Source organism: Hwanghaeella sp. LZ110, assembly GCF_048892525.1.
Taxonomy (GTDB): Bacteria; Pseudomonadota; Alphaproteobacteria; order UBA8366; family Aestuariispiraceae; genus Pacificispira.
Map to the genome: position 1 here is coordinate 1 of NZ_JBLZHT010000003.1, position 114929 is coordinate 114929.

Annotated in this window: 111 protein-coding genes and 1 tRNA gene (1 of these 112 running past the window's edge); 60 read left to right on the top strand and 52 right to left on the bottom strand. The window is 54.6% G+C overall.

The window, feature by feature from the left end:
* Nucleotides 1-263: transposase (locus tag ACOSDM_RS06260; RefSeq protein ID WP_420723645.1), on the top strand; the 263-nt coding region annotated here is incomplete at its 5' end.
* Between the two features lie 665 nt (nucleotides 264-928).
* Here ACOSDM_RS06260 and pcaF read toward each other — a convergent pair.
* The 3 genes from pcaF to ACOSDM_RS06275 are packed head-to-tail and all read right to left on the bottom strand — an operon-like array spanning nucleotide 929 to nucleotide 3772.
* A complete protein-coding gene (pcaF, locus tag ACOSDM_RS06265; RefSeq protein ID WP_420723646.1) occupies nucleotides 929-2131 on the bottom strand; it encodes a 3-oxoadipyl-CoA thiolase in 1203 nt (400 codons plus the stop codon).
* 1 nt (nucleotide 2132) lies between these two features.
* Nucleotides 2133-2915: a CoA-transferase subunit beta gene (locus ACOSDM_RS06270; RefSeq protein ID WP_420723647.1), complete on the bottom strand. Its 783-nt coding sequence runs from the start codon at nucleotides 2913-2915 to the stop codon at nucleotides 2133-2135.
* Entirely contained in the window at nucleotides 2912-3772 is an 861-nt protein-coding gene (locus ACOSDM_RS06275) for a CoA transferase subunit A (protein WP_420723648.1), read from the bottom strand. Before ACOSDM_RS06275 ends, ACOSDM_RS06270 begins: the two co-directional genes overlap by 4 nt.
* 144 nt (nucleotides 3773-3916) lie before the next feature.
* Between ACOSDM_RS06275 and ACOSDM_RS06280 the strand changes: the two genes are divergently transcribed.
* Entirely contained in the window at nucleotides 3917-4678 is a 762-nt protein-coding gene (locus ACOSDM_RS06280) for an IclR family transcriptional regulator domain-containing protein (protein WP_420723649.1), read from the top strand.
* A gap of 331 nt (nucleotides 4679-5009) precedes the next feature.
* The gene (locus ACOSDM_RS06285; RefSeq protein WP_420723650.1) at nucleotides 5010-6707 is read left to right on the top strand and encodes an ATP-binding protein; all 1698 of its coding nucleotides are present in this window, start codon (nucleotides 5010-5012) and stop codon (nucleotides 6705-6707) included.
* Between the two features lie 92 nt (nucleotides 6708-6799).
* Here ACOSDM_RS06285 and ACOSDM_RS06290 read toward each other — a convergent pair.
* Nucleotides 6800-6874 (bottom strand) — tRNA-Val (locus tag ACOSDM_RS06290).
* 177 nt (nucleotides 6875-7051) lie between these two features.
* On the opposite strand from ACOSDM_RS06290, the gene ACOSDM_RS06295 reads away from it, so the two are divergent.
* Entirely contained in the window at nucleotides 7052-7897 is an 846-nt protein-coding gene (locus ACOSDM_RS06295; protein WP_420723651.1) for a DUF3108 domain-containing protein, read from the top strand.
* Nucleotides 7898-7994: 97 nt separating this feature from the next.
* Here ACOSDM_RS06295 and rplI read toward each other — a convergent pair whose 3' ends face one another.
* From rplI to rpsF, 3 genes are read right to left on the bottom strand one after another with little or no spacing between them, the layout of a single operon-like run.
* Nucleotides 7995-8651, bottom strand: a complete 657-nt coding sequence (gene rplI, locus ACOSDM_RS06300; protein ID WP_420723652.1) for a 50S ribosomal protein L9 — start codon at nucleotides 8649-8651, stop codon at nucleotides 7995-7997.
* A gap of 12 nt (nucleotides 8652-8663) precedes the next feature.
* Nucleotides 8664-8909, bottom strand: coding sequence for a 30S ribosomal protein S18 (gene rpsR, locus ACOSDM_RS06305; protein WP_420723653.1), 246 nt, complete (start codon nucleotides 8907-8909; stop codon nucleotides 8664-8666).
* Nucleotides 8909-9415 carry a 30S ribosomal protein S6 gene (rpsF, locus tag ACOSDM_RS06310; RefSeq protein ID WP_420723654.1) on the bottom strand — a complete coding sequence of 169 codons (507 nt, stop codon included), beginning with the start codon at nucleotides 9413-9415 and terminating at the stop codon, nucleotides 8909-8911. Before rpsF ends, rpsR begins: the two co-directional genes overlap by 1 nt.
* A gap of 356 nt (nucleotides 9416-9771) precedes the next feature.
* Here rpsF and ACOSDM_RS06315 point away from each other — a divergent pair, with 356 nt between their 5' ends.
* Nucleotides 9772-11433, top strand: a complete 1662-nt coding sequence (locus ACOSDM_RS06315) for a hypothetical protein (protein WP_420723655.1) — start codon at nucleotides 9772-9774, stop codon at nucleotides 11431-11433.
* Here ACOSDM_RS06315 and ACOSDM_RS06320 read toward each other — a convergent pair.
* Entirely contained in the window at nucleotides 11414-12508 is a 1095-nt protein-coding gene (locus ACOSDM_RS06320; protein ID WP_420723656.1) for a hypothetical protein, read from the bottom strand. The two genes, ACOSDM_RS06315 and ACOSDM_RS06320, sit on opposite strands and share 20 nt — an antisense overlap.
* Before the next feature lie 12 nt (nucleotides 12509-12520).
* Nucleotides 12521-13492, bottom strand: coding sequence for a tyrosine-type recombinase/integrase (locus ACOSDM_RS06325; RefSeq protein ID WP_420723657.1), 972 nt, complete (start codon nucleotides 13490-13492; stop codon nucleotides 12521-12523).
* Between the two features lie 293 nt (nucleotides 13493-13785).
* Between ACOSDM_RS06325 and ACOSDM_RS06330 the strand changes: the two genes are divergently transcribed.
* The 9 genes from ACOSDM_RS06330 to ACOSDM_RS06370 all read left to right on the top strand — a co-directional run bounded on the left by ACOSDM_RS06330 (nucleotide 13786) and on the right by ACOSDM_RS06370 (nucleotide 22631).
* A complete protein-coding gene (locus tag ACOSDM_RS06330; protein ID WP_420723658.1) occupies nucleotides 13786-14220 on the top strand; it encodes a hypothetical protein in 435 nt (144 codons plus the stop codon).
* 238 nt (nucleotides 14221-14458) lie between these two features.
* Nucleotides 14459-15400 carry an ACP S-malonyltransferase gene (fabD, locus tag ACOSDM_RS06335; RefSeq protein WP_420723659.1) on the top strand — a complete coding sequence of 314 codons (942 nt, stop codon included), beginning with the start codon at nucleotides 14459-14461 and terminating at the stop codon, nucleotides 15398-15400.
* A 53-nt stretch (nucleotides 15401-15453) separates the two neighbouring features.
* Entirely contained in the window at nucleotides 15454-16191 is a 738-nt protein-coding gene (fabG, locus tag ACOSDM_RS06340) for a 3-oxoacyl-[acyl-carrier-protein] reductase (RefSeq protein ID WP_420723660.1), read from the top strand.
* Nucleotides 16192-16403: 212 nt separating this feature from the next.
* Complete coding sequence (locus ACOSDM_RS06345; protein ID WP_420723661.1) at nucleotides 16404-16637, top strand: acyl carrier protein; 234 nt, start codon at nucleotides 16404-16406, stop codon at nucleotides 16635-16637.
* A gap of 251 nt (nucleotides 16638-16888) precedes the next feature.
* Complete coding sequence (fabF, locus tag ACOSDM_RS06350; RefSeq protein WP_420723662.1) at nucleotides 16889-18151, top strand: beta-ketoacyl-ACP synthase II; 1263 nt, start codon at nucleotides 16889-16891, stop codon at nucleotides 18149-18151.
* A 66-nt stretch (nucleotides 18152-18217) separates the two neighbouring features.
* The gene (locus ACOSDM_RS06355; RefSeq protein WP_420723663.1) at nucleotides 18218-19165 is read left to right on the top strand and encodes a hypothetical protein; all 948 of its coding nucleotides are present in this window, start codon (nucleotides 18218-18220) and stop codon (nucleotides 19163-19165) included.
* A 27-nt stretch (nucleotides 19166-19192) separates the two neighbouring features.
* Nucleotides 19193-20257 (top strand): endolytic transglycosylase MltG, encoded by a 1065-nt coding sequence (gene mltG, locus ACOSDM_RS06360; RefSeq protein ID WP_420723664.1) that lies wholly within the window; start codon nucleotides 19193-19195, stop codon nucleotides 20255-20257.
* Between the two features lie 114 nt (nucleotides 20258-20371).
* Complete coding sequence (locus ACOSDM_RS06365; protein ID WP_420723665.1) at nucleotides 20372-21595, top strand: class I SAM-dependent methyltransferase; 1224 nt, start codon at nucleotides 20372-20374, stop codon at nucleotides 21593-21595.
* Nucleotides 21596-21662: 67 nt separating this feature from the next.
* Nucleotides 21663-22631 carry a hypothetical protein gene (locus ACOSDM_RS06370; RefSeq protein WP_420723666.1) on the top strand — a complete coding sequence of 323 codons (969 nt, stop codon included), beginning with the start codon at nucleotides 21663-21665 and terminating at the stop codon, nucleotides 22629-22631.
* 60 nt (nucleotides 22632-22691) lie between these two features.
* Here the strand turns inward: ACOSDM_RS06370 and ACOSDM_RS06375 are convergent, their stop codons facing one another.
* The 3 genes from ACOSDM_RS06375 to ACOSDM_RS06385 form a co-directional block, all read right to left on the bottom strand.
* On the bottom strand, nucleotides 22692-23963 hold the full coding sequence (locus ACOSDM_RS06375; protein ID WP_420723667.1) for a M24 family metallopeptidase: 1272 nt from the start codon (nucleotides 23961-23963) through the stop codon (nucleotides 22692-22694).
* 168 nt (nucleotides 23964-24131) lie between these two features.
* On the bottom strand, nucleotides 24132-24866 hold the full coding sequence (locus ACOSDM_RS06380; RefSeq protein WP_420723668.1) for a GGDEF domain-containing protein: 735 nt from the start codon (nucleotides 24864-24866) through the stop codon (nucleotides 24132-24134).
* 222 nt (nucleotides 24867-25088) lie between these two features.
* Nucleotides 25089-25763 (bottom strand): SDR family NAD(P)-dependent oxidoreductase, encoded by a 675-nt coding sequence (locus tag ACOSDM_RS06385; protein WP_420723669.1) that lies wholly within the window; start codon nucleotides 25761-25763, stop codon nucleotides 25089-25091.
* Between the two features lie 121 nt (nucleotides 25764-25884).
* On the opposite strand from ACOSDM_RS06385, the gene ACOSDM_RS06390 reads away from it, so the two are divergent.
* Nucleotides 25885-26913 carry an Ldh family oxidoreductase gene (locus tag ACOSDM_RS06390; RefSeq protein ID WP_420723670.1) on the top strand — a complete coding sequence of 343 codons (1029 nt, stop codon included), beginning with the start codon at nucleotides 25885-25887 and terminating at the stop codon, nucleotides 26911-26913.
* Here the strand turns inward: ACOSDM_RS06390 and ACOSDM_RS06395 are convergent.
* Nucleotides 26910-27875 (bottom strand): 2-hydroxyacid dehydrogenase, encoded by a 966-nt coding sequence (locus ACOSDM_RS06395; RefSeq protein ID WP_420723671.1) that lies wholly within the window; start codon nucleotides 27873-27875, stop codon nucleotides 26910-26912. The genes ACOSDM_RS06390 and ACOSDM_RS06395 overlap by 4 nt on opposite strands.
* A gap of 207 nt (nucleotides 27876-28082) precedes the next feature.
* Here ACOSDM_RS06395 and ACOSDM_RS06400 point away from each other — a divergent pair, with 207 nt between their 5' ends.
* Entirely contained in the window at nucleotides 28083-28901 is an 819-nt protein-coding gene (locus ACOSDM_RS06400) for a chromate resistance protein ChrB domain-containing protein (RefSeq protein ID WP_420723672.1), read from the top strand.
* Nucleotides 28898-30241, top strand: a complete 1344-nt coding sequence (gene chrA, locus ACOSDM_RS06405) for a chromate efflux transporter (protein WP_420723673.1) — start codon at nucleotides 28898-28900, stop codon at nucleotides 30239-30241. Before ACOSDM_RS06400 ends, chrA begins: the two co-directional genes overlap by 4 nt.
* Here the strand turns inward: chrA and ACOSDM_RS06410 are convergent.
* Nucleotides 30238-31524, bottom strand: coding sequence for a DNA polymerase IV (locus ACOSDM_RS06410; protein WP_420723674.1), 1287 nt, complete (start codon nucleotides 31522-31524; stop codon nucleotides 30238-30240). The genes chrA and ACOSDM_RS06410 overlap by 4 nt on opposite strands.
* Nucleotides 31524-32411 (bottom strand): ROK family protein, encoded by an 888-nt coding sequence (locus tag ACOSDM_RS06415; protein WP_420723675.1) that lies wholly within the window; start codon nucleotides 32409-32411, stop codon nucleotides 31524-31526. The genes ACOSDM_RS06410 and ACOSDM_RS06415 overlap by 1 nt, the downstream gene beginning before the upstream one ends.
* 177 nt (nucleotides 32412-32588) lie before the next feature.
* Between ACOSDM_RS06415 and ACOSDM_RS06420 the strand changes: the two genes are divergently transcribed.
* Together ACOSDM_RS06420 and ACOSDM_RS06425 are read left to right on the top strand one after the other, a co-directional pair.
* A complete protein-coding gene (locus ACOSDM_RS06420; RefSeq protein ID WP_420723676.1) occupies nucleotides 32589-32954 on the top strand; it encodes a response regulator in 366 nt (121 codons plus the stop codon).
* 33 nt (nucleotides 32955-32987) lie between these two features.
* Nucleotides 32988-34427, top strand: coding sequence for a PleD family two-component system response regulator (locus ACOSDM_RS06425; protein ID WP_420723677.1), 1440 nt, complete (start codon nucleotides 32988-32990; stop codon nucleotides 34425-34427).
* Nucleotides 34428-34783: 356 nt separating this feature from the next.
* Here the strand turns inward: ACOSDM_RS06425 and ACOSDM_RS06430 are convergent, their stop codons facing one another.
* From ACOSDM_RS06430 to phnC, 5 genes are all read right to left on the bottom strand, one after another.
* A complete protein-coding gene (locus ACOSDM_RS06430; protein ID WP_420723678.1) occupies nucleotides 34784-35083 on the bottom strand; it encodes a hypothetical protein in 300 nt (99 codons plus the stop codon).
* A gap of 161 nt (nucleotides 35084-35244) precedes the next feature.
* Nucleotides 35245-36684 carry a phosphonate ABC transporter, permease protein PhnE gene (gene phnE, locus ACOSDM_RS06435; protein WP_420723679.1) on the bottom strand — a complete coding sequence of 480 codons (1440 nt, stop codon included), beginning with the start codon at nucleotides 36682-36684 and terminating at the stop codon, nucleotides 35245-35247.
* A gap of 35 nt (nucleotides 36685-36719) precedes the next feature.
* Nucleotides 36720-37574, bottom strand: coding sequence for a phosphonate ABC transporter, permease protein PhnE (gene phnE / locus ACOSDM_RS06440; protein ID WP_420723680.1), 855 nt, complete (start codon nucleotides 37572-37574; stop codon nucleotides 36720-36722).
* An 81-nt stretch (nucleotides 37575-37655) separates the two neighbouring features.
* Nucleotides 37656-38570, bottom strand: coding sequence for a phosphonate ABC transporter substrate-binding protein (gene phnD, locus ACOSDM_RS06445; RefSeq protein WP_420723681.1), 915 nt, complete (start codon nucleotides 38568-38570; stop codon nucleotides 37656-37658).
* A gap of 112 nt (nucleotides 38571-38682) precedes the next feature.
* Nucleotides 38683-39531 carry a phosphonate ABC transporter ATP-binding protein gene (gene phnC, locus ACOSDM_RS06450; RefSeq protein ID WP_420723682.1) on the bottom strand — a complete coding sequence of 283 codons (849 nt, stop codon included), beginning with the start codon at nucleotides 39529-39531 and terminating at the stop codon, nucleotides 38683-38685.
* Nucleotides 39532-39782: 251 nt separating this feature from the next.
* Here phnC and ACOSDM_RS06455 point away from each other — a divergent pair, with 251 nt between their 5' ends.
* The 5 genes from ACOSDM_RS06455 to ACOSDM_RS06475 all read left to right on the top strand — a co-directional run bounded on the left by ACOSDM_RS06455 (nucleotide 39783) and on the right by ACOSDM_RS06475 (nucleotide 46861).
* Nucleotides 39783-40127, top strand: coding sequence for a hypothetical protein (locus ACOSDM_RS06455; protein WP_420723683.1), 345 nt, complete (start codon nucleotides 39783-39785; stop codon nucleotides 40125-40127).
* Between the two features lie 59 nt (nucleotides 40128-40186).
* Nucleotides 40187-41164 (top strand): agmatinase, encoded by a 978-nt coding sequence (speB, locus tag ACOSDM_RS06460; RefSeq protein ID WP_420723684.1) that lies wholly within the window; start codon nucleotides 40187-40189, stop codon nucleotides 41162-41164.
* 638 nt (nucleotides 41165-41802) lie between these two features.
* On the top strand, nucleotides 41803-42915 hold the full coding sequence (locus ACOSDM_RS06465) for a hypothetical protein (RefSeq protein ID WP_420723685.1): 1113 nt from the start codon (nucleotides 41803-41805) through the stop codon (nucleotides 42913-42915).
* Nucleotides 42916-43070: 155 nt separating this feature from the next.
* Nucleotides 43071-44030 (top strand): carbon-nitrogen hydrolase family protein, encoded by a 960-nt coding sequence (locus ACOSDM_RS06470; protein ID WP_420723686.1) that lies wholly within the window; start codon nucleotides 43071-43073, stop codon nucleotides 44028-44030.
* Nucleotides 44031-44176: 146 nt separating this feature from the next.
* Nucleotides 44177-46861, top strand: coding sequence for an aminotransferase class I/II-fold pyridoxal phosphate-dependent enzyme (locus ACOSDM_RS06475; RefSeq protein WP_420723687.1), 2685 nt, complete (start codon nucleotides 44177-44179; stop codon nucleotides 46859-46861).
* 22 nt (nucleotides 46862-46883) lie between these two features.
* On the opposite strand, the gene ACOSDM_RS06480 is transcribed toward ACOSDM_RS06475, so the two are convergent.
* Nucleotides 46884-47321 (bottom strand): hypothetical protein, encoded by a 438-nt coding sequence (locus ACOSDM_RS06480; protein ID WP_420724114.1) that lies wholly within the window; start codon nucleotides 47319-47321, stop codon nucleotides 46884-46886.
* On the opposite strand from ACOSDM_RS06480, the gene ACOSDM_RS06485 reads away from it, so the two are divergent.
* From ACOSDM_RS06485 to ACOSDM_RS06495, 3 genes are all read left to right on the top strand, one after another.
* A complete protein-coding gene (locus ACOSDM_RS06485; RefSeq protein WP_420724105.1) occupies nucleotides 47215-48684 on the top strand; it encodes a biotin carboxylase in 1470 nt (489 codons plus the stop codon). The genes ACOSDM_RS06480 and ACOSDM_RS06485 overlap by 107 nt on opposite strands.
* Nucleotides 48603-49799 carry a C45 family autoproteolytic acyltransferase/hydolase gene (locus tag ACOSDM_RS06490; protein ID WP_420723688.1) on the top strand — a complete coding sequence of 399 codons (1197 nt, stop codon included), beginning with the start codon at nucleotides 48603-48605 and terminating at the stop codon, nucleotides 49797-49799. The genes ACOSDM_RS06485 and ACOSDM_RS06490 overlap by 82 nt, the downstream gene beginning before the upstream one ends.
* A 313-nt stretch (nucleotides 49800-50112) precedes the next feature.
* Nucleotides 50113-51333, top strand: a complete 1221-nt coding sequence (locus tag ACOSDM_RS06495) for a hypothetical protein (protein ID WP_420723689.1) — start codon at nucleotides 50113-50115, stop codon at nucleotides 51331-51333.
* Here ACOSDM_RS06495 and ACOSDM_RS06500 read toward each other — a convergent pair.
* From ACOSDM_RS06500 to ACOSDM_RS06530, 7 genes are all read right to left on the bottom strand, one after another.
* Nucleotides 51330-52964, bottom strand: a complete 1635-nt coding sequence (locus ACOSDM_RS06500) for an N-6 DNA methylase (RefSeq protein ID WP_420723690.1) — start codon at nucleotides 52962-52964, stop codon at nucleotides 51330-51332. The genes ACOSDM_RS06495 and ACOSDM_RS06500 overlap by 4 nt on opposite strands.
* Nucleotides 52961-53140, bottom strand: a complete 180-nt coding sequence (locus ACOSDM_RS06505) for a hypothetical protein (protein WP_420723691.1) — start codon at nucleotides 53138-53140, stop codon at nucleotides 52961-52963. The genes ACOSDM_RS06500 and ACOSDM_RS06505 overlap by 4 nt, the downstream gene beginning before the upstream one ends.
* Before the next feature lie 445 nt (nucleotides 53141-53585).
* Entirely contained in the window at nucleotides 53586-54287 is a 702-nt protein-coding gene (locus tag ACOSDM_RS06510; RefSeq protein WP_420723692.1) for a cytidylyltransferase domain-containing protein, read from the bottom strand.
* A 1-nt stretch (nucleotide 54288) separates the two neighbouring features.
* A complete protein-coding gene (locus ACOSDM_RS06515; RefSeq protein WP_420723693.1) occupies nucleotides 54289-55368 on the bottom strand; it encodes an NAD-dependent epimerase/dehydratase family protein in 1080 nt (359 codons plus the stop codon).
* A gap of 73 nt (nucleotides 55369-55441) precedes the next feature.
* Nucleotides 55442-56593, bottom strand: coding sequence for a DegT/DnrJ/EryC1/StrS family aminotransferase (locus tag ACOSDM_RS06520; protein ID WP_420723694.1), 1152 nt, complete (start codon nucleotides 56591-56593; stop codon nucleotides 55442-55444).
* 66 nt (nucleotides 56594-56659) lie between these two features.
* Entirely contained in the window at nucleotides 56660-57244 is a 585-nt protein-coding gene (locus tag ACOSDM_RS06525) for a PAS domain-containing protein (protein WP_420723695.1), read from the bottom strand.
* Between the two features lie 124 nt (nucleotides 57245-57368).
* Nucleotides 57369-57539 carry a DUF1328 family protein gene (locus ACOSDM_RS06530; RefSeq protein WP_420723696.1) on the bottom strand — a complete coding sequence of 57 codons (171 nt, stop codon included), beginning with the start codon at nucleotides 57537-57539 and terminating at the stop codon, nucleotides 57369-57371.
* Between the two features lie 405 nt (nucleotides 57540-57944).
* Here ACOSDM_RS06530 and ACOSDM_RS06535 point away from each other — a divergent pair, with 405 nt between their 5' ends.
* The 3 genes from ACOSDM_RS06535 to ACOSDM_RS06545 all read left to right on the top strand — a co-directional run bounded on the left by ACOSDM_RS06535 (nucleotide 57945) and on the right by ACOSDM_RS06545 (nucleotide 59409).
* Nucleotides 57945-58271 (top strand): hypothetical protein, encoded by a 327-nt coding sequence (locus tag ACOSDM_RS06535; protein WP_420723697.1) that lies wholly within the window; start codon nucleotides 57945-57947, stop codon nucleotides 58269-58271.
* Nucleotides 58272-58383: 112 nt separating this feature from the next.
* Nucleotides 58384-58977 (top strand): exopolysaccharide biosynthesis protein, encoded by a 594-nt coding sequence (locus tag ACOSDM_RS06540; RefSeq protein WP_420723698.1) that lies wholly within the window; start codon nucleotides 58384-58386, stop codon nucleotides 58975-58977.
* A gap of 99 nt (nucleotides 58978-59076) precedes the next feature.
* Nucleotides 59077-59409: a hypothetical protein gene (locus tag ACOSDM_RS06545; protein ID WP_420723699.1), complete on the top strand. Its 333-nt coding sequence runs from the start codon at nucleotides 59077-59079 to the stop codon at nucleotides 59407-59409.
* 29 nt (nucleotides 59410-59438) lie between these two features.
* On the opposite strand, the gene ACOSDM_RS06550 is transcribed toward ACOSDM_RS06545, so the two are convergent.
* On the bottom strand, nucleotides 59439-59987 hold the full coding sequence (locus ACOSDM_RS06550) for a hypothetical protein (RefSeq protein WP_420723700.1): 549 nt from the start codon (nucleotides 59985-59987) through the stop codon (nucleotides 59439-59441).
* A 541-nt stretch (nucleotides 59988-60528) separates the two neighbouring features.
* Between ACOSDM_RS06550 and ACOSDM_RS06555 the strand changes: the two genes are divergently transcribed.
* The 6 genes from ACOSDM_RS06555 (at nucleotide 60529) to ACOSDM_RS06580 (ending at nucleotide 67194) form a co-directional block, all read left to right on the top strand.
* Nucleotides 60529-61041, top strand: coding sequence for a sigma-70 family RNA polymerase sigma factor (locus ACOSDM_RS06555; RefSeq protein ID WP_420723701.1), 513 nt, complete (start codon nucleotides 60529-60531; stop codon nucleotides 61039-61041).
* A gap of 125 nt (nucleotides 61042-61166) precedes the next feature.
* The gene (locus ACOSDM_RS06560) at nucleotides 61167-62231 is read left to right on the top strand and encodes a FecR family protein (RefSeq protein ID WP_420723702.1); all 1065 of its coding nucleotides are present in this window, start codon (nucleotides 61167-61169) and stop codon (nucleotides 62229-62231) included.
* A 152-nt stretch (nucleotides 62232-62383) separates the two neighbouring features.
* Nucleotides 62384-64834, top strand: a complete 2451-nt coding sequence (locus tag ACOSDM_RS06565; RefSeq protein ID WP_420723703.1) for a TonB-dependent siderophore receptor — start codon at nucleotides 62384-62386, stop codon at nucleotides 64832-64834.
* Between the two features lie 85 nt (nucleotides 64835-64919).
* Nucleotides 64920-65132, top strand: a complete 213-nt coding sequence (locus ACOSDM_RS06570) for a DUF3649 domain-containing protein (RefSeq protein WP_420723704.1) — start codon at nucleotides 64920-64922, stop codon at nucleotides 65130-65132.
* Nucleotides 65133-65152: 20 nt separating this feature from the next.
* Nucleotides 65153-66712 carry a PepSY-associated TM helix domain-containing protein gene (locus tag ACOSDM_RS06575; protein WP_420723705.1) on the top strand — a complete coding sequence of 520 codons (1560 nt, stop codon included), beginning with the start codon at nucleotides 65153-65155 and terminating at the stop codon, nucleotides 66710-66712.
* Nucleotides 66709-67194 carry a DUF3325 domain-containing protein gene (locus tag ACOSDM_RS06580; RefSeq protein ID WP_420723706.1) on the top strand — a complete coding sequence of 162 codons (486 nt, stop codon included), beginning with the start codon at nucleotides 66709-66711 and terminating at the stop codon, nucleotides 67192-67194. Before ACOSDM_RS06575 ends, ACOSDM_RS06580 begins: the two co-directional genes overlap by 4 nt.
* 366 nt (nucleotides 67195-67560) lie before the next feature.
* On the opposite strand, the gene ACOSDM_RS06585 is transcribed toward ACOSDM_RS06580, so the two are convergent.
* The 5 genes from ACOSDM_RS06585 to ACOSDM_RS06605 form a co-directional block, all read right to left on the bottom strand.
* Entirely contained in the window at nucleotides 67561-68571 is a 1011-nt protein-coding gene (locus ACOSDM_RS06585; RefSeq protein ID WP_420723707.1) for a Gfo/Idh/MocA family protein, read from the bottom strand.
* A gap of 6 nt (nucleotides 68572-68577) precedes the next feature.
* Nucleotides 68578-70608, bottom strand: coding sequence for a FlgK family flagellar hook-associated protein (locus tag ACOSDM_RS06590; protein WP_420723708.1), 2031 nt, complete (start codon nucleotides 70606-70608; stop codon nucleotides 68578-68580).
* 112 nt (nucleotides 70609-70720) lie between these two features.
* Nucleotides 70721-71149: a flagellar export chaperone FlgN gene (flgN, locus tag ACOSDM_RS06595; RefSeq protein ID WP_420723709.1), complete on the bottom strand. Its 429-nt coding sequence runs from the start codon at nucleotides 71147-71149 to the stop codon at nucleotides 70721-70723.
* Nucleotides 71146-71505 carry a rod-binding protein gene (locus ACOSDM_RS06600; protein WP_420723710.1) on the bottom strand — a complete coding sequence of 120 codons (360 nt, stop codon included), beginning with the start codon at nucleotides 71503-71505 and terminating at the stop codon, nucleotides 71146-71148. Before ACOSDM_RS06600 ends, flgN begins: the two co-directional genes overlap by 4 nt.
* Nucleotides 71505-72686 (bottom strand): flagellar basal body P-ring protein FlgI, encoded by a 1182-nt coding sequence (locus ACOSDM_RS06605; RefSeq protein ID WP_420723711.1) that lies wholly within the window; start codon nucleotides 72684-72686, stop codon nucleotides 71505-71507. Before ACOSDM_RS06605 ends, ACOSDM_RS06600 begins: the two co-directional genes overlap by 1 nt.
* A 247-nt stretch (nucleotides 72687-72933) precedes the next feature.
* Between ACOSDM_RS06605 and ACOSDM_RS06610 the strand changes: the two genes are divergently transcribed.
* Both ACOSDM_RS06610 and dksA read left to right on the top strand, forming a co-directional pair.
* Nucleotides 72934-73398 carry a flagellar assembly protein FliX gene (locus tag ACOSDM_RS06610; RefSeq protein WP_420723712.1) on the top strand — a complete coding sequence of 155 codons (465 nt, stop codon included), beginning with the start codon at nucleotides 72934-72936 and terminating at the stop codon, nucleotides 73396-73398.
* A 247-nt stretch (nucleotides 73399-73645) separates the two neighbouring features.
* Complete coding sequence (dksA, locus tag ACOSDM_RS06615) at nucleotides 73646-74011, top strand: RNA polymerase-binding protein DksA (RefSeq protein WP_420724106.1); 366 nt, start codon at nucleotides 73646-73648, stop codon at nucleotides 74009-74011.
* A 238-nt stretch (nucleotides 74012-74249) separates the two neighbouring features.
* Here the strand turns inward: dksA and flgH are convergent, their stop codons facing one another.
* Genes flgH through flgF form a run of 4 tightly spaced genes read right to left on the bottom strand, consistent with a single transcriptional unit; the run spans nucleotide 74250 to nucleotide 77730 of the window.
* Nucleotides 74250-75020 (bottom strand): flagellar basal body L-ring protein FlgH, encoded by a 771-nt coding sequence (gene flgH, locus ACOSDM_RS06620; RefSeq protein WP_420723713.1) that lies wholly within the window; start codon nucleotides 75018-75020, stop codon nucleotides 74250-74252.
* A 51-nt stretch (nucleotides 75021-75071) separates the two neighbouring features.
* Nucleotides 75072-76106, bottom strand: coding sequence for a flagellar basal body P-ring formation chaperone FlgA (gene flgA / locus ACOSDM_RS06625; protein ID WP_420723714.1), 1035 nt, complete (start codon nucleotides 76104-76106; stop codon nucleotides 75072-75074).
* A 50-nt stretch (nucleotides 76107-76156) separates the two neighbouring features.
* The gene (gene flgG / locus ACOSDM_RS06630) at nucleotides 76157-76942 is read right to left on the bottom strand and encodes a flagellar basal-body rod protein FlgG (protein WP_420723715.1); all 786 of its coding nucleotides are present in this window, start codon (nucleotides 76940-76942) and stop codon (nucleotides 76157-76159) included.
* A gap of 59 nt (nucleotides 76943-77001) precedes the next feature.
* Complete coding sequence (gene flgF / locus ACOSDM_RS06635; RefSeq protein WP_420723716.1) at nucleotides 77002-77730, bottom strand: flagellar basal-body rod protein FlgF; 729 nt, start codon at nucleotides 77728-77730, stop codon at nucleotides 77002-77004.
* 373 nt (nucleotides 77731-78103) lie between these two features.
* Between flgF and ACOSDM_RS06640 the strand changes: the two genes are divergently transcribed.
* The 9 genes from ACOSDM_RS06640 (at nucleotide 78104) to ACOSDM_RS06680 (ending at nucleotide 87522) form a co-directional block, all read left to right on the top strand.
* Nucleotides 78104-78643: a flagellar basal body-associated FliL family protein gene (locus tag ACOSDM_RS06640; RefSeq protein ID WP_420723717.1), complete on the top strand. Its 540-nt coding sequence runs from the start codon at nucleotides 78104-78106 to the stop codon at nucleotides 78641-78643.
* A 137-nt stretch (nucleotides 78644-78780) separates the two neighbouring features.
* A complete protein-coding gene (gene fliM / locus ACOSDM_RS06645; protein WP_420724107.1) occupies nucleotides 78781-79839 on the top strand; it encodes a flagellar motor switch protein FliM in 1059 nt (352 codons plus the stop codon).
* 121 nt (nucleotides 79840-79960) lie between these two features.
* Nucleotides 79961-80602 carry a DUF6468 domain-containing protein gene (locus ACOSDM_RS06650; protein WP_420723718.1) on the top strand — a complete coding sequence of 214 codons (642 nt, stop codon included), beginning with the start codon at nucleotides 79961-79963 and terminating at the stop codon, nucleotides 80600-80602.
* A gap of 10 nt (nucleotides 80603-80612) precedes the next feature.
* On the top strand, nucleotides 80613-81272 hold the full coding sequence (locus ACOSDM_RS06655) for a MotE family protein (protein WP_420723719.1): 660 nt from the start codon (nucleotides 80613-80615) through the stop codon (nucleotides 81270-81272).
* Nucleotides 81273-81376: 104 nt separating this feature from the next.
* On the top strand, nucleotides 81377-81763 hold the full coding sequence (locus ACOSDM_RS06660) for a response regulator (protein WP_420723720.1): 387 nt from the start codon (nucleotides 81377-81379) through the stop codon (nucleotides 81761-81763).
* A gap of 11 nt (nucleotides 81764-81774) precedes the next feature.
* The gene (locus tag ACOSDM_RS06665; RefSeq protein WP_420723721.1) at nucleotides 81775-82284 is read left to right on the top strand and encodes a DinB family protein; all 510 of its coding nucleotides are present in this window, start codon (nucleotides 81775-81777) and stop codon (nucleotides 82282-82284) included.
* Nucleotides 82285-82400: 116 nt separating this feature from the next.
* Nucleotides 82401-83258: a hypothetical protein gene (locus tag ACOSDM_RS06670; protein WP_420723722.1), complete on the top strand. Its 858-nt coding sequence runs from the start codon at nucleotides 82401-82403 to the stop codon at nucleotides 83256-83258.
* On the top strand, nucleotides 83258-84070 hold the full coding sequence (locus tag ACOSDM_RS06675; RefSeq protein ID WP_420723723.1) for an OmpA/MotB family protein: 813 nt from the start codon (nucleotides 83258-83260) through the stop codon (nucleotides 84068-84070). Before ACOSDM_RS06670 ends, ACOSDM_RS06675 begins: the two co-directional genes overlap by 1 nt.
* A gap of 59 nt (nucleotides 84071-84129) precedes the next feature.
* A complete protein-coding gene (locus ACOSDM_RS06680) occupies nucleotides 84130-87522 on the top strand; it encodes a hypothetical protein (protein ID WP_420723724.1) in 3393 nt (1130 codons plus the stop codon).
* A gap of 43 nt (nucleotides 87523-87565) precedes the next feature.
* Here the strand turns inward: ACOSDM_RS06680 and fliP are convergent, their stop codons facing one another.
* The 3 genes from fliP to ACOSDM_RS06695 all read right to left on the bottom strand — a co-directional run bounded on the left by fliP (nucleotide 87566) and on the right by ACOSDM_RS06695 (nucleotide 89225).
* The gene (gene fliP, locus ACOSDM_RS06685) at nucleotides 87566-88360 is read right to left on the bottom strand and encodes a flagellar type III secretion system pore protein FliP (RefSeq protein ID WP_420723725.1); all 795 of its coding nucleotides are present in this window, start codon (nucleotides 88358-88360) and stop codon (nucleotides 87566-87568) included.
* Nucleotides 88357-88758 (bottom strand): flagellar biosynthetic protein FliO, encoded by a 402-nt coding sequence (locus ACOSDM_RS06690; protein ID WP_420723726.1) that lies wholly within the window; start codon nucleotides 88756-88758, stop codon nucleotides 88357-88359. The genes fliP and ACOSDM_RS06690 overlap by 4 nt, the downstream gene beginning before the upstream one ends.
* A gap of 119 nt (nucleotides 88759-88877) precedes the next feature.
* Nucleotides 88878-89225, bottom strand: coding sequence for an EscU/YscU/HrcU family type III secretion system export apparatus switch protein (locus ACOSDM_RS06695; protein WP_420723727.1), 348 nt, complete (start codon nucleotides 89223-89225; stop codon nucleotides 88878-88880).
* A gap of 385 nt (nucleotides 89226-89610) precedes the next feature.
* Here ACOSDM_RS06695 and flgB point away from each other — a divergent pair, with 385 nt between their 5' ends.
* The 8 genes from flgB (at nucleotide 89611) to recA (ending at nucleotide 96569) form a co-directional block, all read left to right on the top strand.
* Nucleotides 89611-90018 (top strand): flagellar basal body rod protein FlgB, encoded by a 408-nt coding sequence (gene flgB / locus ACOSDM_RS06700; RefSeq protein ID WP_420723728.1) that lies wholly within the window; start codon nucleotides 89611-89613, stop codon nucleotides 90016-90018.
* A 65-nt stretch (nucleotides 90019-90083) separates the two neighbouring features.
* Complete coding sequence (gene flgC, locus ACOSDM_RS06705; RefSeq protein ID WP_420723729.1) at nucleotides 90084-90494, top strand: flagellar basal body rod protein FlgC; 411 nt, start codon at nucleotides 90084-90086, stop codon at nucleotides 90492-90494.
* Nucleotides 90495-90627: 133 nt separating this feature from the next.
* Nucleotides 90628-90948 carry a flagellar hook-basal body complex protein FliE gene (locus tag ACOSDM_RS06710; RefSeq protein ID WP_420723730.1) on the top strand — a complete coding sequence of 107 codons (321 nt, stop codon included), beginning with the start codon at nucleotides 90628-90630 and terminating at the stop codon, nucleotides 90946-90948.
* Nucleotides 90949-91027: 79 nt separating this feature from the next.
* Complete coding sequence (gene fliQ / locus ACOSDM_RS06715) at nucleotides 91028-91294, top strand: flagellar biosynthesis protein FliQ (RefSeq protein WP_420723731.1); 267 nt, start codon at nucleotides 91028-91030, stop codon at nucleotides 91292-91294.
* 22 nt (nucleotides 91295-91316) lie between these two features.
* The gene (gene fliR, locus ACOSDM_RS06720; protein WP_420723732.1) at nucleotides 91317-92078 is read left to right on the top strand and encodes a flagellar biosynthetic protein FliR; all 762 of its coding nucleotides are present in this window, start codon (nucleotides 91317-91319) and stop codon (nucleotides 92076-92078) included.
* Between the two features lie 17 nt (nucleotides 92079-92095).
* Nucleotides 92096-93172, top strand: a complete 1077-nt coding sequence (gene flhB / locus ACOSDM_RS06725; RefSeq protein WP_420723733.1) for a flagellar biosynthesis protein FlhB — start codon at nucleotides 92096-92098, stop codon at nucleotides 93170-93172.
* On the top strand, nucleotides 93169-95238 hold the full coding sequence (locus tag ACOSDM_RS06730; protein ID WP_420723734.1) for a response regulator: 2070 nt from the start codon (nucleotides 93169-93171) through the stop codon (nucleotides 95236-95238). The genes flhB and ACOSDM_RS06730 overlap by 4 nt, the downstream gene beginning before the upstream one ends.
* Nucleotides 95239-95468: 230 nt before the next feature.
* Nucleotides 95469-96569 (top strand): recombinase RecA, encoded by a 1101-nt coding sequence (gene recA / locus ACOSDM_RS06735; RefSeq protein ID WP_420723735.1) that lies wholly within the window; start codon nucleotides 95469-95471, stop codon nucleotides 96567-96569.
* Nucleotides 96570-96604: 35 nt separating this feature from the next.
* Here the strand turns inward: recA and rsmA are convergent, their stop codons facing one another.
* The 6 genes from rsmA to ACOSDM_RS06765 are packed head-to-tail and all read right to left on the bottom strand — an operon-like array spanning nucleotide 96605 to nucleotide 104277.
* Nucleotides 96605-97492, bottom strand: a complete 888-nt coding sequence (rsmA, locus tag ACOSDM_RS06740) for a 16S rRNA (adenine(1518)-N(6)/adenine(1519)-N(6))-dimethyltransferase RsmA (protein ID WP_420723736.1) — start codon at nucleotides 97490-97492, stop codon at nucleotides 96605-96607.
* Nucleotides 97489-98514: a 4-hydroxythreonine-4-phosphate dehydrogenase PdxA gene (gene pdxA / locus ACOSDM_RS06745; protein ID WP_420723737.1), complete on the bottom strand. Its 1026-nt coding sequence runs from the start codon at nucleotides 98512-98514 to the stop codon at nucleotides 97489-97491. The genes rsmA and pdxA overlap by 4 nt, the downstream gene beginning before the upstream one ends.
* Complete coding sequence (locus tag ACOSDM_RS06750) at nucleotides 98511-99830, bottom strand: peptidylprolyl isomerase (protein WP_420723738.1); 1320 nt, start codon at nucleotides 99828-99830, stop codon at nucleotides 98511-98513. The genes pdxA and ACOSDM_RS06750 overlap by 4 nt, the downstream gene beginning before the upstream one ends.
* Nucleotides 99830-102052: an LPS-assembly protein LptD gene (locus ACOSDM_RS06755; RefSeq protein ID WP_420723739.1), complete on the bottom strand. Its 2223-nt coding sequence runs from the start codon at nucleotides 102050-102052 to the stop codon at nucleotides 99830-99832. Before ACOSDM_RS06755 ends, ACOSDM_RS06750 begins: the two co-directional genes overlap by 1 nt.
* Nucleotides 102052-103152, bottom strand: coding sequence for an LPS export ABC transporter permease LptG (lptG, locus tag ACOSDM_RS06760; RefSeq protein WP_420723740.1), 1101 nt, complete (start codon nucleotides 103150-103152; stop codon nucleotides 102052-102054). Before lptG ends, ACOSDM_RS06755 begins: the two co-directional genes overlap by 1 nt.
* A 15-nt stretch (nucleotides 103153-103167) precedes the next feature.
* Nucleotides 103168-104277, bottom strand: a complete 1110-nt coding sequence (locus tag ACOSDM_RS06765) for an LptF/LptG family permease (protein ID WP_420723741.1) — start codon at nucleotides 104275-104277, stop codon at nucleotides 103168-103170.
* Between the two features lie 318 nt (nucleotides 104278-104595).
* Here ACOSDM_RS06765 and ACOSDM_RS06770 point away from each other — a divergent pair, with 318 nt between their 5' ends.
* The 5 genes from ACOSDM_RS06770 (at nucleotide 104596) to gatB (ending at nucleotide 109779) form a co-directional block, all read left to right on the top strand.
* Entirely contained in the window at nucleotides 104596-106074 is a 1479-nt protein-coding gene (locus tag ACOSDM_RS06770; protein WP_420723742.1) for a leucyl aminopeptidase, read from the top strand.
* A gap of 12 nt (nucleotides 106075-106086) precedes the next feature.
* The gene (locus ACOSDM_RS06775) at nucleotides 106087-106557 is read left to right on the top strand and encodes a DNA polymerase III subunit chi (protein WP_420723743.1); all 471 of its coding nucleotides are present in this window, start codon (nucleotides 106087-106089) and stop codon (nucleotides 106555-106557) included.
* Nucleotides 106558-106690: 133 nt separating this feature from the next.
* Nucleotides 106691-107287 (top strand): superoxide dismutase, encoded by a 597-nt coding sequence (locus tag ACOSDM_RS06780; protein WP_420723744.1) that lies wholly within the window; start codon nucleotides 106691-106693, stop codon nucleotides 107285-107287.
* Between the two features lie 123 nt (nucleotides 107288-107410).
* Entirely contained in the window at nucleotides 107411-108241 is an 831-nt protein-coding gene (locus tag ACOSDM_RS06785) for a phytanoyl-CoA dioxygenase family protein (protein ID WP_420723745.1), read from the top strand.
* Between the two features lie 80 nt (nucleotides 108242-108321).
* Nucleotides 108322-109779 carry an Asp-tRNA(Asn)/Glu-tRNA(Gln) amidotransferase subunit GatB gene (gene gatB / locus ACOSDM_RS06790; protein WP_420724108.1) on the top strand — a complete coding sequence of 486 codons (1458 nt, stop codon included), beginning with the start codon at nucleotides 108322-108324 and terminating at the stop codon, nucleotides 109777-109779.
* A gap of 1106 nt (nucleotides 109780-110885) precedes the next feature.
* On the opposite strand, the gene ACOSDM_RS06795 is transcribed toward gatB, so the two are convergent.
* The 5 genes from ACOSDM_RS06795 to ACOSDM_RS06815 form a co-directional block, all read right to left on the bottom strand.
* Nucleotides 110886-111896, bottom strand: a complete 1011-nt coding sequence (locus ACOSDM_RS06795) for an ABC transporter ATP-binding protein (protein WP_420723746.1) — start codon at nucleotides 111894-111896, stop codon at nucleotides 110886-110888.
* A complete protein-coding gene (locus ACOSDM_RS06800; RefSeq protein ID WP_420723747.1) occupies nucleotides 111896-112894 on the bottom strand; it encodes an ABC transporter ATP-binding protein in 999 nt (332 codons plus the stop codon). The genes ACOSDM_RS06795 and ACOSDM_RS06800 overlap by 1 nt, the downstream gene beginning before the upstream one ends.
* A 5-nt stretch (nucleotides 112895-112899) precedes the next feature.
* Nucleotides 112900-113799, bottom strand: coding sequence for an ABC transporter permease subunit (locus ACOSDM_RS06805; RefSeq protein WP_420723748.1), 900 nt, complete (start codon nucleotides 113797-113799; stop codon nucleotides 112900-112902).
* Nucleotides 113800-113801: 2 nt separating this feature from the next.
* Entirely contained in the window at nucleotides 113802-114815 is a 1014-nt protein-coding gene (locus tag ACOSDM_RS06810) for an ABC transporter permease subunit (RefSeq protein ID WP_420723749.1), read from the bottom strand.
* A gap of 99 nt (nucleotides 114816-114914) precedes the next feature.
* Nucleotides 114915-114929, bottom strand: the final stretch of a protein-coding gene (locus ACOSDM_RS06815; protein WP_420723750.1) for an ABC transporter substrate-binding protein. 1569 nt of this gene lie beyond the right edge of the window; only the last 15 of its 1584 coding nucleotides appear in the window; its start codon lies off the right edge, out of view; its stop codon occupies nucleotides 114915-114917.

Here is a 114929-nt window from a genome sequence, read left to right on the forward strand (position 1 = left end):
AGCACCATCGCCTGAACGAGATGCTCGGCATCGAAACCTTCTTCTGCGACACGCATTCGCCATGGCAAAAAGGCGGCGTCGAAAACGCCATCCTACGGCTCAGACGCCACCTCGCCCGAAAAACCGACATCACCAAAATCACACAATCAGATATCGCCGATATCCAAAACGCCCAAAACCAAACACCCCGAAAATGTCTTGGGTTCAAAACCCCCTTCGAGGTATTTAACGAAGGATCAATAACCGTTGCACTTCAAACGTGACTCCACCTACCCGCCTGCGCGGGTATGACGGGGCGTGGGGTTTCATTCTCATCCTGAGGAGGCGCGATAGCGCTGTCTCGAAGGAGGGGCTGTAAGTCCGGTGCTTGCAGAGGGCTCCCCCTTCGAGACGCTACGCTCCTCAGGGTGAGGGTGCATTTGTTGATACATCGTCACCCCGGACGTGATCCGGGGTCCAGGGCGGCAGGCGCGATTGGTGCGTGTGGCTCTGGATAACCGCCTGCGCATTCCACAAATCGTCGAATTCTCATCCTGAGGAGGCGCGGTAGCGCCGTCTCGAAGGAGGGGCTGGAAATGCGGTGCTTCCAGCGGGCTCCCCCTTCGAGACGCTGCGCTCCTCAGGGTGAGGGTGCATTTATCTGATACATCGTCACCCCGGATCTGATCTGGGGTCCAGAGCGGCGGGCGCGATTGGTGCGTGTGGCCCTGGATAACCGCCTGCGCGAATATGACGGGGCGTGGGAGGCCTTTTTCTCATCCTGAGGAGGCGCGATAGCGCCGTCTCGAAGGAGGCGCTGTAAGGGCGGTGCTTTCAGGAAGGTCACCCTTCGAGACGCGGCGCTCCTCAGGGCGAGGGTGCATTTGTTGATACATCGTCACCCCGGACCCGATCCGGGGTCCAGGGCGGCGGGTGCGATGGGGCTGTTTTACACCCGCTCCAGGCCGATTGCGATGCCTTGGCCGACGCCGATACACATGGTTGAGAGGGAGCGCTTGCCGCCGGTCAGGCTGAGTTCCAGCGCGGCGGTGCCGGTGATCCGGGCGCCGGACATGCCCAGCGGGTGGCCCAATGCGATAGCGCCGCCATTGGGGTTGATATGGGGCGCAGCCGGGTCCAGACCAAGGTCCCGCAAGACCGCAATTCCCTGAGAGGCAAAAGCTTCGTTCAGTTCAATCACGTCGAAATCGGATGGCGCCAAACCCAGCAAGGTACACAGCTTTTTGGTGGCGGGCGCTGGGCCCATTCCCATGATGCGGGGCTCAACACCGGCCGTCGCACCGCCCAGAATGCGGGCAATCGGGGTTAAGCCATGGGCCTTGGCAGCCGCTTCGGATGCGATGATCAAGGCTGCGGCCCCGTCATTGACGCCAGACGCATTGCCCGCGGTCACAGTTCCACCCTTGCGAAACGGCGTGCCAAGTGCTGCCAGTTTTTCCAGAGAGGTGCGGCGGGGATGTTCATCGGTATCCACGACAAGTGGATCGCCCTTGCGCTGGGGGATGGTGACGGGCGTGATTTCTTTTGTCAGACGACCATTGCCCTGGGCGGTGCTGGCCTTTTCCTGGCTGGCGAGGGCAAAGGCGTCCTGATCTTCACGGCTGACCTTGAAATCTTCAGCCACATTCTCGCCGGTCTCCGGCATGGAATCGATGCCATATTGCTGTTTCATCAGCGGATTCACAAAGCGCCAGCCAATGGTCGTGTCATAGATTTCGGCATTCCGGGAAAAGGCCGTATCAGCCTTTGGCATGACGAAGGGCGCACGGGACATGCTTTCCACGCCACCTGCAATGGCCAGGGAAATTTCGCCTGCCTTGATCGCCCGGGCGGCCGTGATGATCGCATCCATGCCAGAGCCGCACAGACGGTTCATTGTCGTTCCGGGGACAGATACCGGCAGACCTGCCAGAAGGCTGCTCATCCGGGCGACATTGCGGTTGTCTTCGCCGGCCTGATTGGCACAGCCGAAATAGACTTCCTCTACAGCGGCCCAATCCACCTTGTCGTTGCGCGCCATCAGCGCTTTGATCGGAACAGCGCCCAGATCATCGGCGCGCACGGCAGACAGGCTGCCGCCAAAACGGCCAATGGGGGTGCGGATATAGTCACAAATATAGGCATCAGTCATGTCAGGCAGCCTTCTCTTTTTTACCATGGGCGGCATCGGTGCGGGCATGAAGCGCGCGCAGGACGTCCAGTTCTTCCGTCGTGGGGGGCGGAGTTTCAGTCACGCTGTCGGCGAAAGCAACAGTCCAGCCGACTGTTGCCTGCACGGCGTCTCGTGTCACGCCCGGATGCAATGATGTGACTGTGAATTCTTTGCGGATCGGATCTGGTTCCCAGACGGCAAGGTCGGTAACCAGCAGCATCGGACCCTGTGTCGTGATGCCCAATCGCTTGCGATGATCCCCGCCTTCGCCATGTCCGAACGAGGTGTAAAAGTCGATTTTGTCCACAAATCCCCGCAAGGATTGCTTCATGGTGATAAACACCTTCTGGCAGGAAGAGGCGATTTCCGGGGCACCGCCGCCACCCGGCAGTCGGATTTTCGGAGTGTGATAATCGCCAATCACCGTGGTGTTGATATTGCCGAAGCGGTCAATCTGTGCGCCCCCCAGGAAGCCAACGGAAATCCGGCCCCCCTGCAGCCAATAGCGAAACATCTCTGGCACGGAGACGGTGGTCACCGCAGTTTCGCATAATTCGCCATCCCCGATGGAGAGGGGCAGCACATCCGGCTTGGTGCCGATGGTGCCGCTTTCATAGATCAGTGTGATATCTGGCGCATGGGTCAGGCGTGCCAGATTACAGGCGGCAGAGGGCGCGCCGATTCCAACAAAGACGACATCGTCATTGGTCAAGGCGCGGGCTGCGGCAATGGTCATCATTTCTGTGGCTGAGAATCTGCTCATGCTGCGGTCTCCTTCAGGCGGGCAATGCGGTCGGCAAAGGCGTCTGGTGTGGCATCCAGGACATTTTCCTGCATCCAGGTGGTGAACAGGTCCCGGTCCGCCGATACCTTGTCCCATTCCAGATAGGCGCTGTTGTCGCGATCATAATAGCCATGGGCATAGGAGGGCGTCGCGCCGCCTGGAACCTGGGCCAGCGCGGTTACGGTCCAGTTCGGCAGGATGCACAGATTGGGGTGCAGACCGCCAAAATCATCGACGATTTCCTCAACCGTCACCACAACGCGCCGGGCGGCCAGGGCGGCTTCTTTTTGAACGCCGATAATGCCTTCGATCAGCACATCGCCTTTGCGATTGGCCTTCTGCGCATGGATCACGGTGACGTCCGGACGCAGGGAAGGGACGGCTGCCAGAACTTCACCCGTAAAGGGACAGGTCACGGATTTGATATTGGGATTAACCCGCTTCAAATCCGCGCCCAGATATCCACGAAAGACTGCACAGGGCAGGCCTGACGCGCCCGCTTCATAGGCTTGCGCCATGGCGGAATGGGAATGTTCCTCCATCTCCAGCGCACGCGGCCATTGGTTTTCCACCGCATCGCGCATCCGGCGCAACAGGCCGACACCTGGATTACCGGCATAGGAAAAGACGACCTTTTTCACCCGGCCCATGCCGATCAACTGGTCATAGATCACATCGGGCGTCATGCGGATCAGGGTCAGGTCTGTGATGCCCTGGCGGATGACTTCATGGGCTGCGGCAAAGGGAATTAAGTGGGTAAATCCTTCAAAAGCAACGGTATCTCCGGATTTCACATTTTCCTGGATCGCGTCTTTAAGCGTCGTTATGGCCGCCATGCTGTGCCTCGCCGATTGGTCATGGAATATACAATACGATGAAGTAGGGACAGGACGATAGGGCCGGGTTGTTCCTTGACGCAAGGAATATGTTCGCATTATAGAATAATGTTCATATTACGAACAATTAAGAAGGTAGGATCCGTGCGCGCCGATACATCCAGTTTTGTGGGGTCCTTTGCAAAGGGGTTGGCGGTCATTCGGTCCTTTGGGCCGGATAATCCGCGCATGACCCTGACGGAGGTTGCGCAGCGCACTGGCACGTCCCGCGCCACGGCACGGCGTTTTCTATTGACCCTGGTGGAATTGGGATATGCGACCAGCGATGGCAAATATTTTGAACTGACCCCCTTGGTTCTGACCCTGGGACAGGCCTATCTGTCGGGCCTGAGTTTCTGGGAAGGGGCGCGTATCTATCTGGAAGAAGTGACGCGCGAAACAAAGCAATCCTGCAGCATCGCAATTCTGGATAAGGGGGAGGTTGTGTATGTCGCCCGGTCCAGCGCACCCCATCGCATTCTGTCGGATGCCATTTATGTCGGGGTGCGCCTGCCAGCCCATGCGACATCACTGGGGCAGGTTCTGCTGGCCTATGGGTCGGACCAGGCCTTGAACGCCTATCTGGCAACAGCACAATTGGTGCGGTTCACGGACAGGACATTGACCACACCGGGCCAGATCCGAAGCCGCCTTCAGGAAATCCGGGGGCGGGGATATGCCCTTGTTGAACAGGAACTGGAAACCGGTCTGATTTCACTGTCGTTGCCTTTACTGGATTTGTCGGGGGGTACGATTGCTGCGATCAATATCAGCGCCCATGCAGGGCGGATTGGGCGTGACGATATGGTTACGCAATACCTGCCGACCTTACAACGTGCCGCCCATAGAATAGGTAAGACTGTTTAGGGTCGGCGCGGAAACCATTTTCCTTCTATTGCTGGTATTTTTCTGGCTTTCCGTCGGCCATGGACCAGGCGTGTGGTGTGGCGTTGTGGCATGCGGTCGCGAACTGCAATCTGCAGGCCCCATCGTCAGACTCGCCGTGCCTTGGTTCAATAATGTTCTTGATCCGATATTTCAGTAAGGAAAAGGTAAGAAAAACTATGAATATTAATTATTCCGTTTTTCGAATTTAACTGGTCATATGAATGATGCGGACGGACAATGAACTTTCAGGGCCTTCTGTCTTGTTCAACGATAAAGCGCAATTTCAGTATTAAGTGGAAATCTTCACGTAATGAATGAAAATCGATCCCAAAATCCAGAACCAAGACAAGTTAAGCCCTACATCGTAACACGAGAGCTTCTGCCGGTCATGGTCCTGGTAGTGGGATTCGTTCTTGTGTCCGGCGCGTTGCTGCATCTTTCCGTAAGACAACATAACGTGATTGCAGAGCAGGCCGCGCAGCATTTGGCGCGATCAAGCATTATGGTGTTACGCAACAATCTGACGAAGTTTGTCAGTGACTATGCCTATTGGAATGACACGGCTCAGAATACGATTGAGGATTTCAACGAAGAATGGGTATCGGACAACATAGAATCTTGGATCATCGATGGGCTGGAGATGGATGGCGTCCTGGCTGTGGGACATAAAAACAGGGTGATTGCGCGGGCCCACCGCAACGGGACACAAAGGCTATCAGACCCCGCCTTTTTCCCAGCAGGACTGACAAGCTTGATTGACGCCGCCCGAGCACAACCGCAAACACTGGGAGAGGTTAGTCCTGCCATATCGGGGTTCTTCAGGGACGATCACGGCCTGTATCTGGCCTCTGCTGCGGTGATCATGTGGGAAGATGAACGCGGCGCGTCCTTGGATCAGGGGGTGCCGGGTGTTCTGATTTTCTTTAAAGCGATAGACGGTCCGGTGCTGAAGGAGATCGAAGCCCAGTTTCTGCTAAAGGGGCTGGAACTGAAAACAGATGCAAGCCCTGCAACTTTGAACCAATTACCCCTGAAAGCGGTCGATGGAACAATTTTAGGAAAGTTACAGTGGCGCGTTCAGGAAGCAGGCACGAACATGCTGCGGAATTTGATTGTCCCAATGACAGTTATTTCTGTTCTGATGCTCTGCACGGTGGGCTATATCGTTTGGCGAACATTTCGTGCGGCCAGACTGGTCGAAAATTATCATAAATGGCTAGAATCTCAGGCGCAGGAGCTTCTAAAGGCCCGCAACCTGGCCGAGGCTGCGAATCGCAGCAAGTCCCAGTTTCTGGCCACGATGAGCCATGAACTAAGGACACCCCTGAATGCAATTATTGGGTTTTCCGATATTATACGCGAGCCCCCAAACCAAATTCTGGGTCCTGAAAAAACAAAGGATTACGCAAATGATATCTTCAACAGCGGTCACTATCTCCTGACCCTCATTAACGACATCCTGGACATGTCCAAGATCGAATCCAAACGATTTGAGCTGCTTGAAGAAGTCGTGCCCCTGGATGACTTGATCCAGCAATGCTTAAAGCTTGTCAGTCGCGCCGCCGAAGAAAAAGGCATTGCGGTGCGTTGGACGGAAACGTCCATTTCCATCTTGTGCGACACGCGGGCGATGAAACAAGTCCTCATCAATCTGGTTACCAATGCCATTAAGTTTTCCCAACCACATACGCGTATCAAAATCGATATTCATCAGGGGGAGGAAGATTTCGTTATCAGCATTCAAGATCAGGGAATCGGCATGACGGATGAGGACATGGAAAGGGCATTGCTTCCCTTTGGCCAGGTGCGAGATGCTCATATCCGCGAGAATCAGGGGACCGGCCTGGGGCTGAATATCAGCCGTGCATTAACAGAACTGCATGGCGGCAAGCTGACCATCACCTCCCAATATGAAAAAGGGACGACCGTCTCAATCCATTTACCGAATTATCGAATTGTTCCAGTCCAGAATGCCTCAGAAATTGGCACACCGGATGGTGGGATGTAGGCGGCTCATTCAGGATTTTAATCAGTGCCAGAGTGTGCCGACCCAAGCGCGGGCTTCGCGAGCGGTGATGCGCGACATCAAGGACATAAAGATGGTGGGCGATACTGGGATTGAACCAGTGACCCCTCGCGTGTGAAGCGAGTGCTCTCCCGCTGAGCTAATCGCCCATCTTGATTGGGAGGCTGAGGTACAGTCTGGGCCATTGTCTGTCAAGCAGGACCGGTCGGGCTGTTTGTGGCCCACTGGAGTTTTTTGCACTGCAAACGGCTGTTCTGACGGGATCCGGGTGGAAACCGTTTTGTTTCACTCCATATCTTTCTCATTATTAGTCTCAGGGGTAAAATATGCGGCGACCCGGTGGTCTGGTTTTTGGTTTCATCTGTTTGTGCATCAGCGGTGCGTCGCCCATCAGGGCCGATGTTCCTATCGACCTGACGCTTGAATATGAAGCCTATTTCGGGGGGATGCATGTCGCCTCCGCGCGAACACAGATTTATCGTGACGCAACCACGTATCATATCGAAGGGAAGGCCCGTGCCCGGGGACTGCTGGACTGGTACAGCGATTGGAAAGGGCAAGTATCCTCTCGCGGGCAGGTGGAAGAGGGGCTGAAGGTTGAACCCAGCACCCATGTCAATGACGGGGTCTGGCGCGGTAAGGAACGGCGCAACAGCCTGACCTTCAATCCCGATGGCACGGTGGATGTCACGCGGGACGCCCCCGATGAGGATGAAATCATCACCCCGGTGCCAAAGGACAGTATTCCAGGCAGTATCGATCCGATTACCGCCATTCTGTCCCTGTCTGGCCTGATCCAACAGGGGGAGCAGTGCCAGGGGACCGTCCCGGTCTATGATGGTCGCAGGCGCTATGACATGTCCGTCACGCCGGAGGGGATGCGAACGTTTGAGCGTAACGATTACACCGTGTTTTCAGGTGAAGCGATGGCCTGTCGACTGGAATTTGATCGCATCGGCGGGTTTCGGGAACAGACATCCAATAAATACACAAAGACCGCCCATAATCGGATGGTCTGGGTCGCCAGTCCTTTCCCAGACACGCTGCCCATCCCAGTGCGGGTCGAGGTTGATACGGATTTCGGAACATTAATCGTCCACCTGACCGCTGCACGGTATCGCGATCAGGAAGTCGCCCTGGACCCCGGTGGGGATAATCTGGCGGACGACTAGATCCGGCGCCCGTTTCAACAACATGGCCCCAAAAGAGAAAACGCGACACCGTTTCCAGCGTCGCGTTTTCCTTTAACGGCAAAAGCAGACGTCGCTTTTACTTGTCTTCTTCACCCTCGTCGTCGTCCTGATGGGCGGCGTCCAGGATGCGTTCTGCGGTTTCTTCATCGACCAGTTCCGCCGCCGCTGCTGCAACCTGTGCAGCCTGGCGTTCGGCTTCTTCGGCCATGTCGATATTGGCGCGTTCGGCTTCGGTCACAACGACATCTTCGCCGCGTGCCTTGCGTTCGGCCTGGGCTTCCGCTTCTTCTTGCGACTGGGCGACGTTGACCTGGACAGTCACAATCACTTCCGGGTGCAGTTTGATGCGGAAGTCGAAGATCCCGATGGTTTTCACCGGGCGTTCCATCATCACCTGACCACGACCGACCTGGATACCCGCTTCGACAATAGAGTCCGCAATATCGCGGGCGGTAACGGAACCGTATAACTGGCCGGTATCGGACGCAGCGCGGATCAGGATGACCGACAGGCCGTTCAAATCATTGGCGACACGTTCGGCTTCGCTCTTGCGTTCCAGGTTGCGGGCTTCCAGTTCGATCCGTTGGGATTCGAAACGCTCCCGGTTCGACTTGGTTGCGCGCACGGCCTTGCCTTGCGGCAGCAGGAAGTTACGAGCATAGCCGGGCTTAACGGCGACTTCGTCACCCATTTGGCCCAGTTTCTCGACACGTTCGAGAAGGATAATCTGCATAGCTGTATCCTCCTATCGGATCACATAGGGGATGAGACCCAGGAAACGGGAGCGCTTGATCGCTGTGGACAAAGCCCGTTGTTTCTTGGCGCTCACCGCGGTGATGCGGGACGGAACGATCTTGCCGCGTTCAGAAATGAAGCGCTGCAGGGTTTTCACATCCTTGTAATCAATCGCCGGCGCGTTTGGGCCGGAGAAAGGGCAGGTTTTCTTGCGGCGGAAGAAAGGCCGCCGTGTTGCTGCTGGTCGCATACCCATCAATTTTCCTCCCGATCATTATATTCACGATGCGGACGGCGCTCGCTGCGCTCCATCCCGGTATCGTCGCCAAATTCGCGACGCGGACCCCGTGGGCGATCACCACCCCGGTCGCCGCGATCTCCACGGTCACCCCGATCCGGGCGATCTCCACGATCGCTGCGTTCCGGGCGATCACGCTCGTCACGACGGGCCAGAACCACGGAAGGTTCGGTCGGCAGGTCTTCGGTGCGAACGGTCATGAACCGCAATACGTCATCATGCAAACGCAGGCGACGTTCCATTTCGACAACGGCATCCGAGCCGACATCGTAATTCATCAGGACATAATGCCCCTTGCGATTCTTGTTCATGCGGAAGGCGAGGCTGCGAAGGCCCCAATATTCACGGCGGGCAATGGACCCACCGGCTTCGGTCAGGATTTCCTGAGCCATGTCTGCAATGGTTTCGACCTGTGCAGCCGAAACGTCCTGCCGTGCGATCAGCACGGTTTCATAATGCGCCATCAATGTGACTCCCTATGGCTGTTTCACGGTCCGGCGCAGTGGGTCGAATGAAGCAAAACCTCAAACCACCTCTGCCGCCCGGCCCTAGCCGGCCTCCTATCAGCAAGACGAAAACGCCTCAAAGACCAGCAAGGAGTGTCGCCCAGGATCAACCCTGATCCCAGAACGAGCGGCTTATAGGGGAAGAGAGGGGGGGATGCAAGGGGGATATCGGTCTATGTTCCGTCGGGTTGAAGAATAATATAACTTGCACGTTTTGTGATACTATATGATTATACGTTATGCGTACCGTTAATCAAAAAATCGATTTATAATGTGTGCTTCTCAATAACCTACTAGGATGATAACTAGGAATTATGCATGAAGATGATGTCATATACGACCAGTTTGCAAGAATACCGGCATCTGACAAAAAGATAGATGTTCTATTGCAGGAACCGATAGTTGGCCCACGACCTAAAACTTGGGATCACGCTTATATCCCCCATTATTTTGAACTTGAAAAAGAAACCAATCGAATTTCTGTTGCAATCAAATCAAAATGGGTTGACCACATTATTAACGCCACAAAGGCGACACTTTCAGCTGTCAAATACACTCCAGAGGGAATGTCAGGCGCGTTTAGTATGAGCCTTCCACCGAGCAGAGGCGCAGCTTGCGCAAATCTCAAAAGGCTCTACTTTATTGATCGTGACGAGATTAGAGCAGAACATTTAGCAAATTTTCTTAGCACTTTACGAGACGTCCCTGATGATATCAGACCCAAAGTTGTATTCTCAGCATCTTCCGAAGTAAGTACCAGACTGTTCGCTAGTATCGGTGATATGATCACTCTCTACCGCCGCACTTCTAAAGTTATCAAAAACGTTACTTTAGAGCACAAAAGTCCGTACTCTGAGGACTATTTTGATCTCATGGCCTATGGGTCTCTCGAGGAAGCTGCGAAGCTAGACATTATGCTTGCCGACGAAAACGCACCATGGGAGCAAATCCGTGAATCCATCATAAAATTTCATCATAGAAACTATGCCCTCGACAGATTGCAGGACGGTTTCTCAAAACGACACTTTAGCCAAATCCAGCAACTTGAGAGCTATATCCGTAAGCAACTTCAAACATCTCGGGGTGATCAGGGAGCATTCCTCATTGCCGCGCTTGCTCAAGTACTTATTCATAGAATATTGGTTGAAGATGACGCTCCCAACACAACCTTTCGTTTGCACCAGCTGGCGGATGCTACAAAAAATAGTTTTCTAAAAGCGCAATGTGACCGGTTCTCAAATCAAACACAGGGGGTCTCATCTTATGCACTGAGTACACTAACAAATGCATCCCTCACCCTTCAATCAAAAGCGAGATCAGTGACTGAACACAAGCTATATACGTTGGAATATCTTGCCACGATGCAAAATATTTTTGTAACAAGGTTTTACCGACCACGAACATTCATTGACTTAGGCGAGGCGAATGCCATTGCAGCCTTTGCGGATGAAGAAGTCCCGCATTTTAGTGAAATGGGTATGCTAAAGAACGCCGTTGGGCTCTCCCACCTTTTTGCAGGTTCCATATATTGTGCGATTGACTGTCTAACTGAGGCCTCAAACCACAATGCCAATACGCTAACGCACCTCAATATTTGCATCAATTTAATGATTGCAAAAAAGATAGCCGGGGAGGTACCATCAGCAGCAGAAATAGAGAGAATATTTACACGATACATTCAAATTCAACACACAAGCTCATCAAGCTACCATCATGTGCGCGCCTTGGCGAACCTGATTGCACTGTGTGCAAATAAAGATATTTCCAGCAGTATAAGAGACCATTTAATTAAAGCTCGTTACATGGAATATTCAGAAAATGATGTAAAAAATAACCAGCTAATAAGTTTTATAAACGAGAATGGGCACCTCTTTATTGATCGGAGAAGCGTCACAGGTGAGTACGGATCGTTTATAAGTTCGCATGGGCTTCTCCCTGCACCCCATTTTAATTGGACTACAGCTTCTTGGATTTAAGACTGTATCGACCAGCCCAAATGCTTAGCAGATAAACCATGGAATACGCCATTGGGGACAGGTTGTTAGTTATCTGTTGGAAGCGTGCAAATTGTGTTGGATATTTTACGACTTTGCTATGAATCATTTCGAACCATGATCCACTTGCTGAGATTGTTGGAAGCGGATTTAATTCCAAAAAGAATGATGGTTTCAGAGCTAATTCTTGTTCGGGCGCGATATCATCTTGGAAGCGTACATCAATACGCGCAAATGTATCAACAAGAAATGCATTGCATGTTTTAGCACTTAGAGAAGAAATATCTGTCGCCAAATTTACAGAAAATCTCTCTATATTTAACACTTCTTTTGATTGATATTGTGCGCTTGAATAAAGTTTACGGTCATTTGTCCAAATTTCTTTTTTCGGTTCTGAACCGTCAAATTTAGTAACTAATCCACCAAGTACTTCAAATTCATTCCGAAATGGGCATCTCGCAAGGTAAATTGTTGCATCGTATCCATCAATAAAGGACTCAATAATATCTTCGCCCGAATCAAAAGAAGTTGGATGCTTGCCATTTTTGTATATTTCGATGCCAAAGCTGTCACCACCAAAGATAGGTTTTCGTATTACAGATTCTCCATCGATATCGTCTGAATGCATAAAACGTTGGGCGACATTCCAACCCAAATGCGATGCGGCGGCTCGACCAGCAATTTTGTTGTGCCAAAGAGAAATAGCATTCGCTGCAGATGGAAAAACTGGGCGTCCAATCAATTCAGAAAGGGATGGAATGACAAGCGTGGCGCCAAAATTGAATGTTCCACCTGGAACATAGATAACAAAGTCAAACGGTACATTATTACCATAACGAGAAACAACTTCGATAAACTGATCAATATTAAAAAATATTGCTTCTGATTTCAATGCGTCTAATGCCTCTGCATATCCTGTAATTACTTTTGTACGCTGCTTTAAGTGGAAAACACTTGAAATCCCTTCACAGAAAGATCCCACATATACAACGGCAACTTTCCGATCATTTAAACAATCAAGACCTTCTAAGACCAAATTCAACAATTTTTCATGCATAATTCCTAGTTATCATCCCTGGATGCGTTTCATGGCCTCCTCTAGGCTGCGGTCGCTGACGGCGGTGTAGATTTCGGTGGTGGAGATTGAGCTGTGGCCGAGAAGGCGTTGGGTGTGGCGGAGGTCTAGGCCGTTTTGCAACAGGTGGGTGGCGGTTGTATGGCGGATCATATGCGGGGTGACGTGGCGGCTAAGTGGCGCGCTGCGGGTTAGGGCGGCGAGGCGTTTGCGGATGATGGTGGGGGTGAGCGGCATGCCCTTGCTGTTTATAAGCAACCGTTTGATAGGGGGATAGCCTGTTGGCTGCCACGCGTCCCGGACTGTCAGATAGTGGCGTAACTGATCCTTCAAAAGATCATCGGTTATCGGCACCCAGCGTTCACGATTGCCCTTGCCGTGAACACGCAAGCCATTGGCATCATTGGCCAGGACATCGCCTGCTGTGAGTGCACAAAGTTCTGAAACGCGCACTGCCGAGGCATAGAGTAATTCAAGCGCCAGAAGACTGGTAAGGGCATTGAAGCGATCTGGCCTGTGTTGGCATCCGTCAAAAGATAGGGAACCGCTGTGATGCAAAAAGGGACGGCGAGCGGCACTTAACAAGGCTGCAATTTCTTCCCGGCTTAAGCCTCTTGGAAGGCGCTGTGGCAGTCGTATGCGCAGATCCATGCGGTGAAAAGGGGTGACGGGGACTCTGTCCTCTAACTCCAGCCATCGAAAGAACGCTTTCAGACAGGCGATACGGCGTTTTACCGATGCCGGGCTCAATCTTCGCGGCCCCATAAGATAGGAGAGATATCCACGCAGTGTCTCTCTATCGACATTTTGCGCTTCCATATCCACGCCCAAATATCTCTGAAACTCCGCTAAATCAATGGCATAGGCTCGCAGGCTGTGGGGGGACAGGCTCTTTCCCACGCGGCAATGGTTTAAAAATACCTCGCAGCCTTGTGCCAGGCGCAAGGGGTTTGTTTCTAATTTCATTGGGATTCCTTTGGCATTTCAGAACATTCCTTCAGGTGTGGAATTTGACTGAAAAGACCTTCTGTGGCTACGCATCAAGCGATGAATATGATTCGGAAACGCACGCGATATTGATGATTCTACTTTGGTTATTTTTACTTTGTGGATTAGGTAACGGGGCGATATTTCCAATATTTTTATGTATTAAATATAATCTTGATATGTAAACTTCATAAAAATAGGTATTCAGGTCATTTTTTATTTGAATGCTTATCCGAATCGGCCGATTCTCTTTGTTAACAAGGAGAGACAAGATGCAAGATCCGCAAGAGATGAAAACCGTGATGGCAGATTTGATCGCGCGTGAGTTAAAGCGCCTGGCGACACTGTCAGATATCGTGGTTTACACATTGTATGACCCTGAAATGCCCGATGAACCCTTGGATTTCTCATTGTTGGATCGTGAGGAGTTGGGGGAGTCCATCCAGTTGGATATCGACTTTGCCTTTGAGGGGGTGGCGCTTTGGTATTTGTGCCGGCGGGAGGGCGATGCTTTCAGCGCCAAGAAAATACTGATCCAGATTCGCGATGGCCGATTCGTACATGGTCAGGTTGGTGACTTTGACGGGTTCTGGGATGAATTCCCGCAATATGTCTCGGAAGACCGCTGGGTCCGTTCGGCCGTTCTGCAGGGCGGTGTGAACGATGATTCGGAGTTTTCAGAAAATTTCGCCGCCGCCGCAGAATAAGAATTAAGTAAATCTCGATTCTGACATCTGATTTACATGAGAGTTTCACCCTGGCAGGGGTAAAGCGTCCCGGATGATTAGGTCCGGGGCGCTTTTCTTTTATGTGCGGCTTTGTGGGGTTGTGTGTTGATGGCTTGACAGAAAACCGTCTCCGTCTATGACTGAGCCCGGTTTACCGCGCGGTTTTGGCGCGTTTGGCACGAACAATGCCCGATAGAGCGGGCAGGAGGGGGCGAGTATGACGCGGGCATTTGTATTTCCTGGTCAGGGCAGTCAAGCCATTGGAATGGGTAAGGATCTTGCCGATGCTTTTCCTGTCGCGCGCAGTGTTTTCGAAGAGGTCGATGACGCGCTGAACCAGAAACTGTTCAAGCTGATGCAGGATGGCCCGGACAGCGATCTTACGCTGACAGAAAATGCGCAACCGGCGCTGATGGCGGTCAGTCTGGCCGTTGTCCGGGTGCTGGAATCAGAGGGCGGGCGGTCATTGTCTGATATGGTAGAATGCGTCGCCGGGCACAGTTTGGGGGAATATTCGGCCTTGGCAGCGGCACGTGCCTTGGAACTGGCCGATACGGCGCGGCTGCTGAAGCTGCGCGGCAAGGCGATGCAGGCTGCTGTTCCCGTAGGCGAGGGGGCGATGGCTGCCATTCTGGGGTTGGATCTGGAGCAGGCGGAAGCGGTTGCCGCACAGGCGGCCCAGGGTGATATCTGTGCGGCTGCCAATGATAATGCGCCGGGACAGGTTGTGATTTCCGGGACCAGGGCTGCCGTAGAGCGGGCGATTGAAATTGCCAAGGAAAAGGGCGCAAAACGCGCCATGCTGTTGCCGGTTTCCGCCCCCTTCCACTGCGACCTGATGGCCCCGGCAGCGGATGCGATGGCGCGTGCGCTGGCGGAAACTGTTATTCAGCCGCCTGCTGTTCCGATTATCGCCAATGTCACGGCGGCACGATGCATTGATCCGGAAGCCCTGCGTACCCAATTGGTAGAACAGGTTTGTGGGCGCGTGCGCTGGCGCGAATGTGTTTTGACGATGAAGGATCTGGGCGTCGATACGCTGGTCGAAGTGGGTGCGGGTAAAGTACTATCGGGACTGGCGCGGCGCATCGATAAGGATTTGACCGGCGTTGCGGTTAATGGTCCTGCGGATGTTGAGGCTTTCTTAAAGAGCCTGTAATCCTGGACTGATCGGTAACGTCTTTAAGGAATCCAATTGGAAAGGGAGTTGGAATGTTTGATTTAACAGGCAAAACAGCCTTGGTGACAGGCGCGACAGGCGGCATTGGTGGCGAAATTGCGGTCGCTCTGCACGCGGCTGGTGCGACGGTCGGGCTAAGTGGCACGCGGGCAGAGCGTTTGCAGGCCCTGGCCGATACGCTGGGCGATCGCTGTTTTGTCCTGCCCGCCAATCTGTCCGACCCGCAAGGACCGGAAGACCTGGCAAAGGCGGCAGAGGCTGCCATGGGCAGTATCGATATCGTAGTCAATAATGCAGGGCTGACCCGCGATAATCTGGCGATGCGCATGAAGGACGAAGAATGGGATCAGGTGATCGCGGTCAATCTGACGGCGGCCTTTCGCCTGTCACGGGCCTGTTTGCGGGGCATGATGAAGCGCCGCTTTGGCCGAATCATTGGCATAACATCCATCGTTGGCGTTACAGGCAATCCTGGTCAGGCGAATTATGCGGCGTCCAAGGCCGGTCTGATTGGGATGTCAAAATCCTTGGCACAGGAAGTTGCCAGCCGGGGGATCACGGTCAATTGTGTGGCGCCGGGTTTCATTGAAACGGCGATGACAGATGAATTATCCGATGCACAGAAGGAAAAGCTGATGGGCGCGATTCCCGCAGGGCGTATGGGATCTGCGCAGGAAATTGCGGCAGCGACATTGTATCTTGCTTCAGTCGAGGCTTCCTATGTGACCGGTCAGACCCTGCATGTAAATGGCGGTATGGCAATGATCTGAGGGTGTTCGTGACAGAAGGGGTTTCCGGGCACGACTCGGGGTATCTTGCATTCTGTCATTCAGTTGACACGATGGGCTGGTCCTTCCAGTTTAAGTGTGATAGGCAGGCGCCGTCGCGCTGAGAAAGCGGCGCTGGCAAAGGGTTAATCAGTAAGTTAGGCACTAAGGTCGGCCGGTTCTCCTGGGCCGCGACAAACAAGGGAAAGAATGATATGAGCGACGTTGCGGAACGTGTAAAAAGCATTGTTGTTGAGCATCTGGGCGTGGATGCCGACAAGGTTGTAGAGTCGGCCAGTTTCATTGATGATCTGGGCGCTGACAGCTTGGACACTGTTGAACTCGTGATGGCCTTCGAAGAAGAATTTAATTGCGAAATCCCTGACGACGAGGCCGAAAAAATCGCCACCGTCCAGGATGCGATTACGTTTATCGAAGCACACAAGTAAGTCATTTGCGGGATCGGGTGGTCGATTCTTCGGCCGCCCGACACTGACTTTGACTGGTTTATACCGATTGACTGTTCACTTCGATAACAATGCGTCTTTGGCCGGTTGAGGCAGTATGGCCTCTCCTGGAAAACAGTGCGTTTGAATCCTCTCCTCGGGGCGATAGACTGATACTTTTTGGTATCCTTCATGTCTCGCGGAGTGTCTTATTTTACGATGCATTGGTCGGACAAGGTTAGGATGGGGCAATAATGAAGCGTGTTGTCGTCACAGGCCTCGGTGCCGTAACCCCGCTTGGGGTGGGTGTTCAGAATGTTTGGGATCGTTTGATTGATGGAAAATCGGGCATTACGCCGGTTTCCACATTCGATGTATCAGATTTGCCTGCCAAGATCGCTGGCATGGTTCCTCGCGGTACAAAAGACGATGGTGCCTTCGACCCGGAAGAATGGGTCGAGAAAAAAGAACTCAAGAAAATGGACACCTTTATCGCCTTCGCGCTGGCAGCGGCTGCGCAGGCGGTTGAGGATTCCGGTTGGCGTCCTGACGCAGAAGAAGATCTGGATCGCACCGGTGTGATGATCGGGTCTGGTATTGGCGGTCTTGCCGGGATTTCCGAAGGCTCTGTCATTCTGGAAACCCGCGGTCCGCGCCGGATGAGCCCGTTTTTCATTCCAGCCAGTCTGATCAATCTGGCCAGTGGCTATGTGTCCATTGTCTATGGATTCCGTGGACCTAACCATGCGGTTGTGACGGCATGCGCGACGGGAACCCATGCGATTGGGGACGCCGCGCGCCTGATCATGTTTGGCGATGCCGATGTTATGTTGGCAGGCGGCACGGAAGCCGCAGTGTGCCGCATTGGCATGGCGGGCTTCGCTGCTTCCCGGGCCTTATCGACCAATTTCAATGATACCCCGGAACGTGCATCTCGCCCCTGGGATAAGGATCGCGATGGCTTCGTCATGGGCGAAGGGGCGGGCGTTGTCGTTCTGGAAGAACTGGAACATGCCAAGGCACGGGGTGCGAAAATTTATGCCGAGGTCCTGGGATATGGTCTGTCGGGCGATGCCTACCATATCACGGCGCCATCAGAAGATGGATCAGGCGGCTTCCGTGCGATGCAAGGCGCCTTCCGCAATGCCGGTATCGGTGTTGATAAGATCGATTATGTGAATGCCCATGGAACCTCTACCCCGTTGGGGGATGAGATTGAATTGGGCGCTGTGAAGCGGCTTTTTGGCGATCACGCGTATCAGATCGCCATGTCTTCTACAAAATCCGCAATCGGGCATTTGTTGGGCGCCGCCGGGGCGGTGGAAGCAATTTTCTCGGTCAAGTCGATTCAGACCGGAATCGTTCCGCCAACACTTAATCTGGACAATCCGTCGGACAGCTGTGACATCAATCTGGTCGCCCATACAGCGCAGGAACGGAAGGTCGACTATGCACTTTCCAACAGTTTCGGCTTCGGGGGCACCAATGCCAGCATCATCTTTGGTCCGGCCCTTTAACGGAAAAATTCAGTCAGATCCCTGTCGCAGCAACCGTTCTGTGGGATACAGGGTATAGGGGGGGCGATGGGACGGCTATCGCTGGGGCAGCAAGGGCTGATCTGGTGTCTGATATTTGTTGTGTTGGACGCCGCCCAGGCTGTGTATTTTGGCGGAATTCTGCAGCGCCTGGATGGATTTCTGATGGGCGGTCTGGTGTTTGGATTGTCGTCAATCGGATGCATTCTGTGGACAGTGTTCAGGCGCCCGCAGCAGCTTCAGGTCGTCTTTGACAACAGGCCGTCTGTTCTAGGGGTTAATCTTTCTGCGGCGGGCGGCTGGATGGCGTATTTCATCGCCATTCAGGTCATTGAACCAGCCGTCGCCTTCACGATCTTTTCTGGCGTAATTCCCCTGACAACGATTGTTGCGAAGCGGATGGGCTTTGCAGAGGCGCAATCATCGCGCAATGGCGTAGAGGCTCTTGGCAACGGTGTCTTGACCCTGGGGATGCTCTTACTGGCGGCATTCACTCTGCTGGGCTGGTCTGGATTTGTGCGGGGCGGCATTGGAACGGGCCTTCTGGGACTGGTGTTTTCCGCGATTGCAGGCATCCTGATCGCCATGATGCTGTTATACAGCAAGCGTTTGGATCTTCGCGGATTGGAACCGGTGCCGCAATTCGGGTTCCGGTTTCCAATTTATCTGGTTCTGACTGCTATAGGCTATGCCTCCGGTATTGATGCCAAGGCAGCTGTTCCGTTCACAGACCTTCTATATGCGGTTGCCATCGGCATGGTGGTGCTGGCTTTCCCCATCTATGCGGTCCAGAAGGCAGTTTCCCTGACAACATCCCTGACGATCAGCTCCGTCGCGGCGATTGCGCCCCTGATTGTCTTTGGCTTGCAGGTTCTGGAAGGGCGGGTTGATTATTCCAATTCGACCTCTGTGGGACTTGCTGTATATTTCATGGGTGCAATCATTGCAGCCGTGGGCAGTGCGCATGCGGCGACCCGGACAAAAAGCCTGGTCTGATCAGATCTTTAGCCGATAGGAGCATGCGTGTCAGAGCCGTCTGAAGACCCAACAGATAATGAACCTGCCGCCACACCACCTTCCCCTAAACGCGGCGGATTGGGCCGGGCCCTGCGCCGGACTCTGATTTTATGTCTTGTTGTCGGTGTTGTGCTGGCGGGGGCGGCCATTGGCGTGGTGTTCTGGGCACAGGATACCTATCACGCATCAGGGCCACTGCAGCAAGAAGTCGAAGTGGTGATCGAGCCTGGGGCCAGCCTGCAGCGCATCGCGGCGAATTTACAGCGGGCAGGCGTCATTGAATATCCTAAGGTTTTTATCGCTATGCTGCGATATCAAAACAAGCATACCCAATTGAAGGCGGGGGAGTATCGCTTCCTGCCCGGCCAGTCCCAGGCGGAAGTAGCGCAGACGTTGATCGCCCATCATGTGATAGAACATCGTATCACAATTCCAGAAGGGCTGACCGTTTCCGAGATTTTCGGGATTATTGAGCAGACCGACGGTTTAACCGGGGGGCTGCCGCCAAAGCCACCGGAAGGCACGCTGTTCCCGGAAACGTATCAATATCGTCGGGGCGACAGTCGCGCCTCCATCGTTGACCGTCTGCAGTCGAAAATGGCGGCAACGGTCCAGGAATTATGGCAATCCCGTGCTGAGAACCTGCCTTACAGCACCCCCGAAGAGGCGGTGATCCTGGCGTCGATTGTGGAAAAGGAAACCGGTATTGCATCGGAACGCGCCCATATTGCCGGCGTTTTTGTCAATCGTCTGCGCAAGGGCATGCGCCTGCAATCGGACCCGACAATTGTCTATGGTCTGACGCAGGGTGACGGGCCGTTGGGTCGCGCTTTGACCCGGCAGGACTGGAAACTGGACAATCCTTATAACACCTATCTGATCACAGGATTACCACCCGGCCCGATTGCAAATCCCGGCCGGGACGCGCTGATCGCTGCCATGCAGCCAATGAAGACAAAGGATATTTACTTTGTCGCGGATGGCACAGGAGGGCATGCATTTGCTGAAACCTTGACCCAACATAACAGAAATGTCGCCAAGTGGCGCAAGATCAGAGATGCCGTTGAGTAAATGCATAAAATCGAATGAGAGAATTACTCGATTTCGGTAGAATTCATATGCTAAGGTTTCACCTGGTTTGTTCGACGGTATGTTTTGGTGTGTCCGGGGGGAATTCTGGACGTGATGTTAGATCAAGTATTGAAGCGTTTGATCCGGTACGGTCGTTTGGTCGTCGTCGACGCGAAGGGTGCAAAAAAAGAATATGGTAATGCGGGTGAAACCGAGGATCAGTCCGACGGGACAGAGCCGCTTACCATGCATTTGCACGATAAAACAGTTGCCTGGACCATTGCGCTGAACCCGGACCCCGCCTTTGCAGAGGCCTATATGGATGGGCGCCTGTCCTTCACGGGGGGGCGCATATGGGATTTTCTTGAACTTGTTGGTCGAAATATAACCAGCGGCTCCGGGGCAAGCATGCCTGCCAGCATTGGCCGCGCTTTGGGCTTTATGATGCGCAAAGTGCATCAATTGAATCCCGCCGGGCTTTCCCGTCAGAACGTCGCGCATCACTATGACTTGTCGGGTGAACTGTATGACCTGTTCCTGGACAAGGATCATCAGTATTCCTGTGCATATTTTCCGACATCAGAGGCAAGCCTGGAAACGGCACAAACCGCAAAGAAACGCCATATCGCAAACAAACTACTGCTGAAGTCCGGTATGCGGGTGCTGGATATCGGCTGTGGTTGGGGTGGTATGGCGTTGAGCATCGCCAAACAGGTTGAGGGCGTCCATGTGCTGGGCGTTACATTGTCGACTGAACAATTGGCGATTGCGCGCAAACGCGCGGACGAGGAAGGTCTGGCCGACCGCGTGAAGTTCGAACTGATCGACTATCGCTTTGTTGAGGGACAGTTTGATCGCATCGTGTCTGTGGGCATGTTCGAACATGTTGGCGTCCCGAATTACCAGGCGTTCTTTGATAAGGTTCAGTCCTTGTTGACCGATGATGGCGTGGCGTTGATCCATGCGATCGGGCGCAATGAGGGGCCGGGCATTACAAGCCCTTTTATTCGAAAGTATATCTTTCCAGGTGGATATATTCCCGCCCTATCGGAGGTTATCACACGCATTGAAAAGACGCGCCTGTGGATGACGGATATTGAAATTCTGCGTCTGCATTATGCGGAAACATTAAAGCACTGGCGCTATCGCTTCCTGGAGAATTGGGACCGGGCGGAGCAGATTTATGACGCGCGCTTTTGTCGGATGTGGGAGTTTTATCTGGCCGTGTCTGAGATGAGCTTCCGCTATGACACGCTGATGGTCTGGCAAATCCAACTCTCCAAGCGGTTGGAAGCCGTGCCCCTGACACGAGATTACCTCTATTCCAAGGACGCGTGATCCGTCACGGTTTCGTCAGACAGGGATGCTATAATGCTTGCATTGAGGAGTCGGGCAGGAGGCATTGATGTCTGTTGGGTCATGGTTATTTGCATTCATAGGATTGATCCTGCTGGTCGGGGTGCAGGCAAAAGCCGGGGATTTCATCGTTTTAAGCGATTTGCCCTATACTGAGGATCAACAGCGGGTTTTTGAAGATCAGATTATCCCGGCGATTAAGGCGGACTTGGCCCCTTTTGTTATTCATGTTGGTGATTTCAAAGGCAGCAAAGAGGTGTGCAGTGACGGCCTGTTTTTGGCCGTTCGGGACACGCTGTATGGTTTGAAGCCAGGGCGGGTTTTCCTGACACCAGGGGATAATGACTGGACCGATTGCGACCGGGATTCCACTGGACTGGCGATGCGGGAATATGATCGCCTGTCGCGCCTGCGCCAGATTTTCTTTGAGCCCGCGCCGGAAAGCCCAGAGGAAATGCATGTGATGCGCCAGGATGGATATCCTGAAAATGCGCGCTGGGTCGATGATGGTGTAACATATGTGACCTTGCATGTTGTCGGCACCAATAATGGACGTGCGCAGATCCTGCTGGATGATGTTGATTTCGCCCTGGCCCAGGTCAGCGCGCGGGAACAGGCCAATCGGGTCTGGCTTGAGGGCGCGGTGGAACAGGCCAGGGAGGCCCAGGCAAAGGCGCTGGTCATTGCGATGCAGGCCGATATAACAGAACCTTGGGGCAGCGGGTCCTGTGAGGGCACCACCCGGATAAAATGTGATGCCTTCGCTATGTTGAGAGATCAACTGAGGCTGGCTGCGCGGCAGTTTAGGGGACCGGTTCTGTTGATCCACGGGGATTCTGACCCCTATTGCCTGGATCAGGAATTTGGGGGAGATCAGGCCCCGAACCTGTGGCGCCTGAATTCTGCGGGGGACTATGCCGTTATCGACGCGGTAAAAGTCACGGTTCAGCCCGACAGCACAACGCCCTTTATGGCACGGACATTGGTTTCGGGTCAGGCCCCGCGGCAGGGGTGCTGAACAGGGCCGACCGTTCGGCCGGCCCTGTTTTAAGACAATTTCAGGCGCGATATGCCTGAATTACAGCCAGTTGGTTTCATAGGGATAGGTGGACATGCGTTCGACGCCGGTTTCCGTAATGACAACCTGTTCTTCCAGCTTCACGCCTTCGCGTCCGCCTTCGACCCCGATGAAGCTTTCCACGCACATCACCATGCCCGGCACGAATACGCCGTCATAGCCTTTCGCATTAAAATCCGCCTTGTGTTTGATCGACGGGTATTCATCCGCCAGACCAATGCCATGCATGCAGCTGGTATAGCGGTTTGACAGAAATTCATCAGGGATGGTCCAGGTGGATTCTGTCACTTCCCGGAAGGATTTGCCAGGGCCCAATGTGCCGATATTGTATTGGATCTGCTCATACGCCTTGGCATAGAGGCGTCGTTGTTCATCGGTTGGTTTGATATCCCCCTGATCCACGCCACAGACCCAGGCGCGTGAGATATCGGAGCAATATCCATAGGGGCCGATCAGATCCGTGTCGAAGCTGACCATATCACCCAATTCGATGGGACGCATGGAGCATTCCCGGAACCAGGGATTGGTGCGTGGCCCGGCGGAAAGCAGGCGGGTTTCGATCCATTCCCCGCCCAATCGGATATTGACCTCATGCAACTTCGCCCATAGCGCATTTTCGGTGATGCCCGGTTCCAGGATGGCGCGCATTTCGCGGATACCCTGTTCACAGGCATTCATGGATGCCTGCATCAGTATCAGTTCTTCCGGCGATTTGATGGCGCGGGCCATTTCTGCCAGACCTTCACCGTCATGCAGGCTGATTTGCTGGTCCTGCAGCGCGCTGGCGGCCATGATGGAGACATGATCCACCGCGATACGATTGTTGCCCCCACCATAGGTTTTGACCAGATCTGAGATTTGGTCGGCAAACATCTTCACACGTTCTTCGCCCCTTGGCCCGACGGAAAAGAAATAGAAAGAGGGAATGGCGCGATATTCATCAACGCCCGGCAGGTCTGTGGCCAGATGCGGGTGGTTGGCGTAATCAAATAGAATGACCGGCCCATCGGTACACACGAAGACGCAGCGGGTTTCATAATGTGCGCACCAGACCTGCATGTTGGTGGCGTCGGTCGCATAGCGCGTGTTCAACTGGTTAAAGAACAGGCCACCGGCATAATCACCAGCCTTCAGGGCATCGCGTAATCTTTGCAGACGATAACCCCGAACCACATTCAGGTCGGTTGGGGCTTCGGAATATTCCATTGCGCCGTGTTGGCGGGGTGCCTTCTTGACGGCGTCGATTGCGTTCAGGCCCATTGCTGCGCTCACACTTCTGCCTTGCCAGCGTCGCGATATGCGAACACCTAAGACAGCAGCTTGGGTCCAGATTGCCAGCGGCAGTTTCCTGATTGCGACGCTATTGCGTTAATATTGGCTGGGGCGATACCGCCCGATCGCTATTGCGTTAATATTGGCTGGGGCGATACCGCCCGATCGCTATTGCGTTAATATTGGCTGGGGCGATACCGCCCGATCGCGTTTACGGTCATACATGGCGGCATCGGCCTTGGCGAACAGATTGTCGGCCTCGTCCCTTGGTCCATAAGGGGCATATCCAAACGATGCGCGAATGGGGATACGCATGCCATTCCAGGGAACATCGCTGCAGTTCAGAATTTGATCCAATTTGCGGACACGCAGTTTGGCCCCTTTGTCATCCGTGTCCGTCAGGATCAGGGCGAATTCATCCCCGCCAATACGCGCAGCACTGTCGGTAAAGCGGGTATGCCGGTTCAGGATTGTGCCAACCGTGGCCAGCACCAGGTCACCAACGGGATGCCCATGGCGATCATTGATTGCCTTGAATCCATCCAAATCGATCATGACAAGCACACCCTTTTCGCCATGGCGTTTGACCCGCGCAAGGGCTGTTTCCAGCGCCAGTTCAAAGCCGCGCCGGTTCAGCAGGCCGGTTGTCTCATCCGTGCGCGACAGATGCTCCAATGTCGCAATGCGTCGTTGTGCATCGGTCAGATTCTGACGCGCTTCCTGCGCCAGGGTCAGGGCATCGCGCAGCAATCGACGGTAATTGCGTATTTCCGCCCAATCGGTTGGACGGTCGTTCAGGCCGGATTGGTCATGCCCATCGGGGGATACAATCCCCTGCCCATCGGGGGATACAATCCCTTGTGTATCACTGACCAGACGTAATTTTTCAACTGCTTGGACCATTATGCTCTCTCCCGTTCCCAAATCCCAATCTGTGGGAAACAGGGCAAATCGCATGCCAAAGGGAAGCTTGCCCAGAAAACGCTCTACAGTCCGGGCTTTTGCGCAGCCCTGTCATCAAATTGGCTTTAGCATGCAGATGAAGGGAGGATTTTCCTGCCCAGTTGCCCGGAATCGGATTCCTAGTGGTGGGGAATCAAGATGTAGTGTCTATCTTATGCAGGGTTAGAAACGCTCCAGCCAGGGGCGCAATTCAACTTCCCAGGTCCAGGCGCTGCGATGTTGGCGGTGCAAATCCAGATAACTGCGCGCGATAGCCGCCGGGTCCAGTTTGTCATCTTCCGGGCAGGGGCCTGTGGCAATGCTGCCATCAATGATGAAATGTCCAATATGAATACCCAGGGGCTGCAGTTCCCGCGCCATGGATTGGCACAACCCCCGCAGGGCAAACTTCCCCATCGCGAAGGTGGAGGAATTTGGATAGCCTTTTACGCTGGCAGATGCCCCGGTAAACAGGATCGACCCAGTGCCGCGGGGAATCATGCGCTTGGCCGCAGCCTGTCCAACCAGAAAGCCCCCAAAGCATGTTGTCTCTATCGCTTCTTTCACAGCGGCCGGGTCCAGATCCTGAACCGGGCCGCGCACCCGTTTTGAGGCATTGTAGACTACCAGATCGGGCACGCAGGGCAGGGCGTTGAACAAGGCCTCCACCTGATCCGCCAGGGACGCATCGCAGGCATGGGCAACCGCCCCTGTTTCCTGGCACAGAGTCTGTAACTTCTCCGGGCTTCGGGCAGCAAGGTGAACGGCCATTCCTTCCAAATGACACAGGCGGGCCAATGCAGCGCTGAGGCCTGATCCGGCACCAACGATAAGGGCGGTTTCCTGTGCTAGTGCCACGTTTATTTCCTCCAAAGGATTTTTCAGAATAGTTAGGGTCGCGACCCTGCCCACCAGGACCGGACGACAGCCGACAGGATACCTCTTAAAAGTAATAATATACTCATAAATTGGGGGAAGCATGAGCAAACTGGATTTTGATGGCACGCGCGTGGATGTGGATGCCGGTATCCTTCGGGATTTGGGACGGAAGGTCTTGCGCGAAATCGGCTGTACGCCAGAAACAGCGGCCAGCGTCAGCAACCATTTGGTGGAGACGAGCCTGGCGGGCGTCGAATCCCATGGTGTGATGCGCCTGTTGCAATATGTCGATCAATTTAGATCAGGGTATATGTCTGCTGGCGCTGTGCCGACTGCGATGGAAACGCGCAGCGGCGTTTGGGAAATAGACGGGGGTGGTGGTATCGGCATCCCGGCTATGGAACTGGCGATAGAGAAAGCAGTCCTGGCAACGCGACAATCAGGGTTGGTTGCTGTTGCGGTAAGGCATTGCGGGCATACGGGGCGCATTGGCGCCTATGTCGAACGCGGTGCGGACGCCGGCTGCCTGACGATTTGTGTTGGCGGCGGGGGCAGACATAACTGGCGTCAGGTTGCGCCTTATGGCGGCAGTCGGGCGATTTTGCCAACCAACCCCTATGCGCTTGCTATGCCGGGCGGCAATCACGGACCGGTCGTTCTTGATTTCGCAACCTCCATTATTGCCGGTGGTTGGATATATGCGGCGAAAAATGCGGGTGCTTTATTGCCGGAGGGGTGTTTGATTGATCGGGATGGACATCCCAGCCGTGATCCGGACGCTTACTTTAATGGCGGCGCCATCCTACCCATGGGGGGCCCGAAAGGCTACGCGCTGGGTCTGATTGCAGAGCTGATCGGGGAGGCCATGTTGGGGCCATCCACAACTGAAATGAACTGGCTGATTTTGTGTCTGGACACGAAAATGTTCAAAGAACAAAGCGCATTGCATGCAACGGCTGAGGAAATTCTGGCAGAGATACGCACCTGCCCGCCAGCGCCTGGCTTCGACTCGGTGCAAGTCCCCGGCGAGCGGGAACGCGCAGCGAAAGCGAAATCAAACGCGGTGGCGATTCCAGAGCCAACTTGGAATGATCTGCAAGCCCTGGCACAGCAGTTGGGGTGTGCCTAGATGACCCGGCTGGGCAAAGGCTGACCTGCGAAATGGGCGGCAAGGTTATCCAGACAGCGAAAGCCCATATCGTTGCGCGTCTCCACCGTTGCCGATCCCACATGGGGCAATAGGAAGGCGTTGGGAAGGTCCAGGTAGCGGGGGTCCAATTTCGGCTCCCCCGTAAACACATCCAGCCCCGCAGCAAAGACCTTGCCGGACTTCAAGGCGTCAATCAGCGCATCGTCAACGACAACGGGACCGCGCGCCGTATTGGCGACAACCGCTCGGTCAGGCAGCAGTGCGATCCGCTCTGCATTTAGCCAATGCTTCGTGTCTTCGGTCAGGGGACAGGTCAGCGCCAGGAAATCACACAGAGGCAACATGTCTTCCGCCCTGGCATAGAAGGTTGCTCCTTGATCGTCACTGCCTTCCAGTTGTCGGCGATTGTGATACATTATGGTCATATCAAAACCCTTGGCGCGCCGCGCGACGGCCTGACCAATCCGGCCCATGCCAACAATGCCCAAACGCTTACCGCTCATATGAACGCCCAGCATGTCCCGGGGGGCCCATCGGCCCCATTTCCCTGCCCGCAGAGTGGCTTCTGACTCCTGCGCCATTCTGGCGGCGCCCAAGAGGCACAGGATGGTCGTGTCGGCTGTCGCATCTGTCAGCACGTCTGGTGTATTGGTGACGATCAGGCCGCGGGCTTTGGCCGCCTTCAAATCAATATGATCGCAGCCCACGGAAAAGGTCGCCAGGATCTCCACGGATTTGGGCAATGCGGCGATTGTTTCGGCATCCATTTTTTCGGTTGGACTGCAAATAATCGCGCGACAGCCCTGAGCGCGCGCAACAATGGCAGCGCTGTCTAAAGGCGCATCGGTCTCGTTGGGTTGGGCATCAAACTCCGACCGAAAGCGGGCCTCAACATCTTCAGGCATTAAGCGGGTCGCAAATACTTTGGGCAGATCGGACATAGGCTACGCCACTCCTTTATCATGAGAGGACGACAGCTTAAGAGAACTATCGCGACCCGTCACGCCCCGTCATGATGTGTCTGAGGATCGTAACTTGACCAATGTGAACGTTGTCACTAACGTTCAATTCATGGGGTTTGCGAACACCCCGTGAGGCGTCAGCCCAAGGATCGCGTCCTAAAGCCACTTATCTGGAAAGGGCGCATTATGACGTCACCCACTGAAATCACATCACAACAGCTCAATCGCCTTATTGGCACACCGACCTGTCCCATCATTCTGGACGTTCGCATCGATGAAGATTTTTCGCTGCATCCCAACCTTATTCCCGGATCCAGACGGCACAATTATAATTCCGTATCGGATTGGGCACCAGACTATCTAGGTCAATCGGTTGTGATCTCTTGCCATAAGGGCCTCAAACTCAGCCAGGGCGTTGCCGCCTTGTTGCGACACCACGGGACCGACGCACAGACATTGGAAGGGGGGCATTTGGGATGGCTTGACGCGCAATTGCCCCTTGTTCCATTCACATCCCTGCCTGAGCCTGATCGCAAGGGGCGGACGCTTTGGGTGACGCGCGCGCGCCCGAAAATTGATCGACTGGCCTGCCCCTGGCTCATTCGGCGCTTTATTGATCGCAATGCCGTTTTTTTATTCGTCTCCCCCGGTGAGGTCCTGAATGTTGCGGATCGTTTTGGGGCGACACCATTTGATATCGATGGCGTTTTTTGGAGTCATCGCGGTGAGACCTGTACGTTTGATACCATGCTGATGGAATTTGGGTTGACCACAGAACCTCTCGCGCGATTAGCAACGATTGTGCGCGGTGCCGATACAGCGCGCCTGGATTTGGCACCAGAGGCTGCTGGACTATTGGCAATCTCGCTGGGCTTGTCGCGGCAATATAAGAATGATTTGGAACAGCTTGGTGCTGCGATGGGCGTTTATGATGCGCTGTATCGATGGTGCAGGGATGCGACTTCAGAAACACATGATTGGCCCAACACAGCAGGTGCAGCATGACGGATACAGCGACTTCCCCACAAACAATGCCAAGCCTGGCAGAAGCCACGAAAGTCTGGTTTCGCATTGGGTGCCTGTCCTTTGGCGGCCCTGCGGGACAAATTGCGTTGATGCATCGCGAAGTTGTTGAAGATCATAACTGGATCGGGGACAGGCGGTTTCTGCACGCTTTGAACTTCTGTTCCCTATTGCCTGGGCCGGAAGCGCAACAATTGGCGACCTATCTGGGATGGCTGATGCATGGCGCGGTCGGCGGATTGATTGCCGGTCTGCTGTTCATCATTCCGGGCGCAATCGTGATGTTGGGCCTATCGATTCTGTATGTGACCGCGGGGGAGGTGCCTGCTGTCTCTGCGGTTTTCTTTGGCTTGTCCTGTGCGGTTGTCGCGATTGTCCTTAATGCCCTGTATAAGGTAGCCAAACGGGCCCTGCATGGAGCGATTGCGTGGGGGTTGGCCAGCATTTCCTTTGTCGCCCTTTTCTTTCTGTCGGTTCCATTTCCCATCGTCGTGATTTCCGCTGCATTGATCGGTTTCCTCTTGCCAGGGCGGTTTCAGGGGGGGAAGCATGACGCAGGAGGTGGCGAGACACCGGCGCTTTTGGATCATGTGATCGCGCAAAATCCAGGATTTATGGCGATGCGGGCGAAAGCGGCGCGCCGCGCAGGGTTGCTGTCGCTTTTTGCCTGGGGTGCGCCGGTTCTGGCATTGGTGTTGGTGGGTGGATTTTATGCAGATGTCGCCTTGTTCTTTTCCAAGATGGCCGTCGTTACATTCGGCGGTGCCTATGCCGTTCTGACCTATGTCGCGCAACAGGCCGTGGAAAGCTATGGCTGGTTGACCCCGGATCAGATGTTGACCGGTTTGGGGCTTGCGGAGACCACACCGGGCCCCTTGATACTGGTGCTGGAATTTGTTGGTTTTCTGGCAGGTTATGCGGCCCAAGGGACTTTGTGGGCCGGCGTTCTGGCCGCCTGTGTCACGCTGTGGGTGACCTTTGCGCCGTGTTTCGCCTTCGTCTTTTTGGGCGCGCCCGCGATTGAGCGATTGCAACAAAACCCTCGTCTTGCCGGTGCTTTATCGGCAATCACGGCGGCTGTTGTCGGGGTCATCGCCAATCTGGCCTGTTGGTTTGGTCTTCGCATCCTGTTCACACAAGTATCGGCTTTTCAGTTCGGGCCGTTCTCGGTGGACATGCCGGTGCTGACCAGTCTGGACCTATCGGCGGTATTGGTGACGGCTTTGGCGCTGATGGCCGTGTTTCGATACAGGCTGGGCGTGATTGCGACATTGAGCATTTGTGCCGTCTTTGGCTTGGGTTTGAAGCTGATTTTGGGTTAGGTCCAGCCGCGTCCTTTCTTTACCGCACTGTCGCCCAGCTTTTTGCGCACCGCATCCATGGCGCGTTCGATTTTGGCGCGCTTGCCGGCATCGGGGTCGCCCAAGTCAATTGGGTCCGCACCGGCCGGGTCTGTCAGTTCCGACATGCCGATGCCAATCAGGCGAAAGGCCCGGCCATCGGCTTCCTTGTCCAATATGGGCGCTGCCGTGCGATACAGGGTTTCGGCCAGTTGACTGGGGTCCGTTAAGGTGCGGGATCGGGTGACCGTCTTGAATCCATTGGTTTTCAGTTTCACCGTCACTGTGCGCCCGGCATATCCTTTTGATTTCATCCGGCGGGCAACCTTTTCGCATAAGGGCCACAGGGCGTCTTTCAGTTTAGCCGCAGTGGAAATGTCGTCGTTAAAGGTTGTCTCGGCAGAGATGCTTTTGGTTTCGCCTTCCGGCTCTACGCTGCGACCATCTTCTGCCCTGGCAAAATGATACAGCCGATTGCCCATCGCGCCATACCGCCCAATCAGGTCAAATTTTTCATAGGCCATCAGATCGCCAATGGTATGGATTCCGTCTGCTTCCAAGGTGGCGCGCAAGGTCTTGCCCACCCCCCAGATAATGCCAACCGGTTTTGATTTCAGGAAGGAGACCGCTTCCTGCTGTCCAATCACGGCAAAGCCACGGGGTTTGTCCAGATCAGAGGCGATTTTCGCCAGGAATTTATTGTAGCTGAGCCCAATGGACGCCGTGACCCCAATTTCCGTTTCAATGCGCTTCACCAGATAGGCCAGTGTCGCAGCGGGGGGACGGCCGTGCAGGCGGGTTGTGCCGGTCAGGTCCAGGAATGCCTCATCAATAGAGATCGGCTCAACCTGTGGGGTCATCTCCAGCATCATGGCGCGGATTTCCCGACCAACAGACGCATATTTCTCCATATTCGGACGTATGACGACAGCATTGGGACAGGCCTTCAGCGCCTTGAACATCGGCATGGCGGATCGCACACCATACAGCCTGGCAACGTAACAGGCCGCAGATACCACGCCGCGCTTTCCCCCGCCGACAAGGACAGGTTTGTCGGCCAGGCTGGGATCATCCCGCTTTTCAACAGAGGCGTAGAAGGCGTCGCAATCAATATGGGCAATTGATAGGCTGGCCAGTTCGGCATGCGCGATCACGCGGGGGGAGTGACAGTGCGGGCACCGCTTTGGCATTTCCTCCAGCGTTGGGCGTGTCATCTGATGCAGGCATTCCCGGCACAGAAACAGGGGGGGCTGCATATCAGTCATTACGCAGGCCATAACCATGCAGCACCCCGAACGCCGCTGTCCGGGCCGTGCATGTGACGCAGCAAGGGGGTACTGACCGAATCAGAAAAGGCGTATTTTCCCCACAAGGCCGGGACGTCCTGATACAGGCTGTGTATGCCAGACAGGCCGCCGCCCAGCACAATCGCATCGGGGTCCAAAATATTGATCACATGGGATAGGGCGCGGGCCAAGCGGCTGGCATAAAGCATCAGGCTGGCCTTACGTTTGGGTGAATCGGCCAGGGCGATTGTATCTGCTGGTACGATTTCTTCAGATGTTTTGGCATGGTGTTTCGCCAGGCCGGGACCGCTGAGATAGGTTTCGATACAGCCGGATTTCCCGCAATAGCAGGGCAGGGCGGGGTCTGATCCCGCAGTGGCCCACGGCAATGGGTTATGCCCCCATTCACCGGCGATAGCGTTTGGACCATTCAGTAAGGCCCCGTTGCTGACAATACCAGCCCCAACACCCGTTCCCAAAATGACGCCAAAAACTGTGCGGTACCCGGCCCCCGCGCCATCAACAGCCTCAGATAATGCAAAACAATCGGCATCATTGGCGATGCGCACCGGTCGGCCCAGAACCTGCGTTACATCCTGCAGTAATGGTTTGCCGATCAGCCAGGTCGAATTGGCATTCTTTACCAATCCCGTCGCGGGAGAAATGCTTCCCGGTATGCCAATCCCAACATGGATATCGTCACCCTTGGAACCGGCAAGGTGCGTTACCATATCCCGCAGCATGGTTAAGGTCGCGTTATAGTCACCGCGCGGGCTTTCAACCCGATGACGTGCCAGAATCTCACCATTCTGGTTCATCAGTATGCCAGATGTCTTTGTACCACCCAGGTCCAGACCAATGCGCATTACCTTTGTCCTATCTTTGTCGATGCGTGAAAAGCATCGCCACCTCAGCGATTATGTTATAGAACACTTAATAGACAGCATTCCATTGGTCAGTTGATTTCAATGTGTAAGCGGGTAGTGTACACAGTGTTGATTTGAACCGATACAGAGATCGGTTATGTTCGGATAGGGGGCAATATGGCCAAGACGGTTTTGATCGTTGAGGATAATGAACTCAACATGAAGCTGTTTCATGATTTGCTGGATTCAAAAGGCTATACCATCCTTCAAACGAGGGATGGCATGGAGGCCTTGAAAATTGCCCGCAGTGAGAAGCCTGATCTGATCCTGATGGACATACAATTGCCGGAAGTTTCGGGATTGGAGGTGACCAAATGGATAAAAGAAGACGACGATCTGAAACATATTCCGGTTATCGCCGTGACGGCATTTGCCATGAAAGGGGATGAGGAAAAAATCCTGGAAGGTGGTTGTGAGGCGTATATTGCCAAACCAATTTCTGTGGCAAATTTCTTGTCCACGATAGAGAAGTTTCTCGCCTGATTTTAGGCGCGTGAATGTAAGGATGTGAAGCGGATGACCGCAAGAGTGCTCGTGGTCGATGATTTACGCCCCAACGTCAAACTGTTGGAGGCAAAGCTGACCAGTGAGTATTTTGAGGTCATAACAGCCCGTGACGGGCTGACAGGCCTTGAAATGGCGAAGCATGACCAGCCCGATATTATCCTTCTGGATGTTATGATGCCCGGAATGGATGGGTTCGAGGTTTGTGAAAAGCTGAAGCAAGATCCTGTTACCATGCATATTCCGGTCGTCATGGTCACGGCCTTATCTGATTCGGCAGATCGCGTGCGGGGCCTGGAAGCAGGCGCAGATGATTTTCTGACGAAACCTGTCAATGATGCAGCTCTATTTGCGCGCGTACGCTCGCTTGTGCGCCTGAAAATGTTGATGGATGAATGGCGCATGCGCGAACAGACATCCGGGCAATTGGGCGTCATGCGCGAAGACAAGCCCATTCATGCCGTTGATGCGTCCAATGCCAAGGTTCTGGTGGTAGAAGACAATCGGATTGATGCGCAGAAGATCGTTGATGCACTGGATCGGGACAATGCCAGCAGTGATATTGTTGCCTCTGTCGCCGAAGCCAATGAACGCCTGAAAATGGCAGCGTACGAGTTGCTGGTTGTCAGCTTGCGTTTAAAGAACGGCGATGCGTTACGGTTTTGCAGCCATGTGCGCGCCGCTGATGCAACCCGCCACACCCCGATGTTACTGACCGTTGAAGAAGATGATACGGAGCGCCTGGCCAAAGCCCTGGATATCGGGATTAACGATTATCTGATCAAACCGATTGATAAGCAGGAATTGCAGGCGCGGGTTCGCACCCAGATTCGCCGTCAGCGGTATCAGGACCGCCTGCGCGAAAATTACGAACGAAGCCTTGCCATGGCGCTGACGGACAGTCTGACGGGGCTGTATAATCGCCGATATCTGACCGCGCATCTAAGCGGCCTTGTTGACCGTGTTCGGGCCAGTGGCAAACCATTGGCGGTCATGATGTTCGATATCGATTACTTTAAGCAGGTCAATGACACGTATGGTCATGCGGCCGGGGACGAGGTTCTGATCGAATTGAGCCGTCGTGTTGGTCAGAATGTCCGGTCGATTGACACAATTGCCCGCTTTGGCGGTGAAGAATTCGTCGTCCTGATGCCGGACGCAGATTACAGTGTTGCTGGTGTCGTGGCCGAACGGCTGCGCAAGAGCATATGTTCCGCGCCGATACATGCCCGTGGCGGTCCCGATGGTGGCCTCGATATTTCCATTTCCGTCGGCGTGGCGCTGTTTGATTTTGACAATGACACTGGTGAAGAAGTCCTGCACAAGGCGGACAAGGCCTTGTATGAAGCTAAACGCCAGGGGCGGAATCGGTGTATCGGCTATTTGGATAAGGACAGCTTCGACCAAATAAAAAGCAGCAAATCCGGCGCGTCTATTAACGCGGCGGAATAATCCTGATACCGCCCCGTTTCCAGTGAAATCGACAATCCGCCGTCGCCGTCATAAATCGACGGTTCGTGTCAGCGTGCGAATGTCTTCAAGAGGATCATGCCCTTGCATGAGCTCATACAGGATGCTTTCCCCACATGTTTTTTCAGCAGATACGGCGGCGCACACGATCCCGTTCGCGCAGGCATTGCGCTAAACGTCAGGTGGGATTTCAGGGATATTTTTTACTGAATTCGGAAAGCCCAAATGGCGCGGCGAAGAGATCATATCTTTCGACCGCGCCATAGGGATTATCAGAAACACCGTCCCGTATTCAATCGACCCCAGCGGGGCAGGTACGCTAAGGGCGCGCGTGGTACTCAGCTGGCAGCGGAGTCGTTTGCCGGGGCGGCGTCCAGAACAAAGCCTGTCTGCTTAGGTTCGACCCGTTGCATCGCCTCGCGCTTTTCATCGGTCCATTCGGCAACCAGGATCAGCTCCATCGGGTCTGTTCCTTCGGCCTCAACAGGTTCTGGAACCAGAAGTCCTGCTTCGCTGACATAAAATGTGTGGTCCCCAAAAGCCTCCGTCAGGGCAGTGTGGGGGGTGCTTCCTTCTTCAACGGGATCGGCGCCGGTCTGCTGTTTCACAGCAGCCTGCTGGCTGGTATTGAGCTTCATTGAGAGTCGACCTTTCGGGTCAATCATTCGGACCAGGTGTCGCGCCAAGGGCCTGTAAAGAACCCTATAATCTGCTTTGGTCCATGGTTCTGGCGATACGCCGACACCGATCCTGCGATTATGCCAGAGATTCCAGATGCGATCAAATGGGGGACCTGTTTTTATCCCCGATCATTGATCAGCTTACGGCGCAGCCAGCCCGACGCGATATCCATGGATACAACAACGATCAGGGTCATGACGATCAGATACATCACATTTTCCCAATCCTGCTGTGTCTGCATCGATTGCACCAGTTTCAGGCCGATTCCCCCGGCCCCCAGCGCCCCAATCACGGTGGCGGATCGAATGTTGGATTCCAGATAATACAGAGTCTGGGAGACAAAGATCGGCAGGATTTGCGGTATCACACCAAAGCGATAGCGTTGGATCGCCGTTGCCCCGGTGGACCGAACGCCTTCCACCTGCTTTGAATCAATATTTTCAATTGCTTCAGAAAACAATTTCCCCAAAGTGCCGGTATCGGTGAAAGCAATCGCAAGGGAACCGGTCAGGGGTCCAAGGCCGAATGCGCGGATGAAAATCAAGGACCAGATGATCTGGTCGATTCCGCGCAGAAAGTCGAACAGGCGGCGCAGCACCATGCGGCTGGCAAAAATCGGATTGAAATTCGCCGCTGCCAGAAAACCAAGGGGCAGGCCAACACCGGCGGCTACAAAGGTTCCCAGCAGCGCCATCAACAGTGTTTCCAGCAAGGCAATAAACATTTCGTTGTGTTGCCAGTCCGGGTTGCGCCAGAATTCCAGGAAGATAAATTCGGCATTGGATAGCGCCGGATCAATCCGCTCCTCGGACCAGGCGAGATTCCACAATGCAGCCGTGCTCAGACCATGCAATTGCGAGTTCGGGCCAAACCAGAAATATTCCCAACCAAAGAAATAGCGTTGAACAAGAATCTGCGCGCGGGTAACGCGCATTGTCTTGTAAAAGTCCGGTGCATATTCAAACTTTGTCGGTGCAAAGGACGATCCTTCCGGCAGGATGCCGCGTTTGACCATTTCGGCCATATCAAGGGCGTTTGCATTTCCGGACTGTTCCTCAGGGACATAACGGTATTGGTTATTGTCATCCAGGAAGGCGCGATAGCCATTCACATGCACGCCGTCCTTAGTCACGCGCGCGGCATAGGTCGATCCGTCCGGCGCGGTATAGTCCAGCCGTCCTGTTGCGAATGTGACGATATGGCGTCCCCCTAACGAGACACGATACCTGTCACCATCTGTTGTGACCCAGCTGGGCAGGGGGTCCTGTTCGGTGTTCCGGTCGCCTTCGACCGTGACGGATACTTCATCCTGACGTGCGGAATAGCTGACCTGATATTTGTGGTGAAAGCTGTCACGCGACAGCAGCACGCCCCGGTTCCAATCTGCCGCCCCAAACACGCCTGAAACATCGAAGGCAACCCAGGCATAGACCAGATAAGCCAGAACGATGCCCAGTGACGTCAGGGGCCAGAAGGCCGCCAAACGGGACTTCCGGATCACCTCGCCATGGGTGCGGCGAAGGCGGTTCGCCTGGCTGTCGAGTGTCATCGTCGTCATGGGGTCGTGTCCTTAATCGTAAAGCGCGTGACAGGTCAGGCCATTTGATACGTGCCGCCGACCAAATTCCGCCGGATACGGCTGGAAATCTGGTCGATGACGACGATGGTTAGGAATAGCAGTAGAAACAGCGCCGAAATCTTGTCGCCTGCGCCCCAGCTGATGGCGGTACGAAATTCCTGGCCGATCCCGCCCGCGCCAACGAAGCCTAAAATGGCTGAGGCGCGAATATTGATTTCAAACCGCAACAGCGCATAGCTGCAATAATTTGGCAGAACTTGCGGCAGGACGCCAAAGCGCATGCGCTGCAGCCAACTGGCACCGGTTGCCTGTAATCCTTCCAGCGGTTTCCTGTCGATATTCTCATTCACTTCTGAGAACAGTTTGCCCAGGGCACCGGCTGTATGCAGCATCACGGCGATGATTGCCGGTATCGGGGTCGCACCCAGTAAATAGATCAGGAAAAGCGCCAAAATCAGCTCTGGGAAGGCGCGGGTGATGTCCATCAATCGCCGCGCAATGGGGACAATGCCCGGTATGATGCCTAGATTGCGCGAAGAACAGAAGGCCAGGATCATTGCCATCACCGCGCCAAACAAGGTCCCAACCATCGCCATGTTGATGGTCTCCAACATGGCAGGGGAGTATTCAAGAACGGTGATAAGCCAGTCATCCGCAGCAAACGTGTCCTGCATGATCTGGGTTGGGAAATCCAGAAACTTGCCCAGACCCTGCCAGAAGCCGCCGGAATTCAGGTCTTCTGCAATAGAAAATCCCCCAAAGAAGACGATCAGCGATGCGCCAAGAAACACAGCCGTATAAAGCCGCCGTCTTTGTTCCATTCCATTGAAATGGCTTTGTAACTGGCCGATGGTCAGGGGGGTATTCATATCATCGAAGCTCCATAGTAAACGGAGTGCGGCGCCGATGCATTTGTTTGCATACGGCGCCGCGCAAAACCAATCCGTTGATTAGTTCTTCATTGCCGCCTTACGGGCTTCGATCACGCTGATATAGGCGTCGTGACCGATTGGCGCGATGCCTTTGATTTCACCGGCCATTACACCATAGGCGCATTCCGGGTCCATCGATTCCAGGCTGGCCATCAGGGCGGTCATTTGCAGTTTCACGCGCTCTGGCAAGGCCTTGCGCAGAACGATCGGGCCTTCCGGAATGACTTTAGAACGCCAGATTTCCTGGATCTCGGTCATGTCGACCAGACCGGCATCGGTTGCCTTGCGCAGCGCGCCAGAATTGAATCCTTCTTCCCAGTTACCCAGACCGTCCGCCCAGGTCACACCGGCATCCACATCGCCATTGGCGACGGCAACGATGGTCTGTTCATGACCGCCGGTGAATTTTACTTCCGAGAAGTAATCGCCCGATTTCATCGAATAGCCGCCTTCAGGAATTTCAACCGAAGGGATCAGATAGCCAGAGGTGGAGTTCGGATCACCGAAGGCGAAAACTTTGCTTTTCATGTCATCCAGGGATTTGATGCCTGAATCAACGCGGGCGAAGCCGATGGAATAGTACCCATACGATCCATCCGTGTTGATTTTCACCAGAACCGGCTCAACCGCTTCCGGGTCGGCCAGGTAGACAGCGGCATAGCCAGATGCGCCAAGCCAGGCCATATCCAGATTGCCACCGATCAGACCTTCGATAACGCCGCTATAGTCGGCGGGTGCGAAGATTTTGGTTTCAACGCCCAACAATGCTTCGGTTTTTTCTTTCAGGCATTCATGGGATTTCAGGCGGTCATTGGCGTTTTCGCCCCCCAGAATGCCGATGCGGAATTCTGTGATGTCCTGGGCGCTGGCGGCGCTGGATACGCTCATGATGGCGGCGGTGGCAACAGCGGCCGCTATGGATTTGATCTGCATGATATCTCTCTTTCTTGTTGTGGTAGATTAAACGTCTGGTAATGTGCACTTGCAGGACCAGGTGATTGATAGTCCGTCACCTCGGTTGCGATTGAACTCGTCTACCTTGTCCTCACAGGTTGACGACCTTCCCCGATGCGACCAGTTCGTCCTGTTCGGTATCGGGTGTTTTTGAGACTTCGCGTTCATGCGAAATCGATGTTGATGTGGCGGCTTCGTTGAACTCGTCTCCAGCGCCGTAAATCTCTCGGGCTTGGGCGGTGGTCAGATCATCTGGCCCACCAGAAAAGACGATTTTGCCATGGGCCATGCCAATGATGTGCTCGCAATAGGCCCGCGCGGTATCAAGGGTGTGCAGGTTGCACACGACGGTAATGCCGTCTTCCTGATTGATCCGTTGCAGGGCATCCATCACCAGCTTGGCATTCATCGGATCCAGGGATGCAATGGGTTCATCTGCCAGAATAAGTTTCGGCTTCTGCACTAAAGCCCGGGCGATGGCGACCCGCTGTTGCTGTCCGCCAGATAAGGTACCAGCCTGTTGCAGGGCGGTTTGTTCAATGCCCAACCGCTCCAGCGCCAAAAGACCTTCCAGGCGTTCCTTATCGGTAAACAGGCGAAAGACGCTGCGCAGGGTGCCGATATGGTTCAAGCGCCCCAGCATCACATTGGTCAGCACATCCAGACGTGGCACCAGGTTGAACTGTTGGAAAATCATGGCACAGTCGGCCTGCCAGTCGCGCAGGGCTTTGCCTGATAGGTTCGAAATATCGCGTCCGTGAAACCGAATCTTTCCAGAAGTCGGAACTGCAAGACGGTTGATCAGGCGCAGCATGGTTGATTTTCCCGCACCAGATCGGCCAATAATTCCAACCATCGACCTGTCCGGGATCGACAGGGACACGGCATCGACCGCGTGCAAATCACCGAATTTCTTGGTAAGAGACTGAATCTCTAGCATAACTTCCCCTGCATCTGTCACAGTCGGTTGGGACCGGTGTGATGCTATCGACCATGGTTTAACGAAGGCGCGTCCCCGGGTGCTCAGGCACTTGACCCTGATGCAGGCCCTTGATTACAGGTACAGCGTTGCAAACTTGTGCATAAAACGTTTCATATTCATGAAACAGTTGCGCAAAGGTCTATACGGCGGTTGCGTGGTGGCCTTCATTGCGTTTGTACTGGATGGCGTATCATCAGAAAGGAAACAGCGTGACGTCAAAACCAAACCCTTTGAAACTAAATAAGCTTCAGGCGCGTACGCTTGTCCTGGCTCAGGTTATCGCCCGTGATCCCAATTCTTCCAGATCCGATGAGGCGACAGGAAATGTAACGCTGACCCGAATTCCCCATGCCCATGGGGATCATGTGCATGTCGGTGCCTTTACGGTTCATGCCCGTGACGCCAGCGGATTTTCGAATCCGGCTGTTTGGGTGGCCCTGGCGCGCAAGGGCTTGGTTGTCAGCCCGGATATGCACACAATCACCCTGACGCCAGAAGGGGTTGCCTATAACACCGGTCTGGGCGAACATTTCTTAAATGAGTCGGATCATTAGACGACTGGGCGCGCCGTTAAGGGCTCTGTTGATTACGCAATCTGGGAAGGAGTTCCGCCATGGCGGACAGTGAGATTAGCTATAAACCCCTGTCTGGAATGGTGCTGCCCCGATTTGCTGGAATTGCGACCTTCATGCGTCTGCCGCATGTTGCGCCCGAAGACGCCGGTGGGGTCGATATTGGTCTGACCGGGGTTCCCTGGGATGGCGGTACTACGAATCGCGCCGGGGCCAGACATGGACCCAGACAGATGCGCGATGCGTCCACTATGACGCGCAATTGCCACCATGTCAGTGGCATCATGCCGTATGAATTGGCCAATTGCGCTGATCTGGGCGATAGCCCCGTCAATCCGATCCAATTGGAAGATACGCTGGCCCGGATCGAAGAGCATTTCCGCAGGATTCATGAGAAGGGCATCCTGCCGTTGACCGCAGGGGGTGATCATCTGATTACGTTGCCTATCATGCGGGCCATTGCAGATAAGAAGAACCCTTTGGGAATGGTGCATTTTGACGCCCATACCGATACCTGGGATCGCTATTTTGGGGGAGCACTCTACACCCACGGTACGCCTTTCCGCCGGGCGATAGAAGAGGGGCTGTTGGATCCCAAGCGTGTTATTCAAATTGGCATACGCGGTGGATTGTATGGTCCTGAGGATAAGGAATGGGGACTGGCACAGGGCATTCGGGTTGTCGAAATTGAGGAATATTTCGATCTGGGGCCCGATAAGGTTGCGGACCTTGCCCGAGAGATTGTCGGAGGCGGACCAGCCTATATCTCTTTTGATGTGGATGGCATGGATCCAGTTTATGCGCCGGGTACAGGAACGCCGGAAGTTGGCGGCTATTCCACCCATGACGCGCAACGCATGCTGCGCGGCCTGCGCGGGTTGGATATTGTGGGCGCAGATGTGGTTGAAGTATCCCCGCCTTTTGATCCGTCCGGCGCGACGGCCCTGGCAGGGGTTACAATGATGTGGGAAATTCTGTGCCTTATGGCGGAGCGAGTCGCGCAGACAAAGACTCAGTAACATTATTGACATTTTAGGCGCATTTTTCGTTTTTTGATCGGGGATAGTTGGGGTATACGCTGGCGCGAATTGTTCTTTTTTATTAATTTGTTACAGGAATAACGCTTGAGACGCGCCTAATTTCCTATCGCAATGTCCATCTTGCGTGACCATTTTTGACTTGGCGGTTCGCGCTCGAAAGGCAAAATATTATCAGAAGTGACTGGTCTATAACTCTTATGACCATAAAATTTTTAGTAGTATATGCCAAAAGGCAGAAAAACGTACCCAAATACCGCCCGACAATTCTAATTAACGAATTATTAGGGCATTGTAATTAGATTGAAATACAAAAGGATCGTTAACAATAAGGTTAGGGATGGATTCTTATGTCCGCGTTGCGGCTCGAGTCAGTTGAACAATTATGTAAGGTTCTTCATGAACTCCCATCCAGGGAGTCGATACAAGTTGGACAAATGATTGCGCTAGGCCTTGAAGATATTGAAAAACAGGTCGGTCCCAAGCGTTGGTCCAAAATGCGGGAGTTGGTCAGCAGCTTTGTTGAAAGCGCGATCCGGACCCATTCGGGGAGACTGGATTCCTATCTTAAATGCGAAGACGGCAGTTACGTTATCATCTTTCAGGGTGTTAACCAGGACATGGCCCTGTTGAAAGCCAGCAGAATTGCCAAACAGGTAAATGAGACCTTGTTTGGGCAGGGCGGATTCGAAGGAACGACACTCAGGACCATCATCTCTGAAGATGAAAAATGGAAGTCCAGTGCCGCGCTTAAACCGAATGAAGTGGCGAACATGTTGGCAAAAGGGGCAAGTAAGTTGCTCAACAGCGCTTCACTTGATGAACCCTTAAACATTGAAATTACAGATGAAATTCCGAACCCGCCATTTTCTCAAAGCATGTTGGATCGACAGGAGAGCCGAAAGCGGTTCGCCGCTGAAATGGCGGATATTGAAAACGTACCCAGTTTTCCGCTGTTTGTCGCTATGTGGTCTGTACCGACGAATATGATTGCAGGGTATCAGTGTGTCCCTGCGCGGCAGACGCCATTTCAGGACGAATTGTCGATCGGTTATGATGCGTTACCTTTTGATGCAACGCACCAGGACATTTTCTCCTTCGATATTGATATATTGGAATTTGGTCTGATGGCGCTGAAAGACTCCCTAAAGGAGGGTCAGCGAAGTCATGTCGTTTTTAATGTAAATTTTGAAACCCTGTCGGCCGCGCAAGGACGACAGCAATTGACTGAGGTGCTGCGGATGACGCCACCAACATTGCGGCAACGCATATACGTGAATTTGTGCGACGTTCCAGAGGGAATTCCCCCCAGTCGCCTAATGGAGCTTTGCCAGTATCTAACCCCGTTTTTTCGGGGGGTTACGGTTGTTATGCGGCAGGGTACAGGGCGCAGCGCGATTAAGAACATACTGTCGCGTCTTCATGCATCGGGCGTTCAGATCGTGGGTGTCGAATTGCCAGGAACGGTTTCTGACGCAGATTTGGATTGGACAAAATCCACCCTAAGCACTGCCCGGGATCTTGGCTTGGTCAGTACCGTAGTAAATGCCACAAGTTGGCGTGAGGTTATCAAGCTGGCTGAAAGTGGCGTTCAATTGATCAGCGGCCCTGTTTTTATGGAAAGAACGGATAAACTGCCTGCGGTGCGCCAATTCAGCTTAAGCGATGCAAGGCGATTGGAAAATGAACAGGCGACATTGAATGAAGATGGCGGTCTGTTTTCAACCGTTTGATAGGGTGGTTTGAACAAGCCCCTTTGTAACCGTTCCGTCACTGTCCAGAATCCGGTTGTTTACAAGCATGGATGCCTATGGTGTCCTATGCAGATAATAATAACTACGGACGGAAGAGCGCCCGAATGCAACCCTTTGCGATTGCCGGAGTTCAAATGCATGTTGGAGCATACGCTGAAAATGTTACAGCGATCCGACAGCGCCTTGATCTAACCATAGCCCGGTTTCCCTGGGTTCAGATGGTCATGTTCTCAGAACTCGCACCTTATGGGCCTTTGCCGGAGCATGCGCAAACTCTGCCTGGACCTGCAGAAGAAATCTTTCAGGAAATGGCGCGCGCCCATGGTGTGTGGCTGTTGCCAGGTTCAATTTTTGAGCGTGTTGGCGATAAAATCTACAATACAGCGATCGTGATCAATCCTGAGGGGGAGATTGTCGGGCGCTATCGCAAGATGTTTCCCTTTCGCCCATATGAGGCCGGTATCGAGGCGGGGACAGAGTTTCTGATCTTCGATGTTCCAGACGTTGGGCGGTTTGGGGTTTCGATCTGTTATGACATCTGGTTTCCAGAAACCACACGAACCCTGACAGCACAGGGGGTCGAGGTTTTGCTGCACCCTGTCCTGACCGGAACCATTGATCGTGATGTGGAACTGTCCATCGCCCGCGCGTCGGCGGCCATGTTCCAATGCTATATATTTGATATCAATGGATTGGGTGCCGGGGGATGTGGACGGTCTTGTGTTGTGGACCCGTCCGGAACCGTTCTGTATCAAGCCGCCGGGCAGGAAGAGATTATCCCGATTGAGGTGGATCTTACCCTGGTGCGTCGCCAGCGGGAAACCGGCCTTAAAGGATTGGGGCAGACGCAGAAGAGTTTCCGTGACCGCAGCGTCTATTTTTCGATTTATGATCCGACCTATGCCGACACATCCTATCTTTACAGTCTTGGCCCCCTCGAAATGCCTCAAAGAGGGTCTCGGGCAGGCTTGGACATGCGGCCTGGAACCTTGGACAGGGGTGTTTCAGAGCCATTGGGAGAGCCTGCCGGCCCAGGCGGTATGCGCCTGCATGCCGTTGATACAATAAATGGAGCAAACCGATCGCAAAGCTAACGAGTGAGTCCAAAAAGAATGCCGCCCCAAAAGGCGGAAAACCGGGAGCAAAAGAAGGCAAGGCACTGGCGATTCGCCGCAGCGGCCCAGGGGATCTAACCGCGCATTATTCCGCCTCTCAATTACGGAATGATAGCTGGAGCAAATTGAAGAACGCGGCTGCGCGCCTGATGGTGGCAGAGCGTCGCGATCCGGGCTCCCCCATGCACAAGGTTGTTGAAGACCTGCTGCACAAATTGGAACCCATCGAAAGTTATTGGGCCTTTCCTGGACGGGTCACCTTCGAGCGTCTGCATACTATGTTTGAAGAGCAGGAATTCACGACGCTTGCTCACACAGTCGCCCGTATCACGCGGGCCTTGATGTCCGACAGCTATCGCAGCCGCCACATCCATGTCATACCCACCGAAGATGATGAAGACAATGACGAGCGGTCCGATACCGCTGAAGAGCGTGCGCGCAATCGTCCCTATTTCGAAGTGATGATTGTCGATGACCTGTCACCGCATCAGGAAACCACACTGAAACGGTCGCTCAGAGACAAGCGCCGGGCAGAGGATTCCTTTGTCTATGAAAGCGTGGTTGTCGGCAGCTTTGAAGATGCGCTGATCGGTGTGTTGTTCAATCACAATATTCAGGCTGTCGTTGTCCGTTACGGGTTCCCCTACAAGTCGCGCCATGATTTGCCGATGTTGAAGCGATATCTGAACCGGCTTGGCGACGAGACATTCGATGATCTGCCGCCAGAGGAATATGGTGTCAATCTGGCCTATGCTATTGGAAAGCTGCGCCCGGAATTGGATATCTATATGGTCACGGATCAGTCCGTGGAGGATATTGCCGGGCGTGTCTGTGATAATTGCCGCCGGGTCTTCTATAACCAGGAAGACTATATGGAGCTGCATCTGAATATTCTGCGCGGCGTCAACACGCGCTATAAGACGCCATTCTTCACCGCCCTGAAGGAATATTCCAAACAGCCGACAGGTGTGTTTCACGCCATGCCGATCAGCCGCGGGAAATCCATCGCCAAGTCCCATTGGATCAAGGATATGGGCGACTTTTATGGGATGAATATCTTCCTGGCGGAAACCTCTGCCACGTCTGGCGGGTTGGATTCACTGCTGGATCCCCATGGGCCAATCAAGCATGCTCAGGAATCAGCAGCCCGGGCATTTGGGGCACGGCATACATTCTTCGCTACCAACGGAACTTCGACCTGTAACAAGATCGTGGTTCAGGCATTGGTGAAGCCGGACGATATTGTTCTGGTAGACCGTGATTGCCACAAATCCCATCATTATGGAATGGTCCTGTCTGGTGCGCAGGTTGTCTATCTGGACAGTTATCCGCTGAATGAATTTTCCATGTATGGCGCGGTCCCGCTGCGTGAGATCAAGCATCAGTTGCTAAAACTTAAGAAGGCGGGAAAGCTGGACCGGGTGAAGATGCTGTTGCTGACCAACTGTACCTTCGATGGACTGGTATATAACGTTGAGCGCGTGATGGAAGAATGCCTGGCGATCAAGCCAGACTTGGTCTTCCTGTGGGATGAGGCATGGTTTGCCTTTGCCCGTTTCGGGCCGACCTATCGTCAGCGCACCGCCATGCATAATGCGGCGATGTTGCGCGAACGCTATCAGACCGGTGAGTACCGGGAGCAATACGAGGCCTGGAAGGCCGCTTTTGACAAGGCGGGGCCAGAGAAAGAGTCCACCTGGCTGGATCAACGCCTGATGCCCGATCCAGACAAGGTGCGGGTTCGCGTCTATGCCTGCCAATCAACCCATAAGACGCTGACCAGTCTGCGTCAGGGGTCGATGATCCATATTCATGATCAGGATTACAAATCCAAGGCAGAGGAATCCTTCCACGAAGCTTATATGACCCACACATCAACCTCGCCAAATTATCAGATCGTTGCGTCTCTGGATGTGGGGCGCCGGCAGGTGGAATTGGAAGGCTTCGAGATGGTTCAGAAGCAGGTCGAAATGGCCATGGTTCTGCGCGAGAAAGTCGCGACCCATCCCTTGTTAAGTAAATATTTTCGCGTCCTGACCGCCAGCGATATGATTCCAGCCGAATACCGAGAAAGCGGCATGGAATCCTATTATCAGGTTGGACATGGCTGGGCCGACATCTGGGAAGCCTGGGCGAAGGATGAATTCGCGCTGGATGCGACGCGGGTCACGCTGTTGATCGGCAAAACAGGGCTGGATGGCGATACATTTAAGAATAAGGAGTTGATGGACAAGTACGGGATTCAGATCAACAAGACATCCCGCAATACGGTCTTGTTCATGACCAATATCGGGACCACACGGTCCTCGGTCGCTTATCTGATAGAAGTTCTGGTGAAGATCTCAGCGGAACTGGACGAACGGCTGGATGATTCTTCACCGGTCGAACGGGCGCTGCATAACCGTCAGGTGACATCCTTGTTGGAAGAATTGCCGCCACAACCGGATTTCAGCCGCTTCCATGACTCTTTCCGCGCAAAGAATACCCAAAAAGGGCAAAGTGCGGATACGGCAGAAGGCGATATTCGCACCGCGTACTTCCTGGCCTATGATCAGGAAAATTGTGAGTATTTAAGCCTGGAAGATGGCAGCCTGGATGCGGAAATGGCCAAGGGCCGGGAAATCGTATCATCGACCTTCATCATTCCCTATCCGCCGGGATTCCCAATTCTGGTGCCAGGGCAGGTCCTGAGCATCGAAATTCTGAAATATATGCGGGCATTGGATGTGAAGGAAATTCACGGCTATCGCCCGGAACTGGGACTGCGCGTATTCACAGAAAAGGCGTTAAAAGACGTCGCAAAGAAATAAACCGAACAGAGAAAATGGGGGACTAACCTATGGCTAAGAAGGCCACTGCAAAGAAGACATCAACAAAAGCCGCCGTCGCCGTCGATGGTGGGGCTCCAGAAGCCCTGACGACAAAACCTGTGTCGACCACTCCGACGCCAAAGGCCGTTGCCAAAAAAGCAGCGACGAAGAAAGCAGCCACAAAGAAGGCAACTGTGAAGAAGGCGGCATCGAAAAAAGCCGCTACTAAGAAGGCGGCTACTAAAAAAACACCAGCAAAGAAAACCGCACCAAAAGCGACAGTGAAAAAGGCATCAGCTAAGAAAGTCGCGGCGAAGGCTGCGGTCAAGCGGCCTGTCGCGAAAAAGGCGACGTTGAAACCGGGAACGAAAAAGCGCGTGCCGCGGGAAAAGAAAGTCCTGAAAGGCATGTCGGATATACGGCGGTATTTCCATCGCAATGAAACACCGATCGTGTTCATTAGTGCGACCAACTTTAACCTGTTGGGCATGGATGAATGGGTTAAGAACTTTAAATATATCAATTATATAGACTGTTATGACGGGCGTCACCCGAACGTCTTCGTTCCCAATGAAGCGCCCCATGCCGAATTCCAGTCGATTGAGGATATCAACAACTATCTGCTGCAGCATAAGGAAGTGCTGGATACCGTCAGCGCCATGGGGAGAAACCCTAAATCGGTTTTCCTGATGTTTGACGAGGAAACGGAAAAGCTGGCGAAAAAGGCCAAGATGGATGTCTGGTTCCCGAAAGCGAAGCTGCGCACCAGGGTTGATAACAAAATCATCACCGTGCGCATCGGTGACAAGGCGGGCGTACCATCGGTGCCTAACGTCCTGGCTAAGATTGAAAGCTATGAGCAGTTGCGCGAGGTATCAAAGGGGCTGGGTGAGCATCTGGTGCTGCAGTCTGCCTTTGGCGATTCCGGTCATACGACCTTCTTCATCTCCACTGAAAAGGATTTCAAGAAGCATCAGTCCGAAATCATCGGTCAGGGTGAAATCAAGGTTATGAAACGCATCAATTGCCGTGGGTCGGCGATTGAAGCCTGCACGACCAAGGCGGGCACCATTGTGGGGCCGCTGATGACCGAACTGGTCGGGTTCCCGGAACTGACCCCCTATAAAGGCGGTTGGTGCGGGAATGAGATTTTTGATGCCAGCTTCACACCGGAAATCCGCCAGCAGGCCCGCGAATACACCTATAAATTTGGGGAGCAGCTGCGCAAAGAAGGGTATCGCGGGTATTTCGAGCTGGATTTCCTGATCGATATGGACAGTGGCCTGATGTATCTGGGGGAATTGAACCCGCGCATTACCGGGGCGTCTTCCATGACCAATCATGCCGCCTTCGCCCATGCGGATGCGCCGCTATTCCTGTTCCATTTGCTGGAATTTTCGGGGATGCCGTTTGAACTGGATGTAGAGGCTCTGAATGACCGTTGGGCTGATCCGGACAATATCGACAGTTGGTCCCAATATGTAATGAAACATACACAGGATTCGGTGGACATCATCACCGAAGCCCCTGAAAGTGGCATCTATCGTATGAACCCTGATGGCAGTATCGATTTCAGTCGATTTGACTATCACCGCCGTGCGGTTGCCAGCGAGAATGAAGCCTTTTTCCTGAGAATTTCCGGGGTTGGAGATTATCGGTATGAAGGGGCTGACCTTGGCATTCTGGTGACCCGCGGCCGTCTTATGACCGATAACTTCAAGCTGAATAAGCGGGCCAAGAAATGGATCAATGGAATGCGCGGGAAGTTCAAGGGGCGGGGCTTACAACCGGCACCGACCGCTGGGGCATACAAGATTCTGTAATTGGCACAGAAAGTACAGCTTTCGGAACCCAGTTTCTGGGCGTGCCGGAACAGGAAGGACCGTATCGGTCCGGTCCCCTGACACAGGGGACGGACGGGGAAGACATGGACCTTTATTTCCAGTCGGTTTCTGAGAAGAAGCCCGGCGATAAGTGGCAGACCCTGTTTGAGAGATATTGGCCGGCCTATCGGGCCTGGTATCTCTCTGATGGGTTGGAGCAGCGCGCGACCTGGCTGACCTGTAAGGAGGCCTTGGAAGCCCATATGCCCCGTCTATTGCCGACCTATGACCGATTGTGTGATCTGGCCGGTGGGGGCGACTTGGCGGCGCGTTTCCTCAGCCTGTGGCGGCCGCCAGCCTATATCTCCGGCTGCAGTCAGATCGTCTGGTTGGGCGATGGTCCGAAACTGGTGCGCAATTATGACTACAGCCCGGCTTTGATCGATGGCGTTATCATGGAAAGCGCCTGGAATGGCACAAAGGTCATTGCGATGACCGATTGCCTGTGGGGCGTTCTGGATGGGGTGAACGAGAAGGGGCTGGCTGTCAGCCTGACGTTTGGGGGCCGCCGCGCCGTGGGGGAGGGATTTGGTATCCCCGTTATCCTGCGCAACATTCTGGAATTCTGTGCGACGGTGGAGGACGCTGCAAAAGTCTTGGCCGATGTGCCGACCCATATGGCCTATAATGTGACGGTGGTTGATAAAAAGGGACGCTTCACGACCGCCTATCTGGCGCCGGGCAGCCGTCCCGTGATCAAATCCGTTGCTTATGCCACCAATCATCAGGGACGCATAGAATGGCACGACCATGCACGCGCGACCGCCACGTTGGAGCGCGAGCAGTTCCTTAGGTTCCGTCTGGAAGATGATAAAGTCACATTCCCGAAACTGGTGGATGCTTTCCGAAAGCCGCCTTTATACACCAACGCCTATCATAATGGGTTCGGGACCATCTATACCGCGATCTATGACCCGATAGACGGCAGCGCGACCTATCTGTTTCCAGACGGCTCCAGCAAGCGCTTCAGCTTTGGCGATTTCAAGGAAGAAGCCTGGGCCATGCCCATCGACGGCAATGGCGCGCCTAAGACCCGGGGTATGGATCTGATATAGAAGATCCAGGGTAACAGCCGCTCAGGGTGTGTTCAGCCACGGCGTTGCATTTTCTGCGTTTAGTCTTTTAAGATCAATCGTAGAGGGCTTATCTGAAAAACTGACCGCCTAAAGAGCATAGTACTGCGCACTTTTTTCAGACAAGTCCACTTTTGTGCTATATGACGCGTAAGGGGTCGAAGTGCTATGTTCAAGATAGCCGTATGCAGGCTTGGTACATGATAGTTCGGTCCGAAGGGTGCGTCACCAAATATCATAAGAGGCTTGGAAAACGACTAAGCGTATAAGAAAGAAAACGAATTAGGGCTGGGGAATGACAAATAAATTTATACTTCAAGGCTTAACGGTCGATAACCACTTGGATGAGGTGCGAGATACCTTTCAACTAGCAAACATTGAGCGCGTCATTATCAGCGTTGCGTTCCTGAACGAGCGCGGCTTTGCACTGCTGGTCGATATTCTCAAGCCGGTTGCGGACAAGACCACGATATTCGCCGGAATTCGTAACGGCATTACCACCGGACAGGGTTTGCTTGCATGCATCGACTGCGGATGCACGACCTACGCTGTAGACACTGGCTCACGGGGTGTCGTCTTTCACCCGAAAATTTATTTGGCAAAAAGCGCGACGGAGGGGCGCATAGTTCTAGGTAGTGCTAATCTTACGATGGGCGGTCTGAACAGCAATATTGAAGCCGGATTGAAAATTGTCTGCGATATGGCCGATAAGAGCGATGCCGATCTTGTCGAGGATCTAGCCTCCAAAATCGATGCAATTGTAGATGAATTCCCCCAGCATGTATTACAGGTGAAAAACAAACAGGAAGTTCTGGAGCTTCTCAAGTCTGGTCGAGTTATCGATGAACGGCAAGTGCCGCCACCCAACCCAGGCGGGTCATCCGTCAATCGGGATCTTGATAAGATCCCAAAGATGGAGCTCAAAAAGAAGATGCTCACATATGCACCCGTGACGACGTTGGTTGATGAAAGGGAACCGGAGGGGACCGGCGCAGCGGCGGCGGGTGAAGTTGCAGCCGCAGAAGGTGCTAAAGAAGAGACACCCGACGCACCTCCCAGCAAGCCTGCCATTGATCAACTAGAACTGGTCTGGACCAGTAATCCACTTACCCGCAGGCCGCTAAATATTCCGACAGCTGAAAACACGAATCCGACAGGATCGATGTACTTCACAAAGGGGCAGACAGAAGGCATTGATCAAAGGCACTATTTCCGCGAAGAGGTCTTCGGCGATCTGGCCTGGGCTAATGATGCCGCAGACGAAAAAGTGCACTTGGAACGAGCGACAGGTAGCTTCCGAATCGTGATCAAGGATGTGAATTACGGCGTGTTCGATATGGGTCTAACGCACGACAGCAGGACCGATAGCGCCACCTACAAACAGAACAATAGCGTTACGCAGCTTCACTGGGGTGATGTGAAGCCAATGGTGGCCCGTGATGACCTGCTTGACCGCACGATGTATCTATATCGCGACAAGAGCAAGCCGGATCAGTTTGTTCTTGAAATCGACTAGGCGGCCTCGGTCGATACCCTGTGCCGCCTGTTCCGTAGACGGCTCCATCCTGAAAGAAGCTCTTCCTGCTTCCCTTTTGAAAGACCGATCTCCTCGAATATGCGCCCTGTTTGGAGGGTAAGGACGTCGTCCATGCTCATGTTGCGGACGGCCCTATCGAGCTCATCGACGCGGGGTGTGATCATTGAAGGCGGTGGCAATAGCAGCTTCTCAATTTCTGAAGGCACAAGTTCGAGCACGCCGCCTCCATAGTGCCTGCCTTCCAGCTCAGCGCTCAGCGCTGTCAGGCCGTTCAGGAAGCTATAAACGAGTTGTTCCGCCGATCCCTCTTTGGTGCGGATGCGGTAAGCGGTGTCTGTCGTGAAAGCACCGATCCTATTGAGTATCAGGCGCGGCGTGTCGTGACTCCTTTTCAGCATGCCGACTTCGGTGGCATAGACGGATGGCACCGCATACCAAAGCTTCCGAATTCGGCATTTGTAGCGGGTATGCAAATTCTCCTGCTCACCGCGTTTGATGTACTCGCGTCCCGTTTTTGTTTTCTCGACGGACTGATCCTGAAACCAAATAAAATTTGTTGGTTTACCCTCGGTGGCATTGGCGCGGTGCTGCACGTTGTCATACACGACGCCCGGACAATGCTCGCTGCGTCCGAACATCGGGTGCGCCCATTTTTTCAGGCCGAAGCGTTTTACAGTCTCATCGCCGACAAGAAAGAACTTGTTCGCACCGGTCACGATTCCAACGTCAACTTGGGCAACATCATCAAAGCGCCGCGCCATGTCGGCGTCGACCAATTCGTCAAGCAAATCTCTTGTTGACGGTGCAAGAAGGGCTCGGGTCCACTTGCCTTCGACGGTCTTACCGTTCATGGCTTGGGGCTCGTTGAAAATCTCCTCAGGATCGAGAGACAAGAAGGAGCGGCCCCTTACCGGATAGATGCCTAGACCCTCGGCATGATCAGTGTCAGCGGATTTTTTTTCCGCCAGAAGAAGGACAGCTCCCTGCAATGTTCCTTCGAACCACAGCTCTTCTGGATCAATCACCACAAGCCGCTTAGCGTTTTCGCCAAGGTGAGCCCGCAGTGATTGCGCATGCATTACATGAATGATCTCGGCAGGAACGACCATGGCCAGACGACCGCCCGGCCTGAGCAACTCGAAACACGCCAGTACAAACGACACCCATGCATTGGTATGCTTGGTGAACTTGCAGTCGAGGCGTTCGAATATTGCTTCTGCGCGCACTTGAAACAAAGGTGGTAAATACTGATAACGAATGAATGGAGGATTGCCGACGACAGCATCAAAGCATTCGCGATCGTTTGCGAGTGTGTCGAGCGCCCAGCCTAGAAAGTCGCTTGAGCGTATATCGGTTTTGCCAAGCTGCAAAGTACGGGCACGCTCCCGCGCTTTACGCGCTTCGCATTCGTCAAGCTCGAATCCTACAATGTCGGCTTTGGAGCCGGTCGAAGCCAGCGCGCCGAAAAAAACACCATCGCCGCAACTCGGCTCGAGGATGCGCGACGGTGAAATGTGGTCGACCCACCGCGCCAAGAAGGCGGCAAGATCGTCTGGCGTGTAGTATCCGCCGCGCAATTTCTCAGGCGTTTGAAATTCCTTAAAATTCATTTCCGCACCTTGACCTTTTCTGTCGCCTTTTGTGACTGTGCGGACAAGTAGGCTTCGACTTGCTTTATCATCCAGTCCTTTAGAGTCTGGTTATCCATGGCAAGAGCGCTGTAGAGTCTGCGCTTTAGCGAAGGCTCCAATTCGACGACGATCCGTCCAGATTCACTTCTTGCCATTTTTAACCCCAGCATGTGTTCTATGTAACATAATGAACATAGCGCTGATTCGTGTCAATAAGACAATTGCCCCGTCGGTCGTGCAGGGTACGGTGGAGGTGGAGAGGCATGTCTCCGGGTCCCGCGAGAGTGTATCAGGTCGCGACACCTGATCGACGTCCAAACCGCGCAGGGTTGGTCTCCATGAGGGGGTCATAGGGGTGTCGGGGTGGAGCAGGAACGCTCTCCTGACTTGCGGGTGTCGGGGACTATTACCCTGACGAGGGGATTTCACAAGGGGCTCGACGCACTATCTTGAAGGAGAAGTTGCAAGTTTCGTGCTTGTCTTCGAGACGCTGCGCTCCGTATTGTGAGAGTGCCATTTGCCGGACCGTCGTCTCGAACTCTATTGGGGCGGTATACCCAGGATACCCGCCTGCACAGGGTGTATCTGTACTCTATATCGTCAAAGGGTCTGGGGTTGCAGTCTTAGAATATCTGCCAGGGTTGCCGTTGTCGGGTCTGGCAGCAAGGCAATCAGGCGGCGGGCGCGGGCCAGATCCTCCGGCGTATCCACAGCAATGGACATCGCCTCGTAATCCGAATCTTCTGGCTGTACGCTGACTATGGAAAAGTCGGTGGGATGTTCGTACGCGTACAGTGTCACATGTTCCCGATACGCAAGATCGGGGGTTGCGCTTAAAATGCGCTGCATCGCCGCCTTTGATACAGCCTCGGCGCTGGCCCCAATGGGGAAGGATCGGGGGTAAACATTCGTGGCAAGGTCTGCACCGCTGTCCAGGAACTTTTGGGAAACTTGGTCCACGACGGCAGGATCGGCAAAGGGACTGTCACCACAGATCCTGACGAACCAGTCCAAATTAAATTCGGTGCAGGCATCCGTGCAGCGTTTTGCGACATCCATCGCATCGCCCCGGAAACAGCCGATGCCTTCAGCCTCAGCAAAGGCCTGCAAGGGATCATCCAGGGCGCGATCGCTGGTGGCCAGGATCATGTCCGATACTTGATGACAGCGGCGCAGGCGATCAATGGCCCGGCCCAGCACTGTGCGCCCACCCAGATCCATCAGACCCTTTCCCGGCAGGCGCCTTGAATCGAGCCTGGCCAGCAGCATCAGGGCTGCTGGACCCCGCTTTGTATCGCTCATCTTAATTGGCTTCCACTTGCATTTGCGCGCGTTGCCATTGATCAGCATACCATTCGCAATAGCGTTTGAACCCTTGTTCCAGGGTCCATTCCGGTTCAAATCCCAGTTTCTCCTGAGCCCGGGTGATAGACAGGGTGCCACGGATTGGCTTGTCCACGGCCCGTGGGCGTTCTTCCAGGATGGCATTGGGAACAACGGATTTCACCACGGCGGCCAGATCCGCAATCGTGCGGGCGTTGCCGAAGGTGATGTTGAAGGTTGAACTGTCGTCATGCCCTTTATGCAGGGCCAATGCGCGCACCATGCCCTGTACCAGATCGTTGATATAGGTGAAGTCCAACCGCCCATCGCCACCGCCTTCCAGCAGCAACGGCTTGCCGGTCAGGGCGTTCTCAATGAAAACCTGGCTGACTCGCCTGGAAATACAGCGTTCCCCATACAAGGCAGATGGTCGAATAACCGTCGTGCCCAGGCCGTATTGTGTTCGATAGGTTCGGACCAGCCGTTCCCCCATAAATTTGGCATTGGCATAAATGCCTTCCGGGCGCGGGAAGGTTGTTTCGTCCACGCTTGCGCCTTCAAAATCGCCGTAAACGGTCGAAGACGACATGAACATGACCTGATTGATATCTTTTACTTTCGGGCGCACCAGTTCCAGGACATTGCGCAGTGTGATCAGTTGAAGATCAAACGCCAGACCTGGCTCTGCCTTTGCATCCACGGCGCTGGCGATGGCGGCCATATGGACGACTTTGGTGGGCTGGAAGGCTTCAAACACGCGGCCCAGATCGGCCAGCAGGCGCGCATCGCTGTTCATCAGCACCACACCGTTTTCCCGCAATAGCAGAAATCGGTCCAACAGAAAATTCTGATAGGCGGTGCGCTGAACAACATTGCGGCCAGGTTCGTAGCAATTTTCGATCAGGCTGTTGACCATCAGATTGTCGCAAATGCCAACCGTGGCCCCCATGCGGGATAGTTCCAGCGCAAGATTGTGGCCAATAAAGCCAGCGCCACCGACCAGCAAGATCCGCTGGTCTTCCAGATTGGGTCTTAGTGTCTCAAAGGGTATCGAACTCATTGCGGTGTCTCCTTCTGGTTTACCCGCGTGATTAAAATTTGAAGCGATGGCGCCAATGCTTTCTGCGTTGGAGTCATCGCGATGCCTCACTATACGCTTCCTGAAAGGCGTTGCCTACTCTCTCTGCATCACCCCTGGTCAGATGCGGCCCGACGGGCAGGGAGATGGTTTGATCCGCCAGCCATTCTGCGACAGGAAACTGACCAGCCTTATACCCGTATTTTTGTGAATAATAGGTAAACAGGGGGACTGGGCCTGGATAATGAACCGAAGACCCGATTTTTCGCGCGTTCAATCCATCGACCACGCGATCCCTTGAAACGGAGCCATCCCGGGGCAGTACCGCATTGATACAATAATGCGATGATGTGGCCTTGCCGTGCCGATCTGGGAACAGCGTCAGGCCATCAATGCGGGATAAAATCGCCCGCAATGCCGCATCATTTCGGGACCGATCCGCCATAAAGTCATCCAGATGAGTAAGTTGCGCCAATCCTACCGCGGCCTCAACTTCGCTCATGCGATAATTCATGCCCAGGATATCAACATCATACAGGCCAGGTCGGGTGCGTTCACCCAGGGCGCGGTTATAGCCAAAGGCGCGGCGCCGTCGAAGCTCATGGGCCAGCGCCGGATCATTGGTTGTCACCATGCCGCCTTCGATGGACGTCATGTGCTTGACTGGATAGAAAGAAAAGCTGCCCGCCAGGCCCAGCGTCCCCGCCTTCTGGTCACCCCAGGTCGCATCCACGGCCAGGGCACAGTCTTCCAGTACAAATGCACCTTTCTTCTGTGCCACAGCAAGAATGCGGTCCATATCACAGGGAAGGCCCAGATAATGCACGGGCATGATCACCGTCAGGGGCCCCTCTACGGCTTCCAGCGCGGCCGGGTCCATATTGCCTGTTGCAGGATCGACATCGATAAACACCGGCTCCGCCCCGACAAGCTCTACACTGTGGGCGGTTGCCACATGGGTCATGGCGGGCACGGCGACACGATCCCCCGGGCCGATGTTGCGGGTGAACAGCGTCAGGTGCAGACCCGCCGTACAGGATGATACTGCCACCGCTTCGGCGGCCCCGATCCGCTGTGCAAAGGCCTGTTCGAAAGCGGGCGTGACCGTGCCATGTACCAGCATCCCGCTTTCAAGGACGGTGCGGACCGCGTCGAATACGTCTGTATCCAGTTGCGGTTTGCCAAATGGGATGGGGGTATCGGGCATGCCTGTTGCTCTCCGGGCCGTGATTGCTTCCAAGTTTGGAAGCAATTTTCACGCCAGATCAAGTCGCTATCGTATTTGGGGAGACTTGATGGGGGTCACTTCGTGAAAAAATTCTCCGATCGTGCCTGTCGCTAGGTTCTGGCAGTGAAAGGTATACCCCCCCTTTGGACGGGGTGGGGGGGCATCATCGCGCATTTTCGCCGTGTCTGTCAGCGACAGCATTCCCAATAATCGGGTTTCACCCTTGCGGCGAACCGGCAACAACACCCGTTCAAATTCCAGATATTCCTTGTTGGAAACGACGACCATTCCCCCGAAAACTACCAAGTTACCGCTGAAAATGGAGTAAAAATAGGGGTGCACAAATTCGTATAAATGAGGTGGCACCACCTCGTCGAGATATCGGCCCGTATTCTGACGTCCGAATAGAGAATTCACATTCTCCCCAGAAACCCGATATTTCAGTCGACCGTCAATTTTTTCCAGCAGGTAGATATTCGGCAACAGACCGGGGACGTCAATTGGGTCAAATTCAGGGATTTCCAGACTGTCTTGCTGTGGCTGTTTTGATAACCAATGTTCAATCAGGTCAAGGCTGGTTCTGAACCGGCAAATTTGTTTCGCAAGGGTCAGGGTCGGGGACTCAGGCATACATTACATACTCCAACAAAGGTAATCTCGCTCAGGATGCCCCGAATCCTGAGCGAGAGAAACTAAGAATGTTGCACCGCAGTTCAACCACTGCGGTCATGTTGACCTTTAAAACCTTGGGTCCTTACAGCCTGCGGCCACGCACGATGTGCATGATCAGGGCTGCGAAAAACAGAACCACAAAGACAAAGAACAGAATTTTGGCGGCGCCTGCCGCAACGGCTGCAATCCCCCCAAAGCCAAAGGCTGCGGCGATCAGTGCGATGATGAAAAACACGGCTGCCCAATATAGCATAAACAGTCTCCTTAAGTCGTGGTGCTAAGACCGGTTGTTCAGATCTCCCGAAGGCCTTGGCACACGGTTGGAACCGTCCTGAACGAATGCAGTGACGGAAATTATTTCTCTACATGGATACGGGATTGATTTTTGCAATAAAAAAATACATCTGAATGACAAACTTTATTTAAAATTTTATAAATATATTATCATACAAGATAAAGTTAATTAAAAGTGACTTAGTGAATGTGGCAAAATTTTGATTTATTACCTTTTAGAAAATTTTATGTTGAAGAGAAAATATCTATTACTAAATGTTTTGAGAGCAAGGAATGGCGTCCGCCGTTTATACTAACTGAAACAAGAATAACAGTGCAGAGGGGTCGTGGACGCACCATCTGCCATCAAAGAAGGAGATTATTCATGAATACCATCGTAAAAGCTGCCACTATCGCACTGGCTCTGGGCCTTGTTGCACCGCAGGCTATGGCCGCAAGTGACACCGCGAACAATTCTCCGCGCGATGTTTACGAGCAGAAAATGAACACTGAAATGCAAAATCAGGAAGCGATATTTTCTGATAAAGAATTGAGCGAAGAGGCCAGCGCAGCCTGGCAGAAAGTGGAAGAAAACTGGAAAGCCTTGAGCGAATCCGCAGATGAAAACTGGGAAGACGCCAAGGAAACGTTCCAGCAGAGCTGGGATGACTTCCAGGCTAAGTGGAAAGAAATGACTTCTGATCAGTCCTAATACGGGATTGTCTAAAGTCCTCACATAGTGATCATACAGATGCGCCCCGTCGAAAGGCGGGGCGTATTTTGTATGACGATTTGGATAGACTGTCGAAGAGTCAATGGGACGGATGACACAGCAACCACATTCCTTGACGGATTTGCTGGATGGCATAACCGGGAACGCACCTAAAGACCAGGAATCCTTTGATCTCGGAGATGTTCTGACAAGCTTTGGCGCGCGTAGTCACGGGCCCTTGCTGTTTTTTCCTGCATTTCTGGCAGCCGCCCCCACTGGCGCTATCCCAGGAATGGCGATTGGAATGGCGATCCTGCTAATAATACTGTCGGTGCAAATGATTGTGTCACCATCGGCATTATGGATGCCTAAACGTATCACCCAAATATCCATTCCGCGTGCAAAACTGAACAAGGCATTGGACATTTCTAGGCCCGCAGCCAGGATAATTGATCGCTTCCTGTCGCCGCGGCTGACCTGGTTGTTGAAGTCGCCATTCAATTACTTCGTTGCCGTCCTGTGCTGTGGACTGGCGGTGCTTATGATACCGCTTGCATTTGTTCCTTTTGCCGCCAGCTTGCCCGGTCTGGCAATCGCATTGTTTGGTATCTCCTTAGTCAGCGAGGATGGCCTTGCCGCCCTTGTCGCGGGGGTCTTAACACTGGTTGCCGCCGCGGTTGGATATGACATGCTGGTCGGGTTCTAGCGCGTTTCAATTTAGCTGTGTGGCCTTGATATTTAACCGCCGCCTATCATGTTCACAGATGCGGCGTGTCACCTCATATCTTTTAAGGGAGTTATTAGCATGAAAGCCTTTTTCAGCATTTTGGCTGTTTCTTTATTCTTATGCGGCGGTGCAATTCAGGCGGTGGCTGACGAAACGACAAGTCAGACAGAAACTCCAACAGGCGCGCGCCAGGATTACGAAGCACAGATGAAGCAAGAGATTGAAGAGCAAGAAGCCAGAAATTCAAACAGGCCGTTAACAGAAGATGCAAAAGCTGCCTGGCAGGGCGTGAAGGACGGCTGGAACGATGTAAAAACAACGACCGATGAAGGCTGGACCGATGCCAAGTCCAAGCTGGATGACAGTTGGGGTGCCTTTAAATCTAAATGGAAAGAGGTTACGTCAGAGTAACTTTCCTTTTTCGGGCAATATTCTGATTTTTACGACTCTGTGTGGGTATCGCAATAGGTCAGAAATGCGTCTGTCATGTCCTCGAAGACTTCTTGGTCATTCTCCAATTTATTGGGCCGCTGCCAGACGGAAACAATTAAATCATTGGATGACACTGCCTGCGCGTTAAGGCCAAGGGGCAGGATCAGTGTAAAGACAGACCTTCTGTGGCCTTCATAGGATTTGAAATTTGCCAGATGGGCGCTTGGACTTTGTTTCAGGGCTGCGCCCATCAATAGGTCCAGCACGCCACGATCATCCGGGTTCAATTGCAAGGGATCACTGCCCAGACTGCCCGGAATTAATCGGGGGGCGATCATCTTCATCTCCTGACAGATCAGATCATATCGCAAGTCTTCAGCCTGTCCCAAAACCCGCAGCAAGCTGACATGCGGCAATAAGAGGGGTCCCAGTTGCTCGGCACGCAAGGCCCGTCTGGGCTTATCGTCGGGCAACATTTTCCAGTATTCATACAAGGGTGCTGCGGAAGCAAAGAATGTGCCCGGTCGTCCCAATTGCGATGTTTTCGAATTCGTCAAAGTTGTTGCCTTGTAAGAAAGTCATCTTTGGGTTAACCAGAAAGTTGTATTATATTTATTGTAATAAATTTATACAGCTTTTTGTTGTTTCGTCTCTTGCTTTAGATCAAATTTTAAAATGAATTTAGTTATCTTAATTCTTAGTTGTTTTATTGCTGATGGTTTCAATTTTGACATGACGGGCGGTATATTTGTCGGATTTCATTAATTTTTACGCGGAATCTCATTAAAGTATATGTTTTCAAACAAAACATAAACATTATTTAAAAAGAGCGAATGGTCACGTCGCAGCCGATTAACTAGGGTCTGAACCCAATTCTTCCGTCTATAAGCACAACTGATTCAAGGTATCACAATTCCAGAATTTCAAGCATTGGTAACGCGCCGTACTGGACTGATTTGAAGAATTCTTGCGAGGGACAAGCACCCCCTCTATGGTGTTCAGAATGATTCTTAACACTATCGTAGTCAGCGTCATGAAACGATGGCCGACAATGTTGGGGTTGCGCCTGCGTGAGATGAAAGGGACTGGAAGGCGTTGGTGACCAATAATTCGAATGCACTTGCCCTATTTGCGACGCACCAACGTGCCTTGGTCGACTATGCCAGCAGCATTACCGGCAACCGAGCGCAGTCGGAGGATATTGTCCAGGAAGCGTGGCTGCGGTTCGACGAAGCACATAAAGGGCGCTTTCTCGAAGACCCGAAAGGCTATCTATATCGCATCGTCCGGAACCTTGCCATCGACGGACACCGGTGCCTTACGCGTGAGCGTCGGCTGATTGCTGAAGATGGATTTGAACAGGCGGCTGAAACATCTCCTGACGGAATGCCCACGCCAGAGATCATCGCGCTCTATCGCGACGAGATTCGTTGCGTTATGGTGGCAATGGTGGAACTCCCGGAGCGCACCCGTATCGCCTTCGAGATGCACCGCTTCGGTGGCGCGACTCTCAAGGAAATCGCAACCTATCTGAATATTTCAGTGTCGCTTGCGCAGACCCTCGTTGTCGATGGTGCGGAGCATTGCAAACAGCGTCTCGCCAGATCATGACGGCGGGATACGATTATTTTTGGAAGCATGCCCTACGTCATGCGTTTTGTGTACAGGACACCGTTCGATACAAGTCCCAAGACAGGAACCGTCAAGCCCAGATATTACAGGGCTGAAAGAAGGGTATGCCTCGACATAATCATTCGATAGAACAGGAAGCATCGAGAGCAGCCAGTCTCTGGATGATTCGCCTTCAGGAGCAGCCGCACTCCCCCGACCTCCAACAGGAACTCGATGACTGGCTGGCGGATCCCGCCAATGCGGCCGCATGGGCGGAGACGCAACGCATGACAAGCGCCGTGGCCGGCGCGACGCCGACGCACGCAGAAAGCTGGGGACCATTTCTCCAACAGGCTCGTGCGACTTCGGACCGGGTGCAGAGAGGTACCGACCAACCAAGGCGCGCGGTGATCGGCGACCGCAGCGGAGCTGCGTGGCAGTCGGCCCCGGGCCGCCGCGTTAACCGTCGGCGGGCTTTGGCGATCGTGGGGATGGCCGCCGCCGCTTCGGTCGTCGCCGTGGTCACGGGGCCCGAGATCGTCCGCAATCTGCAGGCTGACTACACAACCGGCGTTGCCGAATCACGCACGATCCGCCTGCCCGACGACAGCACGCTCAATGTCGCACCCGGCAGCGCCTTCGCCGTCAACTACACGGCCACGGAACGCGGCATTCGGTTGCTCAACGGAGAGATTTTTCTCGACGTTCAGCCCAATGCCAACTTGCCCTTCCGGGTTTCAGCGGGCGACCTACATGTGACCGTTCTGGGCACGGCCTTCAATGTCGCCCGCAGCGGCCGGGGGGTCGAAGTGGGGGTTGCGCACGGCGTCGTCAGGGTCGACCGGGGAGACGACATGTCACCCGTGGTGGAGGCGCTACAGGCGGGTGAGTTTCTGCGCGTAGAGCCATCGGGACACACGCGACATGGCCGACAACCCGTATCGGAGTTTGGCGCCTGGCGCCAATACCAACTCATCGCGCAGGATCAGGCGTTTGACGACGTCGTTGATCGACTGCGTCGTTACCATTCCGGGGTGATCGTTGTCGCTGACGGATCGCTCGGCGATGAGCCGGTGACCGGCGTTTATAATCTCACCGATCCTGAGGCCGCGCTCCGTGCCATCGCCCGCTCCCAGAACGCCGTGGTCCGCGCTGTCACGCCCTGGCTGCTTGTAGTGTCACGTTTTTAAGACATAAATGATTCCAGTATGTTGCAGAGTTTACGGAACTTTTTCTGGAATTGAAATCTCCCACAGCGTTTCGTGATTAGATGCGCGAATGCCTCTCATTCTCATTTATGAGCATCCGCGCTTGAACATGAAACACCGGTTGGAGATGTTAGATGAGTCACGGGACTGAACAGCAAATAGAGGGAATCGGCCGTCGCGCGAATTTATGCGCCTCCTTGGCGATAGCGGCTGCACTTTCCATTACAGCCACCGTATCGACGGTGCAGGCTCAAGGCGTCGAAGATCAAGCTCGGATTGCGCAACTGTCCGCCGAACAAACGTTCGACATTCCCTCCCAGTCCTTGACCACGGCACTCACCCAGTTTGGTCAGCAGTCGGGAATGCAGATCACGGTCCACGGCACGCTCCCCCGTGACCTGACCGCCCCCGCCGTGCAGGGCACGATGACCAGTGAGCAAGCCCTCCGCCAACTCCTCACCGGCAGCGGCCTCATCTACACCCTGTCCGGATCGACGGTCGCCATTGAGCGGCCCGGCCAAAGCGCCGATAGCGCCATCGTCCTCGACCCTGTCACGGTCGAGGGGCAGAGACTCTTCGATCCAGGTCGGACGGAAGGGACCGGGTCTTATGCAGGTTCTCAAGTTACTGTTGGCTCGAAAATCCCCACCAGCATCCGAGAGATACCGCAGTCTGTAAGTGTTATCACTCGAGACCGGATCGAGGACGAAAACTTCACGACATTGCAGGAGGCCATAGAGCGAACCACGGGCATGCGCGTCCGAAATTTCGATGGCGTGCGTGCTTCGTTTACTTCGCGAGGATATGACGCAACCGTTACGCACGATGGACTTCGGGTCGACGATACGACGACATTCAGCGCGGCTCCAGACATGGCGATCTACGATCGGGTCGAGGTCCTTCGCGGTCCGGCTGGCTTGTTCCAGGGTACCGGCGAGCCCGGCGGATCGATTAACCTTGTACGGAAGCGACCGCTCGACGAGTTCCAATTGAGTGGCGCTGCTCGTGTAGGTTCATGGAATTACTACCGCACAGATGCGGATGTGACCGGTCCTTTAGTCGAGTCGGGTCGAGTTCGCGGACGCTTGGTCGCCGCATATGAGGATCGAGAGAGCTTCATCGATCTATATGAATCCAAGAAGCCTCTCATATACGGAACCTTGGATGCTGATGTCACAGAGGACACGGTCCTTTCTGTCGGCGGCATGTATCAGGAACACGACCACAGCGTATTCGCGGGCAACCCGATTGTCTTCTCCGACGGGACGCGCGTAGACCTGCCGCGAGAGCACAATATCGGTGTGCCCTGGAGCTACGCCGAGGAATACACCGCAGAGGCGTTCGCGGAACTCGAGCATAAGTTCGACAGCGGCGTAACGGCGAAATTGAGCGGGCGCTTCGTCGAGCGCTGGCTCGATCGAATTCACGTTCAGGCGCGTACGCCGATCACAGTAGGAACCAACGACGTCACCATCCGGGCAGGACGGGATGAGGATCTGCGTAACGACTACATCGTCGATGGCCACGTTTCCGCGCCTGTTCGATTGATCGGTGACGCTGAAAGTACGTTCCTGCTTGGGGCGGATTACAATTTCAGCACACGAGATCGTAACCGCGGCGACACTGCCACCTACGTCGTCGACGCGTTTGAGCCGGATCACAACATTCCGAAGCCTAACCTAACCTTCAACAGCTTCCGATTGGATCAAACCGAGGAATACGGGGCATACGGTCAAACTCGCCTCAAGCCCGGCATAGATTGGCTCACCGTCATACTTGGGGGGCGCCTGAGTTCTTGGACAGCAACGATGGAAGATAGGTCCACGGGACAGATTACATCCGACGTCAGCGTCGATGCGCAATTCACCCCTTATGCCGGCCTCGTCGTGGATATGACCGACGAACTGTCCGTGTACGGTTCCTACGCTAGCATCTTTGAACCGCAGACTAGCATGACGCCGTCGAGGGAATTTGTTTCCCCGCGCGAAGGTAACCAATACGAAGTGGGCGTAAAAGGCGAGTTCTTCGCCGGCAGATTGCTTGGGCACCTGGCCGGATTTTGGATCGAAGACATTAATCGTGCGGTCGGTATTGAAGGGTGTATCGGAGATTACTGTTCCGAAGCGGCGGGACTAGTCCGGAGCCAAGGCATAGAAGCCGAAATTAGTGGCGAACTGCTCCCAGGTTGGCAGGTTCTCGCTGGATATGCCTACGTGAATACTAAGTATGTCGACGACCCGAACAACCAAGGAGAAGTGTTCGCAACTTGGATGCCCAAGCACTCGGTCAATCTTACAACGCAATATGATGTCCAGGGCGGCCAATTTAGGGGCGTAAATTTCGGCGCTGGAATGCGAGCGGTTAGTTCGTACTTCACCGACTTTTCTGGGATGCGGGCCACACAAGATGCCTATGCCGTGTTTGACCTGGGTGCCGGGTATAAAATCTCCGATTCTCTGTCCACACGTCTGTCCATAAATAATGTATTCGACGAGGAATACTACGAAAGGCTTGGGGGAGCTGCGAGAAACAACCGCTGGGGCGAGCCCCGCAACTTCATGCTCACCGTCCGCGCTGAATGGTGAGAAGAACATGGCGCAGGGAAGGTCTGCGAAGCAGGGGCTCTTGGTGCGCATCGTGGCTGCGGCGGTCGGTGGATACGTAGTCGCCATGGCGACCGCCATCTGCCTTTCCTACGGTCTGCCTATGCGGCGTGCCGACGCCGTCCTGACGGGTGTCCTGGCGAGCTTCGTTGTCTATATTGCAGCCGTTCTCTGGGCCTTCGCCGCACGGAATACTGCGCATGCGTGGCTTGGGATCGCCGTTCCAGCCGTCGTCGCCGGCGGCATGGCCTGGGCCATCGGATGGTTCGGCGCACTATGAAAGGAGCCTTTCGCCAGTCGATGAGCTGGCTTCACACGTGGGTCGGGCTACTGACCGGCTGGCTTCTGTTCTTCATCTTCCTGACGGGCACGGCTGGCTATTTCGACACCGAGATCGACCGCTGGATGCAACCGGAGCGGCCGCTACATACCGCCGAACTGCCGGTCGCCGAGATGTTCGCCATCGCGCGGAAGCGCCTCCAGGACGTCGCTCCGCACGCTGAATACTGGTTCGTTTTGACATCAAACCGTCGGAATGTGCTCGACATGCGCATTATATGGACGGACTCGACGAGGACGGACGGAAAACAGAACGGGCGAGAATATCTGGAGATTTCGAGCGGCCGCCCCGCGGAGTATCGACAAACTGGGGGCGGCCAGCTTCTCTACAAGCTGCACTATCAGCTTCACTACCTGCCGGACGCGGCTTCGTACTGGATCGTGTTTCTTTGCACTATGTTCATGGCGGTGGCGATCGTCACCGGGGTAATCGTCCACAAGAGAATCTTCCGGGATTTTTTCGTTTTTCGACCGCGGAAAGGCCAGCGGTCTTGGCTCGACGCGCACAATCTGTTGAGCGTCCTCGCGCTGCCGTTTCACGTGATGATTACCTATTCGGGACTCGTCTTCTTCGCGTACGCCTACATGATGCCCGTTGTCATCGCAAACTACGGGTTTGGCCCTGGAAACCACGACCGATACACAAACGAGCTCCATCTACGCGCCGAACAGCCCGGGCCGGCTGGCTTCGCTGCCACAGCGGCCCCGCTCCGTCCGATGCTTGACGAGGCCGAACGGCGGTGGGGAAAGGGCACGATCGGGCAGATCCGCCTTTACAACCGGGGCGATGCCAATGCACGGGTCCTGTTGAAGTCGGGACAGCAGACGCCCGCCCGTGACCACGGCGCACTGCTCTTCGACGGGGTCACCGGCGCACTGCTCAAGGCCGACGTGGCGCGTACAGCCCCGAGGCTGATCGGCGACGTTCTTCTCGGCCTGCACGAAGGCCTGTTCGCCGGGCCGGCGCTTCGTTGGATCTACTTCGTGTCCGGTCTCTTAGGCACCGCAATGATCGGCGCCGGGCTGGTGCTGTGGACGACGAAGCGCCGGGCGAAGAGCGGCGATACGTTCGGTTTCCGGCTGGTCGAAGGGCTGAACATCGGCACCATCGTCGGCCAGCCCGTCGCCATTGCCGCGTATTTCTGGGCTAACCGGCTGATCCCCGTCGGCATCGAGGGCCGCGCGGCCTGGGAAGCCCACGCGATGTTCATCGTCTGGGCCGTCATGCTGCTGCACGCATTCATACGCCCCGCCTCACGTGGCTGGACGGAACAGCTCTGGGTCGCCGCCGGCGCCTTCGGCCTGCTGCCGCTCCTGAACGCACTGACCACCGACAAGCATCTCGGCGTCACCTTGCCCGCAGGCGCATGGGAACTCGCCGGCTTCGACCTTACGGTCCTGGCCTTCGGCATCGCCTTCGCCGTCGTTGCCTGGCGGCTTGGTCGTCGTCACCGGTCCGATCGCGAGCATGACCAAAGGTTTTGGACGCCCGCTTACCAGGAAACGGAGGCGGCCGAATGATCGACCTCGCGGCCCTGATCCTTGCCACCGCTGGCTTCGCTGCCATCGCGCTCTCCATGCACAGGCACCATCGCGACCTGTTCGGCAGACCGCCGTCGCGCCCGCGCGCATTGGCCTTCGCCGGTACGGGCTGGACGCTGCTCGCGCTTTCATTCAGCGCCTGCATCGTCGCATCTGGATGGGCTATCGGCCCTGTCTTGTGGATCGGCCTCCTCACGGTCGCGGGCCTCGTTATCGTCCTGGCCCTCACCTACGGCGCCGGGATCGTATCGGGCGGCGAGCGTCCCGCTCCGCGCAAGGCCACGCGTGCCGCCAGGGGAAAGGACAAAACGCCAATAACTCATCGCAATCCCGATCCATGGCTTGTGACGCGGCCTGCCGCTCGACCGCATAGGCGTCACGCAGCGGGCAAGGCCACCCAACTTGTCAGTCAGCCCGCCCGTAACTCCCTTCCCATTGTCCAAAAATGGTTGGTCTGCTGATGTACTTTCTTGTTCCTTATTGTATCCCCCAATAAAGATAGTGAAGAACAGTTTTCGGTATATGCGATGGAATTTGTGCTGGTGAAAATACATGCGGGTGGGGGAGTGCCTGGAAAAACAAAGGTGCACTTTTCCAGAAAAGACCCGGTTGAAAACATAATCGTTAACGAGATTCAAAATGGAAAACGTAAGCGGTAGTGAGACAAAAAGTAATTTATGGTGACATTCATCGATCACGAAACCCAGAAATGCGTTGCTGCCAACGTAAACGCTAATGAAATCCGTCAATATTTATCAATCTTATTGGCAATGCGTGCGGACGCCTTGCTACTGCTGCAAGACGATAGATGTGATCGAAAATAGGGTTCAGACGACAGCAACAACCGGCATGGTGTGTCCGGTTTCCGCCGCTTCCCAGGCGCAGAGGCAGATGTTCATGACCTGGAAGACATCCTTGGCATCGACAATCGACGGTCGATCTTCCCGAATGGCGGCGATAAAATCGGGCAACAGGTCGCCTTTTTCAATACCCGGATAGGGAACATCAAAGGGTTCTTCGTCTTCCGGCTGGTCGCCATGATAAAGGCGCGCGGGCCCATTTGCATTCTCGAAGCTCAACTTGGTTCCATAAACATTCAAAGAATGAAACTTTCGACGCTGTGGCCCGAATGTGGTTGTGGACTTGGCCATCAGGTCGCTGCTGAAACGCATCAGCGTTGTCATGGTATCGGGATAGGCAAAGCCGGTTCCTTTTGTCAGTTTCTTCGCGGCCATCGCTGTGACTTCCGTCACTTCCTCGCCGGCGATCCAGCGCATCAGGTCTATCAGATGAATACCCCCGCCATAGGTGACGCAATAGAAAGGCATTTTTCCACGCCACCCTTCTGTGATTTTCCACAGAATCTGGTGCAGATAGTCCCCTTCCATATAATGCAGGTCCCCAAAGGCACCCTTCCGGACCATGTCCCGCACCGCCTTGAAACGCGGGCTTTGTCGCAGAATCAGATTCGAGGACAGATGTTTGCCGCTGTCAGACCAGGCGCGAATGACCTGGTCCAATCCAGCGCGGTCCAGCGCAATTGGCTTTTCGCAGAAGACATGTTTTCCTGCGCGAAAGGCGGCGACGGCCTGTTCAACATGCGCATCATCGTAAGAGCATAACGAAACCGCATCGATCGTCGGATCCGCCAGTAATGTGCTGTAGTCTTTGTGCAGATGGGGCACATTCCGACGGGCTGCGACGGCGGCCATTTTTACCGGGTCGATATCGCAACAGGCGACGACTTCTACGTCGGGGATCTCCTGATAGCCAACAATATGGCGTTCCCCCACGCCGAGTCCGATTACGCCAATGCGAAGGGGAGGTGCTGTTGTCATGAATTCCTATCGTCCCGCCAATTCCAGGGCCTGGAACATCTGGTTGATCGTATCAATGACGCGCGCGCTCGCGGCATACGCATTTTGCAACACGGTCAGGCGCGCCATTTCCTCATCGATATTCACGCCAACCTCGTCGCGCAGGGCCTGGTTCAAGCCCGCACGAAGGCCTTCACTTTCTTGTGCGTCCAGGGTTGCCCGTTCGGCGCGTTGGGACAGGCCCGTCAGAATTCCATTGGTAAGACCAGTATAATCCGTATTGGCGATTGTGCTGCCAGACCCGCTGATCGACCGATTGCTGCTGTTCAGAGCGGCCAGAATTTCTGTCCGGTTGCCGGTCCGCAACGATAGGCTGTTATTGGCAAGTCCGGTTGTGATTGCCAGATTGGTGCGGTCCACATCCATCGGGCTGTTGCCCGATTCTGCGACAAACAGGGTAGCGCTTTGTCCCGTGGCAGTTGTGCCGCTGATACTGGCGGAGGTCCCGTTCACGGTAAAGCCCAGCGCGGTCAGGGGGGTGTTATTCGTATTGGTCAGGGCCAGGCCACCGGCTTTGCTGGTGATTTCCAGGACATTTCCGTCCCCGATGCGGGCATACATGCCGTCTTGGGCATTTATCGTATCCAGCATGGTCTGGACCGTATCACCGGCGCCGACAGTATAGGTCACCGCCCCACCCAGGGACGTGTTGTTGAAGCTGAAGGAATCCCCGACGGCGATGCCGTTAATGCTGCTCATCACCGTTGCGGTGGTCAGTGGAACCGTCCCCTGACTGCGTTCCGCTTCATAGGCATAGGCCAGGGTATCATCTGAATCTGCAGCAATCTGGGTTGTTGAAAGGCCAAATTCTGCTGCAGCGGTCCCTCCAATCGTAAACTGACCGCCATCGCTTAAAATCTGCAAATGACCATGGCCATCGACCCGGGCACGCACCTGATTGATCGCATTGATATTTGCGACCACCGTGTCGATGCTGTCGCCCGCATTGATGGTCACTGTACCCTGTAGCGCCCCGCCAACCGTGAAGGTTAAGGTATTGCCAGCGGTAATGGTGCCGCTGCCGGTCAGGTCGGCATTGGCGTCAACAAAGGTCGTGCCGGAGGTTCGGGCGGTTGAGTTGTCTGCCAGCGAAAAGGCCAGCTCATCCAACTGATTGCGCAGTTTCTGAATGGTGCCGGTCCCGGAATCCGAACTGGATTGCGCCGTGGCATCGGTTCTGATGAAGTTTGCCAATGCACCAAGCTCACCATCGGGCAACTTGTCGCTGGTCAACAGGTTCGTGCTATTTGACCCAGAAATTGTCAGGGATCGCGTTGCTTCATCCCAGGTGAAGGTCTCTGGACTTGCATCAACCAGGATAAGTCCAGATGTCGTGTAAACCGCCATGGATCCATCGTCGCGCTCAAAGGTTCGCAACTGTGAAATGCTGGCGAGTTTGGTGATCTCGGCATCGCGCTGGTTTTCAAGCGCCGTTGTCGACCGACCGGCAGATTTCTCAACAACGATTTTATTGTTCAACGTGTCGATTTCCGTGATGGCGCTGTTAGCGTCAGTCACCACCAGGCTGATGTCTCGAAGCACCTGGTTTTCAATCAGATCCAGGCCATCGGAAAGGCGGGTGATTTCTGATGTAAGATTGTTGGCGGCGATTATAACATCGTTCTCAGCCGCATCGCTTTCCGGCGTGGCTTCCAATGCCTTAAATGCGGTGCGAAGGCGCTCGATACTGTCGACCAACGGGGTCTGGCCGTTGATGGTTCCGGTCAATTGCTCCAGCTGCTGAAACAGCTTGTCGCGCATTTCGTCAGCCGACGCGACCGTGGTTTGCTGAAACAAATCCCGCAGCAGGCCTGTATTCGCAGCGCGTGTAATATCGCTGACCAGAACGCCACCATATTGCAGGTTCTCAAATTTGGTTTCGCGGCGGTTATAGTTTTCGTTATTCGCGTTTGCGACGTTGTCAGACACAACGCGCGTCGCGGAGTTCAAGGCATTCACCGAAGTGATTGCGACGTTAAGGGCGCCAAACAGAGACATTTTCTTTGCCTTTCCTGTGCACTAAGTCCGTGGGGTTGAAGAGGATCGTTTCTACGTCCTGGGTTTTCGTGTCACGGGGTGTTGTGCATCGTTGCGTGTAAAAACCTTGCAGTTAGATTTCTCGGTTCATGGCGATCGGGGCGGCTGCGCGTCCATTGGATATCGCGCCCTGGCGACCATAACCGGGTATATCGCCCGCAGCCTGCTTTGCCGCCTCAATGATCCGGTTGACGACGTGTTGGCTGGACTTTGTCAAGATTTCCAGCTTTCGCCGGTTGATGGTCATCAGGGCTTCGAAGGTTTCAGCCAGCGTCTGCAACTGCGTGCGCAAGTCATCGCTTAAGGCCACAGCAAATCCTGGATCTTGTGAGATGGCTTCGACATGGTCGTTGTAATGTTTGAATAAAGCCTGCTTTTCTTCGACAACCGGGCTGAGTTCTGCGGCCTGAGGTGTCTCTAAAAGCGCGTTTTCTTTTTCCAGAACAACAACCAGATCTTCCATCAGTTCGATCAGATTATGGGCGCGGATAGTGGCGTTCATCGGGATATCTCCCCTGTGGTGTTGGCGGCTGATTTGGATTGGGCCTCCTGGATTTTCAGCATTTCTTTCGCGACCGTATCGGCGATCCCCAGTGACCCTTGTTGCGCAATGATTTTGCCGAATTCCTGGACCATCATGGATTGGTAGATCCCTTCGGCGTGACCGCCACCGAACATGCTGTCATTCGATATTTCAGCGAACATTGGCTCCAGCATTTGCTGGGCGAAGACGGCTTCAAATTCGATGGCTGACTTCTTTATCGCGTCTGGTGTGCCGTCCATTGGCATTTTAGGCTTGGCCGCAAACGCTTGATTGCGCGCACTGTCCAGAAGCATTTGGCTGCTTGTATCGATCATTACATCACCTCGATTTCTGCTTGCAGGGCACCAGATGCCTTGATCGCCTGCAGGATCGTAATCATGTCGCGTGGGCCAACCCCCAGGGAGTTCAGGCCGTTCACAAGCTCTTGTAATTCGACGGTGCCAGGCACAAGGCCCAGGCGACGGTCTTCCTGCTCATCCACGGTGACTTCTGTGCGGGGAACAACTTCCGTCGTACCCGTGTTAGAAAATGGTGTGGGTTGCGAGACCTGCGGGGTTTCGGTGATGCGTACGGTCAGATTGCCCTGAGCCACAGCGACGGTGCTAATCCCGACATTTTCACCCATTACGATGACGCCTGACTGTTCGTCGATGACCACGCGGGCGATCTGATCCGGCTCAACGCGCAATTGTTCGATATCGGTCAGCAATTCAACCAGTTCACCATTATAGCTGGGCGGAATGTTCAATTGAACCGTGCTCAAATCTGTTGCCTTCGCCGTGGGTTCCCCGACAAAGGCATCAATCGCGCGGGCAATGCGGCGTGCCGTGGTGAAATCAGGATTGCGCAGGTTCAATTTAACCTGGTTCAACTGGGCCAACTCAAACGGGATTTCGCGTTCAATAATGGCCCCATTGGAAATCCGTCCAGAGGTTGGAACGCCTTTCACGACCGTTTCAGCAGCGCCTTGCGCGGAAAAGCCGCCGACGGCGACCGTTCCCTGGGATACGGCATAAATTTCGCCATCCGCACCCAGCATCGGGGTGACAAGTAATGTGCCGCCCAACAGGCTGTCTGCGTCCCCCATAGAGGATACTGTCACATCCACGCGGGACCCCTGACGGGAAAATGGCGGCAATGTAGCCGTCACCATGACAGCGGCAATGTTATCGGTATCAAGATCGGAGTCACTGGCATTGACGCCCATGCGCTGCAACATCCCGACCAGGCTTTCCCGGGTAAAAACGGCGCTGTCCAGACTGTCTCCCGTCCCGTTCAGGCCAACGACAAGACCATAGCCCACCAGCATGTTGTCGCGAACGCCTTCAATGTCGACGATGTCCTTGATCCGTGATTGCGCGGCGGCTTCCGCCGGCACCAGGGCCCATCCCAGAATGAGGGCCAGTATCGCCAGGAAAAAGCGTGCAACTCGGGCCATCGGGCGCGTTCTGAGATCGCCATAGCCTGCAGATCGTTTTGTGAAATCTCTGGTCATGTTTCTCATCTCTCATTTCGGGCTGGGTAAACACACCCGTCTCGGTGAGAGTTATGCGAAACCCGTGCCAAATTCGAAAAAGACACAAGCTATTGAATTCATTGATTTACGCGAGTAGCCTTGGTGCTGAGTTCCCGGTTTAGGCAAGACTTGCCGGGTGCCATTGCGCTTGATTCCGGGTGGGAATCGGCGCGCAGTTACTAACACAGGGATTTCCCCTGCGGCGCAAAATGGATACACTGTAACGATGAAAGTCGACGGACCCGGATCATCTGGAAAGCTCAGCCAGTCCAAGAAGACCGCCAAGACCGGCGGGGCGAAAGGGGCGGGATTTTCCAGTGCCTTGCGACAGGCCGACGGCGGGGCGGATGATACGGTCGACAGCGCCGGTGGTTTGGCGGGTGGTTCTGGTGTCAGCTCAATTGATGCTTTGCTGGCCCTGCAAGGGGTAGACAGCGTCGATGCGACGGAACCGGATGCCAAACGACGCAACAAGGCGGCACTGGATCGCGGAGAAGACCTGTTGGATCAATTGGATGAGATACGAATTGGTCTCTTGTCCGGTGGTTTGTCACGGCAGCGCCTGGTGCAATTGCAGGCGGCGTTGAGCCAGCGCGCCAGCGGTGCTTTGGATCCAAAGGTTAAATCATTGGTCGATGATATTGAACTGCGCGTTGCCGTTGAACTGGCAAAGCACGGACAGGACGATTGATCCTGTTGCGCATTTAGGCAGGTCTTGTGTGCACCTGCGGGATGCGACGAATAATCCTAAAAAAATGTGTTGTAATGACCTGCCTAGGGCCATATAAGCCGCCGGTCTTGAAGTATAGGACGCATTTGACCGGGAGATTGGCATGTCGGGCAGTGAGGCTACGAGCAATACCAGTGTAAACCCGAAAGCGACTGTGTCGTCGCCCTTGCTGCCGCCGGATTATCGGCCCAGTGAGTCTGAAGAGTTCATGAACCCTCTTCAGAAAGAGTATTTCCGCCAGAAGCTGTTGAATTGGCGTGCAGATCTGCTGAGAGAATCTTCAGAAACGCTTGAAAGCATGCAGTCGGAAAGCTTGGCACAGCCGGACTTGACGGACCGCGCCTCGATGGAAACGGATCGTGCGATTGAACTGCGCACCCGGGACCGGGAGCGTAAATTGATCGCCAAGATCGATTCGGCGCTGGAGCGTATTGAAGATGATAGTTATGGCTATTGCGAAGAAACCGGTGAGCCCATTTCGCTGCGCCGGTTAGAGGCCCGACCAATTGCGGTTCTGAGCCTGGAAGCACAGGAACATCACGAACGGATGGAACGGCTGCATCGGGAAGATTAAGTTCGGACCCCGGATGTCAGCATGACGCCGTTAAGAATGCTAAAGGCCCGCCTGGATCTGAATCCGGCGGGCCTTTTTTGTTATCAACCTGTTTGGGATCAGGGCTGTAATCGGGTTTAGAAAATAAGGGGGCCCGACCATGTTGGTCAGGCCCCATTCGGAATCGCCGCGAGAGAGAGAGGAGAGAGAGAGTACGCGGGCGACACCGAAACTGTGGGTCCCAAAACGGGACCGTTGATTAGAAGGGCATGATCACGTCCATGATCTGGGTGCCCCAGCGGGGTTGTTGGAAATCGCTGACCTGGCCGCGCCCGCCATAGGCAAGCCTGGCTTCAGCAATCTTTTCGTAGCTTACTGTGTTTGCGGTCGAAATATCCTGGGGTCGGATGACCCCAGCGATCTGAAGTTCCCGCAATTCAAAGTTCACCCGTGTTTCCTGGCGTCCATGTATGACCAGATTGCCATTGGGCAGAACCTGGGTCACGACGGCCGCAACGCTGACCGAAATGGCTTCCTGGCGATCGATCGCGCCACCACCTGCATTGCTGGTCTGGCCGTCGAATGCCAATAGGGCTGCGGGATTTACCGCTTCGGGCAGGACAGAATTCAAGGCATTTTCATAGCCCAGTAAGCTGTCGACATCGACATTTTCCGAATTGTTTCGGGTCCGGGTTGTGGAATTATCCAACTGTGCGTTTTCGTCGATATCGATCACGACGGTGACAATATCGCCAATGTCAGAGGCCCGAAGATCCTTAAAGAAGGCCCGGCTGCCGGGGCGCCACAGTGAGTTTGGCATGTATGATGCCGTTACTGGCTTTGGCATTGGCATGGTGACCTGCGTGTAATTCGGGTCATAGGTCGGGTTTGCCACCGGGTTCATCGAAGGCTCTTCACCCACAGCGGCCAGACGTTCCATCGAATTGCAACCGACCAGCAGGGCGCTTGCCAATGTCAGGCAAGCCAGCGTCTTGAAACGCGCCGAAGGGCGGGAGGGATGATGTTTCATGGTTACTCTCCTCATCTCGATTGCATTCAGGTTAACGGCGTGTCGGGCAGATTATTCCGTGCGCATCGCCAGGGGTTGCTGAAGCTGAACTTCCACGCGCCCGGAACCAATCACCACTGCGTCAATTACCGTGTTGCTTTGTGTGTTCTGCACCCGGATGACATCATCCAGGGCACCATTTTCCATCGCCCGACCCTGAACGCTGAGCACCATGCGGTCGGTTTGCAGGCTAACTGTTATAATCCGGCCCTTTTCGACAAGGATCGGGGCGCCAACGTCACCAGCGCGAATGGGTTTCCCCGATGTCAGCGACCGTCCAACGGATTGTCCGATCAACTTGTTTTCATCGATGATCAGGTTGGTTCCCAAACCTTCTTCCCGCATGCGCACGATGGTCAGATCACCGGCTTCGATAATATGGTCTTTGCCCAGGCGCCGCGTTGGAACGGGCAGTTCAACCATTCGGTGGAACCGTCCGGATATGTTCATTTTCTGCAAGGTGCGGCCTTCTGCAGGGGCCAGCAGGGTTGCCGTGAAGCGACCGGAATGGGCGTCATAGTCAAACCGTTCGACCCGGGCCGTTGGCGCGACAGAGCGCGGCAGATGGATCCGGTACGGACCGCCATCTTCTTCAACCTCAACCAGGTCATCCTCGCCGGTGCGTTTGAAGAAGGAATCCAGCAGCAGTCCTTCGATCTGGCTTGTTGTAATCACTGAGCTGGGCCGCGTGACGGTCACTGTTTCCGCGGTGCTGGTTGGGCGCCAATCAATGCCAAAGGTTTTTGCCGCTTTCCATAACCATACGGCCGGCAGGACCAGTTCCTGTCCTGGTTCTGGCGCACGTATGACCGTGCGGTCCGCGTATTGCCCGGCCGGTTCGAATAAATCTCCGACATGGATGAATTCTGCATCCACTTGAACGATAGGATTCAGTACCACAGGAACCTTTACTTCCTCGGACTCTGCCTTGCTTGCGGTTTCAGCCAGGGCCGGGAAAGTCAGGACCGGGAAAGTCAGGGCGATCACGAACCCGGCCAGGACCAGGGCGTAAATCACGCTCAGGCAATGGTTTGATATCGGTTTCATGATCACTCTCCTTACTGTCGTCAGCGTCTGTGGGTGACTATGAGTCACTATTAGCGAAGGTTCGTCAGGGTCGACATCATCTGGTCAGATGTTTCGATTACCTTCGAATTCATCTCATAGGCGCGTTGGGCCGTAATCAGATTGGTGATTTCTTCCACAACGTTTACGTTCGACGTTTCCAGGAAGCCCTGTTGGATCGTGCCAAATCCGGCCGTTCCAGGGGCAGCCACTGTTGCGCCACCCGATGCCGGTGTTTCCAGAAACAGGTTGTCCCCGATGGCCAACAGGCCGGCGTCATTCGGGAAACGCGCCAGTTCCAATTGCCCAATGTTTGACGGGGCGGTGACACCATCCAGGGATACCAGAACTTCCCCTGAGGCATTGACCGATATATCCACGGCATTCGGTGGAACGGTCAGTCCAGGCTGCACGGTAAAACCATCGACGGTCACAACATCGCCATCGCCATCCAATTGAAAGGACCCGGCGCGGGAATAGGCCGTATCGCCGCTGGGCAGCGTAATGCGGAAATAGCCCTCGCCATTGATTGCGACATCCAACGGATTTTCCGTCAGGGTCAGGTTTCCCTGTTCGGTGATGCGATAGACGGCAGCGGTTTTTACCCCCAGCCCGACCTGGACACCGACTGGCACCGTGGTGCTGGCGTCGGAACTGTCCGACCCGACCCGGCGCAGGTTCTGATACAGCAGATCCTGAAACTCAGCCCGCCGGCGCTGATAGGACGTGGTGTTCATGTTGGCAATGTTGTGGGAGATGACTTCCACATTCAATTGCTGGGCTAACATCCCTGTCGCGCCAATACTAAGTGATCGCATCTGTCGTCTCCTTTAAAACCTCAGTCGGATAAAGCTGTCAGTATCTCGTCACAGCGCGATTAGCCCTGTGGCGCACGGCCCAGCTTATCGATCATGTCTTTGATCCGGTCGTCTTCGCGTTGAATCAGTTTCGCGACACTTTCATGGGCGCGATTGATGTCCATCATGCGCGTCAGTTCCAGAACCGCCTGCACATTGGATTCTTCGATCATGCCCTGCATCATGCTTGGCTGAGCAACCTGTTGCGGGTTCATGTCAGGGTCGGCGATGAATAAGCCATTGGCTGCCTTGCGAAGCTTCTGTTCGTCCTCGAAGGTCACGACCTGCAGCTTGCCTAAAATCCCGTCGTCATTGGAAACCGTGCCATCGCCTGCGATGCTGATCCGCCCGCCGTCTTCTGGAATATTGATGGGGCCCGCCTGGCCTTGAACCGGATAACCTGATCCAGTCACCAATTGGCCGTTCGCATCCAACTGAAAGCGCCCGTGGCGGGTATAACGTTCTCCCAAGGGGCTATCGACAACGAAATATCCCTCGTCAGATAAAGCGATGTCGAAATCATTTCCAGTCGTGGTCAAAGGCCCGCTGGAAAGGTCTCTTGCTGTGCCAACATCCTCAACAAAAGACAGTTTCTCATCCTTTGTTGGTTTTGCCAGATATTCCTGAAACACCATCCGCTCAGCCTTAAAGGCCGGAGTGTTGGCGTTGGCGATGTTGTTGGCGACAATGTCCATCGACCGCCGAAGGGCTGCCTGACGCGACATGGCTATATAGCTTGTGTTTTCCATTTCTGGACGCCTCTTTCTCTCATTTGGGCGGAAGCTCTCATCCAACCGCCCACTGCTCTCTCTGGACCGGTATGAGCAAGTCGCGTGCCAGTTTTAATATTTCATTAAATTCAATAAGTTATAATAGGTACCGGCAAAATGTGCTCGCCCTTACTTACCGAAAAATGCTGGTTAGGGCGGGGTATGCGGAACGGTTTGCCGGATCACTTTGACCCGGTCATGCATGTTTTCCATTGATCTGTGTGGGCGAATAACGGCCTATAAAAAGCAATCCGAAGTTTTTTTGTTTCGGTGACTTTATGTTAGGGTCCTTGCAGTACTGCATGCACCGCGATGCTGGGTGTTGGCCAGGGTCCATAACAGGCGGCAAGAGATGAGCGACGAAGACGATAATGAAGCACCGGTTAAAAAGAAGGTGAGCGGCAAAAAGCTCATTCTGTTTGTTGTTCTGCCGATACTCTTGTTGGGCGGGGCGGCTGGCGCTGTGTTTGCACTGGGTCTGCTGGACCCCTTGCTGGGCGGTGAAGAGCAGCATGCGACTGAGGAGCACGCAACGGAAGAGCACGCTGCGGCTACAGATGACCATGGTGAAGCCGTCATTGATCCCCCCGGCGTGTTTTATCCGATGGATGAATTGACGGTATCGTTAAGTGGCACCGGCACGCGGAAGAATTTCCTGGTGCTGCAAGTTGAATTAGAGCTTGAGGCGCAAACCGATGTGGCGCGCGTTGAGCAGATGAAACCGAAGATCATTAGTGAGTTCAACGCCTTCTTGCGTGAATTGCGAACGGAGGAGTTGAACGGCAGTGCAGGGGCCTATCTGATACGCGAAGAATTGTACAGGCGTGTCAGTCAGGTGGTGGCACCGACCCCTGTGAAGGATCTCCTGCTGGTGAAAATGTTGGTGCAATAGGCTGAGACTTAAGGGGTTCTTTTGACTTGGCCCCAGAATTGCTTCGCCGTTTCGAATGACGGATGGTACCGAAACGTAACTGAGGCACGGGACGTATGGCTGACGATCAAGACGATATGGCCAATGAGTTTGACGCGATGGCGGACGAAGACGTTGGCGGCGGTGATTCCGACGGCGCGGACGACCTTGCCGCTGAATGGGCTGCCATGGCCGATAGCGGGGATGCTGCTGCCGGAGGCGCTGCGCGGGTTCTGAACCAGGACGAGATTGACAGCCTGCTTGGTTTCCAGGAAGGCGGCGATGAAGATTCCAGTAAATCTGGGATCGAGGCCATTATCGATTCCGGCATGGTGTCCTATGAACGCCTGCCGATGCTGGAAATCGTCTATGACCGATTGGTCCGGATGATGTCGACCAGCCTGCGTAACTTCACCTCTGACAACGTTGAAGTCAGCCTGGACAATATTACCTCCATTCGCTTCGGGGATTACCTGAACTCTATCCCGTTGCCAGCCATGCTGACCGTTTTCAAGGCGGAAGAATGGGACAACTATGGCCTGATCACCATCGATAGCTCTTTGATTTATTCAATCGTCGATGTGTTGCTGGGCGGTCGCCGGGGGACTGCGGCGATGCGGATTGAAGGGCGACCCTATACCACGATTGAACGCAATCTGGTCGAACGCATGATCAACGTGGTTCTGGCGGATCTGTCCGCCGCGTTTGACCCGCTGTCTTCCGTGACGATGCGATTTGATCGTCTGGAAACCAATCCGCGGTTTGCCACAATCGCGCGACCAGCCAATGCGGCGATCCTGGCACGTCTGCGCATAGATATGGAAGATCGCGGTGGGCGGCTGGAATTGATGCTGCCCTACGCGACGCTGGAACCCGTCCGTGAACTGTTGTTGCAGATGTTCATGGGGGAGAAATTCGGTCGGGATTCGATCTGGGAAAATCACCTGGCGACAGAACTTTGGTTCACAGAAGTTCCCATTGAAGCGGTCCTGGATGAAGTTACCATGAGCCTGGGTGATGTGCTGGACTGGGAAGTGGGCATGTTCCTGCCATTTCACGCGACGCCGGATTCTCCGGTCGAAATTCGATGCGGCAATATGGCAATGTTTACGGGCACGATGGGGCGCAAGGGCGGAAACATCGCGGTGCGCATCGACAAGCGGGCGAAAGTGGACTAGCCCCTTTTTTCAGGCGAATCCTGATATTAGATATCGTTACAATGCTAGTGCGTTTGGCAAAACACGTGTATTTTCTGGCAATCGGTTTACGTTGTGACGATGAAGGGTATATGACAGGTCGATGATCGGAACGGTGATCAGCATCGGTTTTGATGTGGCGCTCATGATATGTTTGGGCGTTGCGATCTATTACGGTGTGCGTCTGAATCGTCAAATGGCAATTATCCGCTCAGGACGTGAAGAGCTGCAATCCCTTATCACTGAATTCACGCAGGCAACCTCGCGGGCGGAAACAGCCTTGTCGGAATTGAAATCAGATGTCGGGGCGACGCTGAATGACGCCAGGCAGTCGGCACATAAAGCCAGTGCGCTGTGCGATGATCTGGAATTCCTGATCAAGCGCGGGGAGAAAGTTGCCGATGCCCTGGAAATTGGCGTTCGCGCCAGCCGCAAAGGATCTGCTGACCCTGCATCGGCTGAGGCGCGCAGCGATTTGCGCGCGGCGCCGGACCAGAAGCTGGGTGCGAAACCGTCGTCGCGGGCGGCTGGTGAAGCCAGCTTGAAGGATAGTCTGAAAAAAGGCATGTCTCGGGCCATTCGCGGCGCGCATTCCGATACGGACCAAACCGGTGCAGAGGCATCGGGTCGATCCCTGGTTGCTGCGCCAGAAGACCGTGTTGCTGCTGGTGAAAAATCAGACAGCAAGAAGGCGCGGGCAAAGTCGAAGTCTGAATTGTTAAAAGCATTACAGGATATGCGGTGAGGAAGTGGCAATGCGGTTAAGATTGATCCCAGTGGTCATCGTCTTGGCGGCGCTCGGCTTGTCTTTTCGGGCTGGGTCCATCGTTGATCTTTTGACGGATCAGGAACCATCCAGAAAGGCCCCGGTCATCGGTGTGGCGGTTGCCCAGGATGCCAGTGCTATTCCGCCCGTCCCAGGCGATAATGGCAACGAAATGACGCCGCTGGAACTGGATAAAAGCGATGTCCCGATCATTGATGGGACGGAAGACGGCATGCATCCGACAGAGGCGCGGCTGGCCAACAGCCTGGCACAGCGGCGCATGGAGTTGGACACACGCGAACGGGAATTGGAACAACGCAGCGCGATGTTGGGCGTGGTTGAGGCGCGCCTGGCAGAAACTCAAAAGAATCTTGAAGGCATTCGCGACGAAATAAAGCAACTGGTCGCAAAATATGAAGGTCTGGAAGATGAGGAAAGCGCACGCCTGCAACGGGTCTATTCCAATATGAAGCCCAAAAATGCCGCAGAAATCTTCGATACGATGGAACTGGATACGATCCTCAGTGTTATTCGGGGAATGAATGACAGAAAGCTGGCCCCAATTCTTGAGGCGATGGATCCTAGCAAGGCTGTGATCGTTACTCAGGAAATCAACGCCCGCGAAGAGTTACCAACCTTCAACAATTAGCCCTCTTTAAAAGATTCCCTTTCAAGGGACTGATTTCGGCTGCATCCTGATTTGCATTTCCAGGCCCCAATTGGTTTTGCGATTTGAATTGATGGCGCGGTGATATGGCGGTCAGTTTCGATATGAATATCCTTATTGTGGATGATCGACCAACGATGGTTCGGATCCTGCGCCATATACTGCGGGATCTTCAGTTTTCCAGCATCGATGACGCCACGGATGGGCGGGATGCTTTGGCGAAACTGGAACGGAAAGACTATGGTCTGGTCATTTCAGATTGGACCATGAAACCCATGAATGGCCTTGATTTATTGCTAGCCATGCGCGCTGACGAAGCATGGCGCGCAACGCCTTTTTTGATGATGACCCCGGAAAACAAGACAGAAAACGTCATTGCCGCCAGACAGGCCGGTGCCAGTGGGTATATTGTAAAGCCCTTCAATGCCGCAATGCTGAAATCGAAACTGGTGGCTATTTTAGGGGATTTTTGAATTGGACATGAATGATGATAGATACGCAATATCTTAAGACCATGGCCCGATATAATCGATGGCAGAATGAAAATCTGTATAGTGCTGCAGACCAGTTGGATGATGATGCCCGGCGTCTGGATCGCGGTGCATTTTTCGGCTCCATTCATGGCACGTTGTGTCATATTCTGTGGGCCGATCAGATCTGGATGCATCGGTTTTCTGGCTCCCCCAAGCCGTTGATGAGCAATGCTGACTCCCACCATATGATTGAAGACTGGCAGGCTTTGAAACAGGCCCGCACAGCCATGGATCAAATGATTCAGGAATGGTCGGATGGTTTGGACCCAGCCTGGTTGACGGGGGATTTATCCTGGTATTCAGGGGCCGTGAAACGGGATATGACAGAATCCAAGGCTTTGCTGGTGACCCATATGTTCAATCATCAGACCCATCATCGGGGCCAGGTCCACGCGATGCTGACCGCGGCAGGGACGCGGCCGGAAGATACGGACCTGATGCTGATTGGTCAGGTGCAATGATCCCACGGATTGCGAAGTTGTAGAGTTAGGGAAACAGTTCAGCCATTCTGTTATAAATTTTATAGAATTATGGCGATTTCTTGCGATTTATCCTGCGACTCCGGCATATTGGGGGGATGATATATGAAGAAGACCAGTTGAAGGATGAAACGGATGTACTCCCAATCCGCAAGGAAACGGGACCCATCCTGTTTTTAAGCCTATTTCTGATGTTATTGGCATTCTTTATTTTGCTTAATTCTATTTCAACCTTACGGGAAACGAAATCACGCGATGTGTTGAGCTCTGTTTCTGCGACGTTTCAAACCACAATTGATCCAGACAGGTCCTCAGAAATTTTGGTTTCGACCTTGGGCGGGGTGCTGGAACCGGAAAAAGTGCTGGATGAAGTTGAACGCCTGTGGTTGTCGGATGTGCCGTTTGTGAAGTTTGAGACGGTGACCCAGGGTCGCCATATCATGGTGGAACTGCCGGTGATCCAGCTATTTGTCGGTGCACAACCGGAATTGCGGGGGGATCGGCGGGATCTGTTATCGGCGACCGCAAATGTGTTATCGGCGCGGTTGCCTGGGCAGGTCGTGATTATGCAGGCGATCCTGTTCGTAAATGATCTGGCACAGGTGCCAACGGTACCTGATATCCCGGCACCCCCGCCTGACGTGCAGGGGGTTGTCGATCTTGCAAATCCAGAGGCGATGATTGCACCGGTTGATGATGAAAAAGATGGAACTGAACTGGCTTTCGATCGTGTTGCAGCCCTGGCAAAGGCGCTGGTGGCGGGCGGGGCGCCCCCGGATAATTTCGAAATCGGGATTCGTCCGGGCAATGTGTCGCGCATTCGGTTCCGCTTTTTTATTCGCGATGCGGGGGAGGCCCGTATGACATTCGCACCGGTTCAGGATGAGACATCTACCCCCGCGACAACGCCAGATCAGCCAGAAGATCAGCCAGAAACACAGGCTGGGGGTCTGTAATGAGCGACGAGGTGATGGAACCATCTGCCTTTGCCAACCCGAACCCTGATGAGCGGTTGGATCGGGAACCGGAGGTTATGGGGCATATCCATACATCGCTGTTGGAACAGGATGCCATTCCAGAAGATGTTGTCGAAAAATCTCCCGCCTGGTTGGTCACATTCGGGGATGTAACGGCCTTGATGCTGGCATTTTTTGTGATGTTGTATTCTATGTCGGAATTGCAGTCGGAAAAGTGGGATACTGTCATTTCCGTACTGGCAACGCGGGTAGATCCCACGGCAGAAGGGCAGCCGCGACCGGTCGGCGAACGGACCATCACACGAATTGATCTGGTGTCAGCCTTTCCAACCGGTTATTTGCAAAGGATACTTGAGACGAAATTGGCGGAAGACCCGCTGTTGAAGACAATTCGAATGACAGGATTAGAGGATCAATTGGTGTTGTCTCTGCCGACCGATAGATTTTTCACCGGAACCGGTGCGCAGATTGATCCCCAGGTCTTGCCCGCTTTGCGGCGATTGGGAGTGGTTTTTGGTCAGTTCGGCAATCGTCTGGATATCAAGGGCAACACAGACCCCACCCCACCCCCATCCGGTTCGGTTTATCCGGATAACTGGTCCCTATCGTTGGCGCGCGCGCTGGCCGTGGCCCAGACCTTGAACAAGGCCGGATATCCCGGGGAGTTCACGGTTCTGGGGCTGGGTGATTCAAACTATCGCTTTATTGATCGGGATATCCCGGAACAACAGCGCTACGCTTTGTCCAGGCGCGTCGATATCGTCATTGTGCCGGAGGCTCGGGGACAGTGAACTGCGTTACTACAGGGCGTCTGATTTGCCGCACAATACTTTTGATCCTGGCCATCACCATGGGTGGGACACTTGCGCGCGCACAGGAAGCCGTTACCGTTCGCGCCTGGCAACATTCGGATTTCGCCCGTTTGGTTTTCGACTGGCCTGCGCCAATCGGCTATCAGACCAGTATCACCGATCAGGTCCTGACGGTTCAGTTTGACCGCGCATTTCAGGTTGATCTGAGCACTGTTCGGGAGCGTCTGGGAGATTACATCGCCCAAGCCAATGGTCCGGGCACAGCGGGAACGGCTGTGAATGCGGTATCGTTCGAGTTAACCAGCCCCATGTCGGTGACTGATTTTACGAACGAAAACTCCGTCGTGGTGGATCTGCGCCGCAGTGAAACCGCACCGCAAGCGCAAAATCTGCCCGCACAGCCCGCCCAACAACCGACAGCAGATTCAGCCGCACAGCCAGTCACGCAGACAGCCCAGGCCGGGGCGACAGACTTGCCCGTGCGCATTGGCGATCATCCTGGCTATACCCGCATCGTGTTTGATTGGCCGCAATCGGTACCTTATTCAGTAAACCAGAACGGCCGTGCGGTGACTGTTGATTTCGGGCGTGCAGCCACTGTTGATGTCGCAGCCCTGGCCCAGACCCTGCCGCCGGGTATTCGTGTAGCATCGGTTCAGCCCAGCGGGCAGGGAACTGCAATCACGCTTGCCGTGCCAGAGGGGGCGGAGTTGCGCCATTTCCCGCTGGACCAAAAGGTCGTTCTGGATGTTCTGGCCTCTGCTGAAGCGCGCAACCAACCAGCCGCTGCCCTAGCGAATGATCAATTGGTGAGCGAACAAGCGCCACAGGTCTCACAACCCCCGCAGGAACCGCCGGTTCAATCTGCGCCCACCGAACCTGCCCCAACCGAACCAGCACCCGTGAGAGAGCCTGTGCCTGCGCCAGAGGCGCCTCAGGCTGTCGCATCTGAGCCATCGGCTGCGGAAATGGCGGCAATGCCCAATGCCCCGGCACAGCAGGATGAGGCGGCAACGCCCTCCGTAGAAGCGCCGTCCGGCCCGCCATTATTCAATTTTTCGTTTCAATGGTCTGGTGATGTGGGGGCCGCAGTCTTTCGCCGTTCTGATAATATCTGGGTGATCTTTGACGCTGCGACCAATCTGGATCTATCCCCCTTGCGGGTAGAGGGCGCGCCGGTCATTGAGCGCATTGATCAACTGCCAATCGGTGGCGCGTCGGTTCTGCGCATGCAGGTGTCTGATCGCAGCGTAAACGCCAGCGCCCGACGGGAAGGGTTCAACTGGGTCGTTGAATTCCGGCGCGCCCCGCAACGCCCTTTGTCTCAGGTTCCGATCCTTGCGGATGTTACGGCGGAAATCGGTCCATTTCTGACTTTCCCCACCGATACGCCGGGGCGGTCCTTTAATGTACCAGATCCAGATATGGGCGATGTCATGCGCGTCGCGACATTCCTGGAATCCGGGATGGGAATCGATGGGCTGCGTCAGTATCCGGAATTTGAGCTGTTGCCGACCGCCCAGGGTGTGGCGCTGGTTCGGCTTTCTGACACGGTACTGCTGGATCGAAATTTCGATGGATTTCAAATCAGCGCCCCGGATGGTCTGGCGATTTCCGGCGTGTCGCCTGAAGCACCCGTGTCCACAGGGCAAATTCTAAGCGCGCGCAGACTGTTCGACCTGAATGGTTTGATGCGGGGCCCGCAACAGGATTTCGAAGACCTTTCCAATGCCCTTTTCCGGTCCATGGCGGAAGTTCCGGATGAAAAACTGGATGCGGCGCGTTTGAATTATGCGGGATTCCTGATGGCCCATAATCGGGGGTTTGAAGCCTTGGGGGTTTTGCGGGTTGTGGAGGAAAATGATCCCCAATTGATGAAGCGCCCGGAGAACCTGGCATTGCAAGGGGCTTCAACCGTTCTGGTTGGTCGAACGGAAGAGGCGAAGACATTGTTGAATGATCCTCGTCTTGATGGATTTGCAGAAGCGGCGATCTGGCGCGGGGCCGCCCTTGCGGAAGAGGGGGACTATCTGGCCGCCGCAGAGGCCTTTGGCCCCGGCGATAGCCTGTTGAGCCGCTATCCCTATCCGCTGAAGGCCCGCCTTGGCCTGATGCGGATTGATACCGCCTTTGCCAACCGGGATATCCAGGGGGCGGAAGCCTGGATCAATTCCCTGCAGGGCGCGCGTGAGGAACTGACGCGCGGGCAACAGGCGGCGCTGGACTATCAACGGGCAAGGCTGGCTGTCTCGCGAACCGAATTTGATGAAGGCGCACAGTTGTTTAAGGATGTCATGGCGTCTGGGGACCGGAAATATGCCTATCGGGCGGAGCTTGCGCTGATCACGCTGGGCCAGCGGCAGGGATTTATGAGTGATGCAGAGGCCCTGGAGAGAATGGAACGCCTGCGTTATGCGTGGCGTGGCGACCGCAGCGAGTTGTATCTGTTGAAGCGGCTTGGGGAATTGTACCTGAAGCAACCCGACTATTTCAAAGGGTTGGGAGTTTTCCGCACGGCCGTCAAATATTTCCCGGGTGATCCGGTGGCGGAAGATCTGGCCGGCGAAATGACAGATATTTTCCGCAAATTGTATCTGGATGGGGATGCCGACAGCCTGCCGCCGCTTAAGGCCCTGGCCCTGTATGACGAGTTCAAGGAATTGACCCCGTCGGGAGAGGACGGCGATCAGATCATCGAGAATATCGCCGACCGGTTGGCCTCCATCGATCTGTTGACGGAGGCGGCCGAAAAACTGCGCGAATTGTTGAGCGATGAGGACCGCTTGCCCCCCGGCGAAGAGCGGGTTCGGTTGAGCAACAAGCTGGCCCTGATTTTGTTGATGGACGGCAAACCCGAAGAAGCGGAAGAGGCGATCGCCCAGGGCCGCCGTGGTCTTACACTGTTTGAACTCAGCAATGATCTGGAGGCGGATCGGGATCGCCTGTTGGCGCGGGCCAAAATCCAGCAGGGCGACTATGAGGATGCGATCAAGGAACTGGCAGGGGATGTCAGCGTCGAAGCGGACCTGCTGCGTCGTGATCTGTATCGCACGACCAGTAATTGGCAGGAATCAGCGAAGGTTCTGCAACGGCTGGCTGGCAATCCCCCCAGTGATCCTGCTGTTGGCGTAGAAGGGGAGACGGCGCGCTATGTCATCAACTGGGCGGTCGCATTGTATAAGAATGATGATAAGGATGGTCTAAGGGATCTGATTGATTTGTGGGCACCGGCCATGGCCAACAGCTCTTTGTCCGGTGTGTTCGATTACATGACCAACCAGACCCGTGCTCCGACCGGCGGCGATGTCCTGGCGACCGTGGATCAACTGATCGGCGCCGACAGGTTCGATGCCTTCATCAAGGCCTATCGTGATAAGCTGTTTGCACCGTCGCCGACCCCCACAGCGGAAGTTACGGCATCGTCCTCTTAAGCATTTTTATCAAATGTTTATTTGGTGTTCTTCAGGTGGTTCATTAAACCGGGTTGAAGCTTTGAACCAAACTGCCCACGACCAGATACCACCCATCGACAAGCACAAAAAAGATCAGCTTGAAGGGCAGGGATATCATCACCGGGGGCAGCATCATCATCCCCATGGACATCAGGATCGACGCGATAACCATGTCGATCACAACGAACGGAACGAACAGCAGAAACCCGATTTCGAAGGCCCGTTTCAGTTCTGAAATCATAAAGGCCGGGATCAGCGCTCGTAGGGGGGTATCCTCAGGGTTCTCAACCGCAGGCATGCCGCCAATATCCATGAACAGCATCAAATCCCGATCCCGAACATGGCGCAGCATAAAATCCCGGAAGGGTGCAATCGCCAGATCAAAGGCTTCCTGTTCGGAAATGCGCTCCTCTATCAATGGCTGAATGCCTTCGTTATAGGACCGTTCCAGGGTGGGCTGCATGATGAAAAAGGTCAGAAACAGCGCCAGGCTGATCAGGACGGTATTGGGCGGCGTTTGTTGCGCGCCAAAGGCAGTGCGCAGCAAAGAAAACGCGATGATCAACCGGGTGAAACTGGTGATCATAACCAGCAAGGACGGCGCTAGGGACAGGACCGTCAGCAAGGCAACCAGTTGCACCAGTCTGCCGGTTACAGTGCCGCCTTCGCCGATATCGATGTTGATCGACTGCGCCAGACTGGGGCCTGCGGGCAGCACAACCGCGGAACCGACCAAAAGCAACATCGCTGTCGCCAGCAGTCCTGCTGCTGGAATTAACCGCCCCTTCAGGGCCTGAAAAAGCCGTGCTGGGATCATTGCGACGGGGTCTCCTGATCCGGGGCTTTGTTCTCGGTTTTGCGGGTGCTGATGCGGCGCACCACATCGTCAAATCGCCGAACGACGCCATTGGGGGCAGGGGGGGCTGTTTCTCCCTGTGCAGGCGCGGCATCAATCCCGGTTTCAATCGCCAGGTCCGATTGCGCCCCTAGCAAAAGCAGGTGTTCCATCCCGTCACGGCGTACCAGAACCAATCTGCGCCGCGGATCCAGCGTCAATGAATCAACAATATGCAGGCGTTTTGCAGATCCCGCACGGGGGCGGGCAACCATCATGCCCCCTGGCCCGAAACGCTTCAGCAGGACGGCACACAGCCCAATCAGGCCCAATACAAATATCAGCGCCAGAGCAAATTGCAGATAATCTGCCGGGTGCATACCAGGCTCCAATACGGATGGCGGCGCAATCAGCGATTATCGACCCAAGTCCAAGTGGGGCGGCGCTGATCGGCCCGTTCACAGTCCAATGTCAGGGGGCAGGCGATACCATATTAATGCTATGGAAGCGGCGGCACCGGTGCCGACTGACCATTCAAAGCGTAAACGTAGCGCAGGATTTCCGCCACCGCGATGAAGGCCTCAATAGGAATCTCTTCCCCCACTTCTGTTGCTGAAAGCAGTTCTACCAGATCGGAATCCGATTGCACTGGTATGCCGGACGCTAAGGCCAGTTCTATAATTCTTTCAGCTAGATAGCCTTCGCCGCTGGCGCTGACAACAGGGGCTGAATCAGCATCATTGGGCTTATAGGTCAGCGCAACCGCATTCTTTTTCTGACCCTTTTGGTTTTGGCTATCGGCACCATCATGCGCCGTCTGGTCGGTTGGTGTCGAAGATCGCGCCATGTGTCTGCTCCGTTCTGATATGGGTATTTAGGCTGAAAACCATATTAATATCAATGGTTTTTCCTGGATCATTGATCTGCAGAATTCAACACATTAAATGTAATCAGGTATTTGTTTTAATATAACTTTAAATATGTGTAATTTAATTTGTTCGTTACATTTAAATTTAGAATATAGATTATTATGGTATATTTATATTTGATTAATTGATGTAATTGATTATGGTAATGCATGATATTATTTAGATAAATATGGATAGCGTTCCGAATCGTTTGGTTGAAAGTGAAACTGGCACGCTGTTTGCTTATACTGCTGTATTCAAGGCTGTGTGGTGGAGGAGAGACCCAATCACAGCCGGGTGAGTGCCAGAGAGAGGAGAGAGCCCATGTCTATTGGTGATAGTGCAATTTTCGGCATGATGTCCGAAAAAATGTCCTGGCTGAGCCAGCGTCAGCGGGTGTTGTCCCAGAACATCGCCAACGCCGATACACCGGATTACAAGGCCCGCGACATTGCGAAGCTGAGTTTCACCGACCAGATGGCCCGGCAGAATATGAAGGTTAATCTGACGGTCACAAATCCCGAACATGTCAGCCTGCCCGATGCGAATGACAAATTCCAGGAAGGGGCGGCCGGCACGACCTACGAAACATCCATTTCTGAAAATGGTGTCGTGCTGGAAGAGCAGATGATGAAACTGGGGGCGACCGCCGGTGAATATAACATGGCCACCAACATCTATCGCAAATATCTGGCGCTGCATCGCACCGCCCTTGGCCGTGGCCAGGGATGATTGAGGCGCGGGTGTAAGAGAGGCCAGGGTAAGAGAAGCCGGGTAAGGAAAAAGGGAGTTCAGTCATGGATGATTTTAATGCATCAATGTTTATCGCGGGATCCGGCATGCGGGCCCAGGGAATGCGCCTGCGGGTGATTTCAGAGAATATCGCGAATGCGGATTCGACCGCTTCGACCCCAGGGGGGGATCCGTATCGCCGCAAGGTAATCACCTTCAAAAACAAGATGGACGAGGCACTGGGCGCAGATGTTGTTCAGGTCAAACAGATTGGGGAAGACAATTCAGATTTTGATCTGAAGTTCGATCCGGCCCATCCTGCGGCGAATGAGGATGGTTATGTCCTGTTACCCAATGTCAGCACATTGGTAGAGAGCATGGATATGCGTGAGGCGAGCCGAAGCTATCAAGCCAATTTGCGCGTTGTTGAAACTGTAAAGGGAATGTTCGCCCAGACTGTCAGCATTCTGCGTTAGGCTTTTGCTGGATGGCCGTGTCATCTGCGGGGAGGAGAGACCCTGGCCGGTGACATGATGGGAAACAAGAGTGGGATTGAGGAGAGGGGCGTAATCGGGTTAAGATGCCCGTGCGCTGTTAAGGAGAGAGAGCATGGCCATAGATCCGATGAGTGCCGCTGCGGCCTATCGCGCGAATGCGACGGGTCCGAATATGTTCCATACCGGCAGCCAACCACAGGCTCAACCCGCGTCCGGGTCCAGCTTTCTGGATATGGTCAAGGGCGTTGCCGAAGATGCCATGCAGTCTAACTACAAGGCGGAAGAAGTTACCGCCCGTGCGATGGCTGGGCAGGCCAATGTGACCGAGGTCGTGACCGCCCTGGCTGAGGCTGAATCAACCTTAAGCACCGTTGTGACTGTGCGTGACCGGGTGATTTCTGCCTATCAGGAAATTTTGCGGATGCCGATCTGATCATCCTGTACTGGGGCAGAATCGGTTAGATTGCAGGCACCCTGTTTGGTGACAGGGTGAATTTTGCGTTAGAGATGCCATGAACGAAGCACAAGCCCTCGATATCGCGCGGGAGGCGATTTACGCACTCCTTATCGTGTCCAGTCCTTTGATGTTGATTGGATTGGCCGTAGGTCTGGTTATCGCTGTGTTCCAGGCACTGACACAAATTCAGGAAGTAACGCTGACTTTCGTGCCTAAGATCATCATCATTTTTCTGGCTATGCTGGTGCTGCTGCCATTCATGTTGCGCCATCTTCAGGATTTGACGCTGTTTCTGATGGACCGGATCGTCGCGATTGGATGAGTCCTGACCCTAAGGTCCTGCCATGCTGAAAGCATTGCTGACGGCGGAAGTATTTACCGTCTTTATGGTATTCGCGCGGATCGGCAGCGCCTTTCTGACCTTGCCCTCAATTGGCGAGTCTTTCCTGAATCCCCGTGCCCGGTTGACCTTGGCCGTGCTGCTGTCCCTGGTGGTCGCGCCAACGGTTGAACCTTTGATACCGGCCATTCCCGCGCGCCTGTCTGATATGTTGGGATTGATCTTTATCGAAATTCTGATCGGCATTTTTATTGGTGCCGTGACGCGGGTTCTGTTCATGGCCCTGGCGATTGCAGGGTCAATTTACAGTTTCATGAGTGGCCTTGCCAGTGCCCTGATCTTCAATCCTCTGGCATCGGATCAGGGGGCCTTGCTGTCGATCTTTCTGTCCCTGGTTGGCTTGCTGCTGATTTTTGCCACGGACACACATCATCTGTTGATCCGGGCAGTCGTTGAAAGCTATGTCCTGTTTAAACCCGGTGTTTATCCGATGGTGGGGGATATGGCCGATGTGATGACCCAGACAGTGGCGAATTCCTTCAAGTTAGGCTTTCAACTAGCATCCCCGATTGTGGTGGTCGGGTTGTTGTTTTATGTCCTGTTGGGGCTTCTGGCGCGACTGATGCCTCAGATGCAGGTGTTCTTTATCGCGATGCCACTGCAAATCATGATGGGGCTGTTTCTCTTGATGACAACGCTCAGCGCGATGATGATATGGTTCATGAAGCAGTTCCATGGGCTGCTGGGGCAATTTCTGCCATTCTAACGGGGCTTTAAGGCGCGATGTCGGAACAATCAGACGACTCCCAAAAAACAGAAGAGCCCACTTCCAAACGGCTGCGCGAGGCGCGCGAAAAGGGCCAGCTGGCCGTTAGCAAAGAGGTGAATACCTGGATCCTGTTATTTGGTACAGGCATCATGATTAGTTTTGTATTCCCGTCTTTGATGAATAATTTAACACAAATCTTGATCACTTTCCTGGAACGCCCGGACCAGTTGCTGGCGGATTATGGTGGTTTGGGCCAGGTCCTTTCAAAAATGCTGGTGGAGGTAGCGACGCTCTTGATGGTGCCGCTGGGGGTGTTTGTTGTTCTGGCTGTGATCTCAGGTGTGGCGCAGACGGGCTTTAACGTATCTGCAAAACCAATGGAGCCGGAACTCAGCAAACTCTCTCCCTTAAAGGGGTTGAAGAAGCAGTTTTCCAGCAAGCAACTGGTTGAATTCGTTAAGGGGTTGATCAAGATCGGCCTGGTTGGCGCGGTCGGAACCATCTTGTTGCTGCCAGAAATATCCAGACTGGACACACTGGCCAGCATGGAAGCAGCCGAACTGTTGTATGAGATCCAGATTCTGATCATTCGTGTGTTTATCGGGATATTGGCAATCCTGTTCGTGATCGCGGCTCTGGACGTTGTGTTTCAGCAATATCAACACATTAAACAGCTGCGTATGACGAAGCAGGAAGTGAAGGAAGAATATAAGAACACGGAAGGGGACCCACAGGTAAAGGGGCGCCTGCGACAAATCCGGATGCAACGATCCAGAGAGCGGATGATGCAGGCTGTACCAACGGCGGACGTTGTGATTACCAACCCGACGCATTTTGCTGTGGCGCTGTCCTATAAGCCCGAAACCATGGAAGCGCCTGTACTGGTTGCTAAAGGGCAGGATCTGATCGCCCAGCGCATTCGCAGCATCGCAGAGGAAAATGACATCGCCATTGTTGAGAATCCCCCCCTCGCGCGGGCTCTTCACGCGACTGTTGATTTGGATCAGGAAGTGCCGGCTGAGCATTTTGAGGCGGTCGCACAGGTCATTTCCTATGTGTTCAATCTGAAGGGGCGGAGGATGCCGACATGATCCATCGCCTGTGGGGCGCGCTTCTTGGGCGGGTGAAGCGGCGTCGAGTACAACAGGTGGGCGCTGAGCGATTGCAGGATATGGAAGACCATCATGTTGCCTTGTTGACCGCCGTCGGGGCCAGCACGATCAGTTTGACTCTTTCTGGCGAAGGCATTGCAACAGTGGCGGCTGTCTGTGATCCGCTAAACGTGTTTGATGGTCGTGTCGGACCCGACAGCACCGTTGAAGAGGTTGCCCGCATTCTGGGGGGCACCCGCGATATCAGTGATGCGCTGGATTTGGTTGTTGAACGCTGCAAATCAGCGTTGCACGAATTGGAACCTTTGCCGGAACCACCTGTTTTTGCCATTCCGGCGAAAAAGGGGCTGGACGGTGATCCGATTCGATGGATCAGCATTCGCGGCACCGCCCTGTCATCTGCCACTACGCCCGGGGAGGCACCTTCAGGAGAAGGGTTTTCCGGCATTCGGGTTCTTCTGATTTTAAGTGAGGTGACGCGCAATCGTCAGCGAATTGATGATATGGAACGCAAGCTGGCGCTGACGAACAGGGCGTTGGATCGTGCCCCATTCGGCCTGACCGTCATCGATGCGGATGGCCGCATGGATCAGGCAAATTCAGCGTTTCGGCGATTGATCGGGGGGCGCCCTGTTCAGGGGCGGGCGTTTCATGAGCTTTTTCATTTGGATGATCAGCCCCGGCTGTCCGTTCTTCTGGACCAGGTTCTGAAGGGGGTTGGCGGCGACAGACAAGCGCCAGAACCGATTGATATGCGCCTGGCCGCCACCCAAGAGCGCATTGTGACCCTGTATGCAAATCGCACGGCCTTGCCAGATCAGGACAGGCCGGGTGTTCTGTTCCATGTCTTGGATTCAACAGAGCGCAAAAGGTTGGAAAGCCAGTTTGCCCAGTCGCAAAAGATGGAAGCGGTTGGTCAATTGGCGGGCGGGATTGCGCATGATTTTAATAATGTTCTGACGGCCATTATCGGGTTTTGTGATCTCTTATTGCATCGTCACCAACCCGGAGATCCATCCTTTGCCGATGTCATGCAAATTCAACAGAATGCCAACCGGGCAGCCGGTCTGACCCGCCAATTGCTGGCTTTCTCGCGGCAACAGGCAATTCGCACCCGCGTGGTGGATGTCACGGATATGTTGGCAGAATTGTCCAATCTGTTGCGGCGGCTTCTGGGCGAAACAGTTGAACTGATGATTGTTCACGGCCGCGATTTATGGCCTGTAAAAGGTGATCGTGGTCAATTGGAGCAGGGCATCATAAATCTTGCCGTGAATGCAAGGGATGCTATGGAACGGGGCGGCAGGCTGATTATTCAGACCGATAATTTCGCTGCGGACCGTCCCTATCAGATGCGCGATCAGATCATGCCACCTGGCGATTATGTGATGATCACAGTGACCGACACGGGGTCTGGAATGACACCGGATGTTATGGGGCGGATTTTTGAACCCTTTTTTACCACCAAGGAGGTCGGGCAGGGGACCGGGTTGGGGCTGGCCATGGTTTATGGCAGTATCACCCAAATGGGCGGCTTTATCGTTACCCATTCTGACGGGGCCGGGAAAGGAACGTCTTTCAGTCTTTATTTGCCGCGCGCAACAGAGCTGGAACGTGTTGCTGCAGAGAATGAAGGCCATGCCCAGAACCCTGAAATGCCGACCGTGGATGACACAGGTGGGGAACGAATCCTGCTTGTTGAGGATGAGGATGCCGTCCGGCTCTTCAGTGCGCGGGCGTTACGGTCAAAAGGGTATGAGGTGACAGAAGCCCGTACCGGGGAGGTCGCCCTGGAAATTCTGAAGGATAAGTCCTTTGACCTGTTGGTGACGGATATGGTCATGCCGAAAGTGGATGGCGCGACCCTTATTCGAGAGGCGCGGAAAGAAAATCCTGACCTGCCGGTGATCTGTATGTCGGGCTATACCCGGGAGGCTGTGGCCAATGAGGTGGCGGAATTACCGATGGTGCGGTTCCTGTCCAAACCATTTTCATTGAAGCAGTTGACCGCAAGCGTAAGGGGCGCTCTCGAATCGGGCGACTAAATCCGCTGGGACGGACCACGAATTCCAACCCTTATCAAAAAAATCCAAATGTGAGTCGCTTAAGAACATCCGGGGCACACCAGGAACACAACTACAGGATTTTCTCTTTCTCCTGTGATTTCATATAGATAAAATGAGAATAAAAAAAGAACTTGCGGAAAAGAACAGAACATGTACGGTATCGCCAGTTGCATGAACAACGTGGCTGTGACAGGAAGGATATCGCAATCATGACACAAGCGGCATTGCGCCTCGTGGGCAAGGAAGACATGGACAAGCAGAAAGCATTGGAAGCAGCCTTGAGCCAGATTGAGCGTTCCTTCGGGAAGGGCTCTATCATGAAGCTGGGCCAGCAGGACAGTTTGGACATCGAAGCGATCTCAACGGGGTCTCTGGGTCTTGATATCGCCCTGGGGATCGGGGGCGTTCCGAAAGGGCGCGTCATTGAAGTCTTCGGGCCTGAAAGCTCGGGTAAGACCACGCTGGCCCTGCATATCGTGGCAGAGGCGCAAAAGGCAGGGGGCACCTGTTCCTTCATCGATGCGGAACATGCACTGGATCCGGTTTATGCCCGCAAGCTGGGGGTAAATGTTGATGAATTGCTGATTTCTCAGCCTGATGCCGGGGAACAGGCACTGGAAATCGCCGATACGTTGGTTCGGTCTGGTGCTGTGGATGTTCTGGTCGTCGACTCCGTGGCGGCCCTGGTGCCGCGGGCGGAGTTGGAAGGGGAGATGGGCGACAGCCATGTCGGTCTTCAAGCGCGCCTGATGAGCCAGGCCCTGCGGAAGCTGACCGGATCCATCAAGCGGTCTAATTGTCTGGTTATCTTCATTAATCAGATCCGCATGAAGATTGGTGTGATGTTCGGCAGCCCGGAAACCACGACTGGTGGAAATGCGCTGAAATTCTATGCCTCGGTTCGGCTGGACATTCGTCGCATCGGCCAGATCAAGGATAAGGACACTGTGGTTGGTAACCAGACCCGCGTGAAGGTCGTCAAAAACAAGGTGGCCCCGCCCTTCCGCATGGTTGAATTCGATATCATGTATGGCGAAGGAATTTCCAAAACCGGTGAATTGATTGATCTGGGCGTGAATGCCGGGATTGTTGAAAAATCCGGGGCCTGGTTTTCCTATGAAGGCACGCGCATTGGTCAGGGTCGTGAAAATTCCAAGCGGTTCTTAACGGAAAACCCGGATGTCGCCCAGAAAATTGAATCAGCCATTCGCTCCAATGCAGGTATCTTGTCATCTACAATGTTGGATGGCCCCGACCCGGTAGAGGCGAAAGAGGCGGATTTGTCACCAGACGACGCACCTGAGACGTGATCTGGTCTGTCTGACTTTACAATATGATATGCCTGTTATTCCGACGGTAGGGAGTTCCCTGCCGTCGGTTTCTTTTGTGCCTCAACAGCACTGGTCAGGGCGACAAATTCCGCGACGCTCAATTCCTCGGCCCGACGTGTCGCGGTGATACCGGCTGCCTCCAGCACCGTTTCGGGGGTTGCGACCAGGCTTTTCAGGGATCCCCGCAGCATTTTACGGCGCTGACCGAAGGCGGCCTGGGTCACTTGTTCCAGGGCCGCCATGTCACAGTCAACAGGCGCTGGTTTTTTTGGGATCAAAGAGACCACTGCCGATGACACTTTAGGCGGGGGCGTGAACGCCTGTGGCGGCAGGGTTAAGGAAATCCGGGTATCACAGCGCCAATTGCACAAGACCGACAGGCGCGAATAGGCCTGGTCGCCGGGGCGGGCGACAATCCGCTCTGCCACTTCCTTTTGGAACATCAGTGACAGGCTGGCGATATCCTGTGCCTTGCGTAACCAATTGATTAATAGGGGGGTTGCGATGTTATAGGGCAGATTGGCAACGATCTTCACCGGGCCTGGTCCAAGGGTGGTGTAGTCCATCGCCAGGGCATCGCCCTCGATAAGGCGTAAGCGCCCCTGGGACGCTTGTACCAGGGGGGCAAGTGCCTCCAGACAGCGGCGATCCTTTTCAATAGCAACAACGGAACTGGCCCCCTCACTGATCAGGGCGCGGGTCAAACCGCCCGGGCCAGGGCCAACTTCAATTATGGTTCCGACTGATAAATCGCCGGCACTGCGGGCGATTTTGCTGGTCAGGTTCAGGTCTAGTAGAAAATTCTGTCCAAGCGATTTCCGTGCCGCAAGGTCATGCGCTTTGATGACGTCCCGCAGGGGTGGAAGTGCGGCTAGGGCTGTTGAAACTGTCGTGTCGCTCATGATTTGGTACGGGCCATTGTCGCAGCCAGGCGCAAGGCGCTGATCAGACTGTCCGGACGCGCGATCCCTGTCCCTGCAATGTTAAAGGCAGTGCCGTGATCCGGCGATGTCCGGATAAAGGGCAGGCCCAGCGTGACATTCACCCCGCCATGGAAATCAAGTGTCTTTACTGGAATAAGTGCCTGATCATGATACATACACAGGGCCGCATCATAGGTGGCGCGGGCTTCTGCGTGGAACATTGTATCGGCGGGCAGGGGCCCCAGGATCGTCATCCCTTCTGCCCGCAACTGGTCCAGGGCGGGGGCTAGGATGGTTTGTTCTTCATCCCCCAAGGCGCCGCCTTCACCTGCATGAGGGTTCAGCCCTGCAACGGCAATGCGCGGGGCGGCGATCCCGAAATAGCGTTTCAGATCGGCATTCAGGATACGGGCGGTTTCTACAATCAAATCGCTGGTCAATATGGAAATGGCATCGCGCAGGCTGGTATGGACTGTGACAGGAATTGCCCGCAGGCCTTCTTCTGTCAGCATCATGCCCCCGGCAAGCATCATGACCGTGCGAGGGACGGCGGCCAGATCGGCCAGATATTCCGTGTGACCCGGATGGCGGAAGCCGCCCGCATATAATGCCGCCTTATGAATTGGGTTTGTGACCATCGCACACACCGTGCGGGCCTTGCATAAGGTAACGGCGCGATCAATTGAGGCCAGGACGGCATTGGTATTTGCCGGGTCAGGCTGTCCCGGATTCACCTGGACCGGAAGGGACTGCCGAAGGACCGGGATCGCGTCGGCAAAGACAGCGTTTGCTTCGTCTGGGCTTGTAATTTCAACGATCGGGACCCCACCCCCTAATGCATTATCCAGCGCCTGCAGGCGATCAGGATCATCAATAAGCAGAAAGGGCGGAATATCATCACTGTTGCGGCGCAGCCAGGCTGCGCGGGTGATTTCGCCGCCAATTCCGGCAGGTTCCCCCATGGTCAGGGCAATGGGCGCAAGGCGGGGCGTGCTGGTCATAAGCGGATGTCGATAAAGGCCTCGCGCCGCAAGTCCCGCAACTTTCTGCGCACCAGCAGTTCGAGACGTTCATTGGTCAAACGCGCATTCAATTGCTCGCGGCTGGGCAGTGTCAATCCGGCGTCCTGGCGATCACAAATAGTGACCATCACAACAGCCCGTCCCATATCAATAGGGTCTGATGTCTGTCCTGGCTGCAATCCGTCAATGGCCTTCTGCGTGGCGGCGGGCAATTCGGATATGGCGATATCTTCTGCGGCGGCAACACTGGTCTCAGGCCGCCCCTGGCCAAAAGATTTCAGCGCATCGCAACTGGTAATCGAGGCCTTTGCGGCGGTCAGGGCCGCCATGGCATCTGACTTGGTGGCCGACCCGCTGTCCTGGGGAATGCGCTGGATCAATTGAAACAGATCAACCTTCGCCTGACCGGGATCGCGACCAATGGTTTGGCTGTCGGTGACATATAGCAGGTAAAACCCGGTTATGCTGCGGATCGGGGCCGACACCATGCCCGGGGACAGCGATTGCAGGGCAGAGTCCAACTCATCTGGTAACTGACCCGGCGCGATCCAACCCAGATCACCGCCCGAACTGGCCGTACCGCTTTGCGAGAAGCTGCGCGCCAATGACGAAAAATCCGCCCCATTGCGGATTTGGTTCAAAAGGCGCTCTGCGTTGCTGCGGATTTCATTGGCTTCATCGGGGTTATCGATGCCCAGGAAGATTTCATACACCCGCTTCTGAGGTTGATCGGCGACAGCGGTCAGGCGTGCCAATTCCTCATCAATTTCTTCCTCGCCCACATCTATCTGACGCATCAGCCGTCGCCCGACATATTTGGCCCAGGCGATTTGGGCATTGTATTGATTTCGAAGGGTCTGGATATCAATTCCCCGGCTGGCCAACAGGCCGGCCAGCTGATTGGCGTTCATGTTATTGCGTTGGGCCAGGTTGCCAATTTCGGTCTCTATTTCCTGATCGGTGGCGGTGACGCTGTTGGCGGTCGCCTCCTGCAATTGCAAACGTTCATCAATCAAGCTGCGCAGAACCTGTGGCATCAGGCGCTGACGGGTTTGCGCGTCCAAGTTCAGGTTTGAAGACAGCGCTGCAAGGCGCAGTCGTTGCTCAAGATCCAGCACGGAGATAATGTCGTCGTTCACGACGGCCGCAATGCGCATCAGGTTATTTTGCGATTGCGCCTGTGCCGTAGAGATGGTGAAGGCACACACAATCAGCACGGCAATGGCTAGAAAGGTCCTGCCACAGCCAAGCCATGCCCTTGTGGGGATGTCCAAAAACATGAAGCGATCAGGCATTAAAAGGTAACCTCTCCCAACGTCTTATAGGTCAGTGTGAAGATGAAGGCATCTTCCTGTTCTATGTCGACGCTGTTGATATAGCTGCGCAGGTATCTGCCCAGGAAGATAAAGCATTCGTCTTCATATTTCAGGCTGGCAGTATGGCTCAGCGATCCGCCGCCATCTCTCAGATCCTGCAGCGTTCCAACCTCGGTCGTCCAGTTATCGGTCATCTGTGTGCTGACGTTAAGGTATAATTCTTCAATGGACGCAGCATCCGGACTCAGACTGTCTCTTATATAGGTATAGTTGGATGAAAAGCGAAGGCCGCTCCCGCCAGCTGAAAATCCAAGCTCGTTCCGGTTGGCCTTGAACTCATTCGCGGCATAATTAAAGCGATAGAATAATGAAAAATAATCATTTGGTGTGATTTCCAAACGTCCAACCCAGTCTGAACGTTCATTCTCGAGGCGCGCATCGGTGGCGAGGTCCTGATCGCTTCGGAAGCGATAGCTTTGACCGACGAATAGAGACAACCGCCCCCCATCATCCTGGAAATGCGACAGGTTGATCCCCGCCACGGCTTTCTGTCCGGTTTCTACGCGGTCCAGTCCCGGGGTCCTGTCAGCGGAGAAAACATTGATGTCATCGGTTTCAAAGACGGTGCTGTCGCTGTTAGGAATGTTTTCGGGGTTACCACCATTTGGCGAGGCATACAGGGCCACCATAGGTTCAATAACCTGGCGTCCCCCCACGGAATAGCGGGCCATGGGATACCGGGATTCCAAGCCCACTCTGGGAATGACACGCCCGGTCAAGCCATCGTCAACACTGCGCCCGGCTGAGTCAAAGCGGCTGTCCTGATCGACGTTATAGAGGTCACCCCGCAGGCTGCCGGATGCTGTCGTGACCAAACCCCAATCCGCGATAAATTCGCGTTCATATCCAGCACTTATCGAGAAACGCTGGCTGTCAGCGTCATCGCCATCCGTCAGACCGCGCGCATTGGCGTCCAGGGTCCAGCGGCCGCCATATTTTCCCGCGTCGCCCACGCCATTGTAATCCAGCAACGGCAGGATGATGGGGGTATCGGATCGCTGTCCCAGGCGCAGGTCCTGAAAGGAATAGGCACGCGCCGCCATATAGTTGCGCCCCCTGAACCCTTCGGCATAAACCGTCGATGTCATAGAATTGCCCGGGTCTTCCCAGAAGTTGAACTTTCTAAGATAGGTCTGGTCCGTCGATCGATTGATGTCCCAACCGGCGCGATAGGTCTCGCTCAAGTCAAATACGCCATCAGTGAAAATATGCCCGCGAAAGACATCATCTTCCTTGCGCACAAATGTCGGGCTACCGATGCTCTGATCCGCATAAGTAAAACTGCCGGATAGATTAATCCTGCCGGTATCAAAGGCTTGTCGATATTCCCCACCCATTAAGGCTTTTTGCTTTTCCGTAAAAATCGGGTCCAGGGTGATATCGACATCCGATCCAAGATTCCAGAAATACGGGGTTCTGAGGAACAAACCGGTATTGGTTTTGGTCCCAAAGGATGGTGTCAGAAAGCCGCTTTTGCGTTTAACGGTTGGATCCGGATGGGTCATATAGGGCGTGTACAGAACCGGAACCCCGAACATTTCCAACGATGCGTCATAATAGTCGATGGATTTCTCATTCTTGTCGTGGATGACACGATCCGCCTTGATCTGCCATAAGGGAGCTTTGCTGGGGTCATCCTTACAGACCTTACAGGGGGAATAGACGCCCCGCGCCATTTCCATTGTCGCACCATCTGTCCGACGCCCCCCGGCAGCGGCAATGCGGGCATTCCCGGCCAGCAGGATGCGAAGGTTTTCAATTGTGCCGTTTAACAGGTCTTCTGAAAGTTCAACATAATCCGCAAATATGACCTGTCCGTCTGGTTCCAGGATATTCACATTGCCAGAGGCCGTTACGGTCTTGGCGTTCTGGTTATAGCTTAACGTATCGGCCAACAGGACCCGATCCCCTTGCGCGATTTCAACGCTGCCGCGTGCAACAACGACACCCAGTTCCCGGTCTTGCGTGACCTCATCGGCTTTCAGCAGGATCGGCAGACCGTCCTCGTTGATGGTTTCAGCCGTATTAGGGGCAATCTGCTGTGTTTGTGACATGGCCGTACCGGCAGACAGGCAAAATCCACCCAAAGACAGACAGGTTACCAGCACAAACCGATGGGCGAACGACATAGGGGCGGTCATCACCCGTCCTCCAAGTGCAACAATGCAGTGATGCCCAACATCATGGCGACACCCGCAGGCATCCACGCCGCCAGGGCTGCGGGAATGCTGGCGGACATGCCTAATGCATGAACGATATTTGTGAAAAAATACAACAGAAAACCACTGACCACGCCCCCAATGATCATCATGCCTGTAGAGCTTCGCCGCGAAACCCGAATCGAAAAGATTGCTGCGATCAGAACCATGGCGCACAACAGTACCGGCATGGAAAGCAGACTGTTCAGATACAATCGGTGGGCATTTGCATTAAAGCCTGCCTGTTCCATCGTAGAAATGAATTTGGGGAGTTCCCAGAAGGACAAGGTGTCGGCAGAAGCAAAGCTGTCCTGAATACCCTCTATCGTCAATTCTGTCGCCAGACGATAGACATCGACGTGACGGGTTGCTTCGTCCGGGACGGAGATATAGGCGTCGTAAAGTTCCCAGTATCCGGCGCGCAATGTGGCCTTGGCAGCGTCGATCCTGCCGACAAATCGGTCGTCGCCTTCCAGCTGGAACACGATTACCCCCAGCAATTGCGCTTCGTCGCCGCTGCCCCTGACCGTATTTGCGTGGATCACGGCATGGGAATCCTGTTTGCCCTGGCGCAACCACACACCGGTGGACCCCATAGCGAATTCCGTATGATTCTTGCCCAGATACTTGCTTTCCATGTTCTCGTAATGTGAGCGCATTGCGGCGGCAAAAGGATTGAATGTTGTGATTAACACAACGCCAACCAGGAAGGTCAGGATCATGGGGGTCATCAGGAATTGCCAGGCTGACACGCCTGCTGCACGAGAAATCACCAATTCATTGGCTTTCGCCATGCGCCAGAACGCCATCATGCCCCCCAGCAGCACCGCGAATGGCAGCATTTCCTGCACCAGATTGGGTAATTTAAGCAGCGACATTTGAATGATAATGTCGATTGTCACTTCCTTCTGACCGGATGCGCGGCGCAGCAATTCGACAATGTCGAACATGGCTGCGATGGCGATCAGGGAAATGAAAACACAGATCATCCAGAACATGAACTGGCGACCCATATAAAAGGCGAGTGTTTTGGATATCCGCATCGTTGCGCCCTGACCCTAATTCGCCACTGTCGTGGGGACCACACGCTTATGGCGGGTCGGACGGAAGATGAAATACAAGCCCACAAGGGAGGGGATCACAGAGTTCAGATAGATCAAAGGAATCAAGCGATTGTCCGAGCCGGAGGCCGAAACCAGGCTCATATGACCAATCAGAAGCGCCATCATCGCGCCAATCGCGCTGACTAGTGCCGAAAAATTCCCCCGCCTGGAATAGCCACCGCGCAGGATAAACGCCAATGCAGCGATGGAATAGGCGATAGGCAGCAGTGCCGTGGCTATTCGGCTGTGTCCTTCTGCGATCAGCTTGCTGTAGTAATACATGTCATTTGAGTTATCCGGATCCGGCGACAGCAATTCCGGAAGAAAGCGTTCTTCAGGCTGCGCCCAGACCGCGCTGGCAGCGGAGGCGGGGACGCCGATATCAATCATTGTCCGGTCAAATTCGACCAGATGCATTTTACCGTCCTGGAAGGTCTGGCGGCTGCCATTGACGACCAGAATGCGCGGGCCATCATTGGTTTCAACGACTGCGCCCCGTTCGGCCATGATCGTATAGGGTGCTTCGGGGTCTTCCCGATTGTCGTATAGCAGGCCGAACAGCTCGGACCCTTCGCGTTCTTTTACGAAAATGGTGATCGCCTTGCCAACTGTTGTAAACTGCCCTTCACGCAACAGGGCCGCCCCCCATTGGGATCGGTTCTTGTCGACATAAAACCGCATTTCCATGGCAGACATCGGCATCAGATACAGGGTCATGCCCAGACAGACTATGCTGGCCGCGGAGGCGATGGCCAATCCGGGCATGGCAAGCGAGGATGAACTCATCCCAGCCGATCGCATCACAATCAACTCGCTGTCACTAATCATCCGGTTATAGGTGAAAAGCATTGCGCCAAACAGGGCAATCGGCATCACCAGAGCCACGAAACGGGGGATCATCAAAGAAGCCATATAGGCGAATTCCGGCAGCGGCAGACCGCGATTTACAATCAGGTCGACCAGACGCACGGATTGCACCAACATCACCGCCACGCACAAAACAACGGTCGCGAACACTGTCACACTGACCAATTGGCGCATTATATAGCGGTTAATTTGTTTCATCGTTACCAGATATAGCGTTATATGGATCGCTTGAGTCTCAGATGTAATAAATATCAGAAACCAATTGATTCTGCACGATTTTTCTTGCTGTTAAGTCTTAAAAATACTTGGCGATACTTAACATTCCAGGTCTTTCGCCCGCTTTTCCGTATCTGGAAAGACTTTAACAGCCTTCTTTTCCCGATTGGTGACGATCTTGTCAAGGACCGGGGGACAGGTCGGTCTTTTCGTCACGGGCAGTGTATCTTATGGTAACACGAATGACGCATGTCAAACTTGGTCCAGGCCCTGTTTTCAAACGCAAAAGGATTGCCCTTCATGAAGATTAGTTTTTCTGAGAAAATGGATATGCCAAAGGCAGGCATGTTGGCTGTTGGTATTGAAGAAGGCGGGCATCTTCCGCCTGCTGCACGGTCCGTGGACGAGGCTGCAGGGGGCGCAATTTCCCGCGCCCTGTCTGGCAATCGGTTCAATGGAAAAAAGGGGGAGTCCCTGACCCTGGTCGCGCCGTCTGGTGTTGAGGTCAGCCGTATTGTTCTGTTCGGTGTCGGTAAGGAACTGGCAGAGGCGGATTGGTTGAAATTGGGCGGCTCTCTTGTCAAAGCGGCCAATGGGGCCGGTGATGCGGAAATCCATGTTCTTGTGGATTGTGGCGCGGAAGATTTGGTCGCGGCCGCCACCAATGTTGCCGAGGGTGCAAGGCTGGGCGCGTATCGCTTTGATAAGTATTTCACCAAAAAGAAGGCGGAAGAGAAACCCAGCGTCAAATCCATGTCCATCCATGGAACCGGGGCGACTGCGGCGCGCAAGGCGTTTAAGTTGCGTGATGCGGTAGTGGATGGGGTTTACCTGACCCGCGATGTGGTCACCGAACCGCCAAATATTCTGTACCCGGAAACCCTGGCGGCCCGTTGTAAGGAATTGGAAGAACTGGGCGTAAAGGTAGAAATCCTGAACGAAAAGAAAATGGCGAAGCTGGGCATGGGCGCGCTGTTGGGCGTTGGTCAGGGCTCTATTCGCGAAAGCTTCCTGGTCACCATGCGCTGGGATGGCGGACCCAAGAACAAGGCACCCGTTGCCTTTGTTGGTAAGGGCGTGACCTTTGATACCGGTGGTATTTCCTTGAAGCCCGGCCCCGGTATGGAAGAAATGAAATGGGATATGGGGGGATCCGGCACGGTTCTGGGCCTGATGAAGGCGCTTGCCGGTCGTAAAGCAAAGGTCAATGCTGTCGGCGTTGTTGGTCTGGTGGAAAATATGCCCGACGGCAATGCTCAACGGCCCGGCGATGTCGTGACCTCTATGTCCGGTCAGACCATCGAAATCCATAATACGGATGCTGAGGGCCGATTGGTTCTGGCCGATGCATTGTGGTATACCCAGCAACAGTTCAAGCCTCAGGCGATGATCGATCTGGCGACCCTGACGGGGGCGATTATCATCGCTCTGGGGAATGAGAATGCCGGATTGTTCAGCAATGATGACAGCTTATCAGCACAATTGACGGCGGCGGGCCTGGCGACGGGCGAGCCCGTCTGGCGACTGCCGCTGGGGGATGCCTATGACAAGCTGCTGACGTCGGATTGCGCGGATATGAAGAATATCGGCGGGCGGGGTGCAGGCTCCATCACGGCGGCGCAATTCCTTCAGCGTTTTGTGAAGGATACCGCCTGGGCGCATCTGGACATTGCGGGCATGGCCTGGACGTCAAAGGACTCGGCAACCGTGCCAAAAGGTGCAACTGGCTATGGGGTACGCCTGTTGGATCGGTTCGTCACGGATGTCTATGAAAGCTGATCTGAAAAGTTCATGACAGAAATCCGCTTCTATCATTTGCAGCGCACGAAGCTGGCAGCGGCTTTGCCCAAAATGCTGGAAATGTGTCTGTCGCGGAAATGGCGGGCCGTGGTGCTGGCGGAAAAGTCCGATCAGGTGATCGCGCTCAGCGAGGCCTTATGGACCTACGATCCCGCCAGTTTCCTGCCCCATGGGGAGGCCAGAGACGGGCATGCGGGCCAGCAACCGATCTGGCTGACCCATGAGGATGAGAATCCAAATGAGGCCTCCGTTTTGTTTTTGACCCATGGCGCACATTCTGAAGCAATCGGCCGATATGATCTGGTTTGCCGCCTGTTTGATGGGGCAGATGATGAAGCCGTGGCAACCGCGCGGGTCTTCTGGAAACAGGAGGAGGCGGACGGCCATCACCTGACTTACTGGCAGCAAACCGATCGTGGTTGGGAGAAGAAGGCAGAGAGGGGTGCTGTGGAAACCGGTTGAACATATGAGTGAAAGCCTTATGTTCTGCTGTGAGACCAAATCATGGCTAAAACTGTGATTTTGGCCCCGAAATACGACAAATACGTGAAGATTTCACCGATCTAAACACATTAACGAAGGATACGAGGACACTATGGCTATTGAATTGCCCGCTCTTCCTTACGCGCAAGACGCTTTGGAACCCCACATTTCCGCAAACACCCTCAGCTTTCACCATGGCAAGCATCACAATGCTTATGTGACCAAGTGCAATGAGCTGACCGCCGGTACGGACCTTGCCGACGCGTCAGTTTCTGAAATCACCATGGCAGCCCATAAGAAGGGCGACCAGGGTCTGTTCAATCAGGCAGCCCAGGTTTGGAACCACACCTTCTATTGGAACTCAATGAGCCCCAATGGCGGCGGCAAGCCAACCGGTGCGATTGCTGACAAGATCAACGAAGATTTCGGGTCTTATGAAGAATTCGCAACCCAGTTCAAAAATGCTGGCGCAACACAGTTCGGGTCCGGCTGGGCCTGGCTGGTGCTGGATGGCGGCAAGCTGAAGGTTGAAAAAACCCCGAATGCCGGCACACCGCTGGTCGATGGCAAAACCCCGATCCTGACCATGGATGTCTGGGAGCATGCCTATTATCTGGATTTCCAGAACCGTCGCCCGGACTATATGGGTGCCTTCCTGGAACACCTGGTAAACTGGGACTTCGCCAACACCAATCTGGCGGCTGCGTAAGTCTTAGGCGAAATTGAAGATTGCAAACGGCGCTGCCTGGAGACGGGTGGCGCCGTTTTCTGTTTTGATGACGTTTTTTTAAATTTGTCATACACTGCCTGAAAACAATCGGGAGGGTATGCCATGAGCTTTCAACTAAGCGCACAGCAACAAGCTGCCTATCACGCAGATGGATTCGTTACCATAAAAGGGCTTTTTGACCCGGAAGAGGTCACGGCCCTGAACCGCGCGATGGAACAGGATCCAGCGATCCGTGACCATATGCTGATCCGTGCCGATCAGGAAGGATTTGGCACAAAAATCGCCTTATGGAACCGCGCCGGGGACAGTGTTTATGGGCTTGCCGCGCGCTTGCCGCGCATGATTGATGCGTCGGAGCGGCTGATTGGCGAACCTGTCTATCATTATCAGTCCAAACTGACCGCTAAGGAGCCGCGTGAGGGTGGGGCCTGGGAATGGCATCAGGATTATGGCTATTGGTATTACAATGGATGCCTGCGGCCTGATATGTTGAGCTGCATGATCGCCCTGGATCGGACCACACCGGAGAATGGCTGTCTGAAAGTTGTGCGGGGCAGTCATAAAATGGGTCGCATTGATCATGTGCCGCTGACCGATAAGCAGAACGAGGCAGACCCCAAGCGCATGGAAGAGATTCTGGCGCGCCATGAGGTCGTCGATGTCCTGTTAGAGCCGGGCGATGGGTTCTTCTTTCATTGCAACACCTTGCATCGTTCGGACCGGAATACATCCGACCAGCGGCGTTGGACCTTGCTGATCTGCTATAACGCCATCACCAATGACGCCTTCGTCAAAAATGATGATCGATCCTATGTCCCGCTGGACCGGGTGGAGGATGATGCTGTGCGCAAGGCGGGGGTTCGGTTTTCGGATGGCGCGCAGGAGCATTTTGCCTCCAAACCCTATGTTCCGAACTTGCGTAAAGTCTCATAATTCACCCATCAGGCTTGCCTCACCTTGTGCTAAGGGCTATCTCCGAGACACGGATTTAAGCATTGGAACCAGGCACGATGATGAGCAATTTGGTACAGGGCAAAACAGGCGATTGGGAAGTGGTGATCGGGATTGAGATCCACGCCCAGGTGACGACACAGGCAAAGCTGTTTTCCGGCGCGCCAACCACGTTTGGGGCAGAGGCGAATTCCCAGGTTTCCCTGGTGGATGCGGCCATGCCCGGCATGTTGCCTGTGATCAATGCGGAGGCCGTGCGCCAGGCTGTGCGCACGGGATTGGCCCTGAATTCCAGGATCAATCGCCATTCTGTGTTTGCCCGCAAAAACTACTTTTATCCCGATCTGCCCCAGGGCTATCAGATCAGCCAATACGAACAGCCGATTGTCGGCGAGGGTGAAATTGAGATCGATTTGGAAGACGGCACGACCCGCGCGATCGGGGTTGAGCGCCTGCATCTGGAACAGGATGCCGGGAAATCGATTCATGATCAGGTGCCGGAAAAGAGCCTGATTGATCTGAACCGCGCGGGCGTTGCCCTGATGGAAATCGTCTCCAAGCCCGATATCCGGTCGGGGGATGAGGCATCGGCCTATGTCGGCAAGGTACGCTCCATCCTGCGCTATATCGGGTCCTGTGATGGCAATATGCAGGAAGGCTCTATGCGGGCCGATATCAACATTTCCGTGCGCAAGCCAGGCGATGAGTTGGGCACCCGTGCAGAGGTCAAAAATGTGAACTCCCTGCGCTTTATTCGCCAGGCGGTGGAGGTGGAAGTGAAGCGCCAGATCCGCCTGATCGAAGGCGGCGGCACGGTGGTGCAGGAAACCCGCCTGTTCGACCCCAACAAGGGGGAAACACGCTCCATGCGGACCAAGGAAGATGCCCACGATTATCGCTATTTCCCGGACCCTGATCTGTTACCCGTTGTGTTTGGGGAAGACTTTGTTGCCGACTGCCAGGCAACCTTGCCGGAACTGCCGGACGTCAAGAAGCGCCGCTTTGTCGAAGAGCTGGGCTTAAGCCCCTACGATGCGGGTGTGCTGTCGGCGGAACGGGAAATGGCAGAGTATTTTGAAGCAGCCTCGGAGACCTGTGGCGATGCGAAACTGGCGTCGAACTGGGTGACCGTCGAACTGTTCGGTCGCCTGAACAAGGCGGGCCTTGGTATCTCAGACAGCAAGGTTTCTGCACAGGCTTTGGGCGGGCTGTTGACGCTGATCAAGGATGGCTCGATTTCCGGTAAGATTGCCAAGGATGTTTTCGATGAAATGTTCGAAACCGGCGGCGATGCGGCGGATATCGTTGAGTCCAAGGGCCTTAAGCAAATCTCGGATACCGGTGCGTTGGAGGCGATCATCGACACGCTGATCGAGGAAAACCCCAGCCAGGTCGAAGGCTATCGCGGCGGCAATGTGAAATTGATCGGCTGGTTTGTCGGTCAGGTCATGAAACAGACCCAGGGCCAGGCCAATCCCGGTATGGTGAACCAGTTGCTGAAAGCCAAACTTGATCAGTGACATCGAACAGACCGCCCTGGACCCCGGATCAGGTCCGGGGTGACGATGTGGTAGACAAGAGCATCCTCACCCTGAGGAGCGTAGCGTCTCGAAGGGTGATCTGTCTGTAGGCACCGCCCTTACAGGTCCTCCTTCGAGACGCGGCGTTGCCGCTCCTCAGGATGAGAATGGTGCTTATGGTCAGAAGTGGAACGCCATGACGCACCAACCCCTCAGCGTCCTTCGCGCCTTCTCTGCGCCCTCTGCGGTTAACCCTTAACTTCTCGTCACACCCGCGCAGGGGAGCAGGGCTACAGGCATGAATTGCACCTGCCGCTCTGGACCCCGGATCAGGTCCGGGGTGACGATGTGTCAACAAATGCACCCTCACCCTGAGGAGCGTAGCGTCTCGAAGGGGGAGCCCGCTGTAGGCACCGCCCTTACAGGTCCTCCTTCGAGACGCGGCGTTGCCGCTCCTCAGGATGAGAATGGGACCGATGTTGAGTAGTGGAACGCCATAAAGTACCACTTGCTCAGCGACCTTCGCGCTTCCTCTGCGCCCTTTGCGGTTAATCTTCAAAAAAAAGGTCACCTCGTCATACCCGCGCAGGCGGGTATCCAGGGCCAGACGCACACATGGAGCCTGCCGCTCTGGACCCCGGATCGATGTCCGGGGTGACGAAGTGGTAGACAAGAGCATCCTCACCCTGAGGAGCGTAGCGTCTCGAAGGGGGAGCCCGCTGTAGGCACCCCACTTCCAGCCCCGTCCTTCGAGACGGCGCTACCGCGCCTCCTCAGGATGAGAATGGCTCCCCATGCTCTGTCATACCCGCGCAGGCGGGTATCCAGGGCCAGACGCACACATGGAGCCTGCCGCTCTGGACCCCGGATCGATGTCCGGGGTGACGATACAATAGACAAGAGCATCCTCACCCTGAGGAGTGTAGCGTCTCGTAGGGGGAGCCCGCTGTAGGCACCCCACTTCCAGCCCCGTCCTTCGAGACGGAGCTACCGCGCCTCCTCAGGATGAGAATGGGACCGATGTTGAGTAGTGGAACGCCATAAAGTACCACTCCCTCTGCGTCCTCCGCGCCTTCTCCGCGCCCTTTGCGTTTAGGCTTTTCTAATCAGGCCTTGGCGCGCGCGACCGCCTCGTTACGGCCTTCTTCGACGGCGTGGCAGGCAACGGTGACGGGGCCCCGTGTCAGGGTTTTTGGGACCTCCTCCTTGCAGCGTTCATTGGCCAGGGGGCAGCGCGGGTGGAAGGTACAGCCTGACGGTGGATTGAGGGGGGAGGGGATTTCCCCGGTCAGTTTGATCCGATTTCGGGTTCGGCGTGGATCCGCTACCGGCGTTGCAGACAGCAGGGCGCGGGTATAGGGATGCTGTGGATTGGCAAATACCTCTTTGCTGGGGCCGGATTCGACCGGATGGCCCAGATACATCACCATCACGTCATCCGCGACATGTTTCACGACAGACAGATCGTGGGAGATGAACAGATAGGCCAGTTGGAATTCTTCCTGCAAGTCATTCAACAGGTTCAAGACCTGCGCCTGGATTGAGACATCCAGGGCCGAAACAGGCTCGTCCAATACGACGATCTTCGGATTGAGCATCAGGGCGCGTGCAATCGCAATTCGCTGGCGCTGACCGCCGGAAAACATATGGGGATAGCGATCATAATGTTCCGACCGCAAGCCGACCCGCTGCATCATGGATCGCCCGGCTTCCTCCCGCTCTTTCGCAGACAGGGTAGGGCGGTTGATCTTCAGCGGTTCTTCCAGCATGGCCCCGACGCGCTGGCGCGGATTCAGGGAACCATAGGGATCCTGGAAGACCATCTGAACGGTTTGACGCAGTTGGCGCGCCACATTGCGGCTTTTCTTGCCATGGACGGCATCCAGGCCATCGATCTCTAACGTGCCGGATGTCGGGGGCTCCATCATTGTCACCAGACGGGCCATGGTGGATTTCCCACAGCCGGATTCACCAACCACCGCCAGTGTCTTACCCGGATATAGATCGAAACTGGCCCCGGCCAGGGCGCGCAGGGGCGTTGCCTTGGTAAAGGCACCACCGCCGACATCATAATGGCGTTGCAGGTCATGTGCCTTCAAAACAGGGGTCGTGTTCATCAGGACACGCCCTCCTTCTGGCGCAGGTTCATCGGGTCGGTTGGATGGCCCTGGGCGTTTAATGGCGTATGGCACCGAACCCCGTTCTGGATGCCGGGGGGCGTATGCCGACAGGTCTCTAGCGCATACTGGCAGCGGGGATTGAACAGGCACCCATCCGGGCGATCCAACTGACCGGGCACAACGCCGGGGATGGAGGGGAGGTGCTGGGTCGTTGCGCGTTCCGGCAGGGCCGCCAGCAGGGCCTGGGTATAGGGATGTTTGGGCGTATCAAACAGGTCGATGACATCGCGTGATTCCACCTGTTGTCCGGCATATTGCACAATGACGCGCTGGGCGACTTCTGCGACGACACCCATGTCATGGGTGATCAGCACCAATGCCATGCCCGTATCCTGCTGCAGCGATGCCAGCAGTTCAAGAATCTGCGCCTGGATCGTGACATCCAGCGCTGTGGTCGGCTCATCTGCGATCAACAGGCGGGGGTTGCAGGCGATCATCATTGCGATCATTACCCGCTGGCTCATGCCGCCGGAAAGCTGGTGCGGGAAGGCCCGCAATCGTGATTCCGGGGAGGGGATGCCGACCAGGGACATCAACTCCACCGCGCGTTTATCCCGCTCATGCCGGGTCAGGGACAGGTGGCGTTTCATGATCTCATTGATCTGGAAGCCAACGGTGAAGCAGGGGTTCAGGCTGGTCATTGGCTCCTGAAAGATCATCGCCATGTCTTTGCCGGCGATCCGGCGGCGCTGATCCTGTGGCATCTCTGTCAGGTCTTTGCCATCCAGCGCCATCCGGTCGGCTGTGACTTTCGCTGTCCAGGGCAATAGACCCATCAGTGCCAGCATGGAAACAGATTTACCCGACCCGGATTCCCCCACGATCGCGACCAGTTCCCCGGCGTCAACGGATAGATCAATATTGTCCACGGCCCGGAAAGGACCATGCGCGGTTGAGAATTCAACGGTGAGATTTTTGATTTCCAACAGGGCCATGGCGTTCAGGACCGCTTCATCTTGGGGTCCAGGGCATCGCGCAGCCCGTCGCCCATCAGATTTATCGCCAGAACAGTGACCAGAATGGCCAGACCGGGGAAGGTCACCATCCACCAGGCGCTGGTGATGAATTCGCGTGCCTCTGCCAGCATGGTGCCCCATTCCGGGGTTGGGGGCTGTGCACCCATGCCCAGAAATCCAAGAGCCGCCGCATCCAGGATCGCGGTGGAAAAACTGAGCGTCGATTGCACGATCAGCGGGGACATGCAATTGGGCAGGATCGTGATCGCCATCAGTCGAAACCGCCCAGCCCCGGCGATGCGGCTGGCCATGACATAATCACGCTTTGCCTCGGAAATCACTTGTGCCCGGCTCAACCGGACGAAATGGGGCGTATAGGTGACGGCAATGGCGATCATGGCGTTTTCCAGGCCAGGCCCCAGAATCGCAACCAGCACCAGGGCCATCAGCAAGCTTGGAACGGACAGAATGACATCCATCACCCGCATGACGGCTGTTTCGTAAAACCCCCGGAAATATCCCGCCGTGACTCCTAACAATATGCCGAAAGTCAGGGACAGAAAGATAACGATGCAGCCGACCAGCAGCGAATAGCGCGATCCGTGAATCAGGCGCGACAGGATATCACGTCCAACCGCATCGGTTCCCAGCAGAAACTGCATGCTGCCACCGTCCTGCCACGCAGGTGGTTTGCGCAGGAAATCAGTGTTGGTTTCAATCGGGCTGTGCGGCGCAATGACGGGCGCAAAAATTGCGACCAGGATGATGAAGATCATGAACACCATGCCCGCAACGGCCCCCCGGCTTTCCGAGAAGTAATGCCAGAATTCGTCAAAGGCACGACGGGTGGCGCTGGCGCTGGCGACGTCTGTGGTGGTGCTCATCTCTAGCCCCTTGTCTGGCGGATGCGGGGATTGATCAGCCCATACAGCAGATCAACCGTAAGATTAACAAGGATCACAATGCTGGAAATCAGGATCAGCCCGCCCTGCACGACCTGATAGTCGCGGCGGAAGATGGAATCGACCATCCATTTGCCGACCCCCGGCCAGGCGAAAATTGTTTCTGTCAGGATCGCACCGGCCAGCAGCACACCGATTTGCAGGCCAATGACCGTTATCACCGTAATCAATGCGTTCCGGAAGGCATGCAGGCCGATGATGCGGAATGTGCTTAACCCTTTCGCGCGGGCGGTGCGCACATAATCTTCGCTCAGGACCTCCAACATGGCAGACCTGGTCTGGCGGGCGATGACGGCCATGGGGATCGTGCCCAGGGTGATGGCAGGCAGGATCAAGTGACTAATCGCCGATGCGAATGCCCCCTTTTGTCCGGACATCAGGGCATCGATGGTCATGAATCCGGTATGGATATCAAAAAAGTACAATAACGAGATGCGACCGGATACCGGGGTCCAGCCCAGAATGCTGGAGAACAGAATTATCAGCAGCAGGCCCAGCCAGAATACCGGCATGGAATAACCCGTCAGAGATATCCCCATTAATGTGTGGTCAAACCACGATCCCCGCTTGACCGCCGCGACAATGCCGGCCGGCAATCCAAACAGTACGGCCAGAAACATCGCAGACAGGGACAGTTCCAGGGTGGCGGGGAACCGCGTCAGGAATTCCTCGATCACCGGTTGCTTGGTGACAAAGGATTTTCCGAAATCTCCCGATAAAATGTTAAACAGGAAATCCTTGTATTGAATATAGAAAGGGCGGTCGAAGCCGAATTGGGTCGCCAGTTCCTCATACCGTTCAGGTGTTACGCCGCGTTCTCCCGCCATCAGCATGATAGGGTCGCCGGGCAGCACCCGAATGAAGGCAAACGCGATCAAACTGATCCCCAGAAATGTCGGAATCGTCGTTGAAAGCTTATTCAGAAAATACTGAAACATAAGGGGATTGTCCTATCCGACGGCGCAAAGCGTCGCCTTGGTCAAAACGACCGGCTCAACCAAGGGGGCTGAACCGGTCGTCTGAGCCCGGGCTAACCCTTACTCTTCGATATC

Coding starts and splice junctions, on each gene's coding strand:
- pcaF (WP_420723646.1), bottom strand. CDS start 2,131: ATGACTGATGCCTATATTTGTGACTATATCCGCACCCCCATTGGCCGT.
- ACOSDM_RS06270 (WP_420723647.1), bottom strand. CDS start 2,915: ATGAGCAGATTCTCAGCCACAGAAATGATGACCATTGCCGCAGCCCGC.
- ACOSDM_RS06275 (WP_420723648.1), bottom strand. CDS start 3,772: ATGGCGGCCATAACGACGCTTAAAGACGCGATCCAGGAAAATGTGAAA.
- ACOSDM_RS06285 (WP_420723650.1), top strand. CDS start 5,010: ATGAATGAAAATCGATCCCAAAATCCAGAACCAAGACAAGTTAAGCCC.
- ACOSDM_RS06295 (WP_420723651.1), top strand. CDS start 7,052: ATGCGGCGACCCGGTGGTCTGGTTTTTGGTTTCATCTGTTTGTGCATC.
- rplI (WP_420723652.1), bottom strand. CDS start 8,651: ATGCAGATTATCCTTCTCGAACGTGTCGAGAAACTGGGCCAAATGGGT.
- rpsR (WP_420723653.1), bottom strand. CDS start 8,909: ATGGGTATGCGACCAGCAGCAACACGGCGGCCTTTCTTCCGCCGCAAG.
- rpsF (WP_420723654.1), bottom strand. CDS start 9,415: ATGGCGCATTATGAAACCGTGCTGATCGCACGGCAGGACGTTTCGGCT.
- ACOSDM_RS06315 (WP_420723655.1), top strand. CDS start 9,772: ATGCATGAAGATGATGTCATATACGACCAGTTTGCAAGAATACCGGCA.
- ACOSDM_RS06320 (WP_420723656.1), bottom strand. CDS start 12,508: ATGCATGAAAAATTGTTGAATTTGGTCTTAGAAGGTCTTGATTGTTTA.
- ACOSDM_RS06325 (WP_420723657.1), bottom strand. CDS start 13,492: ATGAAATTAGAAACAAACCCCTTGCGCCTGGCACAAGGCTGCGAGGTA.
- ACOSDM_RS06330 (WP_420723658.1), top strand. CDS start 13,786: ATGCAAGATCCGCAAGAGATGAAAACCGTGATGGCAGATTTGATCGCG.
- fabD (WP_420723659.1), top strand. CDS start 14,459: ATGACGCGGGCATTTGTATTTCCTGGTCAGGGCAGTCAAGCCATTGGA.
- fabG (WP_420723660.1), top strand. CDS start 15,454: ATGTTTGATTTAACAGGCAAAACAGCCTTGGTGACAGGCGCGACAGGC.
- ACOSDM_RS06345 (WP_420723661.1), top strand. CDS start 16,404: ATGAGCGACGTTGCGGAACGTGTAAAAAGCATTGTTGTTGAGCATCTG.
- fabF (WP_420723662.1), top strand. CDS start 16,889: ATGAAGCGTGTTGTCGTCACAGGCCTCGGTGCCGTAACCCCGCTTGGG.
- ACOSDM_RS06355 (WP_420723663.1), top strand. CDS start 18,218: ATGGGACGGCTATCGCTGGGGCAGCAAGGGCTGATCTGGTGTCTGATA.
- ACOSDM_RS06365 (WP_420723665.1), top strand. CDS start 20,372: ATGTTAGATCAAGTATTGAAGCGTTTGATCCGGTACGGTCGTTTGGTC.
- ACOSDM_RS06370 (WP_420723666.1), top strand. CDS start 21,663: ATGTCTGTTGGGTCATGGTTATTTGCATTCATAGGATTGATCCTGCTG.
- ACOSDM_RS06380 (WP_420723668.1), bottom strand. CDS start 24,866: ATGGTCCAAGCAGTTGAAAAATTACGTCTGGTCAGTGATACACAAGGG.
- ACOSDM_RS06390 (WP_420723670.1), top strand. CDS start 25,885: ATGAGCAAACTGGATTTTGATGGCACGCGCGTGGATGTGGATGCCGGT.
- ACOSDM_RS06395 (WP_420723671.1), bottom strand. CDS start 27,875: ATGTCCGATCTGCCCAAAGTATTTGCGACCCGCTTAATGCCTGAAGAT.
- ACOSDM_RS06400 (WP_420723672.1), top strand. CDS start 28,083: ATGACGTCACCCACTGAAATCACATCACAACAGCTCAATCGCCTTATT.
- chrA (WP_420723673.1), top strand. CDS start 28,898: ATGACGGATACAGCGACTTCCCCACAAACAATGCCAAGCCTGGCAGAA.
- ACOSDM_RS06410 (WP_420723674.1), bottom strand. CDS start 31,524: ATGACTGATATGCAGCCCCCCCTGTTTCTGTGCCGGGAATGCCTGCAT.
- ACOSDM_RS06415 (WP_420723675.1), bottom strand. CDS start 32,411: ATGCGCATTGGTCTGGACCTGGGTGGTACAAAGACATCTGGCATACTG.
- ACOSDM_RS06420 (WP_420723676.1), top strand. CDS start 32,589: ATGGCCAAGACGGTTTTGATCGTTGAGGATAATGAACTCAACATGAAG.
- ACOSDM_RS06425 (WP_420723677.1), top strand. CDS start 32,988: ATGACCGCAAGAGTGCTCGTGGTCGATGATTTACGCCCCAACGTCAAA.
- ACOSDM_RS06430 (WP_420723678.1), bottom strand. CDS start 35,083: ATGAAGCTCAATACCAGCCAGCAGGCTGCTGTGAAACAGCAGACCGGC.
- phnE (WP_420723679.1), bottom strand. CDS start 36,684: ATGACGACGATGACACTCGACAGCCAGGCGAACCGCCTTCGCCGCACC.
- phnE (WP_420723680.1), bottom strand. CDS start 37,574: ATGAATACCCCCCTGACCATCGGCCAGTTACAAAGCCATTTCAATGGA.
- phnD (WP_420723681.1), bottom strand. CDS start 38,570: ATGCAGATCAAATCCATAGCGGCCGCTGTTGCCACCGCCGCCATCATG.
- phnC (WP_420723682.1), bottom strand. CDS start 39,531: ATGCTAGAGATTCAGTCTCTTACCAAGAAATTCGGTGATTTGCACGCG.
- speB (WP_420723684.1), top strand. CDS start 40,187: ATGGCGGACAGTGAGATTAGCTATAAACCCCTGTCTGGAATGGTGCTG.
- ACOSDM_RS06465 (WP_420723685.1), top strand. CDS start 41,803: ATGGCCCTGTTGAAAGCCAGCAGAATTGCCAAACAGGTAAATGAGACC.
- ACOSDM_RS06470 (WP_420723686.1), top strand. CDS start 43,071: ATGCATGTTGGAGCATACGCTGAAAATGTTACAGCGATCCGACAGCGC.
- ACOSDM_RS06480 (WP_420724114.1), bottom strand. CDS start 47,321: ATGAACACGATCGGTGTTTCATTGCGATGGAAATACCGCCGTATATCC.
- ACOSDM_RS06490 (WP_420723688.1), top strand. CDS start 48,603: ATGGATCAATGGAATGCGCGGGAAGTTCAAGGGGCGGGGCTTACAACC.
- ACOSDM_RS06495 (WP_420723689.1), top strand. CDS start 50,113: ATGACAAATAAATTTATACTTCAAGGCTTAACGGTCGATAACCACTTG.
- ACOSDM_RS06500 (WP_420723690.1), bottom strand. CDS start 52,964: ATGAATTTTAAGGAATTTCAAACGCCTGAGAAATTGCGCGGCGGATAC.
- ACOSDM_RS06505 (WP_420723691.1), bottom strand. CDS start 53,140: ATGGCAAGAAGTGAATCTGGACGGATCGTCGTCGAATTGGAGCCTTCG.
- ACOSDM_RS06510 (WP_420723692.1), bottom strand. CDS start 54,287: ATGAGCGATACAAAGCGGGGTCCAGCAGCCCTGATGCTGCTGGCCAGG.
- ACOSDM_RS06515 (WP_420723693.1), bottom strand. CDS start 55,368: ATGAGTTCGATACCCTTTGAGACACTAAGACCCAATCTGGAAGACCAG.
- ACOSDM_RS06520 (WP_420723694.1), bottom strand. CDS start 56,593: ATGCCCGATACCCCCATCCCATTTGGCAAACCGCAACTGGATACAGAC.
- ACOSDM_RS06525 (WP_420723695.1), bottom strand. CDS start 57,244: ATGCCTGAGTCCCCGACCCTGACCCTTGCGAAACAAATTTGCCGGTTC.
- ACOSDM_RS06530 (WP_420723696.1), bottom strand. CDS start 57,539: ATGCTATATTGGGCAGCCGTGTTTTTCATCATCGCACTGATCGCCGCA.
- ACOSDM_RS06535 (WP_420723697.1), top strand. CDS start 57,945: ATGAATACCATCGTAAAAGCTGCCACTATCGCACTGGCTCTGGGCCTT.
- ACOSDM_RS06540 (WP_420723698.1), top strand. CDS start 58,384: ATGACACAGCAACCACATTCCTTGACGGATTTGCTGGATGGCATAACC.
- ACOSDM_RS06545 (WP_420723699.1), top strand. CDS start 59,077: ATGAAAGCCTTTTTCAGCATTTTGGCTGTTTCTTTATTCTTATGCGGC.
- ACOSDM_RS06560 (WP_420723702.1), top strand. CDS start 61,167: ATGCCTCGACATAATCATTCGATAGAACAGGAAGCATCGAGAGCAGCC.
- ACOSDM_RS06565 (WP_420723703.1), top strand. CDS start 62,384: ATGAGTCACGGGACTGAACAGCAAATAGAGGGAATCGGCCGTCGCGCG.
- ACOSDM_RS06570 (WP_420723704.1), top strand. CDS start 64,920: ATGGCGACCGCCATCTGCCTTTCCTACGGTCTGCCTATGCGGCGTGCC.
- ACOSDM_RS06575 (WP_420723705.1), top strand. CDS start 65,153: ATGAGCTGGCTTCACACGTGGGTCGGGCTACTGACCGGCTGGCTTCTG.
- ACOSDM_RS06580 (WP_420723706.1), top strand. CDS start 66,709: ATGATCGACCTCGCGGCCCTGATCCTTGCCACCGCTGGCTTCGCTGCC.
- ACOSDM_RS06585 (WP_420723707.1), bottom strand. CDS start 68,571: ATGACAACAGCACCTCCCCTTCGCATTGGCGTAATCGGACTCGGCGTG.
- ACOSDM_RS06590 (WP_420723708.1), bottom strand. CDS start 70,608: ATGTCTCTGTTTGGCGCCCTTAACGTCGCAATCACTTCGGTGAATGCC.
- flgN (WP_420723709.1), bottom strand. CDS start 71,149: ATGAACGCCACTATCCGCGCCCATAATCTGATCGAACTGATGGAAGAT.
- ACOSDM_RS06600 (WP_420723710.1), bottom strand. CDS start 71,505: ATGATCGATACAAGCAGCCAAATGCTTCTGGACAGTGCGCGCAATCAA.
- ACOSDM_RS06605 (WP_420723711.1), bottom strand. CDS start 72,686: ATGACCAGAGATTTCACAAAACGATCTGCAGGCTATGGCGATCTCAGA.
- ACOSDM_RS06610 (WP_420723712.1), top strand. CDS start 72,934: ATGAAAGTCGACGGACCCGGATCATCTGGAAAGCTCAGCCAGTCCAAG.
- dksA (WP_420724106.1), top strand. CDS start 73,646: ATGAACCCTCTTCAGAAAGAGTATTTCCGCCAGAAGCTGTTGAATTGG.
- flgH (WP_420723713.1), bottom strand. CDS start 75,020: ATGAAACATCATCCCTCCCGCCCTTCGGCGCGTTTCAAGACGCTGGCT.
- flgA (WP_420723714.1), bottom strand. CDS start 76,106: ATGAAACCGATATCAAACCATTGCCTGAGCGTGATTTACGCCCTGGTC.
- flgG (WP_420723715.1), bottom strand. CDS start 76,942: ATGCGATCACTTAGTATTGGCGCGACAGGGATGTTAGCCCAGCAATTG.
- flgF (WP_420723716.1), bottom strand. CDS start 77,730: ATGGAAAACACAAGCTATATAGCCATGTCGCGTCAGGCAGCCCTTCGG.
- ACOSDM_RS06640 (WP_420723717.1), top strand. CDS start 78,104: ATGAGCGACGAAGACGATAATGAAGCACCGGTTAAAAAGAAGGTGAGC.
- fliM (WP_420724107.1), top strand. CDS start 78,781: ATGGCGGACGAAGACGTTGGCGGCGGTGATTCCGACGGCGCGGACGAC.
- ACOSDM_RS06650 (WP_420723718.1), top strand. CDS start 79,961: ATGATCGGAACGGTGATCAGCATCGGTTTTGATGTGGCGCTCATGATA.
- ACOSDM_RS06655 (WP_420723719.1), top strand. CDS start 80,613: ATGCGGTTAAGATTGATCCCAGTGGTCATCGTCTTGGCGGCGCTCGGC.
- ACOSDM_RS06660 (WP_420723720.1), top strand. CDS start 81,377: ATGGCGGTCAGTTTCGATATGAATATCCTTATTGTGGATGATCGACCA.
- ACOSDM_RS06665 (WP_420723721.1), top strand. CDS start 81,775: ATGATGATAGATACGCAATATCTTAAGACCATGGCCCGATATAATCGA.
- ACOSDM_RS06670 (WP_420723722.1), top strand. CDS start 82,401: ATGATATATGAAGAAGACCAGTTGAAGGATGAAACGGATGTACTCCCA.
- ACOSDM_RS06675 (WP_420723723.1), top strand. CDS start 83,258: ATGAGCGACGAGGTGATGGAACCATCTGCCTTTGCCAACCCGAACCCT.
- ACOSDM_RS06680 (WP_420723724.1), top strand. CDS start 84,130: ATGGGTGGGACACTTGCGCGCGCACAGGAAGCCGTTACCGTTCGCGCC.
- fliP (WP_420723725.1), bottom strand. CDS start 88,360: ATGATCCCAGCACGGCTTTTTCAGGCCCTGAAGGGGCGGTTAATTCCA.
- ACOSDM_RS06690 (WP_420723726.1), bottom strand. CDS start 88,758: ATGCACCCGGCAGATTATCTGCAATTTGCTCTGGCGCTGATATTTGTA.
- ACOSDM_RS06695 (WP_420723727.1), bottom strand. CDS start 89,225: ATGGCGCGATCTTCGACACCAACCGACCAGACGGCGCATGATGGTGCC.
- flgB (WP_420723728.1), top strand. CDS start 89,611: ATGTCTATTGGTGATAGTGCAATTTTCGGCATGATGTCCGAAAAAATG.
- flgC (WP_420723729.1), top strand. CDS start 90,084: ATGGATGATTTTAATGCATCAATGTTTATCGCGGGATCCGGCATGCGG.
- ACOSDM_RS06710 (WP_420723730.1), top strand. CDS start 90,628: ATGGCCATAGATCCGATGAGTGCCGCTGCGGCCTATCGCGCGAATGCG.
- fliQ (WP_420723731.1), top strand. CDS start 91,028: ATGAACGAAGCACAAGCCCTCGATATCGCGCGGGAGGCGATTTACGCA.
- fliR (WP_420723732.1), top strand. CDS start 91,317: ATGCTGAAAGCATTGCTGACGGCGGAAGTATTTACCGTCTTTATGGTA.
- flhB (WP_420723733.1), top strand. CDS start 92,096: ATGTCGGAACAATCAGACGACTCCCAAAAAACAGAAGAGCCCACTTCC.
- ACOSDM_RS06730 (WP_420723734.1), top strand. CDS start 93,169: ATGATCCATCGCCTGTGGGGCGCGCTTCTTGGGCGGGTGAAGCGGCGT.
- recA (WP_420723735.1), top strand. CDS start 95,469: ATGACACAAGCGGCATTGCGCCTCGTGGGCAAGGAAGACATGGACAAG.
- rsmA (WP_420723736.1), bottom strand. CDS start 97,492: ATGAGCGACACGACAGTTTCAACAGCCCTAGCCGCACTTCCACCCCTG.
- pdxA (WP_420723737.1), bottom strand. CDS start 98,514: ATGACCAGCACGCCCCGCCTTGCGCCCATTGCCCTGACCATGGGGGAA.
- ACOSDM_RS06750 (WP_420723738.1), bottom strand. CDS start 99,830: ATGCCTGATCGCTTCATGTTTTTGGACATCCCCACAAGGGCATGGCTT.
- ACOSDM_RS06755 (WP_420723739.1), bottom strand. CDS start 102,052: ATGACCGCCCCTATGTCGTTCGCCCATCGGTTTGTGCTGGTAACCTGT.
- lptG (WP_420723740.1), bottom strand. CDS start 103,152: ATGCGGATATCCAAAACACTCGCCTTTTATATGGGTCGCCAGTTCATG.
- ACOSDM_RS06765 (WP_420723741.1), bottom strand. CDS start 104,277: ATGAAACAAATTAACCGCTATATAATGCGCCAATTGGTCAGTGTGACA.
- ACOSDM_RS06770 (WP_420723742.1), top strand. CDS start 104,596: ATGAAGATTAGTTTTTCTGAGAAAATGGATATGCCAAAGGCAGGCATG.
- ACOSDM_RS06775 (WP_420723743.1), top strand. CDS start 106,087: ATGACAGAAATCCGCTTCTATCATTTGCAGCGCACGAAGCTGGCAGCG.
- ACOSDM_RS06780 (WP_420723744.1), top strand. CDS start 106,691: ATGGCTATTGAATTGCCCGCTCTTCCTTACGCGCAAGACGCTTTGGAA.
- ACOSDM_RS06785 (WP_420723745.1), top strand. CDS start 107,411: ATGAGCTTTCAACTAAGCGCACAGCAACAAGCTGCCTATCACGCAGAT.
- gatB (WP_420724108.1), top strand. CDS start 108,322: ATGAGCAATTTGGTACAGGGCAAAACAGGCGATTGGGAAGTGGTGATC.
- ACOSDM_RS06795 (WP_420723746.1), bottom strand. CDS start 111,896: ATGAACACGACCCCTGTTTTGAAGGCACATGACCTGCAACGCCATTAT.
- ACOSDM_RS06800 (WP_420723747.1), bottom strand. CDS start 112,894: ATGGCCCTGTTGGAAATCAAAAATCTCACCGTTGAATTCTCAACCGCG.
- ACOSDM_RS06805 (WP_420723748.1), bottom strand. CDS start 113,799: ATGAGCACCACCACAGACGTCGCCAGCGCCAGCGCCACCCGTCGTGCC.
- ACOSDM_RS06810 (WP_420723749.1), bottom strand. CDS start 114,815: ATGTTTCAGTATTTTCTGAATAAGCTTTCAACGACGATTCCGACATTT.